Genomic DNA, 112577 nt, shown 5'->3' on the forward strand with positions numbered 1-112577 from the left:
CTTCCGGCTGGTAAACCGGCGGCTGCTGCGGCGCGTATTCAGGCTGATACACCGGTGGTTGCAGGTGAGCAGCCTCCGGTTGGTATGCCTGCCCTGCCCCCTGCTCCGCCCATGCCTGCGGCACAGCTGCAGCGGCGGAAGCGGCGCCGATCGGGTCGGCCACCGTATGGCCATTCAGCAGCGGATCGTAAGGGTCTAAATCGCCAGGACGTGCGGCGCTGGCGCCTGAGAACAGGACATCATCAGCGGCGACAGGCGCGCCGCTGGCGCTGTATTGTACGGCTTCCGCATCATCCATACGTTTACCGGAGAACAGCGCGGCATCGGTTTTACGCCCCATCGGGTTGGAGAACTTTTCCGCCAGACGCTTACGACTCGCTAGCGCGCTGCGTAAGATGCGGGCGCGACGCGATTCCCGCGGCTGCGCGTTATCGTCGTCTTCATCATCTTCATATTCATCATCTTCATATTCGCCTTCATCAACCCAGGTATCGTCCCGACGGGTACGATTACTGGCAAAGGTCAAAATAGAAAGGATGGCGCCGCCGAGTTTCTCGGCAATGCTGACCCATGACCAGCCGGTAAACAGCGTTAAACCTGCAGCCCAGATACAAAGCAAGGCGATAGTGCCGCCGCTGCTGTGCAGCAAGGGTTGTAAGGTGGTGCTAAGCAGGCTGCCAATGACGCCGCCGGAGGCAAAGTACCAGATATCGTCGGCATTGATTGCCGCCAGACCGCAGGAAGTGAGAATGAGCGCCAGCGCGCCGATCAGGCGCAGCGAAACGGCGAAGTAGTCGACATACTCGTCATTTTCCTGATGACGCCATGCAAACCAGCAGCCGCCGATGATAATCACGGGGATGGTGTACGCCATTACGCCAAAGATGAAAAATAGCGTGTCCGCCAGCCACGCTCCGGGCATGCCGCCCAGATTATGGATAGGCTCATGCCAGGCGGTCTGTGACCAACTGGGATCGGATGGATTAAAGCTCAGTAATGCCGCCATCAGCCAGATGGCAAAAAGAGAGCAAAGGATGAGTAACGCCTCAAGAACGCGGCGCCCGCTGCTTAGCTTCGTTAGTTTGACTTCTTTGTCTTCGGTGTATTCCTGGCTCAAGAAAGGCTCTCCAGGTATCAGGCAATTTCCTGCCTGCTGCTAAAACGGACAACAGCGCCGGGTCTCCCCGGCACTGTTGCTGTATGGATTAACAGGAGTGTAATCAAACTACGTCGATTTTGCACCTGTTCCGTGTTAGCGCGTCTTGATTACCAGACGATTACTCTGCTTGACTTCTTCCATAACCACGTAGGTACGGGTGTCGTTTACGCCCGGCAGGCGCAGCAGGGTTTCGCCCAGCAATTTACGATACGCTGACATGTCCGGTACGCGGGTTTTCAACAGATAGTCAAAATCACCGGATACCAGATGACACTCTTGAATTTCTTCAAGTTTTTGCACTGCGGCGTTAAATTGCTCAAACACATCCGGCGCACCACGATTCAGAGTAATCTCAACAAATACCAGAAGTGATGCATCCAGATAATGCGGGTTGAGCAGCGCCGTATAGCCCTGAATAAAACCCTGTCTTTCCAGTCGACGCACGCGCTCAAGGCATGGCGTCGGAGAAAGTCCCACCCGTTTGGAAAGCTCGACGTTGGAAATACGCCCGTCTTTTTGCAGTTCATTCAGAATGTTACGATCGATGCGGTCGAGATCTTTGCCAGGGCGTTTCTTGCTATCTACCATTATTATTGTCTCTCTGTATTCCTTCCCTACTCCTGTTCTGACTCTGCGCCTTCACTGCCAGAGCCCATCCCGTTATTACCCGTACGACGTTGAGTAACCCAGGGGTACGTGAGAAGTCCGTTGCCTGATGGCAGTCACCGACATCACGCATGGCGTCTGTCCACACCATGCGTAGATTTCGCTGACCCGGATAAAAATGGCATTTGCGTGCATGAACATTCGCCACACGCGAAACACTGCTTTTCTTCTTCCATGAATGTTTTCGCAAAAGCACAGGGGATTGTCAAAGCAAAACATCGATTTTTAGTACAAGATGCCAGATATTCATCATCAACCCCCTCTGAATCTCATGTTTTCATCTTATAATCAGGGCGCTAACAGTAGAATTAATTATATTTTCCGCTCGTTAAATCGCCAATCCATCGGCGGGTTCTATTGCACATATCGTTAACAAAATCGCTACGCTCTTTTTTTACGCCCGCAAATTCCCTACAATCCAGCCCAATGTATGCCAATAAAATATGGGGATCTCATGGGCACAGCCAAACACAGTAAACTGCTTATTCTAGGTTCTGGACCTGCAGGATATACCGCGGCGGTCTATGCTGCGCGCGCAAACCTGCAGCCGGTGCTGATCACCGGCATGGAAAAAGGCGGTCAGCTGACCACCACCACTGAAGTGGAAAACTGGCCAGGCGACCCAAACGATCTGACCGGTCCGCTGCTCATGGAACGCATGCACGAGCATGCCACCAAGTTCGAAACTGAAATTATTTTCGATCACATCAGCAGCGTCGATCTGCAGAACCGTCCGTTCCGCCTGGTCGGCGACAGCGGCGAGTACACCTGTGACGCGCTGATTATCGCAACCGGCGCTTCCGCCCGTTACCTGGGTCTGCCTTCTGAAGAGGCTTTCAAAGGCCGCGGCGTTTCTGCCTGCGCCACCTGCGACGGTTTCTTCTATCGTAACCAGAAAGTCGCGGTCATCGGCGGCGGCAACACGGCGGTTGAAGAAGCGCTGTATCTGTCCAACATCGCGGCCGAAGTGCATCTGATCCACCGTCGCGACTCCTTCCGTGCGGAAAAAATTCTGATCAAGCGCCTGATGGATAAAGTGGAAAGCGGCAATATCGTACTGCACACCGATCGCACCCTGGAAGAAGTTACCGGCGATCAGATGGGCGTCAGCGGCCTGCGTCTGCGCGATACCAAAAATAGCGACAACGTTGAAACCCTGGACGTCGCCGGTCTGTTTGTCGCCATTGGACACAGCCCGAACACCGCTATCTTTGAAGGTCAGTTAGCGCTGGAAAACGGTTATATCAAAGTGCAGTCCGGCATCCACGGTAACGCCACGCAAACCAGTATCCCCGGCGTGTTCGCGGCAGGCGACGTGATGGACCATATCTACCGTCAGGCGATTACCTCCGCCGGCACCGGCTGCATGGCGGCGCTGGACGCGGAACGCTACCTCGATGGTTTAGCTGACGCTTGCAAATAATCTTTACAAGTCAGTAACAAAGGTAAAGAAGGCGACGAAAAGTCGCCTTTATTTTTGCCGCGTTGTAACATTGCCGTGCCCAAAAATCTCATAACGACACCTGCTAAGCGCGCAATGAATAAAACCCGTCAACAAGAGTTAACCCGCTGGTTAAAAGAAAAAAGCATTATCTCCCGTCGCTGGTTGATGATTTCTCGCCTGCTGGGCGTCGTGAGCGGTCTGTTGATCGTCGCTCAGGCGTGGTTCCTGGCGCGTATCCTTCACCGAATGATTATGGAAAATATCCCGGCGACGGCGCTGCTGCTGCCATTTACCTTGCTGGCGCTGGTGCTGATCCTGCGCGCCTGGGTGGTATGGCTACGCGAACGCGTCGGCTTCCACGCCGGCCAGCATATCCGTTATGAAATTCGCCGCCAGGTGCTGGACCGCCTTCAGCAGGCGGGCCCGGCCTGGATTCAGGGAAAACCCGCCGGCAGTTGGGCGACGCTCATCCTCGAGCAAATCGACGATATGCATGATTACTACGCGCGCTATCTGCCGCAGATGACGCTGGCCGCCTGCGTGCCGCTGCTGATTGTTATCACTATCTTCCCCAGCAACTGGGCAGCCGCGCTAATTTTACTCGGCACCGCTCCGCTGATCCCGCTCTTTATGGCGCTGGTCGGGATGGGCGCCGCCGATGCCAACCGGCGCAATTTCCTTGCGCTCGGTCGCCTTAGCGGCCACTTCCTCGACCGCCTACGCGGCATGGAAACACTGCGCCTGTTCAACCGCGGCGAAGCGGAAATCAATAATATCCGCGACGCGTCGCAGGATTTCCGCCAGCGGACGATGGAAGTCCTGCGTCTGGCTTTTCTCTCCTCCGGCGTACTGGAGTTCTTTACCTCGCTCTCTATCGCGCTGGTGGCGGTCTATTTCGGTTTTTCCTACCTCGGCGAGCTCGACTTCGGCCACTACGGCGTCGGCGTCACGCTGATGTCAGGTTTTTTAACCCTGATACTGGCGCCGGAGTTTTTCCAGCCGCTGCGTGATTTAGGCACATTTTACCATGCTAAGGCTCAGGCCATTGGCGCAGCAGATAGCCTGAAGTCCTTTATGGAAACTCCGCTGGCGCAGGCCGAACGGGGCGAGAAAACGCTAAGCGATCATGAACTGATTCGCCTCGAAGCCCGCGATCTGATAGTCAAATCACCGGATGGCAAAACGCTGGCAGGCCCGCTTAGTTTTATCCTGAACGCCGGAGAACGTGTGGTACTGGTTGGCCAGAGCGGCTCTGGTAAAAGCTCGCTGCTGAATACGCTGACAGGCTTTCTTCCCTATGAAGGTTCGCTACAGGTTAACGGCGTGGAGTTGCGCGCTCTCGATGCTGAACGCTGGCGTCGGCTAATTAGCTGGGTCGGTCAGAACCCGCAGCTGCCCGCTGCCACTCTGCGTGAAAACGTGTTGCTGGCGTGGCCAGAAGCCACGGAAGCGCAACTGCAGCTAGCTCTGGATAAGGCCTGGGTCAGCGAGTTTATCTCCCAACTGCCACAAGGTATTAATACCCCGGTCGGCGATCAGGCTGCTGGCCTCTCTGTCGGCCAGGCTCAGCGCATTGCCGTAGCGCGCGCGCTGCTGGTGCCGTGCCGGCTTTTGCTGCTTGATGAACCAGCGGCCAGCCTTGACGCCCATAGCGAACAGCGCGTCATGCAGGCGCTGTCTCACGCCTCCACCCAGCAGACCACCCTGATGGTCACCCACCAACTGGCAGGACTCGCCGAGTGGGATGCTATCTGGGTAATGCAGGATGGTCAGATTGTCGAGCAAGGCGACTATGCGCAGCTTTCTGCCGCTGGAGGCGCGTTTGCCTCACTGTTAGCCCATCGCCAGGAGGAAATTTAAATGCGCGCACTGTTACCCTATCTGGCGCTATACAAACGCCACAAATGGCTGCTGACCCTCGGCGTGGTGCTGGCTATCGTTACGCTGCTGGCAAGTATCGGGCTGTTAACGCTTTCCGGTTGGTTCCTTTCCGCCTCGGCGGTCGTCGGCGTCGCCGGTATCTACAGTTTTAACTACATGCTGCCCGCCGCGGGCGTTCGCGGCGCAGCGATTATTCGTACTGCAGGCCGCTATTTTGAGCGTCTGGTAAGCCACGACGCGACTTTCCGGGTATTGCAGCACCTGCGCGTCGCCACGTTTAGCAAACTGCTGCCGCTCTCCCCCGCCGGGCTGGCGCGTTTTCGCCAGGGCGAGTTACTCAACCGCATCGTGGCTGATGTCGACACGCTGGATCACCTCTATCTACGCGTGATTTCGCCGCTGGTTGGCGCACTGGTGGTCATTCTGGTGGTAACCATCGGCTTAAGCGTACTCGATGTCACCCTGGCGCTCACGCTTGGCGGTATTATGCTGGCGACGCTACTCCTGCTGCCACCGCTGTTTTACCGTGCCGGTAAGCCGACCGGGGAGCATATCACCCAGCTTCGCGGGCAGTATCGCCAGCAACTCACCTCCTGGCTACAGGGGCAGGCCGAGTTGATGCTGTTTAATGCCAGCGATCGCTACCGCGAACAGATGGAAAAAACGGAACAGCGCTGGCAAGAAGCGCAGCGCCGTCAGGCTGAGCTTACCGCCCTGTCGCAGGCGCTGATGCTGTTGATTGGCGGCATCGCGGTGATCGCCATGCTGTGGATGGCATCTGACGGCGTTGGCGGTAATAGCCAGCCGGGCGCGCTCATCGCTCTCTTCGTTTTCTGCGCCTTGGCGGCATTTGAAGCGCTGGCGCCGGTCACCGGCGCCTTCCAGCATCTCGGCCAGGTCATCGCGTCCGCCCGCCGCATCACGCAGATTACCGAGCAGCAGCCCGAGGTGACGTTCAGCCAGCAGACACCGCAAAGCTTCTCCCAGGTAGCGCTTACCCTGAATGAGGTAACCTTCAGCTACCCGCAGCAATCGGCCCCGGCGCTGAAAGATATTTCGCTGCAGGTCGCGGCAGGCGAGCATATCGCCATTCTTGGCCGTACCGGCTGCGGTAAATCAACTCTGCTACAGCTATTGACCCGCGCCTGGGATCCGGCCAACGGTCAGATTCAACTAAATGGCCAGCCGCTTAGCGCACTGTCTGAAACGACCCTGCGCCAGGCGATGAGCGTCGTGCCGCAGCGGGTACATCTCTTCAGCGCGACGCTGCGCGATAATCTGCTGCTTGCCGCGCCGCAGGCCAGCGACGGCGAGCTTGCCAATATCCTGGAGCGCGTCGGCCTGGAGAAACTGCTGGAAGATAGCGGTCTGAATAGCTGGCTTGGTGAAGGCGGACGTCAGCTTTCCGGCGGCGAGCTACGTCGACTGGCCATCGCCCGCGCGCTATTGCACGATGCGCCGCTAATGCTGCTTGATGAGCCCACCGAAGGTCTGGATGCGACAACGGAAAGCCAGATCCTTGATTTACTAAGCGAAGTGATGCACGAAAAAACCGTACTGATGGTCACCCACCGCCTGCGTGGACTGGCGCGGTTTAATCAGATAATAGTCATGGACAACGGACAAATTATTGAGCAAGGTAGTCACGCAGAGCTGCTGGCGAAACAGGGCCGCTATTACCAGTTTAAGCAACGTCTGTAAGCTATTATTGTCAACAATTGCTGGTGCGTATTGAGGTCAAAAATGCGTCTGGTTCAGCTCTCTCGTGACTCTATCGCCTTCCCTTCCCCGGAAGGCGCCCTGCGTGAACCAAATGGCCTGCTGGCGCTGGGCGGCGATCTGAGCCCCGCTCGCCTGCTCATGGCCTATCAGCGCGGTATTTTTCCATGGTTTTCTCCCGGCGACCCTATTTTATGGTGGTCGCCCGACCCACGTGCCGTGCTGTGGCCGGAGCAATTCCACTTTAGCCGCAGCATGAAGCGCTTTCATCAACGCTCTCCCTATCGGGTGACGCTCAACCACGCCTTCGGCCAGGTTATCGAGGGCTGCGCCAGCCATCGTGATGAAGGAACCTGGATCACCCCCAGCATCGTGCAGGCCTATCACCAGTTACATGAACTTGGTCACGCTCATTCAATCGAGGTATGGGATGAAGACACGCTGGTCGGCGGCATGTATGGCGTGGCGCAGGGAGCGCTGTTTTGCGGCGAATCGATGTTTAGCCGGGCGGAAAATGCCTCCAAAACCGCGCTGATGATCTTCTGTCAGGCTTTTGCCCAGGATGGCGGCAGATTAATTGACTGCCAGGTTCTCAACGCGCATACCGCCTCTTTAGGGGCGATTGAAATCCCGCGCCGCGATTATCTCGATTACCTTTCCGTATTACGCACCTACCGCTTACCGGAGCGATTTTGGGTACCAAGGGTGCTATTTACCGGTAATGGATAAATGTTTTCAGCACATTTCTTAGCGTGGTGGTATAATTGCGCGGTAGAGTAGCTTCTGCCTGTTGCCCCGCCGCCGTTTGGGAATAATAAGAGTCAGATAACGCCCATCGTTCTGTCACTGCCCTTTACGTTTGCGCCTGTCATGTGGTTTCACCGCGTGTATTCCGGGCAATGCGCCAAAACTACTTCGGCGATTTATACCCGTCATGTTTTAAGCTACAGGCGCTGGCTGCGCGCAATTATTTATCGCCAGCCTGCGACGCGAACTGTTTTGGGTATACGTAAAACTTTACATACTTGCTGAACTTCGGCATTATCTTGCCGGTTCAAAACTACGGTAGTGATACCCCAGAGGACTAGATGGCCAAAGAAGACAATATTGAAATGCAGGGCACCGTACTTGAAACGTTGCCTAACACTATGTTCCGCGTAGAACTGGAAAACGGTCACGTGGTAACTGCGCATATTTCCGGTAAAATGCGTAAAAACTACATCCGCATTCTGACGGGCGACAAAGTGACTGTTGAGCTGACCCCGTACGACCTGAGCAAAGGCCGCATTGTCTTCCGTAGTCGCTAATTGTTTCCGCCGCTAAGGCGTCAGATGCTGAAGGCCGGGCTCATGCCCGGTCTTTTCATTTCCGCTTCCCGCGCTGATTTACTCTGTCATCTCTTTATCTATCGGCAGGGTATTATTTAGCGCTTCTTTCGGCACATGAGCGCTCAATTTGTCGATACCAATAAGCTCTGAAGCGAAGCCGGAATAAACCATTAAACCATAATCGGTAGTAATGGTTTTCTCAGTCATATAATTTTGCGACTGACTCGTGGTGGTAATTTTCTTTCCCTTCTCCGTTTTCACCAACATCCCAGCGCCTTTGATTAGCAAGGCACATTGCGGGATTTGCTCCTCTAACCGTTTTTCCTCGGGGATATCAATGGTGTATGTGCTCACATACTTACCTGATCCGGTGGGGAAAAACGCCTTATAGGTTGGCCCCCCGGCAGCCTTAACCAGATAGAAGGGATTTTCAGCGCCGCTAAACCGATAACTTCCTGTCATATCCGGACATTGCGCCTGAGCGGCAATGGAGAACAGCGCCAGCGAGGCGCAGAGCAAAAATTTGCCGGGTTTCATGGTTCATCCTTGTGATTTTATCCGTCCCGTCCCACGCTAATAAAAAAAGACCGGGCTGTCACCAGCCCGGTCTTTATCATTGAACAATTCAGAATTTATTTAATGCGCCGCTTCCGGTTTGTGCTTTTGCGCGCTGTGGAAGCCGTAGGTCAGCACGTTGTTGGCTTTATCCAACTCAACGGTGACCTGGCCGCCGTCCACCAGCGAACCAAACAGCAGCTCATTCGCCAACGGTTTCTTCAGGTTGTCCTGAATCACCCGCGCCATTGGACGCGCGCCCATTGCCCGGTCATATCCCTTCTCTGCCAGCCAGTCACGCGCTTCCTGGCTCACTTCCAGCGACACGCCTTTCTGATCCAGCTGTACCTGCAGCTCGACGATAAACTTATCGACCACCTGATGGATCACGGTCGTAGAGAGGTGATCGAACCAGATGATGTTGTCGAGACGGTTACGGAACTCCGGCGTAAAGATCTTTTTGATCTCTTCCATCGCATCGGTGCTGTTATCCTGCTGGATAAGACCAATCGATTTACGCTCGGTTTCACGCACCCCGGCGTTGGTGGTCATCACCAGCACCACGTTGCGGAAGTCCGCTTTACGGCCGTTGTTATCGGTCAGCGTACCGTTATCCATTACCTGCAGCAGGATATTGAAGACATCCGGATGCGCTTTTTCGATCTCATCAAGCAGCAGCACCGCGTGCGGATGTTTGATAACCGCATCGGTCAACAGCCCGCCCTGATCGAAACCAACGTATCCCGGAGGCGCGCCAATCAAGCGGCTAACGGTATGACGTTCCATATACTCGGACATATCAAAGCGCAGCAGCTCAATGCCCAGCGCTTTCGCCAGCTGCACGGTGACTTCGGTTTTCCCGACCCCGGTCGGCCCGGCAAACAGGAAAGACCCAACCGGCTTATGCTCATGTCCAAGCCCGGCACGCGCCATCTTGATAGCTTCAGTCAGCGCTTCAATCGCTTTATCCTGACCGAAGACCAACATTTTCAGACGGTCGCCAAGGTTTTTCAGCGTATCGCGATCGCTGCGGGAGACGCTCTTCTCCGGAATACGCGCAATGCGCGCAACCACAGATTCGATATCCGCCACATTGACCGTTTTCTTGCGCTTACTGACCGGCATCAGCCGCGCCCGCGCCCCCGCTTCGTCGATCACGTCAATCGCCTTATCCGGCAGATGACGATCGTTGATGTATTTCACCGCCAGCTCGACCGCCGCACGTACCGCTTTGGCGGTATAACGCACATCGTGGTGCGCTTCGTATTTCGGTTTCAGGCCGTTGATGATCTGCACCGTCTCTTCGACAGAAGGCTCGGTCACGTCGATTTTCTGGAAACGACGCGCCAGCGCGCGATCTTTTTCAAAAATGTTGCTGAACTCCTGGTAGGTCGTGGAGCCAATCACCCTGATCTTGCCGCCGGAAAGCAGCGGTTTAATCAGGTTAGCCGCATCAACCTGACCGCCGGAGGCCGCGCCTGCGCCGATGATAGTATGGATCTCATCGATAAACAGAATGCTATTGGTATCCTGCTCAAGCTGTTTCAGCAGCGCTTTAAAGCGTTTTTCAAAATCGCCGCGATATTTGGTGCCCGCCAGCAGCGAACCGATATCCAGCGAGTAAATGGTGCAATCCGCCATCACTTCCGGTACGTCGCCCTGGACGATACGCCAGGCGAGCCCTTCCGCAATCGCGGTCTTGCCGACGCCGGACTCACCCACCAGCAGCGGGTTGTTTTTACGGCGGCGACACAATACCTGAATAGCACGCTCCAGCTCTTTATCACGGCCGATCAGCGGATCGATGCCGCCCACGCGCGCAAGCTGGTTGAGATTGGTGGTGAAGTTTTCCATACGATCCTCCCCGCCTGCTTGCTCTTCGTTACCCGGCTGGCTCGCGTTATTTTCCGAAGGCTGGCTGGGCTCGTCTTTGCGCGTGCCGTGAGAGATGAAATTCACCACATCAAGGCGGCTGACTTCATGTTTACGCAGCAGATAGGCGGCCTGCGACTCCTGCTCGCTGAAAATCGCGACCAGGACGTTGGCGCCGGTGACTTCGCTGCGACCGGAGGATTGGACGTGAAAAACCGCACGCTGCAGCACGCGCTGAAAACTTAGCGTCGGCTGGGTGTCTCGCTCTTCTTCCGTAGCCGGAAGGACGGGAGTGGTCTGTTCGATGAAGGCTTCAAGTTCCTGACGCAAAGCGACCAGGTCCACGGAACAGGCTTCCAGCGCTTCGCGTGCCGAGGGGTTGCTGAGCAAAGCCAGCAACAAGTGCTCGACGGTCATAAATTCATGACGGTGCTCGCGCGCTCTGGCGAAAGCCATGTTTAAACTGAGTTCCAGTTCTTGATTGAGCATAGGCACCTCCCCCAATTTTCATGCCTGTAATCAGGCTTTCTCTAGCGTACACAGCAATGGATGCTCGTTCTCCTTGGCGTACTGGTTCACCATAGCGACTTTGGTTTCCGCAACTTCGGCGGTAAAAACGCCGCAAATCGCCTTACCTTCATAGTGAACCGTGAGCATCAGTTGCGTTGCACGTTCTACATCATAAGAAAAGAATTTTTGTAACACGTCAATAACAAACTCCATTGGAGTGTAGTCATCATTGACTAATATCACTTTATACATAGATGGTGGTTTAAGCGCATCACGAACTTCATCTTCTACCAGTTGATCGAAGTCCAGCCAATCTCTCTTACTCATCGTCAATGTTCGTCATCGGTTGCTGTTGCCAACAGGCCGCGGCCTGTCGATGATCTGAGGTTATGCACGTTACAAATCTACAATAGATCATAGATAACTATCATCTATTGCTTCCATCCGCGACGCCTGTCACATTCCCCAGCAATAGCGTTAACTGCTTCAAATTTTGACGCATTTTTCACCGCTCACCCTCGTCAATTGCTTGACGCATTTCCGTATTTCTCTAAATTGTACTGGCGAGAGTTGGCGAGCAATTGTACAACTCGTAACTCCCCTACCGGTTCATTCCATCTTACTTATAAAGATTTACGAAGGATGTCGAAGTATGGAAATGGGTACTGTTAAGTGGTTCAACAATGCCAAAGGGTTCGGTTTTATTTGCCCTGAGGGCGGCGGCGAAGACATTTTCGCCCATTACTCCACCATCCAGATGGATGGTTACAGAACGCTAAAAGCCGGGCAATCCGTTCGGTTTGATGTTCACCAGGGGCCGAAAGGCAATCACGCCAGCGTGATTGTTCCTGTGGAAGCAGAAACGGCTGCATAACTCTTTTGCTTCATTGTGTACATCCTGCTAATAAAATGCCAGTCCTTCTGACTGGCATTTTTATCTCCTTACTCACGCGCCAACGCATCAACCGGGTCTAATCGCGCGGCATTACGCGCCGGTAACCAGCCAAACAGCACTCCGGTTAACGTCGAACACAAAAATGCGGTCAACAGCGCCAGCGGCGAAAAACCGATTTCCCAACCGGGTAAGAACAGTTGCAAAATGAACGCGATCATCAACGACAAACTCACGCCGATGGCGCCGCCCACCAGACAAACCAGCACCGCTTCAATAAGAAACTGCTGCAGAACATCCCTGGCCCGGGCGCCAACCGCCATTCTGATGCCGATTTCACGGGTGCGCTCCGTGACTGACACCAGCATGATATTCATCACCCCAATCCCGCCGACGACCAGCGCGATCACCGCCACCAGGGTCAGGAACAGCTGTAAAGTATGTGTGGTCCTTTCCGCCGTTTTCAAGACACTGTCCATATTCCAGGTGAAAACATCTTTTTTGCCATGGCGGAGCTCCAGCAACCGCACCAGTTGCTGCTCAGCGGTGGCGCTATCGTAGCCCTCCTGCACGCGGACGGTTATCGAGTTAAGCCACGATTGCCCCATCACCCGCCCGGCCATCGTGGAATAGGGCAGCCAGACGCGGAGGATTTTGCTGCTGCCGAACATCGATTGTTTCTCATCGGCCACGCCGACAATCGTCGCCGGCATATTACCGACCAAAATCACCTCGCCAACCACTTTCGCCTTGTGGGGGAATAGCTGGCGACGGGCATTGCTATCCAGCACCACCACCTGCGCCCGGCTATTCAGCTGCAGCTCATTGAACGTATTTCCCTCGCTGAACGTCATGCCATAAACGTTGAAATATTGCGCGCCAACGCCTTCGGCGCTGGCGGCCACATCGATGTTATTAGCGCGCAGGCGCAGGCTTTTCGATACCGCCGGCGTCGCGGAGCTCACCCATGGTTGTTTTTGAATCGCCAGCAGATCGTCATATTTTAACGCCTGCTGATAACGCGGATCGTCATCGCCAAAATCTTTACCGGGATAAACATCAATGGTATTGGTGCCGATGGCGCGAATATCGGCTAAAACCAACTGTTTCGCGGCATCGCCGACGACCACGATAGAGACGACCGAAGCGATACCAATAATGATGCCAAGCATAGTTAACAGCGTGCGCATTTTATTCGCCGCCATCGCCCGCCAGGCCATCACCAGCGCCTCACGAAAACCACTGCTGAACTGACGCCAGATGGTAGGCTCCGCGCGGTCTTCGGCGCGAAGCACGCCGCCTTTTTCCAGCGACGACGGCGGTGGGTTACGCACAATTTCACCGTCGCGCAGTTCGATAATTCTTTCCGCCTGCGCCGCGACCTGCGGGTCGTGCGTGACGATAATCACCGTATGCCCTTGCGCCTTAAGCTGATGCAGGATGGCCATGACCTCTTCACCTGAGTGGCTATCCAGCGCCCCGGTCGGTTCATCGGCAAGGATCACCTCGCCGCCGTTCATCAGGGCGCGGGCGATACTCACGCGCTGCTGCTGCCCGCCGGATAGCTGCGACGGGAAGTATTCCGCCCGCTCGCCCAAACCTAATCGGGTGAGTAAATCCCGCGCCCGTTCAAGGCGAATCCGGCGCTCTTTGCCGGCATAGATAGCAGGTACCTCGACGTTTTGCGCCGCCGTCAGGTGCGATAACAGATGGTAACGCTGGAAAATAAAGCCAAAGTGCTCACGGCGTAGCCTGGCCAGTTCATCGCCGCTCAGATGCGACACATCGACCCCGGCAACCTGATAGGTACCGCTGGTGGGTTTATCAAGGCAGCCAAGGATGTTCATCAGCGTTGATTTGCCGGAACCTGAAGCCCCAACGATCGCCACCATTTCCCCGGCGGCAATACTGAGGGTGATGCCCTTTAGGACTTCAACTTCACCGTCGCCCGAGGGGTAACTGCGGCGAATATCACGCAGTTCGAGCAGCGCCGTCATTTTGACGCTCCGGGCGTGCTTTCGCTGATAATGACCTCATCGCCCTCTTCCAGCCCTTTCGCCACCGCCACATCGGTATCGTTACGCGCACCGATAACGATTTCACGCTCTTTCACTTCCCCGTTGCGCAGCAAGCGCACGTTGTAGCGGTTATCGCCGATGGCGTCGCCCAGCGCGCTGAGCGGAATAGTAATCACGTTTTTCACTTCCGCCAGCTGGATATGCACCTGCGCCGTCATTTCAAGACGCAGGATCCCCTGCGGGTTGGGAACTTCAAACCGCGCATAATAAAATATGGCGTCATTGACCTTTTCCGGCGTCGGCAGAATATCCTTCAGAGTACCTTCGTAACGGGTCAGAGGGTCGCCGAGTACCGTAAACCAGGCCTTTTGCCCCGGCTTAAGATGGATCACGTCCGCTTCCGAAACCTGCGCTTTGACCAGCATGGTACTGAGGTCCGCCAGCGTCAGGATGTTTGGCGCCTGCTGAGCGGCAATCACCGTCTGTCCCTGCAGGGTAGTGATTTGCGTCACTTCGCCGGACATCGGCGCCAGGATACGCGTATAGTCGAGGTTGGTTTTCGCGGTGTCGAGGGTCGCCTGGTTGCGTTTAATCTGCGCCTCGATGGTGCCGATTTGCGCTTCTTTCACCGCCACATCGGTGGCGGCGGTATCCAGATCCTGGCGTGAGACCAGTTGGCGCTGCGCCAACTGCTGCTGGCGCGCTAAGGTTACCTGCGCGAGCTTACGTTCGGCCTGCGCCTGTTTTAACTGAGCGCGCAGCTCCATGAGCGTCGCTTCGACTTCTTTAATCTGGTTTTCAGCCTGCTCCGGGTCGATAACTCCCAGCAGCTGGTCCTTCTGTACTTTATCGCCAATATTGACGCGCAGCGTCTTCAACTGGCCGCTGACCTGCGCGCCGACGTCGACTTTACGCAGCGCATCTAACTTGCCCGTCGCCAGTACGCTCTGCTGCAGATCGCCTTTACGCGCCACCAGCGTTTGATACTGCGGCAACGGCGCGTTCAGAACGCGCCATCCCCAAACGGCCGCAATAACCACCACCAGCGCCAACAGCCACCAGACTTTCCTGCGTTTTCCATTCAATGTCATAAAAAATTCCTGATCTATTCCCCGCAGCTCGGATGATGATTCTAACGGAAGCGGCGGCGAACAGAAGCCAGAATTTTAGCAATGCTTAATGTTTATTGATGTTGGGCTGCCGCGATGTCTTGCGGCGAGACATGGCACGGTTTTCGCGGCTGGGCTAATCAGCGCGCCCGCGCGCCAGCCACAACACCCGGGAAAACATCTTTTTCAGCAACGTCGGGACGGCGTCGATTCCCCGCCGTCCAGCCTCCATCGCGACCTCTATCGCCAGGTCGGGTTTCGATGAACGGTGAATGGCTTTGGTGATCACTCGGCGCATGTTCATCGGCATATTATCCGGGATCTGCGCCACCCGATGGTAAACATCATCGAACCCCTGACGATACATAAAGTGTTCCATGTCCATCGCCGGAAGCATGGTTAAGTGTACGCGTTCCAGTTCGTTATCATTGTTGAGTAGTCCGCGCACCGTAGCGGCGTACTTCTTTCCTGCCTCATCGCCGTCAACCAGCACATGCCATTCAATCCCCATCCGGCGGGCAAATTTAATCAGCGGCTTGAGCCCGGATTGGGCGAATTCAATCACCTTCACCCCTTCAGCGTCGAAATGATGCCCGCACTGGCGCGCCAGTTCGTTGATAACCCAGGTTTCCGTTTCGCCTTCCACCAGCAACCAGCAGCGGGCAAACAGCGATGACGCGCGGTTGAAGCGAATGTGAAACGCAATGCGACGGCTATCTTCCGCATTCATCCCGCCGGGACCGAGCCGCCACGCCGAGACGCGGGACGATTCACGCACCAGCCGACACACCTGCTCAACCGGCGTCAACGACAAAAGTTCGCCGGAATTGGTTGTAGTGACTCGCTGCAGCGGCAGGAGATTCAGTAAATGCCAGGCGACCGAAAGCATGATCGGATGCAACCGAGTTTCTGGATCTTCAATCAGCAGCAGCGGCCGCGCATCGCGATCGAGGCGGACGGTCCCTTTCGCCTGCAATAAAGTGGAGAACAACCCAAGTAAGATCACCCGATGACTGCGTCCGCCGGGTTTATCAATCATTCGGTTAATAATATCGAGATAGCGCCAGCTGCGTTGTTCATCATGAGAACGTCGGCGCATCAGGCGATTGCGGCTTTGCGCGCTGCTCTGCTCGGCGAAGTAATGTTCTAGCAGTTGCACCATCGCCGACAGCCCTTCGCGGATTTGCCCATCGGTGAGATTTTGCGGATGATTGACCAGTTCGCGGGAGAGAAAATCCAGCTGCCGGGCGGTAATCTCAATTTGCGGCGAATGCGGCACGGTTCCGTTGTGAATTCGGCGCATAAAGCGGGCGTCGCGCAGGCGCAATACCGGCATTAAGCGCACCAGATGGCGCGCCAGATCGTCGATATCTTGCATCTCCAGCGCCTCTCCCTGGCAGTTAATAAAACTACGCAGGGTCATCACGCTGCCGTCGTCCGCCAGCTCCCCCTCAAGGCGATAGAAAATGCGCTGATAGCCGTCATCACAGGGCACCCAGCAATCGCTAAGCGGTCGAAAACGGCGCACGCGATGGCGCCCGGGTTCATTTTCGCGGAAAGTTAAAATGATATGCAGATGATGCTCCCGCCCCTGAATATCACCGGGGGGAAACCAGAAGTCATCGCGTACGAAATGGTACAGGTCAAATTCAGGCGATAAAAGCAGCGTCAGAGCGTCCAGCAGGCTGGATTTACCCCATGCGTTTTCGCCGATTAGCACATTGTTTTGCTCGAGCATCAACGATAAACGGTTGATACCGCGAAATCCGACGATCTCTACACGCTCAAGATGCATATCCCCTCCGCCTGGCCCACATTCTCCTTCAGTAATCAGTAGTATAGCGAGGCGCAGACAACATGGCACCCCCTGCTTCCCGCACCGACAATTGAACTCAGAAGCAAATGAGTTTGTAAGGTATCAGCTCTTGATTTCATATAATTAATAAATTAATTCATCTTCGGTAGTAGTTTATTTTTCAGCGTTGTGTTCTACACTTGCATAAATCATGCATGGTGAAAGGAAAATCATCTCATTGCTCTAAGTCAAATTACATCAATTTATTTAACTAGTCCGAGGGTGGCGTTCGTCCCTAGAATAGCGACGCTTTATTTTTATCGTCATCCTTTGCGTCGATAAATAAAGACCGGCACGTCAAAACGTGTTCGTTTACATTATTATTTGAGGTGGTTATGTTCAGAAAATTAGCAGCAGAGTGCTTTGGCACATTCTGGCTTGTATTCGGCGGCTGCGGCAGCGCAGTGCTGGCAGCGGCTTTCCCGGAATTGGGAATTGGTTTTGCCGGCGTCGCCCTGGCCTTCGGTTTAACCGTATTAACCATGGCTTTTGCCGTGGGTCATATTTCCGGCGGGCACTTTAACCCAGCGGTCACTTTAGGCCTGTGGGCTGGCGGTCGTTTCCCGGCTAAAGACGTCATTGGTTATATTATCGCCCAGGTTGTTGGCGGTATTATTGCCGCCGCGGTGCTGTACGTCGTCGCCAGCGGTAAAGCCGGTTTCGACGCTGCCGCGAGCGGCTTCGCTTCAAACGGTTTCGGCGAACACTCTCCGGGTGGCTACTCCATGCTGTCCGCTATCGTTATCGAAATCGTGCTGACCTGCGGATTCCTGCTGGTTATTCACGGTGCGACCGATAAAAACGCCCCGGCGGGCTTTGCGCCGATCGCCATCGGCCTGGCGCTGACCCTCATTCACCTGATTAGCATTCCGGTCACCAACACCTCCGTAAACCCGGCGCGTAGCACCGCGGTCGCTATCTTCCAGGGCGGCTGGGCGCTGCAACAGCTGTGGCTGTTCTGGGTGATGCCAATCATCGGCGGTATCCTCGGCGGCGTGCTGTACCGCACCCTGCTCGAAAAACGCGACTAACCCTCGCAAGAAGCCCGGCGACGCCGGGCTTTTTCTTTTTGTCGACAGCTTTACTCGGCCTGGCGAATTGGGTAGTGTCAGTGGCGCTATTCTTATTTTGCAAGGACCTTGCCGTTCATGTTTTCGGGACTATTAATCATTCTGCTGCCGTTGATTGTCGGCTACCTTATTCCTCTGCGTCACCCTTCCGCACTGAAACTGATTACCCGGCTGCTTAGCTGGATTGTTTACGTTATCCTCTTTTTCATGGGGATTAGCCTTGCCTTCCTCGATAATCTCAGCAGCAATCTGTTATCAATACTGCATTACTCCGCGGTCAGCATTGTGGTTATTATTCTGTGCAATATTGCAGCACTGCTATGGCTGGATAAAAAAATGCCGTGGCGGGTCAAGCATCGTCCTGAAAAATTACCCTCGCGCCTGGCGATGGCTCTCGAGTCACTACAGCTGCTTGGCGTAGTGCTAATTGGTTTCCTGCTGGGATTAAGCGGCCTCTCTTTTTTACAGCATGCGACTGAAGCCAGCGAATATACTTTAATTTTCTTATTATTCCTCATCGGTATTCAGCTACGTAATAATGGAATGACTTTACGCCAAATTGTGCTTAATCGCCGCGGAATGATTGTCGCGGTGGTGGTCGCGGCCAGCTCATTATTTGGCGGAGTGATTAATGCCCTTATTCTTGGTCTGCCCATTAAAACCGGTCTGGCGATGGCATCCGGCTTCGGCTGGTACTCCCTTTCCGGGATCCTGATGACCGAATCCTACGGCCCGGTCATTGGCAGCGCGACATTCTTTAACGATCTGGCCCGCGAACTGCTGGCGATAATGTTAATCCCCGGCATGGTAATGCGCAGCCGCTCTACCGCGCTTGGGCTGTGCGGCGCAACCTCGATGGACTTTACTCTGCCGGTGCTACAACGCTCCGGTGGCGTGGAAATCGTGCCTGCAGCCATCGTCCACGGTTTTATCCTCAGCCTGCTGGTGCCGGTGCTGATGGCGTTCTTCTCAGCCTGATCCCCCTATGGCGGTAGGCTCCCTACCGCCAAAATTGCGCTAAATCAATCTCCCTTTAAGTTGTGTCAGAAATACCTTTTCTCCATACGGCGACAGGCATAACCTTAAACATGTATCTAAAATATAACTTTAAAAGGTGTGATCATGTTTTGTGTGCAATGTGAACAAACTATCCGTACGCCGGCAGGAAATGGCTGTTCTTACGCGCAGGGTATGTGCGGTAAAACCGCTGAAACCTCCGATTTACAGGATCTGCTGATTGCTTCGCTGCAGGGCCTATCCGCATGGGCCGTTAAGGCACGTGAATACGGCATCATCGATCATGAGGTGGATAATTTCGCCCCGCGGGCGTTCTTCTCTACTCTAACCAACGTGAACTTCGACTCGCCGCGTATCGTCGGCTACGCCCGTCAGGCCATCGCGATGCGCGAGGCGCTGAAAGCGCAATGCCTGAATATTGATGCCAAGGCTTCGGTCGACAGCCCGGTAGCCGATCTGCAGCTGGTTAGCGATGATCTGGGCGAGCTGCAACGTCAGGCGGCGGACTATACGCCAAATAAAGACAAGGCCGCGATCGGTGAGAATATCCTCGGCCTGCGCCTGCTGTGCCTGTACGGCCTGAAAGGCGCCGCGGCCTATATGGAACACGCGCACGTGCTCGGTCAGTACGACAACGACATTTACGCCCAGTACCATAAAATCATGGCGTGGCTGGGTACCTGGCCTGCCGATATGAACGCTCTGCTGGAATGTTCGATGGAAATCGGCCAGATGAACTTCAAAGTGATGAGCATCCTCGACGCCGGTGAAACCACGAAATATGGCCACCCGACGCCGACCCAGGTCAACGTTAAAGCGACCGAAGGTAAGTGCATCCTGATCTCCGGGCACGATCTGAAAGATCTGTATAACCTGTTAGAGCAGACTGAAGGCACCGGCGTTAACGTCTATACCCACGGTGAAATGTTACCGGCTCACGGTTACCCGGAGCTGCGTAAGTTTAAACATCTGATCGGTAACTACGGCAGCGGTTGGCAAAACCAGCAGGTTGAATTCGCCCGCTTCCCGGGGCCCATCGTGATGACCTCGAACTGCATCATCGACCCAACCGTCGGCGCCTACGACGACCGCATCTGGACTCGCAGCATCGTCGGCTGGCCGGGCGTCAATCATCTGGAAGGCGAAGATTTCTCCCCGGTTATCACCCAGGCGCAGCAAATGGCCGGCTTCCCGTATAGCGAAATCCCGCATCTGATCACCGTTGGTTTCGGCCGCCAGACGCTGCTCGGCGCGGCGGATACGCTGATTGATCTGGTCAGCCGTGAAAAACTGCGCCACATCTTCCTCGTCGGCGGCTGCGACGGCGCGCGCGGCGAACGTAACTACTTCACTGATTTCGCTACCAGCGTACCGGACGACTGCCTGATTTTGACTCTCGCATGCGGTAAATACCGCTTCAATAAACTGGATTTCGGCGATATCGAAGGCCTGCCGCGTCTGGTCGACGCCGGTCAGTGTAACGATGCCTACTCGGCGATTATTCTCGCAGTAACGCTGGCGGAAAAACTGGGCTGTGGCGTAAACGATCTGCCGCTGTCGTTGGTGCTCTCCTGGTTCGAACAAAAAGCCATCGTCATCCTGCTGACGCTGCTGTCGCTCGGGGTGAAAAACATCGTCACCGGCCCGACCGCGCCTGGCTTCTTCACGCCGGACCTGCTGGCTGTCCTCAACGAGAAGTTCGGTCTGCGTTCCGTCACTACCGTAGAACAAGATATGCAGCAGTTGCTGAGCGCATAAGGAGTCACCGCATGACAATGCCAACTCAACAGTGCCCGTGGCGAATGCAGGTTCATCATATTCAGCAGGAAACGCCGGACGTATGGACGATTTCGTTGCTGTGCCACGACTACTATCCCTATCGCGCCGGGCAGTACGCGCTGGTTAGCGTGCGCCATTCGGCGGATACGCTGCGCGCCTACACGCTCTCCTCAACGCCGGGGGTCAGTGAGTACATTACGCTGACCGTTCGTCGTATTGACGATGGCGCAGGCTCACAGTGGTTAACCCGCGATGTAAAACGCGGCGACTATATCTGGCTGTCGGATGCGATGGGCGAGTTTACCTGCGAAGATAAAACAAGCGATCGTTTTCTGATGCTGGCCGCAGGCTGCGGCGTGACGCCTATTATGTCGATGCGCCGCTGGTTGGCGAAGTACCGCCCGCAGGCGGATGTGCAGGTTATCTTTAACGTGCGTTCGCCGAAGGATGTCATTTTCGCCGAAGAGTGGCGTCAATACCCGGTAACGCTGGTGGCGGAAAACGACGCGACGCCGGGCTTTATCGCCGGGCGCCTCACCCGCGAGCTGTTGCAAAGCGTGCCGGATCTCTCCAGCCGTACCGTGATGACCTGCGGCCCGGCGCCTTATATGGAGATGGTGGAACAAGAAGTGACGGCGCTTGGCGTGACGCGTTTCTTTAAAGAGAAGTTCTTTACCCCGGTGGCGGAAGCCGCTACCGACGGATTGAAATTCACCAAGCTGCAGCCGGCGAAAACGTTCTACGCGCCGGTCGGCACCACGTTGCTGGACGCGCTGGAGAGCAATAAGGTACCGGTGACCGTCGCCTGCCGCGCTGGCGTCTGTGGCTGCTGCAAAACCAAAGTGGTTGCCGGCGAATACAGCGTAACCAGCACCATGACGCTGACCGATGCGGAAATCGCCGACGGCTACGTGCTGGCCTGCTCCTGCCACCCGCAGAGCGATCTGGTTCTCGCCTGAGGTCAAAATCCCCGGTGGCGCTACGGTACATACCGCTTACCGGGGCTACAGGACCGTAGGGCGGGTTGGGGGAATAAATGCCGCAATCCGGCACTTTTTTACCGCCAGACCGACTGACCGGCCAACGAATAACGACCTGCCCCTAATAGCGCAATCGCCAGCGCGCCGATAAAGAAATAGACCAGGCTTTCAATCGCCCATGCGCCGACGGCATCCAGCGCGAATGTCTTACCAGTCCCAACCATCAGCCAGGCCACCACCATGGTAAACGCCAGCACCAGCGCCGCCGGGCGCGTCAATACGCCAAGAATAAGCAAACAAGGCGCGACGACTTCCCCCACCAGCACGCCGTAGGCAATAAATCCCGGCAGCCCTTTCGCGACCAGCATACCGCTGATGCCATCCACACCGTCGATTAGCTTATGCAGACCGTGAAATAACATTAAGCCGCCAACGGCAAGTCGTAACAAGAGTTTACCGGCGTCTTCATGCGATAGCGTTTTATTTACTGTATTTAACAATCCCTTAACCATTTGATGTTCTTCCTGTTTTACACCCTGTGTGCTCCCAGAGTATGCGCAATATTCCATCAATAAAACCAGCGAAAAATAAGGGGCAATCGGCAACACAACCTGCAGTTTCATCTAAGCTTGATAGCGTTATCACAAAAAGGAGATGGAAAACCATGAAACAGACCGTGGCGTCATACATTGCAAAAACGCTTGAACAAGCGGGCGTGAAACGTATTTGGGGAGTGACCGGGGATTCCCTCAACGGCTTGAGCGACAGTTTAAACCGCATGGGTACCATCGAATGGATGCCGACCCGCCATGAAGAGGTTGCCGCCTTTGCCGCCGGCGCGGAAGCACAGCTCACCGGCGAACTGGCGGTGTGCGCCGGTTCCTGCGGGCCTGGCAACCTTCATCTGATTAACGGTCTGTTTGATTGCCATCGTAACCACGTACCGGTGCTGGCCATTGCGGCCCATATTCCGTCGAGCGAAATCGGTAGCGGCTATTTCCAGGAAACGCATCCGCAGGAGCTGTTCCGCGAATGTAGCCACTACTGCGAGCTGGTCTCCACTCCTGAGCAAATTCCGCAGGTGCTGGCTATCGCCATGCGTAAGGCGGTGATTAACCGCGGCGTGTCGGTGGTGGTCCTGCCCGGCGACGTGGCGCTAAAACCGGCTCCGGAAAGCGCCAGCAGCCACTGGTATCATGCCCCGCTTCCCACGGTCACTCCGGCGGACGAAGAGCTGCACAAGCTGGCGCAGCTTATCCGCTACTCGAGTAATATTGCCCTGATGTGCGGCAGCGGCTGTGCCGGCGCGCACCAGGAGCTGGTGGATTTTGCGGCGAAAATTAAGGCCCCTATCGTCCATGCCCTGCGCGGGAAAGAGCACGTCGAATACGACAATCCTTACGATGTTGGCATGACCGGGCTTATCGGCTTCTCTTCCGGTTTCCATACCATGATGAACGCCGACACGCTGATCCTGCTCGGCACCCAGTTCCCCTATCGCGCGTTCTATCCCACCGACGCCAAAATTATCCAGATCGACATCAACCCCGGTAGCATCGGCGCGCACAGTAAGGTGGATATGGCGCTGGTGGGCGATATCAAATCGACCCTGAAAGCGCTGCTGCCGCTGCTGGAAGAGAAAACCGATCGCCGCTTCCTCGATAAAGCGCTGGAGGATTATCGCGAAGCGCGTAAAGGGCTTGACGATCTCGCCAAACCCAGCGAAAAAGCGCTCCATCCCCAGTATCTGGCGCAGCAGATTAGCCGCTTTGCCGACGACGACGCGATCTTTACCTGCGACGTCGGTACCCCCACCGTCTGGGCGGCGCGCTATCTGAAAATGAACGGCAAACGCCGCCTGCTGGGTTCGTTTAACCACGGCTCGATGGCCAACGCCATGCCGCAGGCTATTGGCGCCAAAGCGACCGCACCGAATCGCCAGGTCATCGCGATGTGCGGCGATGGCGGTTTCAGCATGCTAATGGGGGATTTTTTATCGCTGGCGCAGATGAAGCTGCCGGTGAAAATCGTCATTTTTAATAACAGCATTCTCGGCTTCGTGGCGATGGAGATGAAAGCCGGCGGCTATCTGACCGACGGTACCGAACTGCACGACACCAACTTCGCCCGCATTGCCGAAGCCTGCGGGATCAAAGGGATACGCGTCGAGAAAGCCTCGGAGGTTGATGAGGCGCTGCAAACGGCCTTTAGCACCGACGGCCCGGTGTTAGTCGATGTGGTGGTAGCCAAGGAAGAGCTGGCGATCCCGCCGCAAATTAAGCTGGAGCAGGCCAAAGGATTTAGCCTGTATATGCTGCGGGCGATTATCAGCGGACGCGGCGATGAAGTGATCGAACTGGCGAAAACTAACTGGCTCAGGTAAAACAATGCTATCACCCTGAATCAGAACAAGGATATGCCGTGATAGATCTTCGCAGTGATACCGTAACTCGCCCCGGGCGCGCCATGCTGGAGGCCATGATGGCCGCCCCGGTCGGGGACGATGTGTATGGCGACGACCCGACCGTCAATGAACTCCAGCGCTATGCCGCTGAGCTCGCAGGTAAAGAGGCGGCGCTGTTTCTGCCTACCGGCACCCAGGCCAACCTCGTTGGCCTGCTTAGCCACTGTCAGCGCGGCGAAGAGTACATCGTCGGCCAGGGCGCGCATAACTATCTGTATGAAGCCGGCGGCGCAGCGGTGCTGGGCAGTATTCAGCCGCAGCCGATCGATGCCGCGGCGGACGGTTCGCTGCCGCTGGATAAAGTCGCGGCCAAAATTAAGCCCGACGATATCCATTTCGCCCCCACCCGCCTGTTAAGTCTGGAGAATACGCACAACGGTAAGGTGTTGCCGCGGGGCTATCTGCAAGAGGCCTGGGCGTTCACCCGCCAGCGTAATCTGGCGCTACACGTCGATGGCGCGCGTATCTTCAACGCCGTTGTAGCGTACGGCTGCGAGCTGCGCGATATCGCGCAATACTGTGATTCGTTCACCATCTGCCTGTCAAAAGGGCTCGGCGCGCCGGTCGGTTCTCTGCTGCTGGGCAGCGAAGCGTACATCCGACGCGCCATTCGCTGGCGTAAAATGGTCGGCGGCGGGATGCGTCAGGCTGGCATTCTGGCCGCCGCCGGTCTGTACGCTCTGCGAAATAACGTTACCCGTCTGCAGGAAGATCACGACAACGCCGCGTGGATGGCGGAACAGCTACGCGCCGTCGGCGCTGACGTGATGCGCCACGACACCAACATGCTGTTCGTGCGCGTCGGTGAGGAGCAGGCGCGCGCCCTCGGCGAATTCATGCAGGCTCGCGGCGTGTTGATCAACGCCTCGCCAGTCGTGCGTCTGGTCATGCATCTCGATGTTAACCGCCAGCAGTTGACGGAAGTGGTCGGTCACTGGCAAGCCTTTTTACAACGCTAAGGAGTCAGGCGTGTCGCAATCTATTCTGGTGCTCGGCGCCAGCGGCTATATTGGCCAGCATCTGGTGCGCGAATTAAGCGCACGAGGTTATCCGGTGTTGGCGGCGGCACGCCATATCGACAGGCTGCAGAAGCTCGATCTTCCCGGCGTCACCTGCCACGCTATCGACCTCAATCAGCCGCAGGATCTCCCTGCTCTGCTTCGCGGGGTTGATACCCTTTACTACCTGGTGCATGGCATGGGCGAAGGCGGCGATTTCATCGCCCATGAACGCCGCGTCGCCGTTAACGTGCGAGATGCCTTGCGTCAGACGCCGGTGCGCCAGGTCATCTTTCTCAGCTCGCTGCAGGCGCCAGCCCAGGAGCAGTCCGACCATCTGCGCGCCCGCCAGGTGACGGCCGATGTCCTACGCGAGTCAGGGATCCCCGTTACCGAGTTACGGGCGGGTATCATCGTCGGCGCCGGATCCGCCGCTTTTGAAGTGATGCGCGACATGGTTTACAACCTGCCGGTGCTTACGCCGCCGCGCTGGGTACGATCGCGCACCACGCCCATCGCGCTGGAAAACCTGCTCTACTATCTGGTGGAGTTACTTAACCATCCGGCTCGCGAGCACCGCGTCTTCGAGGCTGCCGGTCCGGATGTCCTGAGCTATCAGCAGCAGTTCACCCATTTTATGGCGGTCAGCGGCAAGCATCGCCTGTTGATCCCTATCCCCTTTCCGACCCGCTGGATTTCGGTGTGGTTCCTGAACGTTATCACCTCGGTCCCCCCCACCATCGCTAAAGCGCTGATTCAGGGGCTAAAACACGATCTGATCGCCGACGATCGTTCGCTACGCGCGCTGATCCCGCAAACGTTGATTCCCTTCGATCAGGCGGTGCGTCGTACCCTGAAAGAGGAAGAACAGCTGGTGAACTCCAGCGACTGGGGCTACGACGCTCAGGCTTTCGCCCGCTGGCGGCCGGAGTATGGCTACTACCCAAAGCAGGCAGGCTGCACCGTCAGCACCCAGGCGAGCCGTAAGGCACTGTGGCAGGTGGTGAACCAAATCGGCGGCAAAGAGGGCTACTTCTTCGGCAATATCCTGTGGAAAATCCGCGGCGCTATGGACCTACTGGTCGGCCACCGCCTGGCCAAGGGGCGACCGCAGCATGATTATCTGCAAACCGGCGATACGGTAGATAGCTGGAAGGTGATTATTGTGGAAGAAGAACAACAGTTAACCCTATTGTTTGGCATGAAAGCTCCCGGTCTGGGTCGTTTAAGCTTTACTATTAGCGATAAAGGCGACCATCGCGAACTCGACGTTCGCGCCTGGTGGCATCCACACGGCATGCCCGGCCTGTTCTACTGGCTACTGATGATCCCGGCGCATCTGTTTATTTTTCGCGGCATGGCGCGACGCATCGCCCGCCAGGCCGAGCAAATCACAGGCAAAAACGAAGATTAAGCGTTATTCTTTCATGATTCTCATTGCATACTCGGGAGAATCACGGAAAAATGCGCACGAAATTCTTTTCTGGGACAGTAGATTGATATGAAGGTACTGGTTACCGGTGCGACCAGCGGATTAGGCCGTAATGCGGTGGAATATCTGCGCAACAAGGGCATCAGCGTGCGAGCGACCGGGCGCAACGAAGCGATGGGTAAGCTTCTGAGCAAAATGGGCGCGGAATTTATTCCCGCTGATCTAACCGAACTGGTCTCTTCGCAGGCTAAAGTGATGCTCGCCGGTATTGATACGCTTTGGCACTGTTCCAGCTTTACCTCGCCGTGGGGTACCCAGCAAGCCTTCGATTTAGCCAACGTTCGTGCGACTCGTCGTCTTGGCGAATGGTCCGTTGCCTGGGGCGTACGCAATTTCGTCCATATTTCATCGCCTTCGCTCTATTTCGATTATCACCACCATCGCGATATTCAGGAAGATTTCCGCCCGCACCGCTTCGCCAATGAGTTCGCCCGCAGCAAGGCGGCCAGCGAAGAGGTTATCAACCTGCTGGCGCAGGCGAACCCGCATACCCGCTTTACGATATTGCGCCCGCAAAGCTTGTTCGGGCCGCATGATAAAGTCTTTATTCCGCGCATGGTGCAGATGATGCGTCACTACGGCAGCGTGCTCTTGCCGCGCGGCGGTAACGCGCTGGTGGACATGACTTACTACGAAAACGCGGTGCATGCGATGTGGCTTGCCAGTCAGCCGCAGTGCGACCACTTACCTTCCGCGCGGGCGTGGAATATCAGCAACGGCGAGCCGCGGACGCTGCGCAGCATTGTGCAGAAGCTCATCGACGAGCTGGGCATCAAGTGCCGAATCCGCTCGGTGCCCTATCCGATGTTGGATATTATTGCCCGCAGCATGGAGCATTTCGGTAATAAATCGGCAAAAGAACCGGCTTTCACCCATTACGGCGTTTCGAAGCTCAATTTCGACTTTACCCTCGATATCTCCCGCGCTCAGCAGGAACTTGGCTATCAGCCGATCGTTACCCTGGATGAGGGGGTTATCCGTACCGCCGCGTGGTTAAAGGACCACGGCAAACTGCACGATTAAAACCGACGCTTACGGCAGCAAACCATCCTGTTTGCTGCCAAAGGTTTACCCTTGCCCATATTTTTCCAGCAACGCCTCGGCGATGGCCTGCGTTTGCGCATCGGCCACGCCGTCCCAGCGTGCCGGCCTGAAGTGCATCTGGAAGGCCATAATCACCCGTTTTTGCTGCGCCGGGGTCATCTCCGGGGTGACCTGATAGCCGTAGCGCGACAGCAGGTCTAACAATTCTCCGCTATCAACCGGCTGCCAGCTTGGACGCCCTTGCAGATAAAAGGCGACACGTGAATCATCAGGCCAGGCGCCAATCCCCTGCTGCGCCAGCGCCCGCCACGGGAACAGCGGGCCAGGGTCATCCTTGCGCTGCGGCGCGATATCGGCATGAGCGACGACGTTTTGCGGCTGAATGTGATAGCGGGCAATGATATCTTTCGCCAGCGGGATAAGCGCTTCAATTTGCGCTGGATTAAATGGGGTAAAACGTTTTATATCGCCATTTTTTTGCCAGCCGCGATTTTCCAGCTCAATACCGATCGAGGTATCATTGATGCGCGTGCTGCCGCGCCAGAAGCTGATGCCGGCATGCCAGGCTAAATCTTCCTCCGGCACCAGTTGCCAGATACGCGGTTTACCGTGGTGCAGCGGCGGCTGCTCGGGAATTAAATAGTGTGAACTGACCTCTTTGTCGGTCAGGGTCGCCAGCGAGACATCAAAGTTATCGGCGGTATAGTGAATGACCAGGACTTTAATACGCGGATAGGCCGCCTGTGCCGGATGGCGGGTATCCAACTGATAACCCTGTTTGTCGACAATACCCTGCTCCTGCGCACAGCCTGCCAGTAGCAAAGCGGCAAGCGCAAGCTGGAGAATACGCTTTCCTAATAAGACCATCGATTACGCCCTTCCTGCTTAGCTTTATACAGCGCAGCATCCGCCTGCGCGATCAACTCTGAAGGTGGAGTGCTTCCATCTGAGGCAACAATTCCCATACTGACCGTCACCAGCGGCCCGGCATCGGATTTGGCATGCGGCAGCGCCGCTTCGCGAATCTTCTGTTGGATCCGCTGCGCCACCGCCGTAGCGTTATCTAATGATTGCAGCGGCAGAACAATCACAAACTCCTCGCCGCCATAGCGCGCCACCATATCATCCTGCGCGCGCACCGACATTTTCAATACCGAGGCGATACAGGAAAGGCAATAATCTCCCGCCTGGTGCCCGTAGTGATCGTTATAACGTTTAAAGAAATCGACATCGAGAATAATAAGCGCCAGCGGCTCTTTACCTTCCCACGCCTGAGCTAAAAAATTGTCCAACGCCCGGCGGTTCGCGGTCGCCGTCAACGCATCCTGATTCGCCATGTTTTCCAGCCGGTTAATCAGCTGAATATTCTCCTGATGGGTGTTCCAGGCCTCGTCATACCAGCGCTGCAAGATCTGACGGCCGTATACCATAATAGCGGTACATATTCCCCAAAGGATTAAAAAACGTAAATCGACGCCGTGATGTATTTGCACCCCTGCAAGCAACGAGGTAACCCATAAAGGAACAAGATAAGCCGCAATGCCCACCGGGAAATAATAGAGCGCGGCAAGACCGGTGGTCATTAAAATAACCAGCAGCGGCCACGCGAACGGCAATGACCAGAAAATGATGAAGCAGTAACTACTCATCGACCAACATAAACTGAGGATCAACAAGATAGCGGAAATCACTTTTGTAGCATAGGTACCACTTAATATCCGCCCGGAGATAACCATCAGGCAAAGCGCCAGCGAGAAAACAATAATGGCCCCAAGCGCCATCTCCAGATAAGGAATAATATAATGGTTAGACAACCTTTGGTGATCGAACTCGGTGAACAGAACGTTGCGGAAGATGACCATCAAGGCAAAGGAGATATTGACGAACGCCAGCCACGGCATGCTGCGCGACAGCGCGTGCTTTTGTACATTTTCGCGATTGGCCCACAGCATCGTTCGATTTTCGCGCGGATCCAGCCGTTGTTCTGTCGGCATAGCTACTCCTTTTTCAGCTTCCGGACAATGCGTTAAGCTGCCTGCGGTGACTTTTCTATATGATAAACCATCAGCCCGGGAATGTCTGTTGCCGGCCGCTTCAGCCACTCGCTGCTTAACGTCATTTTCAGCTAACGACAGATAAAAAAGGTCTTACGACCCGATACAGTCTATTGCGCAATAAAAAGCAAGCGTTATCAATGAGAACCACGTCATCTTTTCTTTAAAAAATCGTTAATTAAAGGTCATAAAAATGCAGCATTTCGCTTGAAAAAAAGACGGGCTTGATTCACTCTGAGGGCGCTCATTGGTTAGTTAAAACAAGGGCATGATGATAGCAAGATAAACAATGGAGATTAATAATATGAAATATGCAGCTTTAGTGGCAGGTGCAGCATTGTTTTTAACCGCGAACGCATTTTCTGCAGAAATTCTGAGCAAAGAAGATTTCGCTAAAGTACAGGGTCAATACCACAAAATTGGTACCATCTCCTCTACCGGACAAACTGCGCCGAGCGATGCGCGCGAAGAACTGATCAAAAAAGCCGATGAAAAAGGCGCTGACGTTGTGGTTCTCTCTTCCGGCAATACCGATAAGAAACTGCACGTATCCGCGAATATCTATAAGAAGAAATAATTAGTTATTTCTGATATAGAAACATTATCATCGCATGGTGATAATGTTTCTTACTTATTACTCGGCGAACGTTTATTTTTATACTCTTTTTCCATTTACCCCTCGTTAATAGTCATATCAAATATGCGCCATCATCAGGATGGTCATTCGCATAGCGTTTAAAAATAGCTAAACCACTCCGTTATCGGACTCGCAATACATCCCCCGGACTATCAATATAAATCCGATGCTATAACAGATATGCCCAATATACTTTTGTGGCATAAGAATATGCTCGCGTTTTACATTACCGCAGGTGGCAAATGAAAAAAATCGCATTCCTTATTTCTGGGTTGCTCTGCTCAGGCTTCAGCCATGCCAGCGCACTCTATTTTTATGAAATCGGCACCGAAGACGTCGGCCTGGCAGGCGCAGGCCAGGCCGCCCGCGCGCAGGACGCCTCCACCATCGTCACCAACCCTGCCGGCATGACCCGGCTTCCTGACCATATGTTTACCGGCGGCGCGCAGGTCATGGGCGGCGATATCCCGTATCAGATGAATAACGAACACGGCGGTAATAGCCCTGGTAACGTGATGAATCTGTTTCCTAACGCCAGCGGCTTTTACGCACAGAAAATTAACGATGATTTATATGCCGGGATTGGCTTGTACGGCAACTACGGTTTAGGCATCGATTTTGGCAACTGGGCCGGCGATCGTCTTATCAAGAAAAGCACCATGGTGGCGATGACGCTGAGCCCGTCGCTGGCGTGGAAACTTAACGATCGTCTCTCTGTCGGCGCATCCGCCAACCTGAACTATGGTTATTTATCGCTGACGCGTAACGTCGACGGTAATGACGAGAAAGATAAAGACCATGACTGGGCGATGAGCTATCGTCTGGGTCTGCTGATGCAGTTAACCGACCAGACCCGCGCCGGCATCACCTGGAACAGTAAAACCGATTATGACTTTAACGTTAAGGGCAAAGCGCGTTTCCCCAATTTACCGAACGCTGCGTATGATTTGCCACTCTCCGCCCAGGTCCGCGCGCCGCAGCAGATCATGCTCAGCATGGTCCACGATATCAATAAACAGTGGTCGGTGATGGGCGATCTCGGCTGGCAGGACTGGAGCCAGTTCGGCAGCCCGCAAATCACCGTTGCCGGTCACGAAAGTAGTAAAAATAACCGCCTGAAAGACTCCTGGCATAGCGCCGTCGGCGTGCAGTACCGGCCGACCGAGCAATGGCGTCTGAACGCCGGCGTCGGTTTCGACAGTACGGTTTATGATTCGCAAAGCGACACGGCGCTCTCCCTGCCAACCGGCGATGAGTGGCGCTTCGCTACCGGCGCGCAATACCAGATAACCCCCGCCAGCAATATCGGCGTCGCGGTATCTTATCTACATATGCAATCTTCCCACGTAAAATCTCCGGAAATTATCGCCGGCAGCTACGATCACCCTTACCTGTGGTTCGCCAGCGTCAACTATAGTTATCAGTTCTGATGCGCCGGCTGCCCGCGCAAGAGGCGCGGGCACCGATGGTCGTTGTCACATCAAGGTCTTAGCTCTTTGCGTCAAGTACAATTGGCGCGCTTACGCTATGCTTTAGCAGAATCTAACAACGTAGTGAGTTCATAAGGAAATCATCATGCGCTACAACATTCTTGCACTTGTTTTGCCTTGCGCACTGGCGCTGAGCGCCTGTACCACCGTGACCCCGGCTTATAAAGACAACGGCACCCGCAGCGGTTCCTGCATCGAGGGCGGCCCGGACGAGGTAGCGCAGCAGTTCTATGATTATCAAATCCAGCATCGCAATAACGATCTCACCGCGCTGCGCCCGTATCTGAGCGACGATTTGGCTAAACTGCTGAACGACGCTCGTCAGGACCCATCGCGTAACGCGCTGCTGCAATCAAATCCATTCTCCAGCAGTTCTACCCCGGCGGATAGCGCCGACGTCGCCAGCGCCTCAACCATCCCGAACCGCGATGCGCGCAATATTCCGCTGCGCGTTGAATTAAAACAGGGAACCCAGAGCTGGAAAGATGAAGTGCTGATGATTCAGGAAGGCCAGTGCTGGGCGGTTGATGATGTCCGCTATCTTGGCATAAACAGCCACGCTCCGGCCGGCTCGCTGCGTCAGAGTCTTGAGAAACGCTAATTTCGGCGTTAAAGCCACCCCGCTGAAACGATAACCCCGGTAAAATGTCGGTATTCCGTGCGGTAATGCCGACATTTGTTCCCCCCTACCACACGAACCCATATTTTGTGCTAACTTTAGTGATAAATGTGGTTTACATTTAACTTTTAACGCATAAATATTGCATAACTATTCTGTCAAAGGTACTATTTGCGGCCTCAATAGCTATTTGTATCAGACTGCCCAGATGAGTATTAAACTAAACGGCATTAATTGCTTCTACGGCGCGCACCAGGCGCTGTTCGACATCACGCTGGATTGCCCGCAGGGGGAAACGCTGGTGCTCCTCGGCCCAAGCGGCGCCGGTAAAAGCTCGCTGCTTCGCGTACTCAACCTGCTGGAGATGCCGCGTTCCGGTACCTTAAACATCGCCGGTAATCAATTCGACTTCACCAAAGCGCCGTCTGACAAAGCTATTCGCGAGCTGCGCCAGAATGTCGGGATGGTCTTCCAGCAGTACAACCTGTGGCCACACCTGACCGTGGTGCAAAACCTGATCGAAGCCCCGTGCCGCGTGCTGGGCTTAACCAAAGATCAGGCGCTGGCGCGCGCCGAAAAACTACTTGAGCGTTTACGCCTTAAACCTTACAGCGACCGCTATCCGCTGCATCTGTCAGGTGGTCAACAGCAGCGCGTAGCGATAGCCCGCGCGCTGATGATGGAGCCGCAGGTGCTGCTGTTTGATGAACCCACCGCCGCGTTGGATCCGGAAATTACCGCCCAGATCGTCAGCATCATTCGCGAACTGGCGGAAACCGGAATCACCCAGGTTATCGTTACCCACGAAGTGGAAGTGGCGCGTAAAACCGCCAGCCGCGTGGTGTATATGGAAAACGGGCATATCGTTGAGCAAGGGGATGCTAACTGCTTCGCGCATCCGCAAACCGACGCCTTTAAAAACTATCTTTCACATTGATGTTTTCGGGGAAATAACGATGAAAAAAGTACTGATTGCCGCTCTGCTCGCGGGCATGAGCCTTTCCGCTACCGCAGCCCAGACTATCCGTTTCGCCACCGAGGCCTCCTACCCTCCGTTTGAGCTGGTAGACGCCAACAACAAAATCGTCGGCTTTGACGTCGATCTGGCTAACGCGCTGTGTAAAGAGATGGACGCGACCTGCACCTTTACTAACCAGGCTTTCGATAGCCTGATCCCAGGGCTGAAATTCCGCCGTTTCGACGCCGTCATGGCCGGTATGGATATCACCCCTGAGCGTGAAAAACAGGTGCTGTTCAGCACCCCGTATTATGAAAACTCGGCGCTGTTTGTCGGCCAGCAGGGCAAGTTCACCGGCATTGACCAGCTGAAAGGCAAAAAAGTTGGCGTGCAGAACGGTACTACCCATCAGAAATTTATTACTGATAAACATCCGGAAATCACCACCGTTCCTTATGACAGCTACCAGAATGCCAAACTGGATCTGCAAAACGGCCGCATTGACGCCGTCTTCGGCGACACGGCGGTAGTGACCGAATGGCTGAAGAGCAATCCGAAGCTGGCCCCGGTGGGTGATAAAGTGACGGATAAAGACTACTTCGGTACCGGCCTCGGCATTGCGGTTCGTCAGGGCAATACCGAGCTGCAGCAGAAATTTAACGCTGCGCTGGAAAAAGTGAAGAAAGATGGGACGTACCAGACCATCTATAGCAAATGGTTCCAGAAGTAACGCTGAATGAACGAATTTTTTCCATTAGCAAGCGCCGCCGGGATGACCGTCGGCCTTGCCGTTTGCGCGCTGGTCATCGGCCTGGTGCTGGCGATGCTTTTCGCCGTGCTGGAGTCGGTGAAATGGCGCCCTGTGGCATGGCTGGCGACCGGCATCGTGACGATTTTACGCGGCCTACCGGAAATCCTGGTGGTGCTGTTTATCTACTTTGGTTCCTCGCAGCTGCTGCTGACGCTGTCTGACGGTTTTACTCTCAATCTTGGGTTTGTGCAGATTCCGGTACAGATGCAAATTGAAAACTTCGACGTCAGCCCGTTCCTCTGTGGCGCCATTGCGCTTTCCCTGCTCTATGCCGCCTATGCCTCGCAGACCCTGCGCGGCGCCTTGAAAGCGGTGCCGCAGGGGCAGTGGGAGTCCGGACAAGCGCTGGGTTTGTCAAAGGCGGCGATATTCTTTCGCCTGGTGATGCCGCAGATGTGGCGCCATGCCCTGCCGGGCCTGGGCAACCAGTGGCTCGTATTGCTGAAAGATACCGCGCTGGTCAGCCTTATCAGCGTCAACGACCTGATGCTGCAAACCAAAAGTATTGCTACCCGTACTCAGGAGCCGTTTAACTGGTACATCATTGCAGCAGCGATTTATCTCGTCATCACCCTGTTGAGTCAATACATCCTCAAGCGTATTGACCAGCGTGCGACGCGCTTCGAACGGAGACCAGGTTGATGCTCGATTACTTACCCGAACTGCTGAAAGGGCTGCATACTAGCCTGACGCTGACGGCGGCATCGATCGTCGTGGCGCTGATCCTGGCGCTGATCTTTACCATCGTCCTGACGTTAAAAACGCCGGTGGTGGTATGGATCGTCCGCGGCTATATCACGCTGTTTACCGGTACGCCGCTGCTGGTACAGATCTTCCTGATCTACTATGGACCAGGACAGTTCCCGTCATTACAGAATTACCCGGTGCTGTGGCATCTCATCTCTGAGCCCTGGCTGTGCGCGCTGATCGCCTTGTCGTTAAACAGCGCGGCTTATACCACCCAGCTGTTCTATGGCGCCATCCGCGCCATTCCGGACGGCCAGTGGCAGTCCTGCAGCGCGCTGGGGATGAGCAAGAAGGATACGCTGGCGATTCTGCTACCGTATGCTTTTAAACGCGCCCTCTCCTCGTACTCTAACGAAGTGGTGTTGGTCTTTAAGAGCACCTCGCTGGCTTACACCATCACGCTGATGGAAGTGATGGGCCATGGCCAGCTGCTTTACGGGCGCACCTATGACGTGATGGTCTTCGGCGCAGCCGGCATCATTTATCTGGTAGTGAACGGCCTGCTGACGCTCTTGATGCGTCTGGTGGAAAGAAAAGCGCTGGCCTTCGAGCGCCGTAACTAACATCACGAAATGCATAAACAGTAAATAATGAAACGGGTAAGTGCTATTGCTTACCCGTTTTTTTTATAACCAATAAAATAAACATACAACTTTATTGCATATAAATTCATTTAGTGGCATTGTGAACTTCAGCCGTTAACCGGCACAACATCATAAGATTGACCGACGGGAGTCCCACTATGAAAAAGTTAGTTCTGGCCGCACTGCTTAGCTCTTTCGCCTTTGGCGCCGCTGCCGCGGAGAAAATCAGCTTTGGCGTTTCCGCGACCTATCCGCCATTTGAATCCATGGATGCGAATAACCAGATTGTCGGTTTCGATCTCGATCTGGCCAAAGCGCTGTGTAAGCAAATGCAGGCCGACTGTACTTTTACCAACCACGCTTTCGACAGCCTGATCCCGGCGCTAAAATTTAAAAAGTATGATGCGGTGATTTCCGGCATGGACATCACGCCTGAGCGTAGCAAACAGGTCGCGTTTACCGACCCGTATTATGCCAACTCGGCGCTGGTGATCGCCAAAAAAGACGCGTACCACTCTTTTGATGACCTGAAGGGTAAGCGTATCGGCATGGAAAACGGCACCACGCACCAGAAATACCTGCAGGATAAGCACCCGGAAGTCAAAACCGTCGCTTACGATAGCTACCAGAATGCCATTATCGACCTGAAAAACGGCCGTATCGACGGCGTCTTCGGCGATACCGCGGTGGTCAACGAATGGCTGAAGACCAACCCGCAGTTAGGCGCGGCGACGCCGAAAGTAACCGACCCGCAGTACTTCGGTACCGGCCTCGGCATTGCGGTGCGCCCGGATAATAAAGCGCTGCTGGAAAAACTCAATGCCGCGCTTAAAGCGATTAAAGCTGACGGAACCTACCAGAAAATTAGCAACCAGTGGTTCCCGGAGTAAGACCTGCGCTTCCCGGCTTACGGTGCAACCGTCTGAGCCGGGCCTATCGGCAGCGCTCTCCCTCACAACGGCAGGGTAAACTGGAAACAGGCCCCTGCCGGTACTTCCAGCAGGCGAATATCGCCCCCGTGCAGTTGCAGCATCCGGCGAACAATCATCAACCCCAGCCCGCCCCGTGATGCGCTCTGCTGCCCCGGTTCCAGTACCGATGGCCGCTCAAACAGATTGGCCCGTAATTCACCGGCGACGCCCGGGCCGCTATCGGCCACCTCGACCACCACCTGCGTCCCCTGCAGGCGCGACGACAGACGAATTTCGCCCCCATGCGGAGTGTGGCGGATGGCGTTATCCAGCAGATTGGTTAATACCCGCTCCATCATCGAAAGGTCAGCCTCAACCAAAGGCAAGCCTGACGCCAATTCCAGGCGCAGACGGATTTCGCGGGTGGCAATCGCCAGATCGAATTTTTGCGCCACGTCCTGAATCAGCTCAGCAAGGATAAACTTTTCCGGCTGCGGCTTAATACCGCCATGTTCAAGGCGAGCCAGCTCAAATAGCTGTTGTGAGAGATGACGGACTTTATTTCCCTGGCGTAGCGCGATATTCAGATACTGCTTGCGCTCCTGCGCCGTCAGGCGATCATCCTTAAGCGATAACGTCTCCAGATATCCCAGCAGCGAAGTCAGCGGCGTGCGCAGGTCATGCGAAATATTGGCAATGAATTCCCGGCGCTGACGATCGCTATCAGCCAGCCGATCCCATTGCCCGGCGATCTGCTGCGCCAGTTCGATAAACCGGTTATGCAGCAGCGCCACTTCATTTCCGGGATGCGGGTCCGGCGCCTGCGCCGCCAGCGCCTTAATCGCGCGAATGCTGTCGCTATCACCCGCCGCCACCAGCGCCGTCAGCTGGCGTACAGGGCGTGTCACCCAGTACCACGCCAGGCCGCCGGCCAACAGGCCAAACAACGCCACCAGCAGCAGGGTCCATAGCAGCAGGCTCCACAGCGTCTTCTGCCAGGCGCTCTGTGCCAGTTCATTAAACGTTTCGCCCTGCAGAATAATATAAAGATAGCCACGTAGCTGGCCGTCAAGGCGTAGCGGCGCGGCGCTAAATACTTTTTGCTGGTCCACGCTGCGCGGATCGTCGCCATAAATCGGCCACGCGCCGCCGGAGAGAAACGTCTGCACCGGCGCCATGGCAATGCGCTGGCGTTTAATGTGCCCCGGCGGCGCGGCATCCGCCAGCAGCTCGCCATCCGGCGAAACGAGGTACAGCTCGACGCTTGGGTTAAACACCATCAGACGGTCGAAGAGTGGTTTCAACGCCGCGCGATCCACCTCGCCGTGGGCGTTGAGCAGCGGCTCGCGGGTGGCAATCTGCTGCGCCAGACCGGCGGAAAGCCGTTGCACCATGACGTTACCGTACTGCGCGCTGCTATAGAGCTGGAGCAGACAAACGGACAGCGCGCACAGCAGCAGCAAGGCGATAAACACCAACGACAGCCGCTGGCTGAGGCTGAGTCGGCGGATCATGACTGCGCCCCGGCGCTATAGGGCGCAAATTTATAGCCCTTCCCCCAGACGGTAAGAATAATGTCCGGCTCTGCCGGGTCGCGCTCTATTTTCGTGCGCAGACGATTAATATGCGTGTTGACCGTATGTTCATAGCCTTCATGCTGATAGCCCCAGACGCTATCCAGCAGCGCCAGGCGCGAAAAAACTTCGCCGGGATGGCGGGCAAAGTAATACAGCAGATCGAATTCGCGCGGCGTGAGATCCACCAGTTCACCGCGCAGCCTGACTTCCCGGGACAGCGGGTCGATATTCAGGCCGTGGCAGGCGATACGTCCGGCATCCATCAAGAGATTTTGTCCCATCGCTTCCTGACGGCGGAACACCGCCTTCACCCGGGCAATCAGCTCCAGCAGGGAAAAAGGTTTCGCCAGATAATCATCGGCACCCATCTCCAACCCCTGCACGCGTTGGGTTTCGCTGGAACGGGCGCTAATAATAATCACCGGCAGATAGCGCGTTTGCTGGCGGATGCGACGGCAAATCTCCAGCCCGTCGACGTTGGGCAACATCAGGTCAAGAATCACCGCATCCCAGACGCCGTTATCCAGCTGGCGCAGCGCCTGCGCGCCGTCCGCCTCGTGCACGATTTGATACCCTTCATCCTGCAGATTCAGGCGCAACAAAGCCGCGATATCATCATCATCTTCCACCAGCAGGATTTTTTTACTCATCAGATTCGCTCCACGAATTTCACGCTCGTTTCATAAAGCTTACCCGATTTCAGCCGCTTAAAGAGTTCACATTTTGTTTAAACTTCACGAACCAGCAGCGTCAGCACTTCATAATGCGCGGTATGTGGAAACATATCGAACAACTGTACTCGCTCAAGGCGATAGCCCTGCAGAAGATCAATATCTGCGGCCATTGTCCGGGCGTTACAGCTCGAATAAATGATATACGGCGGCGCCATGCGGCTTAGATAATCGCACAGTTCGGCGCCGATGCCGCGCCGCGGCGGGTTGACCAGCACCAGCTGTGGAATATCGTCTTCATGCGTCGCGAATTGCGTGGAATCCAGCGCCTGAAAATGAAGATTGGTTAATCCCAACTGGGCCGCGGATTGCTTCGCGCAGGCGATGGCTTCCGGGGCGATTTCGATCCCGGTAAGACGCATCTGCGGGGTGGCGCAGTGCAAGCCGAAACCGCCGACGCCGCAAAATAGATCCCACATGTGGTTGACCGGCAGCGCGCGTACCCAGTCGCGGGCGGTCGCATAGAGCTGGCTCGCCACCGCCGGGTTGGTCTGGAAAAAGCTTTGCGGGCGGATCCACAGCGGTACACCGTTAAAGTTCTCCGCCAGCGCCTGTTGATCGCTGAGGAAAATCTCCTCCTCCCCTTCCATGATAGCCATGTGCACGGGCTGAATATTGGCGGTAATCACCTTAAGCTGCGGCAACTGCTGCTGTAACCACGGCAGCGCGGCGCGCAGTTGTTCAAGCTTAGCCGCAGAGCGCAGAACGAAACGCAACATCATGCCGCCCTGTTGGCTTTCGGTCAGCAGCAAATACTTCAGTTCGCCGCGCTTGCGGGCAACGTTATAGGGGGTGAGTCCGGCGCGGGCGATAAACGGCTTCAGCGCGGCGAAAACCGGTTCAAAACTCGGCGGATACAGCGGGCAATCGGTGAGATCTTCCGGCGTGCCATCGCGATGCAGCATGCCGAGCAGCGGGCGCTCGACGCTACCGCTTACGACCATTTTCGCTTTGTTGCGAAACGCCGTCTCCGGACCTGAGACCGGAGCAAGCCATGTCGCCACCGGATGACTCGCCAGCAGTTCGCGCAGGTTCGCCATTTTATCGGCGAGCTGTTGCGTCAATGGCAATTCCAGCCACTGACAGGAACGGCAGCGGCCCGCGTCGTAAAGTGCGCAATGCATAAGAAGACCTTCAAGAAAACCGGGGCGGGGATTGTATCACCGTTATTGCAAGCGGAAAAACCGTCGGCACGACGCCGGGATAAACAATAGCGCCAGCACCAGCAGATCCGGCAGCTTTTGCAGAAACAGCGCATGGAGAATTTCCCGCTTCGACTCGCCGGCCACGCTGAACAGTTCCGGATAGCCGTAGCCAATCGAGGCCGCCCACAGATAAGAGATGACGATGATTTGCGTCAGCAGGTAGAGCCAGCGCGCCCAGTTGCGGCCTTTCACCAGCGAAAAGGCGCACCAGATCTCGATAAACACCAGCGCCAGGCTCGCCAGAAACACCAGCGTCAGGGCCCAGGTTTGCACACTACGATGAATAAAATCGGCAATCCCCTGCACGCCGAGCTGATTGAGGATCATTAACAGATCGAGACCGCGAATTAAGATAATAGCGAAGGCCGCCACCTGTACCAGCACAGGGACGTTAAGACGAGCATGAGACGATCGAGTTTTTGTAAACAATCCCAACGTAAAGTCATCCATGAAAACGGCGCCACGAGTGCGGCGCCGATAATAGGCTCTGTTAGCGATTTTAGTGGGTTCAGCCCCTTCTTGCACGCTGGATATCGCGCACGCGCTGCTTTTCTGCGCGAGCCATTAAATACCAGGCGATAAAACCGACAATTCCCACCACGCCGAGGATTAAGGTCGCCAGGGCGTTAATTTCCGGGTTAACGCCCATCCGCACGCTGGAGAAAACCAGCATCGGTAGCGTCGTCGCCCCCGGCCCGGAAACGAAACTGGCAATGACCAGGTCATCAAGAGACAAGGTAAATGCCAGCAGCCAGCCGGAAATGACCGCGGGCATAATCATCGGCAAGGTTATCACAAAGAAAACCTTCAGCGGCGCGGCGCCGAGATCCATCGCCGCCTCTTCGATTGACCTGTCCAGCTCGCGCAGACGTGAAGAGATAACCACCGCCACATAGGCGGTACAGAAGGTGACATGCGCCAGCCATATCGTCAACATGCCGCGATCCGATGGCCAGCCGATGGAATGCCCCAGCGCGACGAACAGCAGCAGCAGCGACAGCCCGGTAATCACATCAGGCATCACCAGCGGCGCGGTGATCATAAAAGCAAAACCGTTGGAACCGCGAAAACGGCCAAAACGCACCAGAACCACCGCGGCAATCGTGCCGAGGATCGCCGCCGCCGTCGCCGCGCAGGCGGCAATGGTCAGGCTTAACCCCACCGCGCTCATCATCGCGTCATCATGAAACAGCTCGCTATACCAGCGCGTCGACCACCCCGCCCATACCGTCACCAGCTTCGAACTGTTAAATGAATAGATAACCAGCATCAGCATCGGCGCATACAGGAAGGTAAAACCGAGCACGAGGATCAGAATCCGCCATGGCGAACGTACTACCGGTAAGTCATTCATCCATGATCCCCCATCTGTTTTTGCTGATGCTTGTGGAACCACATGATCGGCACGATCAGCAACAGCAACATCACAATCGCCACCGCCGATGCTACCGGCCAGTCGCGGTTATTAAAGAACTCCTGCCACAGCACGCGGCCAATCATAATGCTGTCGGGGCCGCCGAGCAGTTCCGGGATCACGAACTCGCCCACCGCCGGAATAAACACCAGCATCGAACCGGCGATAATGCCGCCTTTCGTTAACGGAACAATCACCTGGAAGAAAGTTTTTAACGGCCGGGCGCCGAGATCCAGCGACGCTTCCACCAGCGAATAGTCGATACGCGTCAGCGCGGTATAAATCGGCAGCACCATGAACGGCAGGTAGGCGTAAACGATACCGATGTACACCGCCAGGTTGGTATGCAAAATCTCCAGCGGCTGATCGATAACTCCAAGCCACAACAAGAAATTATTGAGCACCCCGTTGCTTTTCAGCAGCCCCATCCAGGCGTAAACGCGAATGAGGAACGAGGTCCACGAAGGTAATATCACCAACAGTAGCAGGATATTTCGCGTCGATGGTTTACTATGCGCCACAGCCCACGCCAGCGGATAGCCCAATAGCAGACAGCAAAAGGTGGAAATGGCCGCCACCTGCAGCGACTGCAGATAAGCCTCAAAGTACAGCGGATCGTCGGTCAGTTGCAGGAAGTTGCCGAGGTTGAGCGTCAACGTCAGTTGACCGTCGGCCCATGACAGTAACTCGGTATAGGGTGGGATCGCCCGCGCCATTTCGGCCAGACTGATTTTAAAAACGATCAGGAATGGCAGTAAAAACAGCAGGATTAACCACAGATACGGCAGCGCAATCACCAGCTTACGCCCGTGGGCCATCTGCTGGCGCGCCAGCCACAGGGCAAAACCGCCGGGCTTTTTGCCGCCGGCTGGAGGTTCTAATGTGCTCATCGCCCTCTCCTTACACCGTCAGAACAACGCAGCTATCGGCGTCCCAGCACAAGCGAACTTCATCACCCCAGGTCGGCATGCCTTTGCGATGGCGATGTTCGTTTTGCAGCTGGGCGCTTATCATCTGCCCGCTTTTGAGACGGACATGATAGATAGACAGATCGCCGAGGTAGGCAATATGGATAACCTCGCCTACCGCAAAGTTAAAGCCGTCCGCCGGCGGTTCGTCGCAGAGCATGATTTTCTCAGGACGCAGCGCCACCCAGACCGGCACGTTATCCACCACCGAGGCATCCGGATCGACCTTCAGCGGATGTACCAGCCCCGGCGCATTCAGTACCAGACCATCTTCCAGCCGCTCTTTGACCAACCCTTCGAAGACGTTTACCGAACCGATAAACTCGGCGCTATAGCGAGTCGTCGGATGTTCATAGATCTCCTCCGGCTCGCCTATCTGCACGAACTTGCCGCGGTTCATGATGGCGATACGACCCGCCATGGTCATCGCCTCTTCCTGGTCATGGGTGACCATCACGCAGGTGACGCCGACGCGCTCAAGAATATCCACCACCTCAAGCTGCATCCGGTCGCGCAGTTTTTTATCTAACGCGCCCATCGGTTCATCGAGCAGCAGCAGTTTAGGCCGCTTCGCCAGACTACGCGCCAGCGCCACGCGCTGACGCTGGCCGCCGGAAAGCTGGTGCGGCTTGCGTTTGGCGAACTCCTGCATATGCACCAACGCCAGCATCTCCTGGACACGGGCGTTAATCTCCGCCTTCGGCAGCTTGTCCTGCTTGAGACCAAAGGCGATATTTTGCTCAACAGTCATGTGCGGAAACAGCGCGTAAGACTGGAACATCATATTGATCGGCCGTTGATACGGCGGCACGCGCGCCAGGTCGACGCCATCCAGCACAATCTGCCCGGCGGTGGGCAACTCAAAACCTGCCAGCATGCGTAGCAACGTCGATTTCCCGCAGCCGGACGCGCCCAGTAAGGCAAATATTTCGCCTTTATAAATGGTGAGATTGACATCATCGACGGCGTGTTGCCCATCGAAGGATTTGGTTAAATTACGGATTTCCAGCAGCGGGGTCAGCGCTTTGGGGGCTTTCGCCTGTGGGCGGGGCATTGCGTCATTCACTCGGGTGCTCTCCGGCAAATACAATCACCGTATGGCCCGGTTGCCATACATTCTTCAGTTCTATGTCCGCCAGCGAACAGCAGGTCAGACCTTTACAGGCCCGGCGTACCGGGCCTGATGGCGTTATTTTCCGCTTTTCACTTTGGTCCATGCGCGGGTGCGCACGCGGTCAATCTTCGGATCCTGCACCTTGAGGGTGAACAGCTTGGCGAAGACATCCTCCGGCGGGTAAATCGCCGGGTTGTTACGGATATCGGCGCTGACCAGCGGCGTCGCCTCTTTGTTGCCGTTAGCGTAGTAGACGTGATCGCTGATGTGGGCGATGACCTCCGGGCGCAGCAGATAGTTCAGGAACTGATAGGCTTCGTCTTTATTTTTGGCATCCGCCGGCATGGCGAAGACATCAAAGAAGGCCAGCGCCCCCTCTTTCGGAATGAAGTAGGAGATATTGACGCCGTTCTTCGCCTCTTTGGCCCGATTCGCCGCCTGCCAGACATCGCCCGCCCAGCCAATCGCGACGCAGATATCGCCGTTTGCCAGGTCATTAATATATTGCGAAGAGTGGAAGTAACGGATATTGGGCCGCAGCTTCAGCAGCAGATCGGTTGCCGGTCCGGTGTAATCATCGGCTTTGGTGCTGTTTGGATCTTTACCGAGATAGTTCAGCACCGTCGAGAAAATCTCTTCCGGGGCATCAAGGAAGGAGACGCCGCAGCTTTTCAGCTTCTCAAGGTTTTCCGGTTTCAGCACCAGATCCCAGCTGTTTAACGGCACGTCTTTACCCAGCGCCGCTTTCACTTTATCGACGTTATAGCCGATGCCGGTGGTCGCCCACATGTACGGCATCGCATATTTGTTATCGGGATCGTGACGCGCCACCAGTTGTAAAACTTTCGGGTCGAGGTTTTTCCAGTTCGGCAGTTTACTTTTATCAAGCGGCTGGAACACTCCGGCCGCCAGCTGGCGTTCAAGGAAGCTTGCCGACGGCACCACCAGATCGAACCCGGTGCTGCCGGCCATTAATTTACCTTCCAGCACCTCGTTGGAATCAAATACGTCATACACCACTTTAATTCCGGTCTCTTTTTCAAAATTGGCGACCGTGTCCGGCGCAATATAATCAGACCAGTTATAGACGTGCAGCGTTTTTTGTTCCGCTGCGAGCGAGCCGGCAGAAACGGCCATCAGCGCACCCGTAATCACACCTGTTAACCATTTTTTACCCAAGGCGGTCATATCTCTGTTTCCTTCTCAAGGCCCGTTAATTCACGGACGCAATAGACGAACCTGAACGCATGCAAGAATCATGCATATTTTTCATTGCCTGAGATAAGGAGAGGAAACCTCTCCCTGATTGGCTGCCCGCAAATGGACGCCTCGCCAGAATAACTGTAGCCAGAATAAGAGGATATAGCCCAGGCAAAAAAACGCCCTGGATCATATTTCCAGCCAATAAAGGTCTACGAGATAAAAGCGAAGCGGTAAAACAGCAGTGAATAATTCTTTAAATGAGGGTTTGTGACAGAATAAATAAGCAACCGCCATCGCAGCGGCTGCTTTTATTAATTAGTGCAGAAAATGGTATTGCACTTCTTCGGCTGCGGCCTCTTCTTCCTGCTCTTCTGCTTTATACAGCAGTTGATTGGCGCCGGCTTCCAGAATGACCATCGAGACCTGCTCTTCGCTCTGGCGGAAGAACCAGGCAAACTGTTCAAGCGTGACGCCCGCGCCAACGGGCAGCGCCTGGCAAACCACCAGCTTCGGCAGGTTATCATCCTGAATATCAAGGAACGCTTTTACGGTCAGCGAACTGGCGTTAATCGCCGACAGGTCCGCCGATAGCGGCAGTAGCGCCGAAGGCTTCACTTCCGCCAGCGCCGAAAACAGCACCACGTTGTCCAGCAGGTCGATTTTGGCATCGAAAATACCGTCGAAATTCTGCATATGCGGCAGGTGCAACGCCTGGCAGGAGTCGCACTCAAAAAAACTGATGCCTAACTCGTCGAGCCAATGACGTAACGTATCAAGACCCGGAACGACCAGTGAATCCATAGTGCCTGTGACCTCTTGCTGGATAAAAAACGACGCATAGCTTACGCAAAAAATGCGTCGCATTCCATGAAAGGATAACGAAGTGACGCTACCCTCCCATTTTTAGACAATATCCAGGCGTTGCCTGACGCTCGATCCACGCGATCATTCGCCCGGCAATATCGACGTGAGTGGTGGTTTCAATCCCTTCCAGCCCCGGCGAGGCGTTAACTTCCATCACCAGCGGACCGCGATGGGCGCGCAGGATATCCACGCCTGCCACGTCCAGACCCAGCGTTTGCGCCGCTTTAATCGCCATCTCCCGCTCCTGCTCGCTAAGCGTGGCCGTAGTGGCGACGCCGCCGCGGTGCAGGTTAGAGCGAAAATCGCCCTCCTTCGCACGCCGCTCAATCGCCGCCACTACTTCATCGCCAACCACCAGGCAGCGGATATCGCACCCTTTTGCCTCAGCGATATATTCTTGCACCAGAATGTGCGCATTGAGGCCACGGAAGGCGTCAATCACGCTTTCCGCCGCCTGCCGCGTTTCCGCCAGCACCACGCCGATCCCCTGCGTCCCCTCCACTAACTTCACCACCAGCGGCGCGCCGCCGACCATGGCGATCAGATCGCTGGTGTCGTCCGGGGAATGGGCAATGCCGGTGACCGGTAGGTCGATCCCCTGACGCGCCAGCAACTGCAGCGAGCGCAGCTTATCGCGGGCGCGGGTAATCGCCACCGACTCGTTTAGCGGATAGCTGCCCAGCAGTTCGAACTGCCGCAGCGCGGCGGTGCCGTAATAGGTGATAGCCGTGCCGATGCGCGGAATGACTGCATCAAAATGGGGCAACTGTCGCCCTTTGTAGTGAATCGAGGAGGCCACCGGGCTGACGCTCATATAGCAGGAGAGCGGATCGAGGATCTCGACCTGATGCCCGCGTTTTTGCGCGGCTTCACGCAAGCGGCGGCAAGAATAAAGCGTTCCATCCCGGGATAATATAGCGATTTTCACCCAACACCTCTTAGAAAATAACTGGCAGCCAGCACTCTGCGTTTGCAGGGTGAAGTGTATAGGGAATCAGCGCGTTGCCCAGCCCTGTTTATGCAAATAATCGAGAATAAACGGCCGGCTCTCTTTGATGATGGTGCGGCGGATATGGTCGCTCCAGGTATCGCGGCGGGTATTGCTGCCGCGCGACAGATAATAGTCCGCCAGCTGTTCGTCGTACTGCGCCAGCACCTGTTGATCAAGCGGCTGGTAGTGATTCTCATGCACCAGCATCGCAGGCGGAATACGCGGCTTAACCTGCGGGTCGTCGGCAGGCCAGCCAAGGCACAGGCCAAACAGCGGCAACACGTGTTTCGGCAGTTGCAGCAGTTCGGTTACCGCGTCAATGTTATTGCGCAGGCCGCCAATATAGACGCCACCTAATCCCAGGGATTCCGCGGCGATTAAGGCATTCTGCGCCATTAGCGCGGTGTCGACGACGCCCAGCAGCAGCTGTTCAGCCAGCCCCAACTGCGCTTGTGGGCAAATTTGCAGGTGGCGGTTGAAATCGGCGCAGAATACCCAAAACTCCGCCGCCTGCGCCACGTGCTGCTGGCCGCCGGTCAACGGAACCAGCTGCTCACGCATTTGCGGGTCGGTAATGCGAATAATCGAGGTACATTGTAAAAAGCTGGAGCTGGATGCCCCTTGCGCCCCGGCGATGATAGCCTCACGCTGTTGGTCGCTAATCGGCGCATCGGTAAAATGGCGGATGGAACGGTGGTTGCGCAGCAGATCAATGGTCGGCGTCATGGCGTTTTTCTCTTTCGGACGGGGTAGAAGATGAGGTCTTATTATCGGTCAACTGCGGCGCGACAATTTTCGCTATTCGCCACATTAAGGCTATCGCCGCCGGGATCATCAGCAGGATCCCGGCAAAGATCATGATGAGCGCCGCCGTCGGGCTGGCAAACGGCGCCGGTAGCTGAACATACTGGTTCAATGACAGCCAGGCCAGCGTCAGCAGCGCCATGCCGACGAGCTCAACAATCAGAATACTTTTGGGTAATGCGGCAGGCGATCGCATAACGCTCCTCAATATACTCATGCCGCGCACATCGCTGGCGGGTCTGTATAGGGTCTTGCAGCAGATGATATTTATCAAGCATAACCCGCAACCATCGCTATAAAAGGTAAAACCTTCTTCCCCTTGCTAACGGAACGCGGCATCATAGCCACATTCGCCATCCGGCTGAGATTTAAGGAGAGAAGCATGTTTACCGTTATTTTTGGTCGCCCAGGTTGCCCATATTGCGTTCGCGCCAAAGAGCTGGCTGAAAAACTGAGCACCGAGCGCGATGACTTCAGCTATCGCTACATTGATATCCACGCGGAAGGCATCAGCAAAGCCGATCTGGAAAAAACCGTCGGTAAGCCGGTAGAAACCGTACCGCAGATTTTCGTCGATCAGAAACACATCGGCGGCTGCACAGATTTCGAAGCCTGGGCGAAAGAAAATCTCGGCCTGTTTGCTTGAGAGACTTCACTCTTCCATTGAGTGCCTGCGTCTGGCGTCTAGCCAGACGCTAATAAATAAAAAGCATAGCGCCCCGAGCGCGCACCAGAACACCGCGCTAAAAAGCCACGCCAGTTCCTGCCAAAACGATCGATGAGTAATAAAGAACATCCGCATCACCACCAGACAAACCGGTGCCGCCAGCATGGCGCCAATCAGCGGACGTATGACGCGCCGGCCTGGGGATAAACAGCTCGCCACCGCGCCAGGCAGCACAAAGAACAGCAGCCCAAGCTCGGGGTTGCCCGTTTGCCGAAAAGCCCCTTTCATATGCAGCAACAGCGATAAACAGACCACAATAAACAGAAAGAACCCACAAATTATACCGGCCCACGCGCGCTCAGATTTCACGACATCCTCCTGATTTCGCCTCTAACTATCTTTCACTTCATCCAGTCAGAAATAGCATTCTGGCAGTCCATGCTTATAACGCTCCCGTCAGAGTAAAACGATTGTGACTAGCCGCAGCAACCAGGAAAGATTAAACTAGCGGCACTGTTTTATCGGTATTAACGGGATGCCAGAATAACGTTCGGCATAGTGCGAACGCTTGAGCAACCTTAGACCAAAAAACCATTTCCTTCAACAACTTACTAGTAAACGAGAAGTTGGCTTTCGTGAATATAAACGTCGCAGATTTGTTAAACGGGAATTACATCCTGTTATTGTTTGTTGTACTCGCACTGGGTCTTTGCCTGGGGAAACTTCGCCTCGGGTCAGTACAACTTGGTAATTCCATTGGCGTTTTAGTCGTTTCTTTATTATTAGGTCAGCAGCACTTCGCCATTAACACTGATGCGCTAAATCTTGGCTTTATGCTGTTTATTTTCTGCGTCGGCGTCGAAGCTGGCCCCAACTTTTTTTCGATTTTTTTCCGCGACGGCAAAAACTATCTGATGCTGGCGCTGGTGATGGTGGCCAGCGCGATGTTAATCGCTATGGGGTTGGGCAAATTGTTTGGCTGGGACATCGGCCTGACCGCCGGGATGCTGGCGGGCGCTATGACTTCCACCCCGGTGCTGGTGGGCGCTGGCGATACCCTGCGCCACTTCGGCATGCCCAGCGATCGGCTGGCGCAGTCGCTTGACCACCTGAGCCTCGGTTACGCCCTGACCTACCTGGTTGGCCTGGTGAGCCTGATCGTCGGCGCGCGCTATATGCCGAAGCTGCAGCATCAGGATCTGCAGACCAGCGCCCAGCAGATCGCCCGCGAGCGCGGTCTGGATACCGACTCCAAGCGTAAAGTCTATCTGCCGGTTATCCGCGCCTACCGCGTCGGCCCGGAATTGGTCGCGTGGGCGGACGGCAAAAATCTTCGTGAGCTGGGGATTTACCGCCAGACCGGCTGCTATATCGAACGTATTCGCCGTAACGGTATCCTGGCGAACCCGGATGGCGACGCGGTACTGCAGATGGGCGACGATATCGCGCTGGTTGGCTACCCGGACGCCCATGCCCGCCTCGACCCAAGCTTCCGTAACGGTAAAGAGGTGTTTGACCGCGACCTGCTCGATATGCGTATCGTCACCGAAGAGATTGTGGTGAAGAATCATAACGCCGTCGGCCGCCGCCTGGCGCAGCTGAAGCTGACCGATCACGGCTGCTTCTTAAACCGGGTGATCCGCAGCCAGATTGAAATGCCAATCGACGATAACGTGGTGCTTAATAAAGGCGACGTGCTGCAGGTGAGCGGCGACGCCCGCCGCGTAAAAACCGTCGCTGACCGCATCGGCTTTATTTCGATTCACAGCCAGGTGACCGATCTGCTGGCTTTCTGCGCCTTCTTTATCGTCGGCCTGATGATCGGCATGATCACCTTCCAGTTCAGCTCGTTCAGCTTCGGCATCGGTAACGCCGCCGGCCTGCTGTTCGCCGGCATTATGCTTGGCTTCCTGCGCGCCAACCATCCGACCTTCGGCTATATCCCGCAGGGGGCGTTGAACATGGTCAAGGAGTTCGGCCTGATGGTGTTTATGGCCGGGGTCGGCCTGAGCGCCGGCGCGGGTATCAATAATGGTCTGGGCGCTATTGGCGGACAGATGCTGGCCGCCGGTCTTATTGTCAGCCTGGTGCCGGTGGTGATCTGCTTCCTGTTCGGCGCCTATGTGCTACGCATGAACCGCGCGATGCTGTTCGGCGCGATGATGGGCGCGCGTACCTGCGCCCCGGCGATGGAAATTATCAGCGATACCGCGCGCAGCAATATTCCCGCGCTCGGCTACGCTGGCACCTACGCTATCGCCAACGTGCTGCTCACCCTTGCCGGTACGCTGATCGTCATCATCTGGCCGGGCCTTGGCTAGCCCTGGCCGAAAATTTTTAACTTTTTCGCAAAAAAATCGGTGATGAACAGAACTTTTTCCCAGGATGTCAGTCATAACTAGTGCCACTGCTTTTCTTTGATGTCCCCATTTTGTGGAGCCCATCAACCCCGCCGTTTAGGTTCAAGGTTGATGGGTTTTTTGTTGCCTGAAATTCGAAACCTTTCTAATCAGCCACTTACGAGCCACCTTTAAGCCAGATGGCGACAAAATGGCGGCAGCGCTACGACAACCAAGGCAGTTCCAACCCAGAAGGCCCGTAGATATAACCTCCACTAATCCAAAACTTACCCCCATGCTTAGGGCCATAGATGTAGTTTCCGCTTATCCAATACTTCCCTGAATTTCTTGGCCCATAGATGTAACCACCTGAAATCCAGAAGCGACCAGACTCCTTCGGCCCGTAAATGTAGTTATTGCTTATCCAATATTTACCAGAACTCATAGCTTCTCCATACTTGCACACATCGGCATTACAGATGCTTGAGAAAGTAGCATGCTTAGGTTATCCGAAATGGTTTACAGCTAACGAATTGGCACTTCCCCTTCCACTTTGCATATGATCATTAGCCATAAAAAAACCCGCTAATAGCGGGTCGGGTTCAGTAAGCAAATTGTTCTTGCATACCTTTGGGATGAGGTGGTGCTGCGCTGATTTTTTGCGGACGGCATACTGACCGCACAAAAGTCTCATGCGTCACGAAGGTATGCCCGCATTCGATGTTAGTGCACTGGTTGTAGCGTTCTTTGGTTTCGTTGGAAACCTGGAAGCTGCTTCGGGTATGTGCCGCCTGTCCGCACATAGGACAATTCATCATAATAATCAGCCCTCATTATTAACCAGTTCGCAATTATGATACATTATTGTTCGCAATTTGGAACTAATCATTCTATTGCGAACTCATCTATTTTCACCTCAAACTCAATATTGGTTGTGAAACCACTATCAACGCTGACAGTATGCGTGAGCGTGGTGATCGTCCACTCGGCTTCATCAATGGGCTGCTTAAAGCCGCTCACCTTCACGGGCATTTCCGTGTAGAGATCGGCCCGGCCTTCCGCCAGTTGCAGAGAGAATGACGCCACACCACGTTGCAGGCGTTCCCACTGCATTTTGGCGGCCCGCTCAGCGTTGGCCCGGTTGGCATAGGTCCGGTTAAGTACCAGCACGTTTTCATCCGTGCCGACCAGATAATCTCCCTGCTTTGCCTCCGGCTCTTTTGCTGTTGTGGTTTTCTTCCGGCGCTTAACGCTTGTGGTTTCCTTCTTTGCTGGCTCCCGCGTATGCAGCCAGCTGGCAATCACGCCCGTATAGGCTCCACGATCTGCTAGGCTGAAACGGTGACTGTCTCCGGCCTTGCGGGTGATAGTGATTACCGGCAGTGGCTTTCCGCTGGCAGTTCTGCCCTGCCCCTGGCGGATAAACAGCAAATGCCCGTCTTTTACAGAGGCAATAGCACCAAACTGCCGCGCCAGCTTCATCAGGAAACTGGCATCGCTTTCATTGGTCTGGTCCATATGATCCAGCGCCTTATCTGTCAGGTCTTTACCCAGCGCCATTTTGAGTTTATGCCGGGCGGCAATTTCCTTTACAACCTCCCCCACCGTTGTCTGGTGCCATGACTTTTCACGCCGGGTATTGAGGGTTTCCCGGAAATCTGCACTCCGCGCCCGGATGGTAAGACGATCAGGGGCACCGCTATGCTCAATCTCATCCACAGTGAATGCACCTTTTGGGAAAAGCAGCTGCCCCTTCCATCCCAGCGCCAGATGAATAACGGCACCACGTCGCGGCAGAACAATCTGCCCGTCAGCGTCGTCCAGCTCCAGATCAAGCTGGTCTGCTTCAAAACCCCGGTTATCGGTCAGCGTCAGACTCAGCAGACGGGCATCCAGTACGGTAGTTACGTCCTTACCTTCAATGGTGATACTGAAAGCCGGGCTTTTGCTGTTCGGATCAAAAAGTTCAGAACTAACATTCACTGCAGCATCCCTCCAACCGTGTTTTTAATATTACCTATTGCAGACTTTGCAGAGTTCTGCAGATTACTGAGCTGATCGCTGAGATTACCGAACATATCAGACAGCGACTCATCAACCCTTTTCAGGGTCAGCGTAAACTCAATACGGCGAGGCATTCCGCTTGCAAAAAACTCCGTTTTTGTCTGACTCAGCCCCTCGATCACAAACATGCCGTAAATGGTCCCGCTCCCCTCAATCAGGGGCCACGCTTTGCCCAGCTCAGCCATTTGCTCTAGTGCCAACAATGACAGCCTGCCGCCGGTGACTTCCGGCAGCAGTACACCAGATAACGTCAGCGAATCGTTATCCGGTCCAAGAAACTGCGTTGATGGTCGGCGGTTCATCCGGCTGTTTACGGCGTGTCGCCAGCTTCGCTGATACTGAAGCTCCTGATAGGGCACGGTACGCAACATAAAGACATATAACCCAAGCACCATCATCATGAATCATATCCCCCTTGATCGCTGAAATTACTGCGCGCTTTCGCCCTGGCTTTGCGCTCGCGCTCATCAAGTTGCCGCGCGACTTCACGGGCAATATCCTGCGCACTCTGCCCAGGCTGGGCAGTGATATGAATGGGCGCGTTAATCTCATAACGGATCACTGACGGTACACTGGCAGATTTCACAGGTTGACTTTGTTTGTATGCCATTGCTGGTAGGCTGTACGGATGCAGAGGTACTGACTCTGCAGGCGCTGCAGCTACGCCCATGACACCGGCAACGACGGAAGCCAGCGCGGCAGTGCGCCGTCTGCTGGTCACATTTGCGGGACCGTTCACTATTTCAGGGCCGTTCTCCCCAACGATGCCAAACTGACCACGCGGGATCGTGCCTCCGCTGTCATACATACCTGCAAACCCCATAGACGGAAATCCGCCTGGCGGCTGCACTACCTTACCGTCACTGTTCACCGTGGCAGGCTGTTGCCGTGTAACCTGTTCAGGGAGTTTTGCTTTTGCCGCCTCCTTACTGACGATACCGAGTTTTTCAAGCAACCACGACACGCCTGATTTAAGCGACTCAAGCGGGTGCATCACCATATTCAGACCATCCGCCAGCGCCTCACCAAACCTGCGCCCCATTGCCGCTGCGCTGTTCAGTTCTTCGGAAGTGGATTTAACCGGCGTGAGCAAATCAGTAAACCATCCCCACAAAGCCTGCACCCTGTCACCAATCCACTGAAAAACAGGCCGCAATGGCTCAAAGGCAGCACTGATCGGTGCAGCCGCGGCTTTAAACCCCTCCACCACACCACCTAAAAATGCCCTGATGGGCTGCCAGTATTTCCACACAACAAGCGCCACACCAGCCAGCGCAGCTACAACCAGCCCTATTGGGCTGAGCAGCGCACCCAGCAGGCCGGAAATCCCGTACAGCGCAACGCGAAGTAATGCCATCGGACCGGAAACCAAAAAGCGCAGCACGCCGCCAGCGGCAGATAACCCACCCCGCAGCGCCGCCAGCGGATTCATCACCATACCAATAACATTACGTATGCCTGACATTCCCGCACGCAGCATGGTAAGCGGTGCACCTGCTACCGCTTTCAGTGCGTTGCCAGCCAGCCCGGCGGAACGTCGCAGGGAATGAAGGGGAGCGCTCAGCAGCCCGGCACTGCCGCCGGATGAGGCCATCCCCCGACGTAACAGGGAAAGCGGCGCGCCTGCCAGCCATGACAACGCACTGCCGGTGCGGGTCACTGCGGCAGTGACAGAAGGTAAAGTTTTTACACCCAGCACAGACAGGCCCAACCGGATCACCGCCAGCGGCCCCAGCACAGCAGCCACCGCCACTGCAAGCGTACCGAGCACAACGGTGATCGCGGCAGTCGCTGCTGCAACTTTCATCAGCATGCCTGCCAGCTGCGGGTTGGTCTCCACCCAGCGACGTAATACGCCGGTGACGCGTTTTACAGAATCCATAATGTCCATCAGTGGCTGGCGTAGCGTTTCGCCCAGACTACTGAAAGCGTTCTGCGCACCTGTTTTAACCAGCAACCACTGCGCAGATAAAGAATCTTTATTAATATCAGATTCTTTCTGCATGGAGCCGTTCGCTTCATTGCCTGAGGTGAGTTTTAGCTGACGCTGTAACTCCGGCAGGTTGTTAGCCAGCTTTGCTGCGTCGTCACCAAATTCTTTGCCAAAAACCATGGTCATGGCAGACAGGCGCTTATCTTTGGGTAGCTTGTTGACCTTCTCCAGAACGCGCTGGATAGTGCCCATTGCGTCGGTGGTCATCTGTTTCTCAATCTCTGCGGGATTGAGTTTAAGCAAGTCCATACCTTCAAAAAAGCGCTTGCTTTGCATGGTTGCAATGGAAAGTTCACGTACCATGGCATTCGAGGCACTCGCAGCAATTTCCGGCGCAGCGCCCAGAGAAAGGAAGGTTGAACCCAGCGCGGCGGCCTTTCGGAAGTCGAGGCGGTCAGCCACGCCCCCCATGCGCTGCAGCACGTTGATAATATCCCCACCCTTTGACATGGCGTTATCGTCCAGGTAATTCAGCGCATCACCCAGCTGTTCAATATTGCGGGTGGGGACTTTATACAACTGCGCAATTTTACCCAGCCCTTCCGCCAGTTCGTCAGCGGGTAGCTCAAACGCCGTTGCCGCTTTTGCCGCCGTGGAAGCAAAGGCCAGCAGGTCACGCTTCTGGTCTTCGTAAGGATCGTCCTGATTGGTCACACCCATGCGTGCGCCACCTTCAACCAGCGCGGCATAATCTATAGCGCCATTCTCCATTGGCAGCTGTTCACTGGCGGCCTTGATGGCAGCCTGCATGTCATAAAACTGTTTCGTGCGGTTGCCATTATCGTCCCGCAGCCCGTTTACCTGCTTTGCCACGCCTTTCATGGCATCTTCCATGCTGGCATAGCTCTTAACTGCCGCCACTACTGGCGCACCCATTGCCACTCCTGCAGCCGTGGTGGTAGCCCCTGCCCCGGCGATACGATCCCGCACCTCAAGACGGCGCGAATACTGATCGCGGACGGCGTTCATCCGCGCCTGCTGTTCGCCCAGGCGTTTCAGGGATTTCTGCTGCCGGTCCAGCGCCTGCCGGGTTTCGTCGGCATTCTGCCGCAGTTCCCGTTGCGCACTACTGAGCTTTTTCGTGTCCAGTCCGGCTTCATTGAGCGCAAGACGCTGGCGCTGTACCGACTGACGCAAGCCGTTATATTTACTCTGCAACTCTGTAACACGGTTTTTTGCCTGCTCAAGTAGCCGCGCCTGCGCCGCCGTCGGGCGGTTGGTGGCAGAGAATTGCGTGGCAAGTTTAGCCGCTTCTTCGCGTGCGGCTTTAAGGCTGTTGCCGGTGACTGCTAACTGAGCACTGGCCTTGCGGAAACCGTCAATACGGCCCGCCTGGGCATCTAACTCTTTTAAACGGGCGCGGCTTTGCTGAATGGCTGCAGCCAGCTCTTTTGAGCTGGTCTGCGCGGTTCGGAATGGAAGGGTGAGCTTGTCAACCGCATTAAGAATCACCTGCAGGCGCAGGTTATTGTCACTCATCGCTGGCCCCACTTCTCTGAATTGCTTTATGCCGCCACTCCAGCACATCAGTCAGCGGCATAACGTCAGTGACGGACGGCGACCAGTGAAAGATGGTGGCAATATCTGCCACCAGTTCATCAACCGTCAGGCTGTCGGTAAACCGGCAAGCACCGACTTCTTCAACAAAAAAGTCACCACCTCAACCGACAACGCGGTGAGATCGGCAGGGTCCAGCTCAGCCATTTCCTGCGCGGTCAGCGCCGGGGTGGAGATGCGCGGAATAACGGTCATCATCGCGCCCACGTCCATATCCATTATGGCCTGCAGACGGGTGCCACGCAGTGCGCCGGATTGCGGCTTACGCAGCACAATTTCAGTAATTTCCGTTTTACCGCGCTTGATCGGGGTATCCAGTGGTACGGTCTTTTCAGTCAGCTTGTCGCTCATGTTCTTTTCCTGTTAATGAAATACTGGCGCGGCTTCCCGCGCCGTTATGGTTAATCAGAGGCCGAGGGCATTACGGTGTGCTTCCATCAGGTCCACGCCGTCAACGATTTCAATCATATTGACCACATCAACCTCATAGAGCACCTCACCGTTAATGGTCAGCTTCGCGTAGCTGTTGGTGCTGCTGACTTTGGTGGCGCTACTCTCTCCGGTTTTCCACTCGCCGGAATCCACTTCTTTATGACGCCCGCGCACAACCAGCTCAACGGCCTGCACTTCGCCGGTATCGTCACGCTGAATGGAGCCGGTGAAACGCAACTGGATGCCGTCAACGGTGGCCTTGCCCATTTGCTTGAATAACAGCAGTTCGGTGCCGCCGATTGAAAATTCCGTATCCAGTGCGCCGTCATCCAGCCCCATGTCCACGTCCACCGCGCCCGGCATACCGCCGCCGCGATACTTCTCAAACTTGCGGGTGAATTTCGGCAGGGTCAGAGACTCAACGATCCCCTGCCAGTTGTTCCCGTCGTTGAACAGGTTCAGGTGTTTTAACTTACGTGGTAAAGCCATGGTGTCCCCTTACGCGCTGACCTGGCTGGAGAAATCCAGCAGGTATCGTTCGGTGATGCGCTGGCGCAGCATCAGGTTTTCAAGCGGCGGCACTGGCGTGTAGTCGTAGTCAATGGTGAGATTCCCGGCTTTCAGGGAGTCTTTATCGTTCACCGCCTCATCCAGCCAGCAGTCTGCGCCGATGATGTAGCCCTGCGTTTTCAGGCTGCGCAGTTTGGCGCGGATACCTTCGATAATGTCGCGGGCCAGCGACGGGTTAAGCACGCCATCCACTGCCCACATGTGCGCTTCTGCGATGGTGTCAGCCAGCACCTGCGCCGTGCGGGTGTAGTTCTCAAAAGCAAACAGCGGATCATCGCTGAGGCAGCGGGAACCCCAGAAACGGAAGCCATCTTTGCGGATAAGCGTGGTGACGTCGTTCTGGTTCAGCAGCCCCGCATCGGTTGCCGGGTCCTGCAGATCCCAGAACACATCAGCGGAAATACCGGTGACACCATTCACGCCCACGTTGGACAGGGTTTTGTGCCAGCCGGTCTGCTCGTCAATTTTGGCGCGCAGACCGAGCGCACGGGCGGAGGCATAAGCCGTCGCATCGGCATTCAGCACGGTGTCAAAGTTGATAAAGTCAGGCCAGATCAGCATCCCCTCGCGCTGGCTGAAATTGTCACGGTAGGCAATCACTTCTTCCACCGTTTTGCAGCCGTAAGCTGACAGGTAAGCAAACCCGCGCAGACTCTGCGCCACGCCCAGCAGCTCAGTGGCAACCGCCTGCGTGTCGTGTCCCGGCACGCCGAGAATGCGCGGCTTGACGCCGAGCTGCGACTGCGCCGAAAGCAGCGCTTTCATGCCCGTTTTTTTACCGTCAGCGGTCACGCCGCCGATAATGTTGGAAGTGGTTTCCGCTTCGGTTTCGCCCTGCGCCACGCGCACAACGACGGTCACGGGTTTAGCCTGGTCGGCAATGGCATCCAGCGAGCGGGCCAGCGTGCCGGACTCGCCCGCTTTGCCGCTGGCGGTCAACACATCGGTCAGCAGAACCGGCTTATTAAGGGGAAACATGGACGCATCAGCATCATCGCCGGTGCAGACCATGCCCACGATGGCAGTGCTCACCGTGGTAATGGATCGGGTGCCCTCGTTGACTTCAACAACGCGCACCCCGTGGTGGTAATCCTGAGCCATAAGGCAGTCTCTCCGGTTTACAGGGGGTACGCCTATGTTCTGGTTGATATGCACGCGGCGCACGCTGCGGGCTATGTTTGGGTCATGGCACAATGAAAGGGGAATAAAAATCCCCGCGAATGCGGGGACGGGATTAATCTTCCGGACGCTCAGGCCAGCTAATATCCGGCGCTTTAGAGGTGTCCACTGCCTGCACGGCTTTGATGTAGTTCATCCAGCTAATCAGTCTGGCCTTATCATCATCACTGATGATGCCGAGCTGCAGCTCTGTTTGCCATCCGGTGATTTGCTGCTGCGCCTCAAAAAGCAGAGCCTGCTTTTGCTGTTCTGCAACAGCAATCTCATCAGCATGTTGCGCCGCCGTGTCGGTCACCCACTGGCTACCATCCCATTTATCATACGCCGTGACAGGTGCCAGTAACGTCAACGTATCCGGCAACTCACCAAGAAAAGCGATGATTTCCGGTTGCCTGGTCTCAGTGTTGTAAGCCGTTAAACCGCGATAATCCGCCATGGTTTCCCACTGTTTTTCATCCGCGCTGCGTACCAGTGCAAAGCCGTCGCCCGGTAAATCTGGTTTATCGGCATAACCGAAAGCAGGCAGACCCACGCCCGCGGCTAAATATTCCATTGTTACCGACTGAAACTCGCGTTGATGAGGCTCTACGCTGTACACCGTGAGCCAGCCGGCAATAATAGCAATGCCGTTTTTATTCAGTTTTGCGACAGGTAATTCAGTATTGTATTTGCTCATTATGCTGCTCTCACGATGTAGTTAAATGCGATGTTGCGTGGTCGGTTTTCTGATGCTGTGGGGACTACACGAGAAGCGTCAAAGCCATATGACAGCACATCGTGGAAAGTATTATCGCCTCCCCAGTGCACCCATGAGGTTTTCGCTGGAGTGGATTTGTAATAGATCGCGCCACCTTCTCCACCTAAACCATTAATTGAACCAGTAATATTTCTGATAGCGTCGCCCTGCGCAGCCAAAATGGCTCGCCCTGCGTCCACTCCGCGCCCGGCGTCCCAGCCACGAATAAACTCACCGCGCAGGTCAGGTAATTTGCCTGATGGATAAGCCGCAGCCAGATAGGGATACATCGCCTTGTCAAAGGCCGCACCATTACAGATAAGCCAGCCAAGCGGAGCGCTCGTCAGGGGCCACGGCTGGGGAATACCAACAGGGGAAACATCGGTACCGTTGATGACAAAGCTCCCGTCCTGCCGGAACTCGACCCAGGCAGTGGTATCCCCTCCCTTGATTTCAAAACCGAGAAAAGCCCTTTTCCCCACCATTTCGGTGAATCTGATTTTTCCGTACTGCTCACCTACGCCCAACATAAACAGACCATCAGTCTGATTAAATTTCTGACTTCCATCGGTGTAGGAATACGCGCCGCTTTTATTGATGGCGTCTGTTCCGGTTATTTTGAGACTTTTTGGAGTGAACTTGTCAGTAAACCAGCCGTCAGCATTACCCTGCATTTGCATGGTGCTGTCAGTGCTGGCGATAGGGCGTAAAAATACACCCGCTTTCGTTCCCGCCCCCGACTCGCTGCTGATAACCAGCGCATTATTCGCGTTATCCCTCATCACAGTTGACGCACCGAGAGTGATAAGGGATTCCGTTCCCGTTTTACCGACCTGAAGAACACCACCGACACCGAGACGCCCGGTAATATCACCACCGGCTAAAGAGAGGTATTTCGACAGTTCGGCCTGATTGCCGACCCGCATTAATACCCATCCACTGTTCGTATTGTTATATCGGGTACCGATAAAAGTAATATTTGCCGAGTTGTGAGCGATAAAAATAACGGTGCAACCGTAGCTGTTATCCCTGACACCTAAACAATGCGCGTAAACATATTCGCCTGGACCTTTCGGCAGGCCATCAGGGACGTTGGTGCAGCTCTCCATTTTGAGAAGCAGAGACTGACCTGCACGGAAAACGCGGGTTTTAAAATCAATCGCAACGGTATTAATTTTATCCGCACCCAGACCAAAGCCGCCGACCCCAATCACGTTACCTGCCTCTGTTCCGACATCTTTTGTCGCTGCGCTTCCCAGCTCCAGCGAGCCACGCGCTTTTGATTTGTCGGTCAGTTCTGACAGGTTATTTTTTGCCTGCAAATACTGAGCATGCGGGTTAGCCTCCGCCAAGTGGGCTTTCATCGCCTCATCCGTATAGAGCCTGACCTCAATCGCGGTATCGTCCACATACTGACGGGTAGCCAGCACGACTGCCGGATCAATTTTGAGAGTGATATTGTCGGTGCTGCTGGTAATCAACACCATGCGTACGGTCTGCGTGCGTCCACTCCCCTCCGCCAGCTGCGGCTTGTAACTCTCCGGGCAGTTGCCCACGGCGATCAGTGCGCCGGTTTCATCGAACAGACCAATTTCGCGTATCCACCATCCTCCCTCAGTTTCTGGGATCACCTGCTCAGCAATAATCTGGCTACTGTTCTGCGGATCGATATACAGCATATTGAGGGAAGCCCGGCTCTTTTCAGCAACCAGCTTTGTCTGTTGTGCGCTGGGCGTGGGCAGCACGCCGCCACCATCGCCTACCGCCATATGGGTAATTTTCAACGGAACACCGAGCGCGGCGGCGCTTGCCAGTTTCGCCGCGCCGATATCCGTCAGCAGGGTATAGAATTTTGCGCTCATGGATTCACTCTCATTGTGTCAATAACATGGACTGCCCCGCCCTCGTAAGCGGTGCCGCCGGAAATAATGGTTTCGTTGATATACGGGTAAACCGTAATTTCTTCTCCCGTGTAAGTGGCTGCCCCCACAAAAAAGGGACCACTGCTCTGCAGGTTAATGGACATACCGATCAGGTGGCGGCTGCAGGGTTTGGCGTCACTAATCAGGCGCTCCAGCTCCAGATAAGTTTCTTCTGTGATCCCCTGCTCCTGCACGCCAATGTCCAGACGAAACGTGCCCGGTTGCTCGCCGGTCTGCCACCACTCAATGATGCGGATCAGGAAGCCGAACGGCTCCACCACGCGCCGCACGGCGCTGGTTGTTCCCTTATGCTGATGAATATAGAAAGCGTCCTGTACCACCCGGCGCTTGACTCTCTCCGTCCAGCTTTCGTCCCAGCGGTCAACGGAAAACGCCCACGCCAGATACGGCAGAAAGCTGACCGGACACATTGCCGGGCTCCATAAATCGCGCAGCGGCACCTGCAGATCGGAAATCCCGCTGCAGGTCTGCGCCAGCCGACGCTCAAGCGGCGATGAACCGGGCGGCAGCAGACTATTCATCCGTGCCCCCGTTGGTTACGCTCCATTCCGTACAGGATGCCGCCTGCGTCTTATCCAGCACCACATCATCCAGCGGGGAGGTCAGCTCCACACGCTGAACACCCTCAACGTGCAGCGCGGCATAAATGGCACTGCGACGGATATCACGGCCCAGCCGAGTCTGACTCGCGATATACTTCTGCAGGCTGGCTTTTGCCGCCGCCATCACCGGCTCAGCCTCCGGTCCCGGATAAAGAAAGATCGTCGCATCCACGCTGTACGGGATTATTTCGGCGCTACGCACCGTCAGTCTGTCTGCCACCGGGCGTACGTTCTCGCTGTTAAGCGCCTGCCCCACCACTGACAGCAGATCAGTCCCTGCAGTACCGTCACCCTCCCGGCTCAGTACAGTAAGTACCACCTCCGCCGGTGCCGGGCTGGTTGCGCTGGCATCTGCCACACGCCCGTCCGCGCTTCTGGCGTGAAACTCATAGGCCGCCGTCGGCCCCGCAACGGACAACCCCTCAAACGCATCCGGAACACGCAGGCGCAGCGCTTCATCGCTTTCCATGACGGCAGCAACCGGCGGCACTGCGTCGTTATCGGCAGGCGTTACCGTCAGGCGTTTCACGTTGTAGTTGGCTGCCAGCTGATCGAGATCGCCGCCGATGGCATACGCCACCATGACCGCCTGCGCGGCCTCATTAATACGCTGGCGCAACAGGATTTCGCGGTAGGTACTTTCCTGCAGCAACTTGGCGACGGGTTCAGATTCCAGCGCCAGCGTGCGCCGTATCGCGTCCTGCTCATCCAGCGGATAAAGGGCCACAAAAGCGGCCTTGCGCTCAGCCAGCAGCGTCTCAAAATCCGGCACATCCACTATCTGCGGCGCGGGCAGTTGGGAAAGGTCAATTACTGCCATTTTCTGCTCCTGTTGATACCGAAAGGGAAACCGGCGCGCCGTTATTGCGCTGCCCGGTAAGCTCAACCACCATGGAGCCGTCAAAATTGCTGCTGATGGTGATGGAATCCAGCGTAAGCCGTGGCTCCCAACGGCTCAGCGCCACATAGACCGCAGACATAACCTGCAGGCGTAGCGCCGGATTCTGCGGCTGGTCAATCAGGGCGGACAGCAGGGAACCATATTCCCGGCGGGCAATACGGCTGCCCTGCGGCGTCAGCAGAATATCCCGCACTGACTGGCGCAGATGGTCCGTATCAGTAATAGCTTTGCCGTTGCCCTGGCTCATGCCGATATACAGCGTCATACCGGGCCTCCTGATGTATCGCCGCCGGACTTCACGCCGGTGTGACCGTGTTTATCCACCACGATCCCGTTAGAACTCATCGCGCCGCCGCCATGGGTGACGCTGCCATTGATCACCATCTCGCTGTTAATGCGCGTGGTGTCTGCCTCCACCACAAACTCACCAGTTTTGAGGGTGATATTGTCCGCCGCCTCGATCACCATGGATTTGATGCCCCGGACATGCCACCGCCCGGTGGCGGGTTCATACTCAAACCAGCCTCCGTCCGGGTACTCCGTCACGCAGCCATCCACGGAATCCGACGGCGGCGCAAACTGATTGGAGTAGATGGCAGGCAACGCAAAAGCGGTTTCCAGATTGCCGCCCATACTCAGCACCACCACCTGCTCATCCGGCGACGGGCACCACCATGTACGGGCACCACCGGCACGCAGCGTCAGCCAGTTAATCCAGTTGGTTTCAAGCTCGCCCACTTTCACCCGGCACAGCCAGTTTTCCCGGTCCACTTCAGTCACGATGCCAGTGCGGATAAGGTTGGTGATAAGGCGCATGATTTCTGTGAGTTGTGCGTTCATGTCGTTATACTGCCAACACATAGACAGCTTCGATAGATTGTGGACTTGTGCTATAAATGGCACAAAGCTTAATTAAACTAACGAGTAGAGATAATGAATTTAGAACCTGATCAATACGATAAAATATTATTTTCCTTACAAAGGAGAACAAAAAAATCAAAAATTGCAACCTATTCCATCATCTCCCTTTCATTATTTATGGTGATTTTATTCCTTTCCAGCATTTTGTATTATCACACTCAAGAAAAGAAATCAGGAAGTCTGCAAGACTTAATTGCAATTATTGAAAAAACCAATTCAGCGGTCAAATCGTTAAGTGATCTCAATCAAGAAATAAAGGATAACAAGTTAGGTATAAAACGCAGCGGTTTTATCACAACAGCTAGCGAAACATCTGCTGAAAGCACTATTAAGGAAGCAATTTCTGTTGCTGCGCCGTACCTCATATTCTTCACAGCAATTATGTTTATAGGCTACACGCTTAGACTCTTAATTATTTTTATAAAATACAACATGCAAATGACTAATGATTATGAAAATCAAACAATTTCATTTTTACTTTCCAGAGGTTCTACTTCTGAATTCAAAGACCTAATTCAAACCCTTAGAAAACACAATATAAATTTTGAAAAAACGCCCAACCTCCCTCAAGAAAAACTAATTTATGAGTTAATAGATTTGGCCCGATCCAACAAAAATAAAAACTAATCAGCCAGCCAGAGCAGCAAAATATCGCGTGTCAGTGTCTCCACTTCAACATTCACGCCCAGCAGGCGGCGCTGCGAGTAGCGAACCTCCGGCCCTTTGCGGCTGACGCGATCACGCAGGCCGTAATGGTGAACCCGCGCAATGCGCTGCACCTTGCCATCAAACTGCACGCTGGCGGAGTCCGCACTGGCTGTGGTTTTCAGGTATTTTGTGGTGCGAAGCTTTGCAAACATCTGGCGTTTGATGCGCCCCTTCTTGCTGCGGGCTGTCACCCGGCGCGGCTCATAGCCGCTGCCGTCAGGATTACGCTGCAGCCTGATGTGCTGCTGCTGCGTCCGGCGCAGCTGTTGCGCCAGCTGCCGCATCATACGGCTGCGTGCGGCGGGTTCCAGATTTGCCAGCAGCGCCGTCAGCCAGTCATCCACCCTCTGCAGTTCATCCACGTTTCACCGTCCACATTTCCTCTGGTTCGTCCGGCTCCGGCACCGCTTCAACGCTCGACACGCTGCCGTCAGTGCTGACCAGCACACGTTCCGTCAGTTGCAGGTTCATGCTGATATCGCACACATCGTTGCGCAGAATATCCACTTCAAAAGTGAACAGTTTTTCGCGCAGCGCCGGGTTATTGATAGCGTCCGGCTGGTTGTCATTTAGCCACAGCAGGACTGGAGCCATCAGCAGATTCTGGTCACCGCTGAAATCCTCGATCACCACGTTCAGGGTGTAGCGGTATTCCCATGACATGGAGCTGGCCCCGGTTGACACCAGTGAACCGTTATCAACGAAAAGGTGCAGCTTGTCCGGGTTGCTGCGGACATAAGCAACCGCTTTATTCAGGGCTCTGCGTAAGGACTGCGGTTTGTTCACTGTCTCGCTCCTGACACGCAATGATCGTGTCCACTTTGTCAGCACAGACCGCCCAGGCGGCCTCGGTTTCATCCAGCGCCGCATTCAGATCGCCGTTACTGCGCGGTGCTGACCTTTCCAGGCGGCACTGCGTCACTCTGGGACAACCACTCACGGTAAGCTGCACCTCCGGCGAGGGCCGGGCGGTCCCGCAACCGGATAATGTCAGCAGGCAAAGGAGTGTCAGCCCAGCGGCGCAAATCCTCGTTTTCACGTTTTAGCTCCTCGATCCGGCGCTGACGGTTGCGCAACAGTGCGGTGGTTTGCTCCGCTGCCGCATAAAGCCTCGTCTGCTCCCGGCTGTTGGTTTCGGTCAGAATGGACAGGCCGATCAGCTGGCTGTTTTTCTTCGTCAGCTCCTGCTTTTTGCTTTTCAGCGCCGCGCCCAGCGTCTCGATGGCGTGGCTGGCATTGTTAAGCCGCCACGACTGCCAGCCCAGCGCCGCAAGCGCCAGCGCCAGCACTACCGCCAGCGCACGCATCAGGCCACCATCGGCTCATGAAGCTGCGCGCGGGCAATCTGATACAAAACCAGCGTCAGCAGGTAAAACACCAGGGTGATCACCCATCCCGAAAACGCCAGGCACATAACAATAAGCAACCTGAAAGCCCAGGTACGCACGGGTTTTACGGGGTGCGCACGGAATTTGATTAATGCCGCCCTGATCTCATCGCGCGCCCGCTCTCCGGCTAACCACCCGACAGCGCACAGCGCAGCAAATAGCCAGGCGAGGAAGCATGACACCCAGACAGACGCACCAACCAGAACCGGCGCACCGCTGCGCGGATACAGCAGACTGATAACCAACAGCGCAGCCCATGCCAGCTGGAAAAAAACGCTCATGACTTTCTTTTTCATTCCGTTATGCTCCTTTTAAGCACCAGGCCATTTCCCGCGCGCGGCGATTGTCCAGCCCCTGATTAAACACACCTTTGACATATACCCAGCGCGGCAGCTGATGGCAGGCATCTGCCCAGCGCCGCTGGTTCAGCAACTTAACCAGCGTGGAGCTGCAGGCGTTGCCGGTGCCCACGTTGAAAGCAAACGACACCACCGCGTCATAGACTTTTTGCGGCATCGGCTGCGCCACACATTTATCCAGCGCCCGCTCCACGCGTAGTACGTTAGTGATAAGTCCCTGCGCCGCCTGCCGTTCCGTGATGGTTTTGCCCGGCACCACACCGGACGTATTGCCGATCCCGTCGGTCCACACGCCCGCGCTGCACTGATAAGGCTGCAGGCGGCACCCCTCGTAATCGGCAATCAGTTTCAGCCCCTCAACGGAGGTATGAAGCGACTGGAAACCGGGCAGCGTGGCAGCAATAGCCAGCACCGCCCCGACAAGGCAGCGCTTAACGATTGAAGGATTCATATTCCCCCCGCGAAATCTTGCCGCCACGTAACAATTTGAAAGACTGGTGTTTGTAGTACCAGTTGATAGCCAGCATCAGCACACCAATCAGTACGCCGCCAACCGTTGACGCATCCTTGAGCGACAGATCGCCCAGCCATGCCAGCAGCACGGCGATGCAGTAAGTGATAAAGGCGCTGATTCGTTCAAGCGTCATAATTCAGTCCCATAGCTGGACGGTCTGCGCCGTGGTTGACGCCGTAATGTCCGGCAGCTCCACCTGCAGCCCGTGCGGTAAAAATGGGCCGTACTCAGCCAGCCCCGGATTTGCCTGCAGAACCTGCTCAGTGACACCCTGCGTGCGCCCGTAATGACGCCAGCAAAGCGCGTCCACCGTGTCATACTGATGCGCACGCACTTTCATCAGATAAGCTCCACCGTACAGTGCGGTGCATCCTGCACCCGGCTGATTGCCCAGCGGGCATCACGCCACAGATCGCCGCTGGCCTCCGCCAGCTCCTCCCCTCGCTTCACGCCTGACGCCGTGGCGTCATAGTCCTGATAACGCTCATTGAGCACAGCGCGCGCCCAGCAAAAAACAGCGTTGTGGTAGTGCTGGATACGCTCGCTTTTGCCGTCCAGCATTTCTGCAGGAACGTCTGCAAGTGTCTGCCAGCCCAGCATCTGCTGACGGTGGCGGAAGTCGTACAGCTCAGCGTTAACCTCAGAAATAGCCGTCAGCACAACCTGCTTTAAACGCGGCTGCGTCACCGTGCCGTCAGTACGCATCACACTTCGAAATTCCGACAGGTCCACATCAGGCCAGAACGGCGTATTTTTGATGACCTCCGCCTGTTCCGGTTCCTGTTCGGGCGCAACAAACTTCATGCGGCTTTCTCCTGAATAAGTGGGCGGTGGACGGGATTTTGATGTGGCAGTGCCTTTCGCCACCCCGTGCCGCCCGTGCGCGGGGCACGTTCTTTAGCGGCTGTCATTGCGCAGTCTGCGCTCCAGCTGCTGCTTTTCTTTTTTCACGCCACAGCGGGGATCGAGCTGCAGCGCATGGGTAAGGTGATTCAGGGCAGATGCCGGGTTGCTTTCGCTCAGTACAGCGCCGATGGCTTTATGCAGACGTGCCCGCGACTGGTCCGGCATATCCAGATCGGCTGTCAGGTCCAGCGTCTGCAAAAGCAGATCGGCATCAAAACCGGCAGCGGCTAGCAGAGCGCTTTGCGCCGCGTCTGCCATTTCTTCTGCCAGCACGGTCTGCACGTTACGGTTGCCCAGCGGCATCACCCAGCCATGGCGCAGCGCATGACGCCCGATTTCCAGCGCACCGGTATAATCACCGGCATCGATACGCCACAGCATCACGTACATCAGCACGTCATCCTGCTGCGCACCTCCGGCAGCCAGCACCCCCTCCGCCCAGGCGGAATATTTCGGCAGCAGCTCCACCTTGATTTCCGCCTTTTTCACCGTGGACTGGACGCCCTTGAGGCGGCGGCGGTCTTCTGCAAGTTGCAGCAGCATCAGGTCATAGCCCGACGCATGGCGAACACTGCCGCCCTCACGGGCGGCCTGTTCGGCCTGAATGCGCAGGCGGTGCTGCCGTGCGGGACTCAGGCTCATGCGTTATTCCCCACCTTCCGGTGCGGCAGGCGCGCTGAAATCACCGATTTCGATGTTTTCAACCAACGCCGCGCAGCGGTAGTCCTCGACCACATACGCCTCGTTGACGGATTCAAAGTTTTCAATCCGGTCACGTTTCGGGTTGTCGATAACAGAACGTCGGCGGGTGTCTTCCTGCCAGTAAATGGACAGGTTATCCAGACGGGTGATCAGCAGGGCTTTTGCCGGGAAGAAAGGCGCGCGTACAGCCTGCAGGCCGCCCATACGTTTCTGACTGATGATCAGATCGGCGGCGTTTTTCTCGCTGTTGTCCTGCTCTTTGTTGACCAGCGGGAAATATTTGTCAGAAAGCAGTTCACGTCCGCAGACGACAACCAGATCGTCATCATCCTGATAAACCACATCGATCAACTCATTGACGGCATCCATCACCACGGCGTCCAGGTTGGCATAGTCGCCCCCTTTCCCCACCTTGACCGCGCCTGCAGTCGTTGCGCCGTCTTTTGTTGTGCTGCCCATGACGTGATCCGGCGCGTCTTCGCGGATTTTTTGCAGCCAGCCTTTATTGACGTCCTGCAGCAGCGGGTTTTCAGCACGATTGGAAGTTTTGGCGCGCTTCACGCCGTTAAAGCCGATCATGATGCGGTCCAGTGCCTGACGCTTGACAATGGCGTTGCGGATACGCACCTGGAAGTCCTGGAATTTCGCCCACAGGTCCAGTTTTGCGTAGGTCAGCACCGTATCAAAGTTGGTCTGCTCGCATTTGTATTCCACGTCTTCCATCAGCGTCGGATCGGTAGGCTCGCGCTCTTTGGTGGTGGTATCGGTGGTCCCGGCAATGGTGCTGCCAACGCCCAGCCCCAGCAACTGCCCGGACTGCTCAGTGACCGGCGTGATGTTAATCAGCGTCAGGAAAGCAGCGGACTGCTGGATCTGGTCTTCCAGCGTCTGCTGCACAGACGGCTCCACGGTGAACTTGCTGGACAGTTCTTCAACTTCCACACCGTTCAGACGCGCCAGTTGCTGCAGGTAAGCGTTAAAGGCAAAGCGGGTATTTTTTTTCATCGGGTTTTATGCTCCATCAGCAATTGGTCAGGGTGCCTGCCGGTGCGTCACCGCCCGGCGCGCGCTGGCGGTAGTCTTTACGGCTGTCTTCACGGCTCAGCTTCTGCTCAAGCTCGGCAAAGGCGGCCTGCTGCTCCTGCAGTGAGGACTCCAGCTCAGAAAGGCGCTTGTCCTGTTCGGTCAGGGATTTATCCGTGCGCTCGCTCAGGTTCTGCTGCTCGGTGGCAACCAGTTCCACGGCTTTATGCACGTCGGAGAAACTCGCCTCATCGGTCTGCTCTTTTTTGGTTAACAGCGCGGTGATGCGGGCAAAGAGGGACGGCTTTTCGTCCTGGGCTTCTTCCAGTTCGATCAGCGTTTCTTCGGCGGCGGTAAACAGGTTTTCAGGACTCTGCTTGCGGTTAGCCAGCGGGTTCTGTTTAGCACTGGCACTGAATGCCAGCATTTCGGTACCAAGGCTCGCCGGATCATCAGTGGCAGCCAGGCCAACAAGGTAGGCTTTTCCGGTGTCAGCAAATTTCGGACTGACTTCCATAGAGGTGAATTGTTTTTGCCATTGCTTAATCAGGCTGATCAGATCAGGCGACGGATTAATATCGGCATACAGCGCCATTTTCCCTTTTAGAGGCCCTTCTGTGATTTCCTCGGCTGTTAAGCCGGTGACATGCCCATAACGCTTAAACGTGCCATCTGGTGAGTAGCCTTTAATGTGCTCAAGGTTAATTTGCGCGGTATAGACCGTCGGGTTGTAGCTGGCAGCCATTTGTACCAGCCATTCACGCTGGATCTCGCGTCCATCAGTGGTGGCACCTTCCACCCCGATACGGAAACGCTTTGCTTTCACTGTCATGAGCCGTGCTCCGTTAGAAAAAACTTACTGGAGCCTTATGTTTGCGGTGATGGGGGGAGTGAAACAACGCGCGCCACTTGTACGGTCAGCCACACAAACCGCAGCCGGGGAAAGCCGTCAGGCTAGGCCGTATGTTGGGGGCCATGAACACGACACTGACCCCCGCAGACCTCGATCCCCGTCGGCAGGCTATGCTGCTGTACTTTCAGGGATACCGCGTAGCCCGCATTGCTGAAATGCTGGGCGAAAAAGTTGCAACCGTTCACAGTTGGAAGAAGCGCGATAAATGGGGCGAGTATGGGCCGCTGGATCAGATGCAGCTCACCACCGCCGCCCGTTACTGCCAGCTCATCATGAAGGAGCAGAAAGAAGGGAAAGACTTCAAGGAAATTGACCTGCTTGCGCGCCAGTCAGAACGCCACGCCCGGATCGGTAAGTTTAACGATGGCGGGAACGAAGCAGACTTAAACCCGAAAGTTGCCAACCGTAACAAAGGGCCACGCCGCCAGCCCGAAAAGAATGTTTTCACTGATGAACAGACCGAAAAGCTGGAAGAAATCTTCCGCAACGGCATGTTTGAATATCAGCGACACTGGTGGCAGGCAGGCGTAAAACACCGCATTCGCAACCTGCTTAAATCACGCCAGATCGGGGCAACATACTTTTTTGCCCGTGAGGCGCTGATTGACGCCATCACCACGGGGCGCAACCAGATTTTTCTCTCAGCCAGTAAGGCACAGGCGCACGTTTTTAAGCAGTACATCATCGACTTTGCAAAAGAGGTGGATGTTGAGCTGAAAGGCGACCCGATAACCCTCAGCAACGGCGCGTGCCTGTACTTCCTCGGCACCAACGCCCGCACGGCTCAGAGCTACCACGGCAACCTGTACCTTGATGAATATTTCTGGATACCGAAATTCCAGGAGCTGCGCAAGGTTGCCTCCGGTATGGCCATTCACAAGAAATGGCGACAAACCTACTTCTCCACGCCGTCCAGCCTGACCCACAGCGCCTATCCGTTCTGGTCCGGCGCGCTGTTTAACCGGGGCCGTGCCAAAGCGGACAAGGTGGATATTGACCTGACCCACAGCAACCTTGCGCGCGGCCTGCTCTGCCCTGACGGACAGTACCGCCAGATCGTCACCGTAGAAGATGCGGTGCGCGGAGGCTGTAACCTGTTCGACCTCGACCAGCTGCGCATGGAGTACAGTCCGGACGAATACCAGAACCTTCTGATGTGCGAATTTATTGACGATCTGGCGTCAGTATTCCCGCTCAGCGAGCTGCAGGCGTGCATGGTGGACAGCTGGGAAGTCTGGACCGATTTTCAGGCGCTGGCACTGCGTCCGTTTGGCTGGCGGGAAGTCTGGATCGGTTACGACCCTGCGAAAGGTACGCAGAACGGTGACAGCGCAGGCTGCGTGGTTATGGCACCACCCACGGTGCCGGGCGGAAAGTTCCGCATTCTGGAGCGTCACCAGTGGCGCGGGATGGACTTCCGCGCCCAGGCTGATGCCATCAAAAAGCTGACGCAGCAGTACAACGTGACTTATATCGGCATCGACTCGACCGGCGTCGGGCACGGTGTTTATGAGAACGTAAAAGCGTTCTTTCCCGCTGTCCGGGAGTTTGTCTACAACCCCAATGTCAAAAACGCCCTGGTGCTCAAGGCGTACGACATTATCAGCCACCGCCGTCTCGAGTTTGACGCCGGGCACACCGACATTGCGCAGTCCTTTATGGCTATCCGCCGCGCCACCACCGCCAGTGGAAACCGCCCTACCTACGAAGCCAGCCGCAGCGAAGAAGCGAGCCACGCAGATTTGGCCTGGGCAACGATGCACGCACTGTTTAACGAACCACTGCAGGGCGAATCCGCCAATACCAGCAACATTGTGGAGATTTTTTGATGAGTGAACCCGAAGCCTTAACCAGCACAAAGCCAACAGAAGATACAGCGCCTAAAAACGCAGGCGTAACTGCCGAGGCTTTCAGCTTTGGCGATCCGATCCCGGTGCTGGACCGCCGTGAACTGCTGGACTACGTGGAATGCGTGCAGATGGACAAGTGGTATGAGCCGCCCGTGAGTTTTGACGGCCTGGCCCGCACCTTTCGCGCCGCCGTGCACCACAGCTCACCGATTGCCGTTAAGCGCAACATCCTGACCAGCACCTTTATTCCCCATCCGCTGCTGAGCCAGCAGGCATTCAGCCGCTTCGTGCAGGACTACCTGGTATTTGGGAACGCCTATCTGGAGAAACGGACGAACCGTCTGGGCGGTATTTTGTCGCTGGAGCCATCGCTAGCGAAATACACCCGTCGCGGGATCGACCTCGACACCTACTGGTTTGTGCAATACGGCATGACCACGCAGCCTTACGAGTTCACCAAAGGCAGCATCTTCCACCTGATGGAACCGGACTTAAACCAAGAGATTTACGGTCTGCCGGGATACCTGTCCGCCATACCTTCCGCCCTGCTGAACGAGTCAGCCACGTTGTTCCGCCGCAAGTACTACATCAACGGCAGTCACGCGGGTTTCATCATGTACATGACCGACGCCGCGCAGAATCAGGAGGACGTGAACAACATCCGCCAGGCCATGAAAAGCGCCAAAGGGCCGGGCAACTTCCGCAACCTGTTTATGTACTCACCCAACGGAAAAAAGGACGGGATTCAGATCATCCCGTTGTCAGAGGTGGCGGCAAAGGATGAGTTTTTGAACATCAAGAACGTGAGCCGCGATGACATGATGGCAGCACATCGTGTACCGCCGCAGATGATGGGAATTATGCCAAGTAACGTTGGCGGATTTGGGGATGTGGAGAAGGCAGCTAATGTATTTGTGCGGAATGAGTTATTACCACTACAAAAAAGAATGGAAGAAATAAATCAATGGTTAGAAGATGACATATTGCATTTTACGAAATACACCTTAGATTAGCATGCTAAAATTAAAACCACAAATTATAATATGGGAGGTAACACCTCCCATATTAATAACATTCATTCATTCATTCAACTGTCGTCTTAAAAGACTGCGTATAAACCTTGCCCCACTAATAGTTATCCCTTCATTAGCTATACAATACCCTACGCGAATCATATCTTTCGAAAATAACGATCTTCCACCATCCCAAACTCTCTCATTAAAGAAGCTTTGTATTTGGCTAGATGATGGAACAGATTCAAGATCATTAACTTCATAAGCCTCAATGATTTCTGGAATAATCTTGATACGAATAAAATTCTTAATCCTATCATTAATTTCCTCGTTAGAAATAGAGCGTACTGTTCCACTGGAACCTTGTTCGTCTCGATTAGAAATTCGCTCTGCAAACAACCTTTTCTTTAGCTTCGTTAATTCAAACTGTAACTTTTGTGACTCATCCTCTTTTGCCTTGAGTTCTTTTTTAATGCTTTCTTTTTCTTCATGCTCTAGGTTTGCTTTTTCCAAAAGCTTATTTATTAACTTCGTTCTCTCAGCATTGACTTTATCTAATTCATTTTGTTCATCTTCAATTTTTTCTTTCGTCTGACTCACTACAGAATTTTTGGGCGGAGTAATTATGTTACGCATGGAGCTATAACCTTCATCAAGGCTTTTTAATCTCTCACCAAACCCACTTTCAATTCGGATCAATAAATCCGCAATATCTTTTGTAAACTTAAAAGTATTATTATAAAAATCATTACTCGTCTCAGTAGCCTTAAAATAGAATACTGCCGACAAACCAACAGAAAACAATGCCAATACTGTTGATAATAAAGCAATGAAATCAAAATTCATTGTAAAAGTGGATTTATAAAATTTAAGAGAAAGAAACAGAACTATAATTATAGTGGCTATAGCCTTAACCCAGTCCCAAAGATTTGCCTTTTGCATAGTCATTTGTTTTTTTGTGAACGATTCTATAGATATTACCCTTACTGTTAAGTCTTAGTAAACCACTCAAATCATAATTTTTTAGCTTTTCTCAGATTTTCAATATATCTGTAAAGCGCATCTCTCTTCTCTGAATGTACGGTTTACAAACATGTTTTTTGGCCTAAGCGCGCGCTCGTATCCCCGCCACGCCTGCCCGCTTTATGCAGCGGTTTTCATGCACCTGCATGACATAAGCAAAAGCCTGCCGGCTCTGGCGGACCTTAGCGAAAACGATCCTCACACGATCATGCGATCTCATGCAGCATAGGCATGCGCAGACGAGTGAAGTGAATCGGGCTTTACGCCGCGGGCATAATCAGTATGTCGGGAGCCCTCTAAAAGTGCATAATTCGGCTAACAGAGATGCTTACAAAAGCATATGTTTGATTAAAAATGAGGTAAGTGGGAAGATCTCAAACTGAATTGCCACGAGTTTTACAGACTCCGGTAGTCTCTAACGTTTCGGCTGAGGTCAAAATGAGAAGCTTTTACGTATTAATTTTAACTCTGGTTGCCAGTTTTGTTAGCGCTCCAGTTCAGGCTGCAACAGATAATAACTATGAGAAAGGAACTAAAGCACAACAGAAATCAATATCTTACCTTTCGTGTGCATTCTATGGCAGTAGCACACAATTAGATCCTAACTACACGGGGCAAGTACCTACAGCCGATATTAAGATATTACAGAAAGCTGCTTACCACGCTTACAACGATGCGCTCTCATACTTAGGCTATGAAGAACCAGATCGCGAACAGCGCATAATTGATTATGCTGAATTTGTGGCGTCGCAAGAGGCAATGTTGTGGGGTAAGCCGGGAATGAATGGAAAGCAGGTTACAGTAGTTGCCCGTTCTCTCTACAATGAGAGTAACTGTGATTTGTTGCTGGACTCAATTAAATAGGAAAAGGAGGGCCTTGCGTCCATCTGTTGAACTCACATCGCAGAGCAGACTATCACTCATTAAATGAACGCCACACCTAACGCCTCGCTGTACTCGTTGTTCAACCTTGCTGACGTAAGAAGCTAGTTCTTGCGCCAGCAACGTTCCTGCTGCTAACCGGGAAGATCCATTGAGCGGTTGTATTCATGAGCACGAATCTTCGCCATCAGTTCATCCGTTAACTCAGAAACCCACTGGATAGCCAGTTGCTTTTCTTCGTCGTCACACTCACTAGCCGCTACAAGCTTGATAAAAAAATCAATGCGCTGGAGCTTCAACGACTCCAGAAAATAGTCCTGCATCTTCCCTCCTATCATTACTTCAGATACACCACATAACTGCATGTATAACCACTGTTTATATATACAGTATAATAGGGATTTATAATTGTAAAACGCTTTTTTATTCTCAATCAGATAGCTCTGACACTGATCAATAAGAGCAGGAATTGTTAATCCTGTTATCTCAATACCACTGACGCCATTTATCATCTTCCTGCAGGCGATGGTTGCGGTAAAAAATACGTAGCCCGGCACCAGACGGAATACTGCCACCGCGCAAAAGCAGGTCAATCTCTGATTCGCTACCATCGAAGCCTCTGGAACTCAATTCGGCCTCAAGCTGCAGCCCTTGCTGCTGCGAAATTTGTTGCTTATATCCTTTTTTCCGCTTCGGTTTTACCTGCCGCATACGGGCCGCAAGCTCACGCCGTTCCTTCTGGCTAATACCGTGCAAATATTCCTTCAATTCGGTTTCATCCATGATGGTTATATCGGGAATATCACCCACTGTTTGGTTCAAATTTTCAACAGGGGGACAGTTATTGCCACGAGTCCAAGGGGCGCAAGCGCCCTGGTCGGCTGTCGCCTCCTGAACGTCAACAGCCTTACGAACCTTTTTCCACTTCACCGCGTGCGTGCAAATCTTGCCCTCTACAATCGGGGACCAGATGCCATAGATACGGATACCGTGATCGCCGTAGGCGCTCGGTTCTTCGTTAAGCTCGTAGGCCGTGCGGACAAGGTGATGTTTGCGGGGAACCAGCACACCGCCCTGCTTCATGATGTAGGTGGCAAAGCAGCCCGCATCAGCCGCCGCCAGTACCGCATCCAGACGCGGATTATCCAGTACCGGCGCGCCCGCTTTGCGTTCACCCTGCACTCTTGCCGCCTGACCAGCCAGCAAGCGCAGCTCGCGGTATGCCTGACGCCCCGGAATACCAAAGAAACGGAACTGCTGGACACGATGCAGTGACGCCCAGGCGCTGACATGCTCGGCGCTGTCACGCAGTGATCTGCCGGTTTCTTTGCTGATTTCTTTAGCCAGTCCGCGCCCGTCGATGTTCTTGCTGATGTATTTGGCGATATAGCTGGTCGGCGTCCCCTTACGCGGGTTGATAAGCTCGGACTTGAAGCGCGGCCCAGTATTGGTGCCCAGCTCCTCGCGGTCTTCACGGAGGGCAAACTTACGCAGCAGTGCGGTGATGGAACGGCGGTCTTTTTTGCGCATGAAGCACAACAGATGCCAGTGCACGGTGCCGTCGTGGTGCGGCTCTGCCACCCGGACACCATACCAGCGCAGCCCGGCCTTGTGCATTGCCTTGCGGAAAGCGGCGAAGGTATCAACCAGATAATCACTGCTCTGCCGGACAGTGGCGCTGGTCCATTTCGGATTAGGCCTGCCGTTGTTGAGGGTGGCGTGGAAGCGTGACGGGCAGGTGATAGTATAAAACACCGCGCAGTCTCCGCGCATTTCCGCTATCAGCTCCAGTCCCTTAACACAGGCCATCATTTCATTACGGCGGTGTGCCGGGTTGCTGTTGCTGGCGTTCACTACGTCTTCCATGTCCAGCGTGTCGCCGTCTTCGTTGACCAGCGCATGCGAGCGGAAGAACTCCAGCGATTTGCGGCGCTGCTCGCGTTTATGGATCACGGCTTCATAGCTGACATACGGGGACGCTTTTTTGTTGACAAGGCAGACGGCGCGCAGTTGCTCCTCCCGCCACTCGCAGCGCATCTGCCACAGTTTGCGATACCACCAGTCCGCGCACAGCATACGCGCCAGCGACGGTGGGATCAGTTCATAAGGTACCGGCTTGCGGCGGCGCTTCTTGCGGCGAAGCTGCTCAAAGGCAGGCGGGATGACCTCAAGGCGCATGACTTCTGCGGCAACCCTTTCCCATGCCTGGCGGATTTCTTCTGGTTTAACATTGTCGCTGACAAACAGATCACCGCAAGCTGTATCAAGACACATGCTCATATGTGCCGCTACCAGCGTTGAAAGGCGCTTGACCTGTTCCTGATTCATTTCAGGCAGTACCAGCAGCCCTTCCAGCCCGTCGTGGCTCGCCATGAACCGGAAAGACGCAGACACCTGACTGTCACGCACGCGCTCCAGCCGCTCAAGACAGGGCCTGATGGTTTCATGCAGGTAGCGGGAATAGGCTTTTGCTCTGCCCAGACTATGGAAATATTTAATCCGCTCCAGCAGAGGCTTGCTGATATGGGACGGCATGGCGTTAACGTCAGCCAGAATGGCCAGATCGGGATTAAAACGCTGCTGCTCGCGCGCCATTTTGGCACGACTAATCAGCCGGTCCTGCTCCATTTCGCGCTGGACAGGATCACGGGATTCATTGAAGAAATAGCGTTCCCAGACCTCATCGCTCAGCGCCTCACGGCGCAACTGCTCCTGCTCGTTATCCGCAGCGTAAAGGGCGATCAGGTTTGAAAGCGCAGACTCCGGCGCAACCTCCACCGGGTCCAGATAGGGATTAACCGCTTTTTTAGGGTTATTCCATGAAAAGGCCACGGCGGCCTCATTCGAGCCGCCGGTGGTTGGTGCATTATGTAACGTGAATTTAATCACTGCCACGCCCACACCTCAGTTTCCACCGAGATATCTGGACCGGACGCCAAATCGATACCAAACCAGTCTGCTAATTTTATGGCGATGATTTCAGATGCAGATTTACTCTCACCGGCAGCCACACCCATGCTGCGCTTTGCAGTGATGCGATGGCGGGTAAAATTACGATAAAGCGAACGGGTCAGGAATGTGTCGCTGTTGGACACGATCACCGGATGACCTTCTGATGACCGGCGTTCAAGAATAGACGCCAGATGATACTGATCGTCCTCCGTAAAACCGGCAGTGTGATAACCGCTAAACGTGCCATCGTATGGCGGATCACAATAAACAACATCACCAGCCTGCAGCAGCGCCAGTGTTTCGTCATAGCTGGCACAAATAAACGTTGCGCGTTGAGCCTTTTCTGCAAAAGCGCGTATTTCATTTTCAGGGAAATACGGATTTTTATAATTGCCGTAAGGAACATTAAAATGACCGCTCAAGTTATAGCGGCACAGCCCACGATAACCATGGCGATTAAGATAAAGGAAAAATACAGCTTTCCAGAAATCGGAGGTTTTAGCAGAATGATTAAAATCCTGCCGGATGTTGTAATAAGACTCAGCGCTATTTGTGCCTGAAAAGAATCCTTTTGCATTTGAAATAAATTTCTCGCAGTCAAATGCAATATGCTTATAAAGATTTATCAGGTCTGGATTAATATCCGCGACAAGATAATGAGGATAGTCTGTCGCCATCATCACAGCGCAGGAACCCGCGAAAGGTTCAACCAGTCGCGGACCAGCGGGAAGGTGCTTAATCAGTTCCGGCATGATGGCGGTTTTATTTCCCGCCCATTTCAGGATGGTGCTCATACAGCACCTCCATTGTAGTGTTTGCCTTTCAGCTCTGCGATTTCCTGACAAGTGACGCAGCACTGCACGCCCGGAATGGCGCGGCGGCGTGCTGGCGGGATCGGTGCATCGCAATCAATGCAGAGAACACGGGAAACGCCCGGCGTTTTATTGCGGGCGGTGTGGATGTGGCGCTGGCGTTCTTCTTCAACGCGCTGCTGTACAAGGTCCATTGAATCAGCCATCAGTGGTTCTCCTGCGCTTCGTTCTGAATCTTCACAGCTTCCTGACGTAGCAGCTCAGCCGCTTCCGTGTGGTTAAGCTGACGTGACACGATACGAGCAGCTAAAGAATCCAGACGCGCAGCCATCACATCTGCGCGTCCCCGGCGTTCTTCTTTACGTGCCTCAGTCAGCAACAGGTTGAGTCCAGCATCATCCGGTCCGGTTTTAGTGGTACGGGTTTCAATGTTTCGCATCGTTCGTTCTCCTGAATTTGGGCAAAAGAATGCCCGGCGGGTTTACGCCATTAATTTCTGTCGTGGATTAATTCGGCATGGTTAGCCGTTTGGGAAATAAGCTCACCACTGCACGAAAATGATTCATTGCTTTCACCAGTTCCCGCTTTTCGTCAGTAGTCAGATCACTAATATTGACACCGTGACGTTCTGCCGGAATTTTTGCCATAAAGAATATTGCGGCTAGTGCGCGTTTATTCTGTTCATGGTTAATATCCCGTTGGTCCCGCATATCGCTAATAAAGCGTTCCAGTTCTGAATAAATATTTAAGCCAAACACTTTCGCCCTTAATTCCGCGATGTGGTTTAACCCATTAAGGCGGAGGCCAACGCTTAGCGGAACAGTCGCAGCATCCCCTTCAATAGCCATGGTTTCCCCTGCTTTTTAGTGGACAGTTCAGCCAGTAGCGCATCCTGAGAACGGCACGGGTGCCAGCGCTTGCCATCCTTCCCCATAATCCAGCCATGACCGCAGTGCATTGCAGGACTTTGCTTAACGAGCAGAGATGCAAAGGATGGTTCTTTAGTCAGCATAGCCACCTCAGATCAGACCGAACGAAGCGCCCAGGCCCGTCACAGTATCTACCGCGCTTGCCATCGCTGGATTAGCCTGCAAACGCGCATGCAATGAAACTGCAGTAAGTGCCATAAGGCGCGTAACAGAGTTGATGCTATTGATCACATCGCGGCGGCCTGCGGTGGTTTTCACATCACCGGATACTGCTCCTGCAGCTACACGCCCAATCTCCGCAGTTGCACTCATGACGTAATGTGGCAGGTTTTCTTTTGCCACTTCATTCAATGGCACGCACGGCAGGCAATGGATTTGAGCCAGAAAACCGTCAACCAGCGTTGAGTCTTCTGTGATATCTGTCAGCAGCCAGATCTCAGGCGGCGTAAGTTGATGCGGTTGCTCCGGGTTTAGCTTGTTGCGCAGCGTCTGGACATTTATGCCAGCGCGTTCTGCCAACTTCGCCATGTTATGACGTAAGGCAAAGGCACGGCAGGCATCATCGAAATGCGGGTGTTTGGAAACTCGATAGTCAAACATAGCAAGAAACTCCGATCTATCTCAAAATGGAACTAACTAATAGCGACATTGCAATCAGAAAGCGCATCAACCGTCAGCGCGACGATATTAATCATCACTTTCTCGCGCTTCTTGTCCTTACGCAGACGGTGGCGAGGCAAACGACCATCAGCGAGCATGTCGTTAATGGTGTCTACAGGCAGTCCTGTTAGCTCGCTGTAGCGTTCAATTGTGACGTGCGGTGTATTCAGAGTGATTGAAATGTTTGGGGTCATGATGCAACATCTCCTATTGGCTTGTGGTGAGCCGGTAGTAATCGTGACAAGTACCCAAATGGGGACAAAATTGATACTAGGATCGCATAAGAGATATGTCAACACCAAAGTACCCAAATGAGATCAAAATAAATCCCAATCAGGGTGGCAAGGCTGCGATTGAGCGATTGGTCGAGGCATATGGTTTTACAACAAGGCAAGCCCTTGCTGACCACTTAGAAGTGTCAAAAAGCACATTGGCTAACAGATACATGCGAGATACCTTCCCCGCGGATTGGATAATTCAATGTGCCCTGGAAACAGGTACCTCGCTCAATTGGTTAGCCACCGGGCAAGGCCTCAAGCTAAGTTCTCAAACAGCAACCACCGAAGAGCTCGCAAAGTTTCGTCTGTCCGCAGGAAAAATAGTTGAAGATGGATCGTATGTTTTTGACACATCATTTCTTCCAACAAATATATCTGCTCCGATGGTTATCCTCGACGGACCGACTACATATATATGTGAACAAAAGTTTGCAGAAGTGCTCGATGGACACTGGTTGATCAACATTGATGGAACTTATTCCATTAGACTTCTCACCCGGTTGCCCAAGGGCATGATTAAAATTTCCACTGCAAATAATAGTTTTGAATGTGCTTTTTCAGATATAGAAGTGATCGCATATGTAAGAAGCACAACGGTTTCAAATTGATATGATAAAAGGATTTTGAAATGGATTTATTTATTATAGTAGTTCTCTTATTCGCATTGCTCTCTCCCATTTTATCTGTGGTACTTTTCAAGAAAAGTAAAAAACATCGAGAGGAAATGGATGTTTTAGCCTCCAGCAATAAATCACTTGAAGGTGAATTAGGTGAAACACAGGAAAAATTAGCTCAGGCCATCCGTGAACATGCTGAGCTTGAAGGGAAAGCAGCACCCTTATGGCAGTACCAAGAATTGCATGATGCTGTACTGGATGCGGAGAAGAAGATAAAAACAGCTGAAGCTACAGCCAAAAAAAAGATTGAAGAAGCGCAAATAAAAGCTGCAAGAGCAGTAAACGAAGCCCACTACCAGGCTGAATTAACTTTAAGCAACGCCAATAGCGAAGCTGTTGCTATCACCCAAGATGCTCGTGATGCCCGCTTGAAAGCGAAAGAGCGACTTGATAACGCAAATAGTAAAGCAGATGAACTGATCTCCAATGCAAATGATAATGCGATGAAAATAATCGCAGATGCTGAGATACGAGCAAAAGAAATTGCTGGCTCTGCATATGAAGCGAAAGAGTTCGCAGAGACCTATCAAGCAGTCGCCAAATCAATGAAAAATAAAATTGAAGGATACGGAGATGAATGGATAGTTCCTAACCGTAGCGTTTTGGACGAACTGGCAGAGAACTATGAATTTACGGATGCAGGGAAAGAGCTGCAAAAAGCCAGGGAGTTGACTAAGTCTCTTATCAAAACGAACAAAGCGGCAAGCTGTGAGTATGTCGAACCGAACAGACGAAACACCGCAATTAAATTTGTGCTAGATGCTTTCAATGGAAAGGTCGATAGCACCCTTTCAAAAATAAAACATAACAATTACGGTAAATTATCCCAAGAAATAAAAGATGCTTTTGAACTTGTTAATTTTAACGGTTCAGCTTTTAGGTCCGCTAAGATCACCGATATCTACTTACAAGCCCGACTCAACGAACTTAAATGGGGGGTAGCTGTAAATGAAATTATGCTCGAAGAAAGAGAAGAACAAAGACGAATTAAAGAACAGCTGCGCGAAGAAGAAAAAGCGCGTCGTGAATACGAAAAAGCGATAAAAGAAGCTGAAAAAGAAGAAAAGGCTATTCAACAGGCTATTGATAAAGCGACTAAAGAACTGATGCTCGCAGGCGAAGAACAGCGTATAGCCCTCGAACAGAAACTGGCTGAGCTGCAAATTAAGTACGAAGAAGCTGAAGCCAAAAACCAACGAGCCATTTCGATGGCGCAGCAAACACGTTCAGGTCATGTATATGTGATCAGTAACATCGGTTCCTTTGGAGAAAACGTTTATAAGATTGGCATGACACGTAGACTTGAACCGCTTGATCGAGTTCGTGAGTTGGGTGATGCCAGCGTACCTTTCTCATTCGATGTGCATGCAATGATCTACAGTGATGATGCCCCGTCACTTGAAAATCATCTCCACAAAGTGTTTAACGATAAGCAAGTGAACAAAGTTAACGCACGCAAAGAATTTTTCAATGTTGGTATAAAAGACATCAAATCTACGATTCAAGAAATGAGTATTGATGCGCACTGGACGATGTTTGCTGAGGCTAAAGAATATCGTGAGTCACTAGCCTTAAGTGAAAAAGCCTCTACAGATAAAATCCCCCATGATGAACTGATCGTTGCTTAACTAAGGAGAGTTTTTTAATGAAATTTAAAGCTAATTCCATTAGAACATTAGATCGTTTTTTGAAGTGTTGTGGTGGTCAAGACAATATAACCTTAGGTGTCAAGTTAGAGGATATCGAACCTGCCAAGCTAGCTGAGATTGGATTAGGCATTTCACCAGAAGAAGGCCTATCGATAATACCGAGTGTTATTGGTAAGTTTACAAGTTTCAATGCTAATGGAAAGGAAATCCTTCGCCCAGATTTACCAAAAGAGCAATACAGCGTTTCATACACAAGTACTACGTACGATTGGCATAGAAATCCTCATTATGGGATGCGCACACGAACGGCTATGCGGATAGCAAGAGAGCATATCCCAGCTCCTGCGATAATGTTCTCTGTTGCTAAAACAAAAAATGGGACATACATAACATCTCCTTTACTAAATTTATCTGATGAAAATTCAGAGTTAAACATTCACATAATAAATTTAATGCTCGAATGTTTTGATGAGATAGAAATTTTAGATACAGCAAAAGAGCCATTAATAACAACAAAATTCAAAAAAGTCTTATGGTCTGTATTACCTAAAGGGAAATATCCATGGGAAGAAATTTCAAAAATAATAGCTACTAACACACAAAAGACTTCAGCATCAGATAGTGATAAAGAGGTCATTGAATCTAGGCTCAAGCTAATCAATGTCTACAAACCTGATTTCATTGCTACGGGTCATGCGGGATTCAACGGATATTTTATCTTTGGTTTTGAAAGTAAAGGTATATACGTTCTTGAAAGCATTTTCCTTGATAATGCGACTTACATTTTCAAAAAAGATTGGGAAACATTATCCCAATTAACCAAAGCCGAGATTATCAATGGTGAACTTGAATATGAGCGTATCGTTCATAATAAAGTTTGGAAACGAGCAATAGGTGCCCGCTTATCAAAGGCCTTAAGAACTTAAGTTGATGATGTATGAATTTATGAAATTCATACATTGACCACTGTTCAAACATACAGTTAAATTTAGCCCTCAGACATGAGGGCTTTTTTTATGGCAGTACGAAAACTCGACACAGGAAAATGGATTTGTGAATGCTACCCCGCTGGGCGCAGTGGACGGCGTGTACGTAAGCAGTTCACCACTAAAGGCGAAGCACTGGCTTTTGAACGCCACACTATGGATGAGACGGAGGCGAAACCCTGGCTAGGTGAATCGGTAGACCGTCGGACGTTGAAAGACATCGTTGAACTCTGGTTCAAACTGCACGGCAAATCCCTTACCGCTGGCGAGCATGTTTACGACAAGCTACTCTTGATGGTCGATGCACTCGAAAACCCCCTCGCTACTGATCTCAACTCGAAATTATTCGCTCATTACCGCGACAAACGCCTGACGGGTGAAATCTACTTTAGCGAGAAGTGGAAGAAAGGTGCCAGCCCAGTCACTATCAATCTAGAGCAAAGTTATCTGAGTGGTGTTTTTAGCGAGTTGGCCCGACTCGGTGAATGGACAGCACCAAACCCTTTGGAAAACATGCGCAAGTTCACTATATCGGAAAAGGAAATGGCCTGGCTGACGCATGAACAAATCACAGAACTTCTGAATGACTGCCAACGCCAAAGCGCCCTTCTCGCTCTGGTCGTTAAAATCTGTCTGAGTACCGGAGCACGCTGGCGCGAAGCTGTAAATCTCACCCGTTCCCAGGTCACAAAGTATCGAATCACATTCGTCAGGACAAAAGGCAAAAAGAACCGCAGTATCCCGATCAGCAAAGAGCTGTACGAAGAAATCATTGCCCTCGACGGCTTCAAGTTCTTTACGGACTGCTACTTCCAGTTTTTATCAGTCATGGAGAAAACCTCCATCGTGCTTCCACGCGGACAGCTTACCCACGTTCTGCGCCACACGTTTGCTGCACACTTTATGATGTCGGGCGGGAACATACTTGCCCTGCAGAAAATCCTAGGTCATCACGACATTAAAATGACCATGCGCTATGCTCATCTGGCACCAGACCATCTTGAAACCGCCCTGCGCTTCAACCCGCTGGCTACCCTGCCAAATGGCGACAAAGTGGCGGCAGCGGTTGGCATTGCCCCGTAATCGCCACTCCTTATCACTAACCTAACTTATTGATTATCTTGTAACTCGTTGTTTTAATTAACCCGTTTACATAAATGGGTTTTTTGTTGCCTGAAATTCAGCTTCCTTAGAATCAACCTCCTAGCTGACAACTCGTTTCTGCATGCGATGACCTTCCCGTGAAAACCGCCCCACTCTTAACAAAAGTATCTGGTCTTGCTTTCGCCTCACAGAGAAGCACTTCCTTAACATTTGATAGTTACTGCTATTGAATTGACGTACTTATCTTGCTATGTAAAAACGTAGTGTTGATACTTTACTTCTACTGATAAGGAATTCAGATGTTAACTCAAAGTCTTATTAATATATTTAGTAAAGAAATGATAGGGACGGTTATCGCCGCTCTGCCCATCATAAAAGCCATCTTAAATTACTTAAACAAACCTTTAGATGACATCGATGATATATATAAAAAAGCCAAATTAAGCACATGGAGAATTCGCTTTTTCATGATCAAAATATCAACAAAAGAGATACCCAGACTGACTCGCGCAAATGTGATATTGTTTTCTATCGTATTATTATTTCTTTTCGGCAGTTTAGCAACCAGTTCATATTATGGCGTGAAGCTATTACAAATACGTCCGGGCTGGACATCTTTAATTCTTAAAGAAACGGATGAGTGGTTTTTAATCTCGGAAACAGAAGCATCAGAACACGCATTCCATCCCTCCTGGCATCTCACAGAAAAAAGCTGTATCTCTGGCGAGGCCTCGCACCTGGTAAATAATAAAATAATAACACCACAACTGGGGAGATTTATTTGTGATTCCTTCACCAATGCGGATGACAAAGAGAACATAATGAAATCTATTAAAGATACCACTCATAACAAACCTGTCATCACCTTTCTCATCTCGATCATTACCGTTGGCTGTCTATGGTTCATAACCAGCTTAACATTGACGTTAATATATATTCTCAGACTTAAAAAATTTATTATCCGGGAGCATGAAAAAGCCTATGACTATCTAACATAGCATTCCAGCCTTTAGCTAAGGGGGTGAGAACTCTGTTACATTTGTCATTTGCACGACGTATATTACCAGTTCCGGTAATATTGTTACTGGAACTGCAGAGCCTATCATCCTGCAATAATTGTTGATATTATTGTCCGCAACGATTAAGAGGTGTTTCGGTTGAAGGTAAAAATATGATTGATGTACAGCAGGAACAAAAACTTCAGGAGCACGGTTTTACCAGCAAAGAGATTAATATGCTGCGAAAAGGACTTGAGAGTCCACAACGTAAAGATCAAAGCCTGCAGGCCTTGTTGAAAGAACTGAGACGTCGTTTTTACATGTCCTGTATTATTATCATTGCCCTGCTTATCTTTTGTAGCTACGCGATGCTGACTAATGATACTGGTAATGGGCTGGCTTACTTTGCTGTGACTGCAGTTTGCTGCACCTTTGCACTAATAGCTACCCCTTATCCGCTTTCATGGAAAGCGATAACATTCTTAAGAAAGAAACTCTACCCAAATTAATTTAACACGCAATTTTTTCATCAGTACGATACGTTCTCCCTATGTTGTATAACTGATATATCCTCAACATGCCACTTAAATATCCCCTCTTAAATAATCGGCGATAAAGCTTATCAAGCACACCAGCGTAAAACAGATGGTGAAACCACCCAGCTTGAATAACCAGCCATCCAGAGCAATAAAACAAACCACAGCGGCGATAGAGAAGCTGCCTGTTCCGACAGCTTCAAATATATTGATTGCATGAATACAGATCTTTTTACATACATAGCTTGAAGAGAATCTTTTTGGTTTCATTGGCTCTCTCTTATCCCTGCATCAGGTAACCCAAGGCTAATCAAAAGCGCGTCTATTAGCCAGTGATAATTAAAATATTTACTTATTAAATCAACAAGTTAAACAAACACCTAATAAGAAAATCAATCACTAAACGTAAGTACCCCCTCCTTGCACAGTCTATTTTTTCACCCATACTTTGCTGATCCAGTCCCACATAAGGCACTCTCCATGTTGCTTAAAGATAAGACCGTGGTAATTTTCGGCGGCAGCGGCGCGATTGGCCGCGCGGCGGCGCTTGCCATGGCGAAAGAAGGCGCGCGGATCTTTCTGGCCGCCCGGCGGGCGGATAAGCTGGAAAAGGCGGCGGCTGAGATTCGCGCCGCTGGAGGTATCGTCGAGACTCTGCAACTGGATGTGCTGGATGGCGAGCAAACTGGCGCGCAGGTGGCCAACCTGGCCGGGAGAACCGGCGGGATTGATATTGTGGTTAATGCCACGGGCTTTCTCCACGATCAGGGGAAAACGCTGGAACAATTATCCCTTACCGAGTATCACCAGGGTTTTGTCCCCTTTCTCGATGCCCAATTTACTATTGCTAAGGCAGTAGCGCCGTGGATGGGTGGCGAACGCGCGGGCGTCATTATTACCACTATTCCTCCTTCCGCGACGATGGCCGTTCCTGGACACCTTGGCCATATCGTCGGCTGCGCCGCAATGGAAGCCTTTATCAAAGCATTGGCCAGCGAACTGGGGGCGAAAAATATCCGCGTGCTCGGCGTGCGGTCGCACGCAATAGCGGATGCGGCGCAGGCGGGTTCTTATACTGCCGAGGTGTTTGCGCCTAAAGCGCAGGCGCTGGGCTTGAGCGTTGAACAGTGGCTGGGTGGTGCGGCGCACGGCACGATGCTGCAGCGGTTGCCAACGCTTGCGCAGATAGCTGGGGTCATCACCTTTCTCGCCTCACCGTCGGCGGCGGCGATGACCGCCACGGTGGTTAACGTCACCGCGGGGGCGACGCTTAGCTAGCGCCATTCTCCCCTGCCAGCCGCGCGACCATCAGGCGAATCGCCGCTTTCGAAAGCGGCGCGCTATCGGTCACGAAGTGCAGCGTCATCCCCTCGATAAACGCATCCAGCCCACGCGCCGTCGCCGGTTCAAACCACTGCTCCAGCGTTTGCTGGCTGCGCAGCATCCAGCTCTGCATGACCGCTTTCAGCGCTGGTCGGCTGCTGCAAAACGCGTACAGCTGGTACATTAACTCCATATTACGCGCAGTGGTCACCTGAGCGCTGAATATAAGCTCGGCGATAGCGTCACAGGCCTGCTGGCGGCTGCCGACGCCGTCGAAAAATTGCTGATACTGCGCCGACATTTCGACGGTGAAGTTACGAAACGCTTCCTCAATCAGCGCCTCAATACCGCTAAAATAATAGGTCAGCGAGCCCAACGGTACCCCGGCGCAGCTGGCGATTTTACGGTGTGTTACCGCATGAATACCGTGTGTGGCGATGGTATCCAGCGTCGCCTGCAGGATGCGCTCGCGCCGCTGCGGATCGTTCGGTCTGCGGGTCATCGATGTGTTTTTCCCCTCTGTGCGCTATGCAAATCAAGCGATAGCGGAATGTGTACAAATGTACACAACCTTGTTACTGTTGTCTGCAACTCTTCTTTCTCGGGCGTTTATGGATGACGGCGCAAACTTCTCGCAAAGCCCTCCAGCTTCGGCTGTGGGCGCTATTTATGTTCTTCTTTATTCCCGGCTTATTGATGGCCTCCTGGGCCACCCGTACGCCCGCGATTCGCGATTTACTGACCCTTTCCACTGCTGAAATGGGAATGGTGCTATTTGGCCTGTCGATTGGTTCGATGAGCGGCATTCTCTGTTCAGCATGGCTGGTGAAGCGCTTCGGTACCCGTAAAGTCATCCGCACCACCATGCTGTGCGCCGTGGCGGGCATGCTGGTGCTAAGCTTCGCGCTGTGGCTCGCCTCCGCGCCGCTGTTCGCCTTCGGGCTGGCTATCTTCGGCGCCAGCTTCGGCTCGGCGGAAGTGGCGATTAACGTCGAAGGCGCCGCCGTTGAACGGGAAATGAATAAAACCGTGCTGCCGATGATGCACGGTTTTTACAGCTTCGGCACCCTGGTGGGCGCCGGCATCGGTATGGCGGTGACCGGTTTTGGCCTGCCCGCCGCGCCGCATATTCTGATCGCCGCGCTGGTAGCGATTGCCCCCATCGTTATCGCTATTCGCGCCATCCCCGACGGTACCGGCAAAAACGCCGCCGAATCCGCCCATAGCGAGGCCAAAGGCCTACCGGTCTGGCGCGACGTGCAGCTGTTGCTGATCGGGGTGATCGTGCTGGCAATGGCCTTTGCCGAAGGTTCCGCTAACGACTGGCTGCCCCTGCTGATGGTCGACGGCCATGGCTTTAGCCCTACTTCCGGTTCGCTGATTTACGCCGGTTTCACCCTCGGCATGACCCTCGGCCGCTTCACCGGCGGCTGGTTTATCGACCGCTACAGCCGCGTCACCGTCGTACGCGCCAGCGCGGTAATGGGCGCGCTGGGTATCGGGCTGATTATTTTTGTCGACAGCACCTGGGTTGCCGGGGTATCAGTACTGCTGTGGGGACTCGGCGCTTCGCTTGGTTTCCCGTTGACGATTTCCGCCGCCAGCGATACCGGCCCGGATGCGCCTAAACGTGTAAGCGTCGTGGCGATTACCGGCTACCTGGCTTTCCTCGTCGGGCCACCGCTGCTGGGCTTCCTTGGCGAACACTTTGGCCTGCGTAGCGCCATGATGGTGGTACTTGGCCTGGTGATGGTGGCGGCGCTGGTAGCCCGCGCGGTAGCCAAACCGCAGCCTGAACCTGTGATGGAGAATAGCTAATGAGCATCAAACTAATTGCGGTAGACATGGACGGCACCTTTTTAAGCGATGCCAAGACCTATAATCGCCCACGTTTTCTGGCGCAGTATCAGCGCATGCGTGAACAGGGTATTCGCTTTGTGGTCGCCAGCGGCAACCAGTATTACCAGCTGATATCGTTTTTCCCGGAGCTGGTCGATGAAATCGCCTTCGTCGCCGAAAACGGCGGTTGGGTGGTGAGCGGTAAAGAGGATATCTTTAACTGTCAGCTGCCGACGACGCATTTCAACGCCGTCGTCGACCACCTGCAAACGCTGCCCCATATCGAAATTATCGCCTGCGGCAAACACAGCGCCTATACGCTCAATAGCTATAACGACGAGTTAAAAGCGGTGGCGGCGAAGTACTATCACCGTCTCGAACTGGTGGATGATTTTAACCATCTCGATGACGCGATCCTCAAATTCGGCCTGAACGTGCCGGATCATCTGATTGCGCAAATTCAACCGAAGCTGCACGCGGCGCTGGGCGATATGGTTACCGCTGTAGCCACCGGCTACGGCAGTATCGATTTAATCATCCCTGGCGTGCATAAAGCCAACGGCCTGCGCATTTTGCAAGAGCGCTGGGGCATTGAGAACCATGAAGTGGTGGCCTTCGGCGATAGCGGTAATGATATTGAAATGCTGCAGCATGCCGGTTTTGGTTTCGCCATGGCGAATGCCAAAGCGGAGGTCAAAGCCGTCGCCAGTCATCATGCGCCGCATAATAACGAAGAAGGCGTATTGCAGATTATCGATAAGGTATTGAATCGCGAAGCGCCGTTCGCCTGATGAAACCCCGGATGCCTTTGGGCATCCGGGTTGCTAAGTATCACGCCTGCTGCGAACTGCCGACGCTTTTATCTTTCAGGAAGTAAATAATCAGCCCCAGCCATAGCACCCCGCCCAACAGGTTAAACAGGCTGAACAGGCCGTTGCCGCCAAGCTCATAAGCATGCTTGCTAAGCTCAATGCCTACGGTAAAGATCAGCATCTGCAGCATACCCATCGCCGCCGAAACCGTCCCTTTACTCATCTCGCTGGCGAACAGCGTTAAGCGCACCAGCCCGGCGTTAGCCAGGCCAATTCCGAAAGCGTAGAAGCTCAAACCAGCGGTCATCCACAGATAAGCATGGGACGAAACGACCGTGGCCGCCGCCGACAGGAGCAGGCCAAACATAATCGGCCAGCCGCCCATAATAATCAACGAGCGTACCGAGCGGCGCGAGGTCAGACGCGCCAGTACCAGGTTGCCGGCGATCAGCGCGCCGAAAATCGGCACCTGCAGCATGCCGTACTCATAGCTGGTGGCCTGCTCGCCGCTGATAATAATGACCGGTGATTGCGCAATCCACGCCAGCAGCGGCAGGCTAACAAAACCGGTCGCCAGCGCCCCGGCGACAAAGCGCAGGTTTTTCAGCACCAGACGATAGTCGCGCCCCAGCTCTTTTACCGACAGCTTTTCCCCCATCCGCGTCGCCGTTTCCGGCATCGCCCGCTGCAGCCCGACAAAGGAGATGGCCGCCAGCACGGCGAACAGCACAAACATCATCTCCCACGGCAGCATATGCACCCAGGCAGCGCCGACCAGCGGCCCGAGCAGCGGGGCAATTAGCGCGACGTTAGCCATCAGGGCGGTAATTTTGATGCATACCGCCTCCTCAAATGACTCCTGTATAGCCGCATAGCCCACCGCGCCGATAAAGCACAGGCTGATGCCCTGCAGGAAACGCAGCAGGGTAAATTGTTCAATGGTTTGCGCCAGCAGCGTCGCCAGACAGGTGACGATAAACCACACCACCCCGGTCAGCATCACCGGACGGCGGCCAATACGATCCGACAGCGGCCCCAGCAGCCACTGCAAAAACATCCCCCCCGCCAGATAGGCGGTCATAGAGGTAGGAACCCACTCATTGCCGACCTGAAACTCCTGCACCACCGCGAGCATACCCGGTTGGATCATATCGTTGCCGATATAGGTGGAGAATTCATATAACACAAGGCACAGCGGGAACAGCAACGCCTGACGACCGAGGCGTTTACCTGATAGCGAATAATTCTGCATGCAATCTCTTAATTAAAAAAAAATCGCGCAAAGTTTAATGAAAGTCGACCCGTGGAGATAGTGAATTGTGAGTGACAATGAAAAATATCGCCAGCCCACATTCCGGCATGAAACGAATATTTATATTTCGTTTATGTTTCAATGAGATTACAGCCGATATACTTTCTCGGTCGACATGCTGGCAAGGGCATCTGACAGGTATATTTCGTAACAAACTGATAATTAAGACAATGCTGCTTTACCTTATCGTTTCCTTTCAATAAGGTGAGCGGCTTATTGCCATCGTAACCAGAGACTGGAAGCATGCTGGAAAATATCAACTACGCGCTGTTTGCCCTGATTAACGCCACCCCGGCCTCCTCGTGGTGGGCGATTGAGGTCGCCACCTTTATTGCCAAAGACTTAATTATCATTGTGCCGCTGCTGGTGGTGGCGCTGTGGCTATGGGGGCCAAACCAGCGTCAGTTGGTATTCAAGGTCATGCTGGCCCTGGCCCTGAGCCTGTCTATTTCGTGGGTTATCGGTCATCTGTTTCCGCATGACCGGCCGTTTGTTGACGGCGTCGGCTATAACTTCCTGCATCATGCGGCGGATGACTCGTTCCCAAGCGATCACGGCACCGTCATCTTTACCTTCGCGCTGGCGTTTTTATTCTGGCACCGGGTGTGGTCCGGGGCGCTGCTGCTGGTCATCGCCTCGGCGATTGCATGGTCGCGCGTCTATCTCGGAGTACACTGGCCATTGGATATGCTGGGCGGGCTGCTGGCCGGCATGTGCGGCTGCCTTGGGGCGCAACTGCTGTGGCAGAGCGGCGGTCATGGCCTCTACCAATGGCTGCAACGTTTGTATCGTCTCTGCTTCTCGCTGCCGATTCGTAAAGGCTGGGTACGCGGCTAACGTCTGACAGGTGACGAACCCCTCGCTGCCGGGTAAAATCAAGCTGACGCCCTGCCCTTGCAGGGCGATTTTAGCTCAGAGGGTATATGGAAACTCGTCGTGACGAACGCATTAACCAGCTCATTCAGGCACTCAAGCGCAGCGATAAACTTCACCTGAAAGAAGCAGCCTCGCTGCTTGGCGTGTCGGAAATGACCATTCGTCGCGATTTGAACGGCCACAGCGGCCCGGTGGTGCTGTTGGGCGGGTATATTGTGCTGGAGCCGCGTAGCGCCACGCACTACCTGCTGAGCGATCAGAAAACCCGTCTGGTGGATGAAAAACGCCGCGCCGCGCGCCACGCCGCCGGGCTGCTTGAAGCGCATCAGATGGCCTTTTTTGACTGCGGCACCACGACGCCATGGATAATCGACGCTATCGATAACGAGCTGCCGTTTACCGGCGTGTGCTACTCGTTAAATACCTTTCTCGCCTTGCAGGAAAAACCGCTGTGCCGCGCTATTCTTTGCGGCGGCGAATTCCACGCCAGCAACGCCATCTTTCTGCCGCTTAGCCTGCAGGATACCCTGAGCCACCTCAGCCCGGATATCGCCTACTACTCCGCCGCCGGGATCGACTGCGAACAAGGCGCGACCTGCTATAACCTGGAAGAGCTGCCGGTGAAACACTGGGCCATGAATAATGCTCGCTACCATGTGCTGGTGGTCGATCACAGTAAGTTTGGCAAAGTGCGGCCGGCGCGGATGGGGGAGTTATCGCGTTTTGACGTCATCGCCAGCGACGTTCGCCCGGATGACGATCTGCTGGCGCTGGCGAAAGAAAAGCAAATTTCACTGCTGTACTAACCGCGCCCCATAGGGCGCGGCCTGTCGCTTAAGAGAACCAACTGCCGAACCAGCCGTGCAGTTTCATCAGCACGAAGTCGACCATGCGGCTGAAGAAGCCGCCCTCTTTCACTTCTTCCATGACGATCAGCGGGCGCTGTTCAATGGTTTTGTCATTGAGTTTAAAGTCGATGGTGCCCACCACCTGCCCTTTCGCCAGCGGCGCGGTGAGCTGCGGCTCAGTCAGGCTGTAGCTCGCTTTCAGGTTTTTCAACTGCCCGCGTGGAATAGTCACCGATCCGGATTCGCCGGCGCCCAGTTTGACTTCATTACTGTCACCGAACCACACGCGCTGAGAAATAAAGGTGGCATCCGGTTTGATTGGGGTAACGGTTTCATAGAAACGGAAGCCCCAGGTCAGCAGTTTTTCGGACTCATTAAAGCGGATACGGTCGGTTTTAGTGCCCAGTACTACCGCGATAAGGCGCATATCGCCCTGGGTGGCGGAAGAGACCAGGTTGTAGCCCGCGCCGGCGGTGGTGCCGGTTTTCACACCATCGGCATTGAGGTTGGTGCTCCACAGCAGACGGTTGCGGTTTGGCTGGCGGATTTTATTGAAGGTGAACTCTTTTTCTTTGTGTACCGCGTACTCTTCCGGCACATCATGGATCATCGCTTTGGTCAGCAGCGCCATATCGCGAGCGGTGCTGAACTGCCCCGGCGCGTCCAGGCCATGGACGGTTTTAAAGGTGGTGTTAGTCAGGCCGATTTTCTGCGCATAGCCGTTCATCAGGTTGACAAACGAATCCTGGCTACCGGCGACATAATCCGCAATGGCGATGCTGGCATCGTTACCGGACTGAATTATCACGCCCTTATTGAGGTCTTCAACCGATACCTGCATGCCTGGCTTCAGGAACATCACCGAGGAGCCGCGCAGCGCCGGGTTACCGGTGGCCCACGCATCGCGGCCGACGGTGACCGTATCGGTCAGTTTGATTTTGCCTGCTTTCAGCGCCTGGCCTACCACGTAGCTGGTCATGATTTTGGTCAGGCTGGCCGGGTCGAGTTTCTCGTCGGCATTGCCTTCACTCAATACTTTGCCGCTGGCATAGTCCATCAGGATCCAGGCTCGCGCATCAATCGATGGCGCATCCGGAAGTTGATCCGCCGCCTGCACAGCAGGGGCCACGAGAAGTAAAAGCGCGCAGCCTGCCGCGAGGCCGCGAAGGGAAAAAGCATCATGCGTCATAAGAGCCACCCAAGTATCCTTTCCAAACAAAATATGCCGCAACACTCTTGCCGCACAGCACAAGGCGGTGAGTAAAGCGTACAAATGACCTTAAAGAAACAGCGAGTTGGTAAAGTTTTTAAAGTTTACGCAATAACGACGCTGCCTGCTGAAAACAAGGCAATTTTTTTGATCGTGATTGCCTTAATATTAACTTTATTCCAACATGATTGCTCACCATGTTGCAACGGCGATTAAATAACATGCAGGAGCGGATATGATTACGTTATGGGGCAGAAATAATTCGACCAACGTGAAGAAAGTACGCTGGGTGCTGGCGGAACTGGATCTTCCTTATCAGCAGATTCTGGCGGGGCTGGAGTATGGTCTCAATCACGACCCGGAGTATCTGGCGATGAACCCGAACGGCCTGGTGCCGCTACTTAAAGACGATACCAATGGGCTGGTGCTGTGGGAATCCAACGCCATTATTCGCTATCTTGCCGCTCAGTACGGGCAAAACCGGCTGTGGGTAGAGTCGCCTGCGCAGCGCGCGCAGGGTGAAAAATGGATGGACTGGGCCAACGCCACGCTATCGCCGGCGCACCGTCCGGTATTAATGGGGCTGGTCAGAACGCCGCCGGACCAGCGCGATCCGGCGGCCATTGAGGCAGGTATTCACGCCTGTGAAGGGCTGTTCGCCATGCTCGACGATGAACTGGCGAAGCATGCCTGGCTTTCCGGCGATGAGTTCGGCCTTGGCGATGTGGCGGTGGCGCCGTTCGTTTATAACCTGCTGTCCATCCTCGACAGCTGGCAGCCGCGGCCCCATCTGCAGCGCTGGTACCAGCAAATCCAGCAGCGTCAGGCCTTCCGCGACGTGGTCATGATCCCGGTCACCTGAGGTGATTACTCCGGGCTGACCTTGAGCAGTTCACCGTCAGGCTCGTCGGTTAACAGGTACAGGTAACCGTCGGGCCCGACGCGCACATCACGAATGCGTTTGCCGCGATCTTTTAACAGCCGCGTCTCCTCGCTGAGGGTATTGCCGTCCACCGAGAGCACAATCAAGGACTCATCCTTCAGCGCGCCGATAAACAACTTGTGCCGCCACTGCGGGAAAGTTGACGCGTTGTAAAACGCCATCCCACTCAGCGCCGGGGAGACCGGCCAGACGTGCAGCGGCGGTTCGGTACCCGGCGCGCTCTTTCCTTTAGCTTCCGGGATAGGTTGACCGCTATAGTTAATGCCGTGCGTCGCCAGCGGCCAGCCGTAGTTTTTTCCGGCCAGAGGAATATTGATCTCATCGCCGCCGCGCGGGCCATGTTCGTTCAGCCACAGCGTATCGCTCCACGGATTCATCGCCATCCCCTGCGGGTTGCGAATACCATAAGCCCAAATTTCCGGTCTGATGCCAGTACGGCCGACGAAAGGATTATCTTTGGGGATTTCCCCCTGGTCAGTCAGGCGTACCACTTTCCCCTGCAGTTTATCGAGATCCTGCGCCGTCGGGCGCTGATTATTTTCGCCTAAACCGATAAACAGATGCCCTTTGCCATCGAAGACCATCCGCCCGCCGAAATGATTGCCAGAAGAGAGCTTCGGCTGCTGGCGGAAAACGGTTTTAAAATCGTCCAGGTTTTGCAGGTCGGCGCTGAGGCGGCCGTACCCCACCGCGGTACCCGCTTTGCCGTCATCGCCCGCTTCGGCATAGCTCAGCCATACCCGGCGCGACTGAGCAAAGTCCGGAGCCAGAACCACATCCAGCAGGCCGCCCTGGCCGTTGGCCCACACCTTCGGCACGCCGCGAATGGGCGCCGATAACCCTTTATCGAGCTGCCAGCGTTTAAGTTCGCCGCCGCGCAGGGTAATCAGCACGCCTTCATTGTCCGGCAGGAACGCCAGTGACCAGGGGTGGTCGAGGTTATCCTGCAGCACCTCAACGCGCGGCGCGGCCATCGCCGCCATGGGCAGCAGCACAGTCATGAGAGTTATTTTTAGATATCGGCGCATGGCGCACTCCTTTCGTCAGCATTGCTGATAAGGGTAGACAGCGTGGCCAGTCAGGCGGGGATTTTTACATAAACTTTAACAGGGGGAGTCGCCTCCCCCTGGATTCAGGCGTGGGTCATTGGCGCTGAGTTATTCAGAATGTGAATATTCATCGTCAATCCCGACAGACAGCGTTCTAGCTTCTCTACGTTAACGGCAATATAAGCCGGGCAATCATGATGCCCGCTCATCAGGCAAACCGCCGCCGAAGCGACGGACTCGCCGGCAAGACGGAAGGCTTCCATCTCTTCCGGCGCGATGGCGTGCTGCAAACGCGGCGCGTGTACGCGCAGTTCATGGCATAGCTCAAACAAGTTATCACGCAGATGGTCATTTTCGCTGACTGACATATAGCCTTTCGCTTTACGAAGCTGGAGATAAGCCGCCAGATCGATATTGGCATTAATCAGCTTATTCAAAAGGTTAGTGTAACGTCTGTCAACGCTCATCACGGTCCTCCTCTGTCGTCCATTACCATAATCATAGTATGGTCATTTTTTGCGCGGAATCATGAGCAAGGTCAATAATCCCACAGCAATTAACATTATTTACAATGTTACAACTTCAGAGGTTACGCCGCGTTGTTCAACTTACCAGCGGCTGGTTCATTAACTTTTCCAGCACCTTCAGCGGTGAATAATGCGGATTATGCATCGCGCTCACCGGCAGTTGGAAAGTCTGTTCCAGCATAAACTGGCCGCCCATCGCCGCGTGCGGCGTTTGATCGGAAAAGCAGATCCAGGTACTCCCCGCGGCAAACTCTACCGCCTGCTGTACGCCGTGCTGTTGATATTCCGGCGTACTTTTCATTTTGTCGTGCAACGCCAGCATCAGATGATCGTAATGGCTGCGTTTGCTTTTGGTGATCCCCACCGCCGATTGCAGCCAGCTGGCGAACGGCGACCACGGTTTCAGCGTCGGCAGAAAACGCGCAGCGAGCGTTTCAAAATGTTCGCCGGTGCGCCACAAACGCGGTTCACCGTGCGGATTGATGTTGCAAAATACGCGCAGAATGCGATCGCCATAAACCGGGCGCGACGGGAAAGCGTCGACGTGCAGGCGGGTATCATCTTTACGCCACGAGGTCGTGTCGCGCCAGGCGGTTATCGGATGCAGCCGCAGACTGGTTTGCGGGCGATAAAGCGCTTCGCGGTATCCGGGCAGCAGTGCATCAATCAGGCGCAACGTGGATTGATAGTAACGTTCGGTCAGCTGCAGTACCGCCGGGGCTTTCGCCGCGTCCGCTACTCCTTTAATTTCACGCTTTTGTGGCTGATAGCTAATGTTCTTACGCTTCGGCGATACTAAATCGGTATTGAGTAATTCGCGCTCTTCGGCAGTCAGCGAAAAATCCAGATTCGGTAAATAGAGGACGTTGCCCTCTTCCAGCGAGTGCTGAATTGACGATGGCTGCGGCGGAATATCCAGATGGGTAAAGGGTAATGTAGTAAGGGCCAGCGGACTACTCGTGGTCATTGTTATGCTCCTTGCCGCATGGGTTTATCAGTTTTGGCTCCGGCCATAGGCAAGGTTAACAGAATGTTATTAAACATAAGGTCAATGTAAAGGAGATAATGGTTTTAAATACCATAGCTGAGTTTTTTTGCCGTAAAGCTTTTTCATCATTCATCGTCCCCTGGCTATACTCTTTTTCGCAAAGATCTGTAGAATTCCTGCCCTGACCATTCCAATAAATGAACATTTTTTAAGCTATGAGCAATGTCACGCACCAGCCGAAAATCGGCTTCGTCTCCCTGGGCTGCCCGAAAAACCTGGTAGACTCAGAACGTATCCTCACCGAACTGCGTACCGAAGGGTATGACGTGGTTCCCAGCTACGACAACGCCGATATGGTTATCGTCAACACCTGCGGCTTTATCGACAGCGCCGTGCAGGAATCGCTTGAAGCGATCGGCGAAGCCTTAAAAGAAAACGGCAAAGTGATCGTTACCGGCTGCCTCGGCGCGAAAGAAGATCAAATCCGCGAGGTGCATCCGAAGGTGCTGGAAATTACCGGTCCGCATAGCTACGAGCAGGTGCTGGAGCACGTTCACCACTATACGCCGAAGCCGAAGCATAACCCGTTCCTCAGCCTGGTGCCGGAACAAGGCGTCAAGCTGACGCCGCGTCACTACGCGTACTTGAAAATCTCGGAAGGCTGCAACCATCGCTGCACCTTCTGCATTATCCCGTCAATGCGCGGCGATCTGGTGAGCCGCCCAATTGGCGAAGTGCTGGCGGAAGCCAAACGCCTGGCCGATGCCGGGGTGAAAGAACTGCTGGTGATTTCGCAGGACACCTCCGCCTATGGCGTTGACGTCAAGCACCGCACCGGTTTCCACAACGGCATGCCGGTGAAAACCAGTATGGTCAGCCTGTGTGAAGAGCTGGCGAAACTCGGTATTTGGGTACGTCTGCACTACGTCTACCCGTATCCTCACGTTGACGATGTGATCCCGCTGATGGCGGAAGGCAAGATCCTGCCGTATCTCGACATTCCGCTGCAGCACGCCAGCCCGCGCATCCTGAAACTGATGAAGCGCCCAGGTTCCGCAGACCGTCAGTTGGCGCGTATTAAACAGTGGCGCGAGATCTGCCCGGATCTGACTCTGCGTTCCACCTTTATTGTCGGTTTCCCGGGCGAAACGGAAGAAGACTTCCAGATGCTGCTCGACTTCCTGAAAGAAGCGCGTCTGGACCGCGTTGGCTGCTTCAAGTACAGCCCGGTTGAAGGCGCCACCGCCAACGAACTGGCGGATCAGGTACCGGAAGAGGTGAAAGAAGAGCGCTGGAACCGCTTTATGCAGCTGCAACAGCAGATTTCCGCCGAGCGTCTGCAGGAAAAAGTGGGCCGCGAAATTATGGTGCTGGTCGATGAAGTCGATGAAGAAGGCGCGATCGGCCGCAGTATGGCCGATGCCCCGGAAATCGACGGCGCGGTCTATCTAAACGGTGAAACCAACGTTAAACCGGGCGACGTGCTGCGGGTGAAAGTCGAGCACGCCGACGAATACGACCTGTGGGGTACCCGGGTCTAATCCCGCTTCCCGGATAGCGGCTTGCGCCTTATCCGGGCTACCAAACCGCTCAGACCTGTAGCCCTGCCAAGCGTAGCGCAGGCTGGGCTAACCTACCAACTTTGCTACCGCCGTACTTGTCTCCTATCCCTTTATCTTCGGATCCAGCGCATCGCGCAGGCCGTCGCCCAACAGATTAAACGCCAGCACCGTCAGGAAAATGGCGATCGCCGGGAATAACGCCACATGCGGCGCCATCACCATATCCGCGCGCGCTTCGTTCAACATCGCCCCCCATTCCGGCGTCGGCGGCTGCGCGCCAAGGCCGAGGAACGACAGGCTGGCGGCGGAGATAATCGACACGCCGATGCGCATGGTAAAATAGACCACTATCGACGACACCGTACCGGGCAAAATATGGTTGAACAGAATAGTCGAATCGCTGGCGCCAATACTGCGCGCCGACTCAATAAACGTCTGCTGCTTCAGAACCAGCGTATTGCCACGCACCAGGCGGGCGAACGCCGGAATTGAAAAAATCGCCACCGCGATAATCACGTTGGCCATCCCGCTGCCCATCACCGCCACCACCGCAATCGCCAGCAGAATGCCGGGAAAAGCAAATAGCACATCACAGATGCGCATGGTGATACGGTCCCACCAGCCTTCGTAGTACCCGGCCAGCAGGCCGAGCACGGTGCCAATCAGCGCGCCAATCAGTACCGCCAGTACCCCAGCGGCCAGCGAAATCTGCGCACCTACCAGCACCCTACTGAAGATATCGCGCCCCAGCGAATCAACGCCGAACCAGTGCACCATTGACGGCCCTTCGTTCAGGCGATCGTAATCGAAATAGTTTTCCGCGTCATACGGCGCTATCCACGGCGCGATAATCGCGACAACAATCAGCAACAGCACAAATATGCCCGCCGCCATCGCCACCGGCTGGCGACGAAAACGCCGCCAGAACTCATGCCACGGCGTGCGGATCTGTCCGGGCTTAACGCCCGGCATGGCGTTGATAACCGCTTCCCTTCTCCAGTTGAGCAATCTCACCTTACTTGTACCTGATAGCCGGGTTAATGGCGGCATACAGCACGTCCACCACTAAGTTGATAAGAATGAACTCCAGCGAAAACAGCAGCACTTCCGCCTGAATCACCGGGTAATCGCGCATCTCCACGGAGTCCACCAGCAGTCGCCCAAGCCCCGGCCAGTTGAAGACCTTCTCCACCACAATGGAGCCGCCGAGCAAAAAACCGAACTGTAGCCCCATCATGGTCACTACCGGGATCATCGCGTTGCGCAGGCCGTGCTTCAACACCACCAGCGTTTCGCTCACCCCTTTGGCCCGCGCGGTACGCATGTAATCCTCATGGAGCACGTCAACGAACGACGCGCGGGTGAAGCGCGCCATCACCGATGCCACCGCGGCGCCAAGGGTCAACGACGGCAGAATATAGTGCCGCCAGCTGTCGGCGCCGACCGTCGGCAGCCAGCCGAGCTCCACGGAAAAGACCTGCATCAGCAGCATACCGAGAGCGAACGCCGGGAAGGAGATACCGGTTACCGCCAGCGCCATCCCCAGCCGATCCGGCCAGCGATTGCGCCACACCGCCGCGGCAATCCCCGCCGCCATGCCGAACAGCACCGCCCAGCTCATACTGGCAAGCGTTAACCATAGCGTCGGCATGAAGCGGCTGGCGATTTCGCTGGTCACCGGGCGGCGCGAAGCCATCGAGATACCGAAATCACCCTGCAATACATTGGTGATGTAGTGCCAGAACTGGACATGCAGCGGCTGGTCGAGCCCCAGCTGCTGGCGTACCATCGCCACCACCTGCGCATCGGCTTCCGGCCCGGCAATCAGCCGCGCCGGATCGCCCGGCAGCATATGTACAAACAGGAACACCAGCACGGCGACGATAAACAGCGTCGGAATGAGCCCCAGCAGGCGCTTCAGAACGTAATTCAGCATCGCCCCCTCCCATTTCGGCAGAGGGAACGCGTGAGCATAAGCATTATCACTGCGTTAAGTCCGCCTGCTCGAAGCTAAAACCGGTATCCGGCTGAATATAAAACCCGGTCAGGTTTTTGCTATGCGCCGATACCAGCTTTTCCACCACCAGCGGCACCCACGGCGACTCTTTCCAGATAATGTCCTGCGCATCTTTATAGAATTTGGTCTTCTGTTGCGCATCGGTCGTTTTCAGCGCCTCGCTCAGGTCTTTATCGACCTGCGGGTTGCTGTAAAAGGCGGTGTTAAACAGGGTCGGCGGCCAGTTTTGTGAGGCGAATAGCGGCGACAGCGCCCAGTCGGCTTCGCCAGTCGACGCTGACCAGCCGGTGTAGAACATCCGTACCCCGCTCTCTTTCTGCCCCTTGCCTTCAACCTGCGCCGCACGCTGTCCGGCATCCATCGCCGTCACCTGCGCTTTAATACCCACCTGCGCCAGCTGCTGCTGGGTAAACTGCAGCACCTTCTGCGCGGTGCTGTGATTATGCGATGACCACAGCGTGGTGCTGAAGCCGTTAGGGAAACCGGCTTCTTTCAGCAACTGACGGGCCTTCGCCGGGTCGTAAGGCCATGCGCTGTAGGTCTGGGCGTAGGCAATAGAAGGCGGCACGACGCCGGTCGCCGGGGTGGCGTATCCGGCAAACGCGACCTTAACCAGCGCCTGACGGTTAATCGCGTAGTTGATGGCTTCCCGCACCTTCGGATTATCGAACGGCTTCTGCGTTACGTTCATGCTGATATAGCGCTGCATAATCGACGGGCTGGCCACCAGCTCCAGCTTGCTGTTTTTCGCCAGCAGCGGCGCCTGCTCGTAAGGGATCGGGAAAGCGAACTGCGCCTCGCCGGTTTGCAGCATCGCCGCACGGGTGTTGTTATCGACCACCGGGCGCCAGGTAATGGAATCCAGCTTCGGCAGCCCCGGCTGCCAGTAACCATCAAACTTGCTGACTTTGACGAAATCGGTCTGATTCCAGGTGTCGAGCTTATACGGCCCGGTACCTACCGGGTGGAAGCCGATCTCCTTGCCATATTTTTTCAGCGCCGCCGGCGAAATCATCGCCGTCGCCGGATGGGCAAGAATATTGATAAACGCCGAGAACGGTTGTTTGAGCGTGATTTTGACCGTCGTCGGATCCACCGCCTCGGTGCTGGCGATATCCTTATACAGGTTATAGCGTTTGAGATGGTTATCCGGATTGCTGGCGCGGTCGAGATTCGCTTTCACCGCTTCGGCGTTAAAATCGGTGCCATCCTGGAATTTCACCCCGCTGTGTAGCTTGATGGTATACACCAGCCCATCCGCCGAGACGGTATAGCTCTCCGCCAGTACGTTTTGCAGCTTCATCTCTTTATCAAGGCCGAACAGGCCTTGATAAAACGACTTCGCCACCGCCTGCGATAAGGTATCGTTCGCGTCATAGGGATCGAGGGTCGTGAAGTTGGAACCGACCGCGACCACCACATCTTTCGCGGCGAAGGCCGGCGTCGCCGCCAGCGCCGAGGCGATGCCAAGCGCCAGTAGCCATTTGCGTGTAACAGGTTGAGTCATGTTGTTATGCTCCTGCAAGAGTGCGTTAGGTTGTTATCGGCTCAGTACATCGGCGGGCTCGCGGGCGACATAATGTCCCGGCGCTACCAGCTGTAACGGCGCGCTGTCGATTTCTTCTCCCGGTTTATAGATATTCCCCGGCAGCTCGTCAGAGAGTAATACGCGCTGCGGTTGACGATGCGCCGGGTCGGCGACCGGCACCGCCGCCATCAGTTTACGGGTGTAAGGATGCTGCGGGTTTTCAAACACGGCGCGACGCGGGCCAATCTCCACGATCCGCCCGCGATACATTACCGCTACGCGGTGGCTGATGCGCTCCACCACCGCCATGTCATGGGAAATAAACAGAAATGCGATGCCCATTTCACGCTGTAAATCGAGCAGCAGATTAATAATCTGCGCGCCAATCGACACGTCCAGCGCCGACACCGACTCATCGGCGATCACCACTTTCGGATTGAGCGCCAGTGCGCGGGCGATACAGATACGCTGCCGCTGGCCGCCGGAAAACTCATGCGGATAACGCCACGCGTGTTCCGCCTCCAGCCCCACGCGCTGCAACAGCCAGGCGACGCGTTCGCGAGCCGCATCCCCTTCCAGCAAACCATGCACGCGCAGCGGCTCCATAATGGAATAACCGACCGTCTGCCGCGGATCGAGCGAGGCGTAAGGATCCTGAAAAATAAACTGAATGTCGCGGCGCAGCGTCTGCAGCTTGCCGCCGGACAGCGCATCAATACGCTGGCCGTTAAAGGTGATACTGCCGCCCTGCGCTTCCACCAGCCGCAGCAGCGCCCGCCCGGTGGTCGATTTACCGCAGCCTGATTCACCGACCAGCGACAGCGTTTCGCCCGGCCACAGATCGAAACTCACTTTTTCCACCGCGTGCACTTCGCGGGTGACGCGGTTGAGAATACCGCCGCGGATCGGGAAACGCGCGACCAAATCGCGCACCTGTAAAATCGGTTTGCCGGCGACCACGGTATTCTGTTCCGGCTGCTGGGTCACACCGTCGTTGAGCAGCGGGAAGCGCCGCGGTAAATCGCTGCCGCGCATTGAGCCGAGCTTCGGTACCGCCGCCAGTAGCGCCTGGGTATAAGGGTGCTGCGGGGCGCGAAAAATATCGTCGACGCGCCCGCTTTCAACCGCTTCGCCGCGATACATCACCAGCACACGATCGGCGATCTCCGCCACCACGCCCATATCGTGAGTGATAAACATCACCCCCATCGCCATCTCTTTTTGCAATGCGGCGATAAGCTGCAGGATCTGCGCCTGAATAGTGACGTCCAGCGCGGTGGTAGGTTCATCGGCAATCAGTACCGCCGGTCGACACGATAACGCCATGGCGATCATCACCCGCTGGCGCATGCCGCCGGAAAGCTGATGCGGGTAACGTGAAAGCATCGCTTCCGCTTCCGGAATACGCACCCGTTCGAGCATCTTTTTAGCTTCCCGCAGCGCCTGGTCATGCCGCAGTCCCTGATGTAGCCGAATAGACTCGGCAATTTGTTCGCCGATGGTGAATACCGGGTTCAGCGAGGTCATCGGCTCCTGAAAAATCATCGCCACGTCCGCGCCGCGAACCTGACGCATTTGACCTGCCGTTTGCGCGTTGATATCAATCACCTGACGGTTACGTCGGCGCAGCAGCAACGCCTCGCTGCTGACTTCGCTGACCGCCTCGTCGAGCAGGCGCATCAGCGCCAGGGCGGTCACCGACTTTCCGGAACCGGACTCGCCGACAATCGCCAGCGTCTCGCCGCGGCGGAGGCTAAATGACAGGTTACGCACCGCAGAAACGCGCTGCCGCTGCTGGCTAAAGGCGACGTTAAGATCGCGTACCACCAGCACATCGTCTTCATCAATTTCATGGCTTTGCGGCAAACTCGCTTCTCCTTTTATTCGCGATAAATTCCAATCGTCGGCGTATCGCCCGCATAACACCACGCCCGGTACATCCCTTCACTGTTGAATGGCAGCACCACATTCCCCTCGCGGTCAACGGCGATAAGGCCTCCGCTGCCGCCCAGCGCCGGCAGTTTTTCCTGCACCACTCGCTCGCAGGCCTCAAACAGGCTGAGATTGCCGTACTCCATCAACGCCGAAATGTCGTAAGCAGCGAGCGTGCGCATGAACACTTCGCCAGTGCCGGTGCAGGAGACCGCGACGCTGGCATTATTGGCATAGCAGCCGGCGCCCGGCAGCGGGCTATCGCCGACGCGACCGGGCAGTTTATTAGTCATTCCGCCGGTGGAGGTCGCTGCCGCCAGATTACCGGCCAGATCCAGCGCCACCGCGCCAACGGTGCCCATTTTGTGGCGTTCGTCGAGCGGCGCGGCATGGTGGTCGAGAATAATCTCGCCGCCCTCTTTCGCCTGCTGCAACTGCAGAAGCCGCTCGGTGGTAGAAAATAACTCGTTTTCAACAAGCGTCATCCCGCGCGAGGCGGCAAACTTTTCCGCCCCTTCGCCGATGAGCAGCACGTGCGGGCTCTCTTCCAGCACCAGACGCGCCGCCAGCACCGGGTTACGCAGATGCTTTACGCCAGCCACCGCGCCGGCCTGCAGGCTATAGCCATCCATCACGCAGGCATCCAGTTCGTGCGTTTGATCGTGGGTAAATACCGAGCCTATCCCGGCGTTAAACAGCGGGCACTCTTCCAGCAGACGTACCGCTTCTGTCACCGCATCCAGCGCGCTGGCGCCTGCTGCCAACATTTTTTGCCCACTGTCGACGATGGCCGACAGCGCGGCTACATACTCGCGTTCGCGCTCCGGCGACATCTGCGCTCGGCTAATCGCGCCGGCGCCGCCGTGGATTGCTATTACCGCCTTACCCATTCGATCTTTCCTTTGCCATAAACTGTATAGATATCATTATACTGACTAACCTTTTATACATTTTTTGAATATAGAAAGAGCATCCGGTGATGTAAAGCCTCGTACCGCAGTGGCATACAGTCGCCGGCGCTTTTCTGCCATAATAGGCGTTTTCGACGTTTTGCCAGCAGGAGTAACCCATGGATTTTACCGCCGGACTGATGCCGCTCGACACAGCCCTGACTCAGATGCTCGACCGTATTTCGCCGCTGCAGGCCACGGAAACCCTGCCGCTGCTGCAGGCCTTTTCGCGCGTGACCGCCCATGATGTCGTTTCGCCGCTGGACGTACCCGGTTTTGATAACTCAGCGATGGACGGCTATGCCGTGCGCCTGGCCGACCTCACCGACGGCGCGTCGCTGCCGGTTGCCGGTAAGGCCTTTGCCGGCCAACCGTTCCACGACGCCTGGCCGGCGGGCACCTGTATCCGCATCATGACCGGCGCGCCGGTGCCTGAAGGCTGTGACGCGGTGGTCATGCAGGAAGAAACGGAACAAAGCGATGCGGGCGTGCGCTTCATCGCGCCGGTGAAAGCCGGGCAAAATATACGCCGGCGCGGCGAAGATATCGCCAACGGCGCGGTAGTATTCCCGGCAGGGACTCGTCTTACCGTTGCGGAACTGCCGGTGCTGGCATCGCTGGGTATTGCCGACGTCGAGGTCGTGCGTAAAGTGCGCGTCGCGGTCTTCTCGACCGGGGATGAACTCCAGTTGCCGGGCCAACCGCTCGGCGACGGCCAGATTTATGACACTAACCGCCTGGCGGTACATCTGATGCTCGAACAGCTGGGCTGCGAGGTCATCAACCTCGGTATTATTCCTGACGATCCGGCGAAGCTGCGCGACGCTTTTATCGCCGCCGACCAGCAGGCCGATGTAGTGATTAGTTCCGGCGGCGTCTCCGTGGGCGAAGCCGATTACACCAAAACTATCCTCGAAGAACTGGGCGAGATCGGCTTCTGGAAGCTGGCGATTAAGCCGGGTAAACCGTTCGCCTTCGGCAAGCTCAGCAACAGCTGGTTCTGCGGCCTGCCGGGCAATCCGGTTTCCGCCACCTTAACCTTCTATCAACTGGTACAGCCGCTGCTGGCCAAGCTCTCCGGCAACCGCGGTCAAACCCAGCCGATGCGTCTGCGCGTGCGCGCCGCCAGCCGGCTGAAAAAATCGCCGGGCCGCCTCGACTTCCAGCGCGGCGTGCTGCAGCGCAATCCGGAAGGCGAACTGGTGGTGAGCACCACCGGCCATCAGGGCTCGCACATTTTCAGCTCATTCAGCCTCGGTAACTGCTTTATCGTACTGGAGCGCGAACGCGGCAACGTCGAAGCGGGCGAATGGGTCGAAGTCGAGCCCTTTAATCACCTGTTTGGGGGGCTGTAATGGCCGTTGAGCTGAGCGACGAGGAGATGCTGCGTTATAACCGGCAGATCGTACTGCGAGGGTTTGATTTCGACGGTCAGGAGCGGTTAAAAGCCGCTCGCGTGCTGGTCGTCGGCCTCGGCGGGCTCGGCTGCGCCGCCGCTCAATACCTGGCGGCAGCCGGGGTGGGTCAGCTCACCCTGCTGGATTTCGATACCGTTTCGTTATCCAATCTACAACGTCAGACGCTGCACAGCGACGCGACCATCGGCCAGCCGAAGGTGGATTCTGCCCGCGATGCGCTGGCGCGCATTAACCCGCACGTCCGGCTGGTCACCATCGATGCAATGCTGGATGACGCGGCGCTGGCAACGCAGATTGCCGACCACCATCTGGTGCTGGACTGTACCGACAACGTTGCTGTTCGCAATCAGCTTAACGCCGGCTGCTTCCAGCACAAAACCCCGCTGGTCTCCGGCGCGGCGATTCGTATGGAAGGGCAAATCAGCGTCTTTACCTATCAGGACGGCGAGCCATGCTATCGCTGCCTGAGCCGCCTGTTCGGCGAAAACGCCCTCACCTGCGTCGAAGCCGGGGTGATGGCGCCACTGGTCGGCACTATCGGTTCGCTGCAGGCCATGGAGGCGATTAAACTGCTGACCGATTACGGCACTCCCGCCAAGGGCAAAATCGTGATGTATGACGCGATGAGCTGCCAGTTTCGCGAAATGAAGCTGATGCGTCACCCGCAGTGCGAGGTGTGCGGTTCGCATTAAATTCCAACCGCCGGCGAGGCAGGTCGCCGGTTATTTTGTGAACCACGCCGTTCTTTTTCTTCCCGTCTCTTTTACCCACTCTGATTGTTGATTTGCGTCAATATAACTTTCATTCGAAAGTTATTTAATCTTCATATGCAAATAAGAGGGTAAATCATGATCTTCAACATCCAGCGCTACTCCACCCATGACGGCCCGGGGATCCGTACCGTCGTATTCCTTAAAGGCTGTTCGCTGGGCTGCCGTTGGTGTCAGAACCCGGAAAGCCGCGCCCGCAACGAAGACCTGCTGTACGACGCGCGGCTGTGTCTTGACGGCTGCGAGCTGTGCCAGCAGGCGGCGCCGGAGGTGATTATCCGTACCCTCGACGGCCTGATTATCCATCGGCAAAACGTCAACGAGCGCCATATTGCCGCGCTACGCGACTGCTGCCCCACTACCGCGTTGACGGTCTGCGGCGAGGAAAAAAGCGTGGCGGAAATTATGGCGACGGTGCTACGCGATAAGCCGTTTTACGATCGCAGCGGCGGCGGCATTACCCTTTCCGGCGGCGAGCCCTTTATGAACCCGACGCTGGCGCAGGCGCTGTTCGAAGCCAGCCATCAGGCGGGCATTCACACCGCCGTGGAAACCTGCCTGCACGTACCGTGGAAGTACATTGAACCCTCTTTACCGTTTGTCGATCTGTTTCTGGCCGACCTGAAGCACGTCGATGACGCCGTCTTCCAGCAGTGGACCGACGGCAGCGCCCGCCGGGTAATGAATAACCTGCAGCGCCTGGCGCAGGCAGGGAAAAAAATCATCATTCGCGTCCCATTAATTCAGGGATTTAACGCCAACGAAGCCGACATTACCGCGATTACCGATTTTGCCGCCGACCGCCTGAAGGTCAGCGAAATCCATTTCCTGCCGTACCACACGCTGGGAATGAATAAATACCAATTACTCAGTCAGCCCTATACCGCACCGGAAAAACCGCTGGCCGCTCCCGAGCTACTGGCCTTTGCGCAGCAGTACGCGCAAAGCAAAGGTTTAACGGCGACCCTACGAGGATAACTTATGACCACCTTAAAACTGGATACTCTGAGCGCCCGCATTCAGGCGCATAAAATGGCGCTGGTACATATCGTTAAGCCGCCGGTCTGTACCGAGCGCGCCCAACACTATACCGTCGCCTATCAGCAACATCTCGATAAACCGATTCCGGTACGTCGCGCGCTGGCGCTGGCGCATCACCTGGCGGAACGCACTATCTGGATCAAGCACGATGAGCTGATCGTCGGCAACCAGGCAAGCGAAGTTCGCGCCGCGCCGATTTTCCCGGAATATACCGTCAGCTGGATTGAGAAAGAGATAGACGATCTCGCCGACCGTCCGGGCGCCGGTTTCTCGGTCAGCGAAGAGAATAAGCGCGTATTACATGAAGTGTGCCCATGGTGGCGCGGGCAGACCGTTCAGGACCGCTGCTACGGCATGTTTACCGACGAACAAAAAGCGCTGCTCGCCACCGGTATTATCAAAGCCGAAGGTAACATGACCTCCGGCGACGCCCACCTGGCGGTCAACTATCCGCTGCTGCTGGAAAAAGGGCTCGACGGCATGCGCGCGAAAGTCGCTGAGCGCCGCTCGCGTATTAATCTGACGGTGCTGGAAGATCTGCACGGCGAACAGTTTTTGAAGGCGATCGATATCGTGCTCGCGGCAGTGAGCGAACACTGCAAACGCTTCGCTACGCTGGCGCGCGACATGGCGGCGCAGGAGCCGCGCGAATTGCGCCGCGACGAGCTGCTGGCGATCGCCGAAAACTGTGAAGTTATCGCCCACGAGCCGCCGAAAACCTTCTGGCAGGCGCTGCAGCTCTGCTACTTCATTCAGTTGATCCTGCAGATTGAATCCAACGGCCACTCGGTCTCCTTTGGCCGCATGGACCAGTACCTTTATCCGTACTACCGCCGCGACGTTGAACTGCAGCAATCGTTGGATCGCGAACAGGCCATTGAGCTGCTGCATTGCTGCTGGCTGAAGCTGCTGGAGGTCAACAAAATTCGCTCTGGCTCGCATTCCAAAGCTTCTGCCGGTAGCCCGCTATACCAGAACGTCACCATCGGCGGGCAAAATCTGGTCGACGGCCAACCGCAGGACGCCGTCAACCCGCTGTCGTACGCGATCCTCGAATCCTGCGGCCGCCTGCGCTCTACCCAGCCGAACCTCAGCGTGCGTTACCATGCCGGGATGAGCAACGACTTCCTCGACGCCTGCGTTCAGGTGATCCGCTGCGGTTTCGGCATGCCGGCGTTTAATAACGATGAAATCGTCATTCCGGAATTTATCAAGCTCGGCGTTGAGCCGCAGGACGCCTACGATTACGCCGCTATCGGCTGCATCGAAACCGCGGTCGGCGGCAAATGGGGCTATCGCTGCACCGGCATGAGCTTTATTAACTTCGCGCGGGTGATGCTGGCGACGCTGGAAGGCGGCCGCGATGCCACCAGCGGCCAGGTATTCCTTGCCCAACAACATGCGCTGTCGAAAGGCAACTTCGCTAACTTCGACCAGGTGCTGGAAGACTGGGACACCCAGATCCGCTACTACACCCGTAAATCCATCGAGATTGAGTACGTTGTCGATACCATGCTGGAAGAGAACGTCCACGATATTCTTTGCTCAGCGTTAGTTGATGACTGCATCGAACGGGCGAAAAGCATCAAGCAGGGCGGCGCGAAATATGACTGGGTTTCCGGCCTGCAGGTCGGGATCGCCAACCTCGGCAACAGCCTGGCGGCGGTGAAAAAACTGGTCTTCGATCAGGGCGTTATCGGCCAGCAGGAGCTGGCGAAGGCGCTGGCGGAAGATTTTGCCGGCCTGACCCATGAGCAGTTACGTCAGCGCTTGATCAACGGCGCGCCGAAGTACGGTAACGACGACGATAGCGTCGATATTCTGCTAGCGCGGGCCTATCAGACCTATATCGACGAGCTGAAGCAGTACCATAACCCGCGTTACGGCCGCGGCCCGATTGGCGGTAACTATTACGCCGGTACGTCGTCTATCTCCGCGAACGTCCCGTTCGGCGCGCAAACCATGGCGACGCCGGATGGCCGCAAAGCGCACGCGCCGCTGGCGGAAGGGGCCAGCCCGGCCTCCGGTACCGATCACCTGGGGCCCACGGCGGTTATCAGTTCGGTAGGCAAACTGCCGACCGGCGCGATCCTCGGCGGCGTGCTGCTCAACCAGAAGCTAAATCCTTCCACGCTGGAGAACGAGTCCGATAAGCAGAAGCTGATGGTGCTGCTGCGTACTTTCTTTGAAGTGCACAAAGGCTGGCATATTCAGTACAACATCGTGTCACGCGAAACGCTGCTGGAAGCCAAGAAACACCCTGACCAGTACCGAGATTTAGTGGTCCGCGTCGCCGGATACTCGGCGTTCTTCACCGCCCTGTCGCCGGATACTCAGGACGATATTATCGCCCGTACCGAGCATACGCTGTAAGGAAAATACCCGGCCGGCGCTGCGCTGAGCCGGGTGACATCTTCTGTACCCGTTGAAAATGGGATAAACTTTCATTCGAAATAAATTTGTGCTCCCCATCACATTGTAATTAGAATGTTACTGGTCGAAGTTAAGCCAGGAGCACCTCTTATGACCGTTAAAGTTATCGTCACCGATATGGACGGAACTTTTCTCAATGACGCCAAGCAGTATGACCGCCCGCGTTTCCTCGCGCAGTTTGCGCAGCTTAAACAGCAAGGTATTGAATTTGTTGTCGCCAGCGGCAACCAGTACTATCAGCTGATCTCATTTTTCCCGGAAATCCGCGAGCAGATTTCATTCGTCGCAGAAAACGGCGCTCTGGTTTACGAGCATGGCAAACAGGTGTTCCACGGCGAACTGACCCGTCACGAGTCGCAGGTAGTCATTGGCGAACTGCTGAAAGATCCGCAGCTCAACTTCGTCGCCTGCGGCCTGCAAAGCGCATACGTTAGTGATAAAGCCCCGGACGCCTTTGTTGAGCTGATGTCGAAGCACTACCATCGTCTGCAGCGGGTAAGCGATTACCATCGCATCGACGATACGCTATTCAAATTCTCCCTCAACTTGCCGGATAGCGATATTCCACAGCTTATTGATAAACTGCACGTCTCGCTGGACGGGATCATGAAGCCGGTCACCAGCGGCTTTGGCTTTGTCGATTTGATTATCCCCGGCCTGCATAAAGCCAACGGCATCAGCCGCCTGCTCAAACGCTGGAACCTTTCGCCGCAGCAGTGCGTAGCAATTGGCGACAGCGGCAATGACGCCGAAATGTTAAAACTGGTGAAATATGCTTTTGCTATGGCCAACGCTGCCGACAGCATCAAAGCCATCGCCGGTTTCACCACCGATGACAATAACCACGACGGCGCGTTGAAGGTGATTCAGGCCGTTCTCGATAAGACCTCCCCTTTCAA

118 protein-coding genes (1 of these 118 running past the window's edge) are annotated in these 112577 nt (G+C 54.7%); 46 read left to right on the forward strand and 72 right to left on the reverse strand.

All coding sequences use genetic code 11. The features are described from left to right. A partial coding sequence (locus ABLV17_RS16790) for a DNA translocase FtsK 4TM domain-containing protein (RefSeq protein WP_348854507.1) occupies positions 1 to 1117 on the reverse strand: 1117 nt, incomplete at its 3' end. A 135-nt stretch (positions 1118 to 1252) separates the two neighbouring features. After that, positions 1253 to 1747 carry a leucine-responsive transcriptional regulator Lrp gene (gene lrp / locus ABLV17_RS16795; RefSeq protein ID WP_000228469.1) on the reverse strand — a complete coding sequence of 165 codons (495 nt, stop codon included), beginning with the start codon at positions 1745 to 1747 and terminating at the stop codon, positions 1253 to 1255. A gap of 532 nt (positions 1748 to 2279) precedes the next feature. Between lrp and trxB the strand changes: the two genes are divergently transcribed. The 5 genes from trxB (at position 2280) to infA (ending at position 8176) form a co-directional block, all read left to right on the forward strand. Continuing rightward, on the forward strand, positions 2280 to 3248 hold the full coding sequence (gene trxB / locus ABLV17_RS16800; RefSeq protein ID WP_045374041.1) for a thioredoxin-disulfide reductase: 969 nt from the start codon (positions 2280 to 2282) through the stop codon (positions 3246 to 3248). 114 nt (positions 3249 to 3362) lie between these two features. After that, positions 3363 to 5129, forward strand: a complete 1767-nt coding sequence (cydD, locus tag ABLV17_RS16805; protein ID WP_308958109.1) for a cysteine/glutathione ABC transporter permease/ATP-binding protein CydD — start codon at positions 3363 to 3365, stop codon at positions 5127 to 5129. Beyond that, positions 5130 to 6851: a cysteine/glutathione ABC transporter ATP-binding protein/permease CydC gene (gene cydC / locus ABLV17_RS16810; RefSeq protein ID WP_087859964.1), complete on the forward strand. Its 1722-nt coding sequence runs from the start codon at positions 5130 to 5132 to the stop codon at positions 6849 to 6851. Between the two features lie 42 nt (positions 6852 to 6893). Next, on the forward strand, positions 6894 to 7598 hold the full coding sequence (gene aat, locus ABLV17_RS16815) for a leucyl/phenylalanyl-tRNA--protein transferase (RefSeq protein WP_271032258.1): 705 nt from the start codon (positions 6894 to 6896) through the stop codon (positions 7596 to 7598). 359 nt (positions 7599 to 7957) lie between these two features. Next, positions 7958 to 8176, forward strand: coding sequence for a translation initiation factor IF-1 (gene infA / locus ABLV17_RS16820; RefSeq protein ID WP_001040187.1), 219 nt, complete (start codon positions 7958 to 7960; stop codon positions 8174 to 8176). A gap of 78 nt (positions 8177 to 8254) precedes the next feature. Here the strand turns inward: infA and ABLV17_RS16825 are convergent, their stop codons facing one another. The 3 genes from ABLV17_RS16825 to clpS form a co-directional block, all read right to left on the reverse strand. Then, a complete protein-coding gene (locus ABLV17_RS16825) occupies positions 8255 to 8734 on the reverse strand; it encodes a hypothetical protein (RefSeq protein WP_087859966.1) in 480 nt (159 codons plus the stop codon). Between the two features lie 99 nt (positions 8735 to 8833). After that, entirely contained in the window at positions 8834 to 11113 is a 2280-nt protein-coding gene (clpA, locus tag ABLV17_RS16830) for an ATP-dependent Clp protease ATP-binding subunit ClpA (RefSeq protein ID WP_015367493.1), read from the reverse strand. Between the two features lie 30 nt (positions 11114 to 11143). Next, entirely contained in the window at positions 11144 to 11461 is a 318-nt protein-coding gene (gene clpS / locus ABLV17_RS16835; RefSeq protein ID WP_015367494.1) for an ATP-dependent Clp protease adapter ClpS, read from the reverse strand. A gap of 325 nt (positions 11462 to 11786) precedes the next feature. Here clpS and cspD point away from each other — a divergent pair, with 325 nt between their 5' ends. Continuing rightward, a complete protein-coding gene (cspD, locus tag ABLV17_RS16840; RefSeq protein ID WP_015367495.1) occupies positions 11787 to 12008 on the forward strand; it encodes a cold shock-like protein CspD in 222 nt (73 codons plus the stop codon). A gap of 68 nt (positions 12009 to 12076) precedes the next feature. Here the strand turns inward: cspD and macB are convergent, their stop codons facing one another. From macB to ABLV17_RS16855, 3 genes are all read right to left on the reverse strand, one after another. Then, positions 12077 to 14023, reverse strand: a complete 1947-nt coding sequence (gene macB, locus ABLV17_RS16845) for a macrolide ABC transporter ATP-binding protein/permease MacB (RefSeq protein WP_213317966.1) — start codon at positions 14021 to 14023, stop codon at positions 12077 to 12079. Continuing rightward, a complete protein-coding gene (gene macA, locus ABLV17_RS16850; protein ID WP_308958107.1) occupies positions 14020 to 15135 on the reverse strand; it encodes a macrolide transporter subunit MacA in 1116 nt (371 codons plus the stop codon). The genes macB and macA overlap by 4 nt, the downstream gene beginning before the upstream one ends. 154 nt (positions 15136 to 15289) lie before the next feature. Continuing rightward, positions 15290 to 16948 carry an ATP-dependent endonuclease gene (locus ABLV17_RS16855; RefSeq protein WP_087859969.1) on the reverse strand — a complete coding sequence of 553 codons (1659 nt, stop codon included), beginning with the start codon at positions 16946 to 16948 and terminating at the stop codon, positions 15290 to 15292. Between the two features lie 395 nt (positions 16949 to 17343). On the opposite strand from ABLV17_RS16855, the gene aqpZ reads away from it, so the two are divergent. The 4 genes from aqpZ (at position 17344) to hcr (ending at position 21833) form a co-directional block, all read left to right on the forward strand. Further along, positions 17344 to 18039: an aquaporin Z gene (gene aqpZ, locus ABLV17_RS16860; RefSeq protein ID WP_015367500.1), complete on the forward strand. Its 696-nt coding sequence runs from the start codon at positions 17344 to 17346 to the stop codon at positions 18037 to 18039. 117 nt (positions 18040 to 18156) lie between these two features. Continuing rightward, complete coding sequence (locus ABLV17_RS16865) at positions 18157 to 19056, forward strand: lysine exporter LysO family protein (protein ID WP_047065549.1); 900 nt, start codon at positions 18157 to 18159, stop codon at positions 19054 to 19056. A 144-nt stretch (positions 19057 to 19200) separates the two neighbouring features. Beyond that, positions 19201 to 20853 (forward strand): hydroxylamine reductase, encoded by a 1653-nt coding sequence (gene hcp / locus ABLV17_RS16870; protein ID WP_087859971.1) that lies wholly within the window; start codon positions 19201 to 19203, stop codon positions 20851 to 20853. Between the two features lie 11 nt (positions 20854 to 20864). Next, positions 20865 to 21833, forward strand: a complete 969-nt coding sequence (hcr, locus tag ABLV17_RS16875; RefSeq protein ID WP_308958106.1) for an NADH oxidoreductase — start codon at positions 20865 to 20867, stop codon at positions 21831 to 21833. Between the two features lie 98 nt (positions 21834 to 21931). On the opposite strand, the gene ABLV17_RS16880 is transcribed toward hcr, so the two are convergent. After that, positions 21932 to 22366: a DoxX family protein gene (locus tag ABLV17_RS16880; protein ID WP_113374868.1), complete on the reverse strand. Its 435-nt coding sequence runs from the start codon at positions 22364 to 22366 to the stop codon at positions 21932 to 21934. Positions 22367 to 22518: 152 nt separating this feature from the next. Here ABLV17_RS16880 and poxB point away from each other — a divergent pair, with 152 nt between their 5' ends. The 4 genes from poxB (at position 22519) to ABLV17_RS16900 (ending at position 27831) form a co-directional block, all read left to right on the forward strand. After that, positions 22519 to 24237 carry a ubiquinone-dependent pyruvate dehydrogenase gene (poxB, locus tag ABLV17_RS16885; protein ID WP_213794656.1) on the forward strand — a complete coding sequence of 573 codons (1719 nt, stop codon included), beginning with the start codon at positions 22519 to 22521 and terminating at the stop codon, positions 24235 to 24237. Between the two features lie 38 nt (positions 24238 to 24275). Then, complete coding sequence (gene ltaE / locus ABLV17_RS16890; protein ID WP_308958105.1) at positions 24276 to 25277, forward strand: low-specificity L-threonine aldolase; 1002 nt, start codon at positions 24276 to 24278, stop codon at positions 25275 to 25277. Positions 25278 to 25287: 10 nt separating this feature from the next. Next, on the forward strand, positions 25288 to 26730 hold the full coding sequence (locus tag ABLV17_RS16895) for an SDR family oxidoreductase (RefSeq protein WP_087859977.1): 1443 nt from the start codon (positions 25288 to 25290) through the stop codon (positions 26728 to 26730). A gap of 87 nt (positions 26731 to 26817) precedes the next feature. Continuing rightward, positions 26818 to 27831, forward strand: coding sequence for an NAD(P)-dependent oxidoreductase (locus tag ABLV17_RS16900; protein ID WP_308958104.1), 1014 nt, complete (start codon positions 26818 to 26820; stop codon positions 27829 to 27831). A 45-nt stretch (positions 27832 to 27876) separates the two neighbouring features. Here the strand turns inward: ABLV17_RS16900 and ABLV17_RS16905 are convergent, their stop codons facing one another. Continuing rightward, complete coding sequence (locus ABLV17_RS16905) at positions 27877 to 28719, reverse strand: N-acetylmuramoyl-L-alanine amidase (protein ID WP_087859979.1); 843 nt, start codon at positions 28717 to 28719, stop codon at positions 27877 to 27879. Next, entirely contained in the window at positions 28707 to 29846 is a 1140-nt protein-coding gene (locus ABLV17_RS16910; protein ID WP_348854508.1) for a membrane-associated sensor domain-containing protein, read from the reverse strand. The genes ABLV17_RS16905 and ABLV17_RS16910 overlap by 13 nt, the downstream gene beginning before the upstream one ends. 364 nt (positions 29847 to 30210) lie before the next feature. Between ABLV17_RS16910 and yahO the strand changes: the two genes are divergently transcribed. The 8 genes from yahO to artJ all read left to right on the forward strand — a co-directional run bounded on the left by yahO (position 30211) and on the right by artJ (position 36642). Further along, positions 30211 to 30483, forward strand: coding sequence for a DUF1471 family periplasmic protein YahO (gene yahO, locus ABLV17_RS16915; RefSeq protein WP_045396302.1), 273 nt, complete (start codon positions 30211 to 30213; stop codon positions 30481 to 30483). A 302-nt stretch (positions 30484 to 30785) separates the two neighbouring features. Continuing rightward, complete coding sequence (locus ABLV17_RS16920) at positions 30786 to 31973, forward strand: outer membrane protein transport protein (RefSeq protein WP_308958102.1); 1188 nt, start codon at positions 30786 to 30788, stop codon at positions 31971 to 31973. A 145-nt stretch (positions 31974 to 32118) separates the two neighbouring features. Further along, complete coding sequence (locus ABLV17_RS16925; RefSeq protein ID WP_015367514.1) at positions 32119 to 32634, forward strand: lipoprotein; 516 nt, start codon at positions 32119 to 32121, stop codon at positions 32632 to 32634. A 226-nt stretch (positions 32635 to 32860) separates the two neighbouring features. Next, positions 32861 to 33589 carry an arginine ABC transporter ATP-binding protein ArtP gene (gene artP / locus ABLV17_RS16930; protein ID WP_015367515.1) on the forward strand — a complete coding sequence of 243 codons (729 nt, stop codon included), beginning with the start codon at positions 32861 to 32863 and terminating at the stop codon, positions 33587 to 33589. Positions 33590 to 33608: 19 nt separating this feature from the next. Next, a complete protein-coding gene (artI, locus tag ABLV17_RS16935; RefSeq protein WP_015367516.1) occupies positions 33609 to 34340 on the forward strand; it encodes an arginine ABC transporter substrate-binding protein ArtI in 732 nt (243 codons plus the stop codon). 6 nt (positions 34341 to 34346) lie between these two features. Beyond that, positions 34347 to 35063 carry an arginine ABC transporter permease ArtQ gene (gene artQ, locus ABLV17_RS16940; RefSeq protein WP_015367517.1) on the forward strand — a complete coding sequence of 239 codons (717 nt, stop codon included), beginning with the start codon at positions 34347 to 34349 and terminating at the stop codon, positions 35061 to 35063. Further along, the gene (artM, locus tag ABLV17_RS16945; protein ID WP_015704859.1) at positions 35063 to 35731 is read left to right on the forward strand and encodes an arginine ABC transporter permease ArtM; all 669 of its coding nucleotides are present in this window, start codon (positions 35063 to 35065) and stop codon (positions 35729 to 35731) included. Before artQ ends, artM begins: the two co-directional genes overlap by 1 nt. Before the next feature lie 179 nt (positions 35732 to 35910). Continuing rightward, positions 35911 to 36642 carry an arginine ABC transporter substrate-binding protein ArtJ gene (gene artJ, locus ABLV17_RS16950; protein ID WP_015367519.1) on the forward strand — a complete coding sequence of 244 codons (732 nt, stop codon included), beginning with the start codon at positions 35911 to 35913 and terminating at the stop codon, positions 36640 to 36642. A gap of 62 nt (positions 36643 to 36704) precedes the next feature. Here the strand turns inward: artJ and ABLV17_RS16955 are convergent, their stop codons facing one another. The 12 genes from ABLV17_RS16955 to ABLV17_RS17010 form a co-directional block, all read right to left on the reverse strand. Then, positions 36705 to 38177, reverse strand: a complete 1473-nt coding sequence (locus ABLV17_RS16955) for an ATP-binding protein (protein ID WP_213317750.1) — start codon at positions 38175 to 38177, stop codon at positions 36705 to 36707. Then, positions 38174 to 38890 (reverse strand): response regulator transcription factor, encoded by a 717-nt coding sequence (locus tag ABLV17_RS16960; protein ID WP_015704857.1) that lies wholly within the window; start codon positions 38888 to 38890, stop codon positions 38174 to 38176. Before ABLV17_RS16960 ends, ABLV17_RS16955 begins: the two co-directional genes overlap by 4 nt. Before the next feature lie 77 nt (positions 38891 to 38967). Continuing rightward, positions 38968 to 40095: a 23S rRNA (uracil(747)-C(5))-methyltransferase RlmC gene (rlmC, locus tag ABLV17_RS16965; RefSeq protein ID WP_308958100.1), complete on the reverse strand. Its 1128-nt coding sequence runs from the start codon at positions 40093 to 40095 to the stop codon at positions 38968 to 38970. A 42-nt stretch (positions 40096 to 40137) separates the two neighbouring features. Further along, the gene (locus tag ABLV17_RS16970; RefSeq protein ID WP_045396319.1) at positions 40138 to 40626 is read right to left on the reverse strand and encodes a YbjO family protein; all 489 of its coding nucleotides are present in this window, start codon (positions 40624 to 40626) and stop codon (positions 40138 to 40140) included. Positions 40627 to 40684: 58 nt separating this feature from the next. Beyond that, entirely contained in the window at positions 40685 to 41530 is an 846-nt protein-coding gene (gene potI / locus ABLV17_RS16975; protein WP_015367524.1) for a putrescine ABC transporter permease PotI, read from the reverse strand. Next, complete coding sequence (gene potH / locus ABLV17_RS16980; RefSeq protein ID WP_015367525.1) at positions 41527 to 42480, reverse strand: putrescine ABC transporter permease PotH; 954 nt, start codon at positions 42478 to 42480, stop codon at positions 41527 to 41529. The genes potI and potH overlap by 4 nt, the downstream gene beginning before the upstream one ends. Positions 42481 to 42490: 10 nt before the next feature. Further along, positions 42491 to 43624 (reverse strand): putrescine ABC transporter ATP-binding subunit PotG, encoded by a 1134-nt coding sequence (potG, locus tag ABLV17_RS16985; RefSeq protein ID WP_015367526.1) that lies wholly within the window; start codon positions 43622 to 43624, stop codon positions 42491 to 42493. A 123-nt stretch (positions 43625 to 43747) separates the two neighbouring features. After that, the gene (gene potF / locus ABLV17_RS16990; RefSeq protein ID WP_032711260.1) at positions 43748 to 44860 is read right to left on the reverse strand and encodes a spermidine/putrescine ABC transporter substrate-binding protein PotF; all 1113 of its coding nucleotides are present in this window, start codon (positions 44858 to 44860) and stop codon (positions 43748 to 43750) included. A gap of 330 nt (positions 44861 to 45190) precedes the next feature. Then, positions 45191 to 45676 carry a YbjN domain-containing protein gene (locus tag ABLV17_RS16995; protein WP_015367528.1) on the reverse strand — a complete coding sequence of 162 codons (486 nt, stop codon included), beginning with the start codon at positions 45674 to 45676 and terminating at the stop codon, positions 45191 to 45193. Between the two features lie 88 nt (positions 45677 to 45764). Continuing rightward, positions 45765 to 46667, reverse strand: coding sequence for a 30S ribosomal protein S6--L-glutamate ligase (gene rimK, locus ABLV17_RS17000; RefSeq protein WP_308957787.1), 903 nt, complete (start codon positions 46665 to 46667; stop codon positions 45765 to 45767). 66 nt (positions 46668 to 46733) lie between these two features. Further along, the gene (gene nfsA / locus ABLV17_RS17005; protein WP_087859984.1) at positions 46734 to 47456 is read right to left on the reverse strand and encodes a nitroreductase NfsA; all 723 of its coding nucleotides are present in this window, start codon (positions 47454 to 47456) and stop codon (positions 46734 to 46736) included. Next, on the reverse strand, positions 47440 to 47730 hold the full coding sequence (locus ABLV17_RS17010; protein WP_047065002.1) for a YbjC family protein: 291 nt from the start codon (positions 47728 to 47730) through the stop codon (positions 47440 to 47442). Before ABLV17_RS17010 ends, nfsA begins: the two co-directional genes overlap by 17 nt. A gap of 186 nt (positions 47731 to 47916) precedes the next feature. Between ABLV17_RS17010 and ABLV17_RS17015 the strand changes: the two genes are divergently transcribed. Beyond that, positions 47917 to 48180: a GrxA family glutaredoxin gene (locus tag ABLV17_RS17015; protein WP_015367533.1), complete on the forward strand. Its 264-nt coding sequence runs from the start codon at positions 47917 to 47919 to the stop codon at positions 48178 to 48180. A 6-nt stretch (positions 48181 to 48186) separates the two neighbouring features. Here the strand turns inward: ABLV17_RS17015 and ABLV17_RS17020 are convergent, their stop codons facing one another. Then, a complete protein-coding gene (locus ABLV17_RS17020) occupies positions 48187 to 48570 on the reverse strand; it encodes an inner membrane protein YbjM (RefSeq protein WP_047065001.1) in 384 nt (127 codons plus the stop codon). A 266-nt stretch (positions 48571 to 48836) separates the two neighbouring features. Here ABLV17_RS17020 and ABLV17_RS17025 point away from each other — a divergent pair, with 266 nt between their 5' ends. Further along, positions 48837 to 50522: an aspartate:alanine antiporter gene (locus ABLV17_RS17025; protein WP_101704156.1), complete on the forward strand. Its 1686-nt coding sequence runs from the start codon at positions 48837 to 48839 to the stop codon at positions 50520 to 50522. A 620-nt stretch (positions 50523 to 51142) separates the two neighbouring features. Here the strand turns inward: ABLV17_RS17025 and ABLV17_RS17030 are convergent. The 14 genes from ABLV17_RS17030 to ABLV17_RS17095 all read right to left on the reverse strand — a co-directional run bounded on the left by ABLV17_RS17030 (position 51143) and on the right by ABLV17_RS17095 (position 63357). Beyond that, positions 51143 to 51358: an ogr/Delta-like zinc finger family protein gene (locus tag ABLV17_RS17030; RefSeq protein ID WP_058842448.1), complete on the reverse strand. Its 216-nt coding sequence runs from the start codon at positions 51356 to 51358 to the stop codon at positions 51143 to 51145. Between the two features lie 67 nt (positions 51359 to 51425). Continuing rightward, a complete protein-coding gene (locus ABLV17_RS17035; RefSeq protein ID WP_126338190.1) occupies positions 51426 to 52523 on the reverse strand; it encodes a phage late control D family protein in 1098 nt (365 codons plus the stop codon). Next, positions 52520 to 53005: a phage tail protein gene (locus ABLV17_RS17040; RefSeq protein WP_308957788.1), complete on the reverse strand. Its 486-nt coding sequence runs from the start codon at positions 53003 to 53005 to the stop codon at positions 52520 to 52522. The genes ABLV17_RS17035 and ABLV17_RS17040 overlap by 4 nt, the downstream gene beginning before the upstream one ends. Continuing rightward, the gene (locus ABLV17_RS17045) at positions 53002 to 56076 is read right to left on the reverse strand and encodes a phage tail tape measure protein (protein WP_348854509.1); all 3075 of its coding nucleotides are present in this window, start codon (positions 56074 to 56076) and stop codon (positions 53002 to 53004) included. The genes ABLV17_RS17040 and ABLV17_RS17045 overlap by 4 nt, the downstream gene beginning before the upstream one ends. Continuing rightward, a complete protein-coding gene (locus ABLV17_RS17050; RefSeq protein ID WP_012440340.1) occupies positions 56069 to 56188 on the reverse strand; it encodes a GpE family phage tail protein in 120 nt (39 codons plus the stop codon). The genes ABLV17_RS17045 and ABLV17_RS17050 overlap by 8 nt, the downstream gene beginning before the upstream one ends. Positions 56189 to 56202: 14 nt before the next feature. Beyond that, positions 56203 to 56505, reverse strand: coding sequence for a phage tail assembly protein (locus ABLV17_RS17055; RefSeq protein ID WP_064356227.1), 303 nt, complete (start codon positions 56503 to 56505; stop codon positions 56203 to 56205). A gap of 54 nt (positions 56506 to 56559) precedes the next feature. Next, the gene (locus tag ABLV17_RS17060) at positions 56560 to 57075 is read right to left on the reverse strand and encodes a phage major tail tube protein (RefSeq protein WP_047049581.1); all 516 of its coding nucleotides are present in this window, start codon (positions 57073 to 57075) and stop codon (positions 56560 to 56562) included. 9 nt (positions 57076 to 57084) lie between these two features. Next, positions 57085 to 58257: a phage tail sheath protein gene (locus ABLV17_RS17065; RefSeq protein ID WP_308957789.1), complete on the reverse strand. Its 1173-nt coding sequence runs from the start codon at positions 58255 to 58257 to the stop codon at positions 57085 to 57087. Between the two features lie 133 nt (positions 58258 to 58390). Next, complete coding sequence (locus tag ABLV17_RS17070; RefSeq protein WP_348854510.1) at positions 58391 to 59011, reverse strand: tail fiber assembly protein; 621 nt, start codon at positions 59009 to 59011, stop codon at positions 58391 to 58393. Beyond that, positions 59011 to 60933, reverse strand: a complete 1923-nt coding sequence (locus tag ABLV17_RS17075; protein ID WP_308957791.1) for a phage tail protein — start codon at positions 60931 to 60933, stop codon at positions 59011 to 59013. Before ABLV17_RS17075 ends, ABLV17_RS17070 begins: the two co-directional genes overlap by 1 nt. After that, the gene (locus tag ABLV17_RS17080; protein WP_348854511.1) at positions 60930 to 61535 is read right to left on the reverse strand and encodes a phage tail protein I; all 606 of its coding nucleotides are present in this window, start codon (positions 61533 to 61535) and stop codon (positions 60930 to 60932) included. Before ABLV17_RS17080 ends, ABLV17_RS17075 begins: the two co-directional genes overlap by 4 nt. Next, positions 61528 to 62436, reverse strand: coding sequence for a baseplate assembly protein (locus ABLV17_RS17085; RefSeq protein WP_308957793.1), 909 nt, complete (start codon positions 62434 to 62436; stop codon positions 61528 to 61530). Before ABLV17_RS17085 ends, ABLV17_RS17080 begins: the two co-directional genes overlap by 8 nt. After that, on the reverse strand, positions 62423 to 62782 hold the full coding sequence (locus tag ABLV17_RS17090) for a GPW/gp25 family protein (protein ID WP_087877061.1): 360 nt from the start codon (positions 62780 to 62782) through the stop codon (positions 62423 to 62425). The genes ABLV17_RS17085 and ABLV17_RS17090 overlap by 14 nt, the downstream gene beginning before the upstream one ends. After that, positions 62779 to 63357 carry a phage baseplate assembly protein V gene (locus ABLV17_RS17095; protein ID WP_224108692.1) on the reverse strand — a complete coding sequence of 193 codons (579 nt, stop codon included), beginning with the start codon at positions 63355 to 63357 and terminating at the stop codon, positions 62779 to 62781. Before ABLV17_RS17095 ends, ABLV17_RS17090 begins: the two co-directional genes overlap by 4 nt. A gap of 93 nt (positions 63358 to 63450) precedes the next feature. On the opposite strand from ABLV17_RS17095, the gene ABLV17_RS17100 reads away from it, so the two are divergent. Beyond that, positions 63451 to 64065 carry a hypothetical protein gene (locus ABLV17_RS17100; RefSeq protein WP_213200557.1) on the forward strand — a complete coding sequence of 205 codons (615 nt, stop codon included), beginning with the start codon at positions 63451 to 63453 and terminating at the stop codon, positions 64063 to 64065. Here the strand turns inward: ABLV17_RS17100 and ABLV17_RS17105 are convergent. The 12 genes from ABLV17_RS17105 to ABLV17_RS17160 form a co-directional block, all read right to left on the reverse strand. Then, a complete protein-coding gene (locus ABLV17_RS17105) occupies positions 64062 to 64508 on the reverse strand; it encodes a phage virion morphogenesis protein (protein ID WP_308957794.1) in 447 nt (148 codons plus the stop codon). The genes ABLV17_RS17100 and ABLV17_RS17105 overlap by 4 nt on opposite strands. Then, on the reverse strand, positions 64501 to 64932 hold the full coding sequence (locus ABLV17_RS17110; protein WP_308957795.1) for a phage tail protein: 432 nt from the start codon (positions 64930 to 64932) through the stop codon (positions 64501 to 64503). Before ABLV17_RS17110 ends, ABLV17_RS17105 begins: the two co-directional genes overlap by 8 nt. Further along, complete coding sequence (lysC, locus tag ABLV17_RS17115) at positions 64895 to 65143, reverse strand: Rz1-like lysis system protein LysC (protein WP_308957824.1); 249 nt, start codon at positions 65141 to 65143, stop codon at positions 64895 to 64897. Before lysC ends, ABLV17_RS17110 begins: the two co-directional genes overlap by 38 nt. Then, complete coding sequence (gene lysB / locus ABLV17_RS17120; RefSeq protein WP_308957825.1) at positions 65028 to 65456, reverse strand: Rz-like lysis system protein LysB; 429 nt, start codon at positions 65454 to 65456, stop codon at positions 65028 to 65030. The genes lysC and lysB overlap by 116 nt, the downstream gene beginning before the upstream one ends. Beyond that, positions 65453 to 65830, reverse strand: coding sequence for a DNZ54_00345 family protein (locus tag ABLV17_RS17125; RefSeq protein ID WP_308957796.1), 378 nt, complete (start codon positions 65828 to 65830; stop codon positions 65453 to 65455). The genes lysB and ABLV17_RS17125 overlap by 4 nt, the downstream gene beginning before the upstream one ends. A gap of 4 nt (positions 65831 to 65834) precedes the next feature. Further along, entirely contained in the window at positions 65835 to 66344 is a 510-nt protein-coding gene (locus ABLV17_RS17130; protein WP_063447397.1) for a lysozyme, read from the reverse strand. Continuing rightward, complete coding sequence (locus ABLV17_RS17135; protein WP_000171565.1) at positions 66325 to 66540, reverse strand: HP1 family phage holin; 216 nt, start codon at positions 66538 to 66540, stop codon at positions 66325 to 66327. Before ABLV17_RS17135 ends, ABLV17_RS17130 begins: the two co-directional genes overlap by 20 nt. 3 nt (positions 66541 to 66543) lie before the next feature. After that, positions 66544 to 66747, reverse strand: coding sequence for a tail protein X (locus ABLV17_RS17140; protein ID WP_000868184.1), 204 nt, complete (start codon positions 66745 to 66747; stop codon positions 66544 to 66546). Then, positions 66747 to 67211 (reverse strand): head completion/stabilization protein, encoded by a 465-nt coding sequence (locus tag ABLV17_RS17145; RefSeq protein WP_308957797.1) that lies wholly within the window; start codon positions 67209 to 67211, stop codon positions 66747 to 66749. Before ABLV17_RS17145 ends, ABLV17_RS17140 begins: the two co-directional genes overlap by 1 nt. Before the next feature lie 93 nt (positions 67212 to 67304). Next, on the reverse strand, positions 67305 to 67955 hold the full coding sequence (gene gpM, locus ABLV17_RS17150; protein WP_047079474.1) for a phage terminase small subunit: 651 nt from the start codon (positions 67953 to 67955) through the stop codon (positions 67305 to 67307). Positions 67956 to 67958: 3 nt separating this feature from the next. After that, positions 67959 to 69020, reverse strand: coding sequence for a phage major capsid protein, P2 family (locus ABLV17_RS17155; protein WP_308957798.1), 1062 nt, complete (start codon positions 69018 to 69020; stop codon positions 67959 to 67961). A gap of 16 nt (positions 69021 to 69036) precedes the next feature. Continuing rightward, positions 69037 to 69870 (reverse strand): GPO family capsid scaffolding protein, encoded by an 834-nt coding sequence (locus ABLV17_RS17160; protein ID WP_047079473.1) that lies wholly within the window; start codon positions 69868 to 69870, stop codon positions 69037 to 69039. 143 nt (positions 69871 to 70013) lie between these two features. Here ABLV17_RS17160 and ABLV17_RS17165 point away from each other — a divergent pair, with 143 nt between their 5' ends. Then, positions 70014 to 71780 (forward strand): terminase ATPase subunit family protein, encoded by a 1767-nt coding sequence (locus tag ABLV17_RS17165; RefSeq protein ID WP_308957799.1) that lies wholly within the window; start codon positions 70014 to 70016, stop codon positions 71778 to 71780. Beyond that, positions 71780 to 72814 (forward strand): phage portal protein, encoded by a 1035-nt coding sequence (locus ABLV17_RS17170; RefSeq protein ID WP_308957800.1) that lies wholly within the window; start codon positions 71780 to 71782, stop codon positions 72812 to 72814. Before ABLV17_RS17165 ends, ABLV17_RS17170 begins: the two co-directional genes overlap by 1 nt. 66 nt (positions 72815 to 72880) lie before the next feature. Here ABLV17_RS17170 and ABLV17_RS17175 read toward each other — a convergent pair whose 3' ends face one another. Beyond that, the gene (locus ABLV17_RS17175; protein WP_308957801.1) at positions 72881 to 73762 is read right to left on the reverse strand and encodes a hypothetical protein; all 882 of its coding nucleotides are present in this window, start codon (positions 73760 to 73762) and stop codon (positions 72881 to 72883) included. A gap of 513 nt (positions 73763 to 74275) precedes the next feature. On the opposite strand from ABLV17_RS17175, the gene ABLV17_RS17180 reads away from it, so the two are divergent. Beyond that, on the forward strand, positions 74276 to 74701 hold the full coding sequence (locus ABLV17_RS17180; protein WP_308957802.1) for a hypothetical protein: 426 nt from the start codon (positions 74276 to 74278) through the stop codon (positions 74699 to 74701). A gap of 152 nt (positions 74702 to 74853) precedes the next feature. Here ABLV17_RS17180 and ABLV17_RS17185 read toward each other — a convergent pair whose 3' ends face one another. The 9 genes from ABLV17_RS17185 to ABLV17_RS17225 form a co-directional block, all read right to left on the reverse strand. Next, complete coding sequence (locus ABLV17_RS17185; RefSeq protein WP_087762248.1) at positions 74854 to 75042, reverse strand: hypothetical protein; 189 nt, start codon at positions 75040 to 75042, stop codon at positions 74854 to 74856. A gap of 163 nt (positions 75043 to 75205) precedes the next feature. Continuing rightward, the gene (locus ABLV17_RS17190) at positions 75206 to 77614 is read right to left on the reverse strand and encodes a replication endonuclease (protein ID WP_308957803.1); all 2409 of its coding nucleotides are present in this window, start codon (positions 77612 to 77614) and stop codon (positions 75206 to 75208) included. Further along, positions 77605 to 78465, reverse strand: a complete 861-nt coding sequence (locus tag ABLV17_RS17195; protein ID WP_308957804.1) for a DNA adenine methylase — start codon at positions 78463 to 78465, stop codon at positions 77605 to 77607. The genes ABLV17_RS17190 and ABLV17_RS17195 overlap by 10 nt, the downstream gene beginning before the upstream one ends. Further along, positions 78462 to 78689, reverse strand: a complete 228-nt coding sequence (locus ABLV17_RS17200) for a TraR/DksA family transcriptional regulator (RefSeq protein WP_000785510.1) — start codon at positions 78687 to 78689, stop codon at positions 78462 to 78464. Before ABLV17_RS17200 ends, ABLV17_RS17195 begins: the two co-directional genes overlap by 4 nt. Continuing rightward, positions 78689 to 78922, reverse strand: a complete 234-nt coding sequence (locus tag ABLV17_RS17205) for a DUF2732 family protein (RefSeq protein ID WP_308957805.1) — start codon at positions 78920 to 78922, stop codon at positions 78689 to 78691. Before ABLV17_RS17205 ends, ABLV17_RS17200 begins: the two co-directional genes overlap by 1 nt. Positions 78923 to 78989: 67 nt before the next feature. Then, complete coding sequence (locus ABLV17_RS17210) at positions 78990 to 79331, reverse strand: DUF5347 domain-containing protein (RefSeq protein ID WP_163389661.1); 342 nt, start codon at positions 79329 to 79331, stop codon at positions 78990 to 78992. After that, a complete protein-coding gene (locus ABLV17_RS17215; RefSeq protein ID WP_073971182.1) occupies positions 79295 to 79495 on the reverse strand; it encodes a phage filamentation protein Fil family protein in 201 nt (66 codons plus the stop codon). The genes ABLV17_RS17210 and ABLV17_RS17215 overlap by 37 nt, the downstream gene beginning before the upstream one ends. Positions 79496 to 79502: 7 nt before the next feature. Then, a complete protein-coding gene (locus ABLV17_RS17220; protein WP_163389660.1) occupies positions 79503 to 80012 on the reverse strand; it encodes a phage regulatory CII family protein in 510 nt (169 codons plus the stop codon). Positions 80013 to 80044: 32 nt separating this feature from the next. Next, positions 80045 to 80266 (reverse strand): regulator for prophage, encoded by a 222-nt coding sequence (locus ABLV17_RS17225; protein ID WP_004201303.1) that lies wholly within the window; start codon positions 80264 to 80266, stop codon positions 80045 to 80047. A 95-nt stretch (positions 80267 to 80361) separates the two neighbouring features. Here ABLV17_RS17225 and ABLV17_RS17230 point away from each other — a divergent pair, with 95 nt between their 5' ends. The 6 genes from ABLV17_RS17230 to ABLV17_RS17255 all read left to right on the forward strand — a co-directional run bounded on the left by ABLV17_RS17230 (position 80362) and on the right by ABLV17_RS17255 (position 86273). Next, positions 80362 to 80958 (forward strand): phage repressor protein CI, encoded by a 597-nt coding sequence (locus tag ABLV17_RS17230; protein WP_163389659.1) that lies wholly within the window; start codon positions 80362 to 80364, stop codon positions 80956 to 80958. A gap of 20 nt (positions 80959 to 80978) precedes the next feature. Next, positions 80979 to 82655, forward strand: coding sequence for a DUF4041 domain-containing protein (locus ABLV17_RS17235; RefSeq protein ID WP_308957806.1), 1677 nt, complete (start codon positions 80979 to 80981; stop codon positions 82653 to 82655). A 17-nt stretch (positions 82656 to 82672) separates the two neighbouring features. Then, a complete protein-coding gene (locus ABLV17_RS17240) occupies positions 82673 to 83602 on the forward strand; it encodes a hypothetical protein (protein WP_308957807.1) in 930 nt (309 codons plus the stop codon). Positions 83603 to 83692: 90 nt separating this feature from the next. Further along, entirely contained in the window at positions 83693 to 84745 is a 1053-nt protein-coding gene (locus tag ABLV17_RS17245) for a tyrosine-type recombinase/integrase (protein WP_308957808.1), read from the forward strand. Positions 84746 to 85065: 320 nt separating this feature from the next. After that, positions 85066 to 85764 carry a DUF6216 family protein gene (locus tag ABLV17_RS17250; protein WP_308957809.1) on the forward strand — a complete coding sequence of 233 codons (699 nt, stop codon included), beginning with the start codon at positions 85066 to 85068 and terminating at the stop codon, positions 85762 to 85764. Positions 85765 to 85937: 173 nt separating this feature from the next. Then, entirely contained in the window at positions 85938 to 86273 is a 336-nt protein-coding gene (locus tag ABLV17_RS17255) for a hypothetical protein (RefSeq protein WP_271032247.1), read from the forward strand. Positions 86274 to 86348: 75 nt separating this feature from the next. Here ABLV17_RS17255 and ABLV17_RS17260 read toward each other — a convergent pair whose 3' ends face one another. After that, positions 86349 to 86570, reverse strand: coding sequence for a hypothetical protein (locus ABLV17_RS17260; protein ID WP_308957810.1), 222 nt, complete (start codon positions 86568 to 86570; stop codon positions 86349 to 86351). A gap of 210 nt (positions 86571 to 86780) precedes the next feature. On the opposite strand from ABLV17_RS17260, the gene ABLV17_RS17265 reads away from it, so the two are divergent. Next, positions 86781 to 87578 carry an SDR family oxidoreductase gene (locus ABLV17_RS17265; RefSeq protein ID WP_308957811.1) on the forward strand — a complete coding sequence of 266 codons (798 nt, stop codon included), beginning with the start codon at positions 86781 to 86783 and terminating at the stop codon, positions 87576 to 87578. Here ABLV17_RS17265 and ABLV17_RS17270 read toward each other — a convergent pair. Continuing rightward, complete coding sequence (locus ABLV17_RS17270) at positions 87571 to 88125, reverse strand: TetR family transcriptional regulator (RefSeq protein WP_308957812.1); 555 nt, start codon at positions 88123 to 88125, stop codon at positions 87571 to 87573. The genes ABLV17_RS17265 and ABLV17_RS17270 overlap by 8 nt on opposite strands. A 113-nt stretch (positions 88126 to 88238) precedes the next feature. Here ABLV17_RS17270 and ABLV17_RS17275 point away from each other — a divergent pair, with 113 nt between their 5' ends. Together ABLV17_RS17275 and ABLV17_RS17280 are read left to right on the forward strand one after the other, a co-directional pair. Continuing rightward, positions 88239 to 89441 carry an MFS transporter gene (locus ABLV17_RS17275; RefSeq protein WP_087859992.1) on the forward strand — a complete coding sequence of 401 codons (1203 nt, stop codon included), beginning with the start codon at positions 88239 to 88241 and terminating at the stop codon, positions 89439 to 89441. Next, the gene (locus tag ABLV17_RS17280) at positions 89441 to 90253 is read left to right on the forward strand and encodes a Cof-type HAD-IIB family hydrolase (protein ID WP_271032242.1); all 813 of its coding nucleotides are present in this window, start codon (positions 89441 to 89443) and stop codon (positions 90251 to 90253) included. The genes ABLV17_RS17275 and ABLV17_RS17280 overlap by 1 nt, the downstream gene beginning before the upstream one ends. A 40-nt stretch (positions 90254 to 90293) precedes the next feature. On the opposite strand, the gene kdeA is transcribed toward ABLV17_RS17280, so the two are convergent. Continuing rightward, positions 90294 to 91526, reverse strand: coding sequence for a multidrug efflux MFS transporter KdeA (gene kdeA, locus ABLV17_RS17285; RefSeq protein ID WP_015367543.1), 1233 nt, complete (start codon positions 91524 to 91526; stop codon positions 90294 to 90296). A 303-nt stretch (positions 91527 to 91829) separates the two neighbouring features. Between kdeA and ybjG the strand changes: the two genes are divergently transcribed. Together ybjG and deoR are read left to right on the forward strand one after the other, a co-directional pair. Continuing rightward, positions 91830 to 92423: an undecaprenyl-diphosphate phosphatase gene (ybjG, locus tag ABLV17_RS17290; protein ID WP_045359985.1), complete on the forward strand. Its 594-nt coding sequence runs from the start codon at positions 91830 to 91832 to the stop codon at positions 92421 to 92423. A gap of 86 nt (positions 92424 to 92509) precedes the next feature. Continuing rightward, positions 92510 to 93268, forward strand: a complete 759-nt coding sequence (deoR, locus tag ABLV17_RS17295) for a DNA-binding transcriptional repressor DeoR (RefSeq protein ID WP_015367546.1) — start codon at positions 92510 to 92512, stop codon at positions 93266 to 93268. 28 nt (positions 93269 to 93296) lie between these two features. On the opposite strand, the gene dacC is transcribed toward deoR, so the two are convergent. After that, a complete protein-coding gene (gene dacC, locus ABLV17_RS17300; protein WP_271032343.1) occupies positions 93297 to 94499 on the reverse strand; it encodes a serine-type D-Ala-D-Ala carboxypeptidase in 1203 nt (400 codons plus the stop codon). Positions 94500 to 94755: 256 nt separating this feature from the next. Between dacC and ABLV17_RS17305 the strand changes: the two genes are divergently transcribed. Further along, entirely contained in the window at positions 94756 to 95382 is a 627-nt protein-coding gene (locus tag ABLV17_RS17305; RefSeq protein ID WP_087859996.1) for a glutathione S-transferase family protein, read from the forward strand. A gap of 5 nt (positions 95383 to 95387) precedes the next feature. On the opposite strand, the gene ABLV17_RS17310 is transcribed toward ABLV17_RS17305, so the two are convergent. The 3 genes from ABLV17_RS17310 to ABLV17_RS17320 form a co-directional block, all read right to left on the reverse strand. Beyond that, the gene (locus tag ABLV17_RS17310; protein WP_348854516.1) at positions 95388 to 96491 is read right to left on the reverse strand and encodes a PQQ-dependent sugar dehydrogenase; all 1104 of its coding nucleotides are present in this window, start codon (positions 96489 to 96491) and stop codon (positions 95388 to 95390) included. A gap of 104 nt (positions 96492 to 96595) precedes the next feature. Then, a complete protein-coding gene (bssR, locus tag ABLV17_RS17315; RefSeq protein ID WP_015367550.1) occupies positions 96596 to 96979 on the reverse strand; it encodes a biofilm formation regulator BssR in 384 nt (127 codons plus the stop codon). Positions 96980 to 97115: 136 nt separating this feature from the next. Further along, positions 97116 to 98006, reverse strand: a complete 891-nt coding sequence (locus tag ABLV17_RS17320; RefSeq protein ID WP_087859999.1) for a Kdo hydroxylase family protein — start codon at positions 98004 to 98006, stop codon at positions 97116 to 97118. A gap of 236 nt (positions 98007 to 98242) precedes the next feature. On the opposite strand from ABLV17_RS17320, the gene rimO reads away from it, so the two are divergent. Then, positions 98243 to 99568 (forward strand): 30S ribosomal protein S12 methylthiotransferase RimO, encoded by a 1326-nt coding sequence (rimO, locus tag ABLV17_RS17325; RefSeq protein WP_047049075.1) that lies wholly within the window; start codon positions 98243 to 98245, stop codon positions 99566 to 99568. Positions 99569 to 99691: 123 nt separating this feature from the next. Here the strand turns inward: rimO and gsiD are convergent, their stop codons facing one another. Genes gsiD through iaaA form a run of 5 tightly spaced genes read right to left on the reverse strand, consistent with a single transcriptional unit; the run spans position 99692 to position 105956 of the window. Further along, entirely contained in the window at positions 99692 to 100603 is a 912-nt protein-coding gene (gene gsiD / locus ABLV17_RS17330) for a glutathione ABC transporter permease GsiD (protein ID WP_087860000.1), read from the reverse strand. A 1-nt stretch (position 100604) separates the two neighbouring features. Next, on the reverse strand, positions 100605 to 101525 hold the full coding sequence (gsiC, locus tag ABLV17_RS17335; protein WP_020079290.1) for a glutathione ABC transporter permease GsiC: 921 nt from the start codon (positions 101523 to 101525) through the stop codon (positions 100605 to 100607). A 46-nt stretch (positions 101526 to 101571) separates the two neighbouring features. Beyond that, positions 101572 to 103113: a glutathione ABC transporter substrate-binding protein GsiB gene (gene gsiB, locus ABLV17_RS17340; protein ID WP_113374843.1), complete on the reverse strand. Its 1542-nt coding sequence runs from the start codon at positions 103111 to 103113 to the stop codon at positions 101572 to 101574. Positions 103114 to 103146: 33 nt separating this feature from the next. Beyond that, a complete protein-coding gene (gene gsiA / locus ABLV17_RS17345) occupies positions 103147 to 105000 on the reverse strand; it encodes a glutathione ABC transporter ATP-binding protein GsiA (protein WP_348854517.1) in 1854 nt (617 codons plus the stop codon). A gap of 14 nt (positions 105001 to 105014) precedes the next feature. Further along, complete coding sequence (gene iaaA / locus ABLV17_RS17350) at positions 105015 to 105956, reverse strand: beta-aspartyl-peptidase (protein ID WP_087860004.1); 942 nt, start codon at positions 105954 to 105956, stop codon at positions 105015 to 105017. 179 nt (positions 105957 to 106135) lie between these two features. On the opposite strand from iaaA, the gene moeA reads away from it, so the two are divergent. The 5 genes from moeA to ABLV17_RS17375 form a co-directional block, all read left to right on the forward strand. Continuing rightward, on the forward strand, positions 106136 to 107371 hold the full coding sequence (gene moeA, locus ABLV17_RS17355; RefSeq protein WP_213794643.1) for a molybdopterin molybdotransferase MoeA: 1236 nt from the start codon (positions 106136 to 106138) through the stop codon (positions 107369 to 107371). Beyond that, positions 107371 to 108126, forward strand: coding sequence for a molybdopterin-synthase adenylyltransferase MoeB (moeB, locus tag ABLV17_RS17360; protein WP_348854518.1), 756 nt, complete (start codon positions 107371 to 107373; stop codon positions 108124 to 108126). The genes moeA and moeB overlap by 1 nt, the downstream gene beginning before the upstream one ends. Before the next feature lie 156 nt (positions 108127 to 108282). Beyond that, positions 108283 to 109182, forward strand: coding sequence for a glycyl-radical enzyme activating protein (locus tag ABLV17_RS17365; protein WP_348854519.1), 900 nt, complete (start codon positions 108283 to 108285; stop codon positions 109180 to 109182). Positions 109183 to 109185: 3 nt separating this feature from the next. After that, positions 109186 to 111618 carry a formate C-acetyltransferase/glycerol dehydratase family glycyl radical enzyme gene (locus ABLV17_RS17370; RefSeq protein ID WP_348854520.1) on the forward strand — a complete coding sequence of 811 codons (2433 nt, stop codon included), beginning with the start codon at positions 109186 to 109188 and terminating at the stop codon, positions 111616 to 111618. A 150-nt stretch (positions 111619 to 111768) separates the two neighbouring features. Then, positions 111769 to 112577, forward strand: the 5' portion of a protein-coding gene (locus tag ABLV17_RS17375) for a Cof-type HAD-IIB family hydrolase (protein WP_015367562.1). 7 nt of this gene lie beyond the right edge of the window; only the first 809 of its 816 coding nucleotides appear in the window; it begins with the start codon at positions 111769 to 111771; its stop codon lies off the right edge, out of view.

This window comes from Klebsiella sp. CN_Kp091 (assembly GCF_040065095.1).
Taxonomy (GTDB): domain Bacteria; phylum Pseudomonadota; class Gammaproteobacteria; order Enterobacterales; family Enterobacteriaceae; genus Klebsiella; species Klebsiella aerogenes.

What these genes read in the sequence shown, in the direction of transcription:
- lrp (WP_000228469.1), bottom strand. Translation starts at nt 1,747, where the DNA reads ATGGTAGATAGCAAGAAACGCCCTGGCAAAGATCTCGACCGCATCGAT.
- trxB (WP_045374041.1), top strand. Translation starts at nt 2,280, where the DNA reads ATGGGCACAGCCAAACACAGTAAACTGCTTATTCTAGGTTCTGGACCT.
- cydD (WP_308958109.1), top strand. Translation starts at nt 3,363, where the DNA reads ATGAATAAAACCCGTCAACAAGAGTTAACCCGCTGGTTAAAAGAAAAA.
- cydC (WP_087859964.1), top strand. Translation starts at nt 5,130, where the DNA reads ATGCGCGCACTGTTACCCTATCTGGCGCTATACAAACGCCACAAATGG.
- aat (WP_271032258.1), top strand. Translation starts at nt 6,894, where the DNA reads ATGCGTCTGGTTCAGCTCTCTCGTGACTCTATCGCCTTCCCTTCCCCG.
- infA (WP_001040187.1), top strand. Translation starts at nt 7,958, where the DNA reads ATGGCCAAAGAAGACAATATTGAAATGCAGGGCACCGTACTTGAAACG.
- ABLV17_RS16825 (WP_087859966.1), bottom strand. Translation starts at nt 8,734, where the DNA reads ATGAAACCCGGCAAATTTTTGCTCTGCGCCTCGCTGGCGCTGTTCTCC.
- clpA (WP_015367493.1), bottom strand. Translation starts at nt 11,113, where the DNA reads ATGCTCAATCAAGAACTGGAACTCAGTTTAAACATGGCTTTCGCCAGA.
- clpS (WP_015367494.1), bottom strand. Translation starts at nt 11,461, where the DNA reads ATGAGTAAGAGAGATTGGCTGGACTTCGATCAACTGGTAGAAGATGAA.
- cspD (WP_015367495.1), top strand. Translation starts at nt 11,787, where the DNA reads ATGGAAATGGGTACTGTTAAGTGGTTCAACAATGCCAAAGGGTTCGGT.
- macB (WP_213317966.1), bottom strand. Translation starts at nt 14,023, where the DNA reads ATGACGGCGCTGCTCGAACTGCGTGATATTCGCCGCAGTTACCCCTCG.
- macA (WP_308958107.1), bottom strand. Translation starts at nt 15,135, where the DNA reads ATGACATTGAATGGAAAACGCAGGAAAGTCTGGTGGCTGTTGGCGCTG.
- ABLV17_RS16855 (WP_087859969.1), bottom strand. Translation starts at nt 16,948, where the DNA reads ATGCATCTTGAGCGTGTAGAGATCGTCGGATTTCGCGGTATCAACCGT.
- aqpZ (WP_015367500.1), top strand. Translation starts at nt 17,344, where the DNA reads ATGTTCAGAAAATTAGCAGCAGAGTGCTTTGGCACATTCTGGCTTGTA.
- ABLV17_RS16865 (WP_047065549.1), top strand. Translation starts at nt 18,157, where the DNA reads ATGTTTTCGGGACTATTAATCATTCTGCTGCCGTTGATTGTCGGCTAC.
- hcp (WP_087859971.1), top strand. Translation starts at nt 19,201, where the DNA reads ATGTTTTGTGTGCAATGTGAACAAACTATCCGTACGCCGGCAGGAAAT.
- hcr (WP_308958106.1), top strand. Translation starts at nt 20,865, where the DNA reads ATGACAATGCCAACTCAACAGTGCCCGTGGCGAATGCAGGTTCATCAT.
- ABLV17_RS16880 (WP_113374868.1), bottom strand. Translation starts at nt 22,366, where the DNA reads ATGGTTAAGGGATTGTTAAATACAGTAAATAAAACGCTATCGCATGAA.
- poxB (WP_213794656.1), top strand. Translation starts at nt 22,519, where the DNA reads ATGAAACAGACCGTGGCGTCATACATTGCAAAAACGCTTGAACAAGCG.
- ABLV17_RS16900 (WP_308958104.1), top strand. Translation starts at nt 26,818, where the DNA reads ATGAAGGTACTGGTTACCGGTGCGACCAGCGGATTAGGCCGTAATGCG.
- ABLV17_RS16905 (WP_087859979.1), bottom strand. Translation starts at nt 28,719, where the DNA reads ATGGTCTTATTAGGAAAGCGTATTCTCCAGCTTGCGCTTGCCGCTTTG.
- ABLV17_RS16910 (WP_348854508.1), bottom strand. Translation starts at nt 29,846, where the DNA reads ATGCCGACAGAACAACGGCTGGATCCGCGCGAAAATCGAACGATGCTG.
- yahO (WP_045396302.1), top strand. Translation starts at nt 30,211, where the DNA reads ATGAAATATGCAGCTTTAGTGGCAGGTGCAGCATTGTTTTTAACCGCG.
- ABLV17_RS16920 (WP_308958102.1), top strand. Translation starts at nt 30,786, where the DNA reads ATGAAAAAAATCGCATTCCTTATTTCTGGGTTGCTCTGCTCAGGCTTC.
- ABLV17_RS16925 (WP_015367514.1), top strand. Translation starts at nt 32,119, where the DNA reads ATGCGCTACAACATTCTTGCACTTGTTTTGCCTTGCGCACTGGCGCTG.
- artP (WP_015367515.1), top strand. Translation starts at nt 32,861, where the DNA reads ATGAGTATTAAACTAAACGGCATTAATTGCTTCTACGGCGCGCACCAG.
- artI (WP_015367516.1), top strand. Translation starts at nt 33,609, where the DNA reads ATGAAAAAAGTACTGATTGCCGCTCTGCTCGCGGGCATGAGCCTTTCC.
- artQ (WP_015367517.1), top strand. Translation starts at nt 34,347, where the DNA reads ATGAACGAATTTTTTCCATTAGCAAGCGCCGCCGGGATGACCGTCGGC.
- artM (WP_015704859.1), top strand. Translation starts at nt 35,063, where the DNA reads ATGCTCGATTACTTACCCGAACTGCTGAAAGGGCTGCATACTAGCCTG.
- artJ (WP_015367519.1), top strand. Translation starts at nt 35,911, where the DNA reads ATGAAAAAGTTAGTTCTGGCCGCACTGCTTAGCTCTTTCGCCTTTGGC.
- ABLV17_RS16955 (WP_213317750.1), bottom strand. Translation starts at nt 38,177, where the DNA reads ATGATCCGCCGACTCAGCCTCAGCCAGCGGCTGTCGTTGGTGTTTATC.
- ABLV17_RS16960 (WP_015704857.1), bottom strand. Translation starts at nt 38,890, where the DNA reads ATGAGTAAAAAAATCCTGCTGGTGGAAGATGATGATGATATCGCGGCT.
- rlmC (WP_308958100.1), bottom strand. Translation starts at nt 40,095, where the DNA reads ATGCATTGCGCACTTTACGACGCGGGCCGCTGCCGTTCCTGTCAGTGG.
- ABLV17_RS16970 (WP_045396319.1), bottom strand. Translation starts at nt 40,626, where the DNA reads ATGGATGACTTTACGTTGGGATTGTTTACAAAAACTCGATCGTCTCAT.
- potI (WP_015367524.1), bottom strand. Translation starts at nt 41,530, where the DNA reads ATGAATGACTTACCGGTAGTACGTTCGCCATGGCGGATTCTGATCCTC.
- potH (WP_015367525.1), bottom strand. Translation starts at nt 42,480, where the DNA reads ATGAGCACATTAGAACCTCCAGCCGGCGGCAAAAAGCCCGGCGGTTTT.
- potF (WP_032711260.1), bottom strand. Translation starts at nt 44,860, where the DNA reads ATGACCGCCTTGGGTAAAAAATGGTTAACAGGTGTGATTACGGGTGCG.
- ABLV17_RS16995 (WP_015367528.1), bottom strand. Translation starts at nt 45,676, where the DNA reads ATGGATTCACTGGTCGTTCCGGGTCTTGATACGTTACGTCATTGGCTC.
- nfsA (WP_087859984.1), bottom strand. Translation starts at nt 47,456, where the DNA reads ATGACGCCGACCATTGATCTGCTGCGCAACCACCGTTCCATCCGCCAT.
- ABLV17_RS17010 (WP_047065002.1), bottom strand. Translation starts at nt 47,730, where the DNA reads ATGCGATCGCCTGCCGCATTACCCAAAAGTATTCTGATTGTTGAGCTC.
- ABLV17_RS17015 (WP_015367533.1), top strand. Translation starts at nt 47,917, where the DNA reads ATGTTTACCGTTATTTTTGGTCGCCCAGGTTGCCCATATTGCGTTCGC.
- ABLV17_RS17030 (WP_058842448.1), bottom strand. Translation starts at nt 51,358, where the DNA reads ATGATGAATTGTCCTATGTGCGGACAGGCGGCACATACCCGAAGCAGC.
- ABLV17_RS17040 (WP_308957788.1), bottom strand. Translation starts at nt 53,005, where the DNA reads ATGATGATGGTGCTTGGGTTATATGTCTTTATGTTGCGTACCGTGCCC.
- ABLV17_RS17045 (WP_348854509.1), bottom strand. Translation starts at nt 56,076, where the DNA reads ATGAGTGACAATAACCTGCGCCTGCAGGTGATTCTTAATGCGGTTGAC.
- ABLV17_RS17055 (WP_064356227.1), bottom strand. Translation starts at nt 56,505, where the DNA reads ATGAGCGACAAGCTGACTGAAAAGACCGTACCACTGGATACCCCGATC.
- ABLV17_RS17060 (WP_047049581.1), bottom strand. Translation starts at nt 57,075, where the DNA reads ATGGCTTTACCACGTAAGTTAAAACACCTGAACCTGTTCAACGACGGG.
- ABLV17_RS17065 (WP_308957789.1), bottom strand. Translation starts at nt 58,257, where the DNA reads ATGGCTCAGGATTACCACCACGGGGTGCGCGTTGTTGAAGTCAACGAG.
- ABLV17_RS17070 (WP_348854510.1), bottom strand. Translation starts at nt 59,011, where the DNA reads ATGAGCAAATACAATACTGAATTACCTGTCGCAAAACTGAATAAAAAC.
- ABLV17_RS17075 (WP_308957791.1), bottom strand. Translation starts at nt 60,933, where the DNA reads ATGAGCGCAAAATTCTATACCCTGCTGACGGATATCGGCGCGGCGAAA.
- ABLV17_RS17080 (WP_348854511.1), bottom strand. Translation starts at nt 61,535, where the DNA reads ATGAATAGTCTGCTGCCGCCCGGTTCATCGCCGCTTGAGCGTCGGCTG.
- ABLV17_RS17085 (WP_308957793.1), bottom strand. Translation starts at nt 62,436, where the DNA reads ATGGCAGTAATTGACCTTTCCCAACTGCCCGCGCCGCAGATAGTGGAT.
- ABLV17_RS17090 (WP_087877061.1), bottom strand. Translation starts at nt 62,782, where the DNA reads ATGACGCTGTATATCGGCATGAGCCAGGGCAACGGCAAAGCTATTACT.
- ABLV17_RS17095 (WP_224108692.1), bottom strand. Translation starts at nt 63,357, where the DNA reads ATGAACGCACAACTCACAGAAATCATGCGCCTTATCACCAACCTTATC.
- ABLV17_RS17100 (WP_213200557.1), top strand. Translation starts at nt 63,451, where the DNA reads ATGAATTTAGAACCTGATCAATACGATAAAATATTATTTTCCTTACAA.
- ABLV17_RS17125 (WP_308957796.1), bottom strand. Translation starts at nt 65,830, where the DNA reads ATGAAAAAGAAAGTCATGAGCGTTTTTTTCCAGCTGGCATGGGCTGCG.
- ABLV17_RS17130 (WP_063447397.1), bottom strand. Translation starts at nt 66,344, where the DNA reads ATGAATCCTTCAATCGTTAAGCGCTGCCTTGTCGGGGCGGTGCTGGCT.
- ABLV17_RS17135 (WP_000171565.1), bottom strand. Translation starts at nt 66,540, where the DNA reads ATGACGCTTGAACGAATCAGCGCCTTTATCACTTACTGCATCGCCGTG.
- ABLV17_RS17140 (WP_000868184.1), bottom strand. Translation starts at nt 66,747, where the DNA reads ATGAAAGTGCGTGCGCATCAGTATGACACGGTGGACGCGCTTTGCTGG.
- ABLV17_RS17145 (WP_308957797.1), bottom strand. Translation starts at nt 67,211, where the DNA reads ATGAAGTTTGTTGCGCCCGAACAGGAACCGGAACAGGCGGAGGTCATC.
- gpM (WP_047079474.1), bottom strand. Translation starts at nt 67,955, where the DNA reads ATGAGCCTGAGTCCCGCACGGCAGCACCGCCTGCGCATTCAGGCCGAA.
- ABLV17_RS17155 (WP_308957798.1), bottom strand. Translation starts at nt 69,020, where the DNA reads ATGAAAAAAAATACCCGCTTTGCCTTTAACGCTTACCTGCAGCAACTG.
- ABLV17_RS17160 (WP_047079473.1), bottom strand. Translation starts at nt 69,870, where the DNA reads ATGACAGTGAAAGCAAAGCGTTTCCGTATCGGGGTGGAAGGTGCCACC.
- ABLV17_RS17165 (WP_308957799.1), top strand. Translation starts at nt 70,014, where the DNA reads ATGAACACGACACTGACCCCCGCAGACCTCGATCCCCGTCGGCAGGCT.
- ABLV17_RS17170 (WP_308957800.1), top strand. Translation starts at nt 71,780, where the DNA reads ATGAGTGAACCCGAAGCCTTAACCAGCACAAAGCCAACAGAAGATACA.
- ABLV17_RS17175 (WP_308957801.1), bottom strand. Translation starts at nt 73,762, where the DNA reads ATGACTATGCAAAAGGCAAATCTTTGGGACTGGGTTAAGGCTATAGCC.
- ABLV17_RS17180 (WP_308957802.1), top strand. Translation starts at nt 74,276, where the DNA reads ATGAGAAGCTTTTACGTATTAATTTTAACTCTGGTTGCCAGTTTTGTT.
- ABLV17_RS17185 (WP_087762248.1), bottom strand. Translation starts at nt 75,042, where the DNA reads ATGCAGGACTATTTTCTGGAGTCGTTGAAGCTCCAGCGCATTGATTTT.
- ABLV17_RS17195 (WP_308957804.1), bottom strand. Translation starts at nt 78,465, where the DNA reads ATGAGCACCATCCTGAAATGGGCGGGAAATAAAACCGCCATCATGCCG.
- ABLV17_RS17200 (WP_000785510.1), bottom strand. Translation starts at nt 78,689, where the DNA reads ATGGCTGATTCAATGGACCTTGTACAGCAGCGCGTTGAAGAAGAACGC.
- ABLV17_RS17205 (WP_308957805.1), bottom strand. Translation starts at nt 78,922, where the DNA reads ATGCGAAACATTGAAACCCGTACCACTAAAACCGGACCGGATGATGCT.
- ABLV17_RS17210 (WP_163389661.1), bottom strand. Translation starts at nt 79,331, where the DNA reads ATGGCTATTGAAGGGGATGCTGCGACTGTTCCGCTAAGCGTTGGCCTC.
- ABLV17_RS17215 (WP_073971182.1), bottom strand. Translation starts at nt 79,495, where the DNA reads ATGCTGACTAAAGAACCATCCTTTGCATCTCTGCTCGTTAAGCAAAGT.
- ABLV17_RS17220 (WP_163389660.1), bottom strand. Translation starts at nt 80,012, where the DNA reads ATGTTTGACTATCGAGTTTCCAAACACCCGCATTTCGATGATGCCTGC.
- ABLV17_RS17225 (WP_004201303.1), bottom strand. Translation starts at nt 80,266, where the DNA reads ATGACCCCAAACATTTCAATCACTCTGAATACACCGCACGTCACAATT.
- ABLV17_RS17230 (WP_163389659.1), top strand. Translation starts at nt 80,362, where the DNA reads ATGTCAACACCAAAGTACCCAAATGAGATCAAAATAAATCCCAATCAG.
- ABLV17_RS17235 (WP_308957806.1), top strand. Translation starts at nt 80,979, where the DNA reads ATGGATTTATTTATTATAGTAGTTCTCTTATTCGCATTGCTCTCTCCC.
- ABLV17_RS17240 (WP_308957807.1), top strand. Translation starts at nt 82,673, where the DNA reads ATGAAATTTAAAGCTAATTCCATTAGAACATTAGATCGTTTTTTGAAG.
- ABLV17_RS17245 (WP_308957808.1), top strand. Translation starts at nt 83,693, where the DNA reads ATGGCAGTACGAAAACTCGACACAGGAAAATGGATTTGTGAATGCTAC.
- ABLV17_RS17250 (WP_308957809.1), top strand. Translation starts at nt 85,066, where the DNA reads ATGTTAACTCAAAGTCTTATTAATATATTTAGTAAAGAAATGATAGGG.
- ABLV17_RS17255 (WP_271032247.1), top strand. Translation starts at nt 85,938, where the DNA reads ATGATTGATGTACAGCAGGAACAAAAACTTCAGGAGCACGGTTTTACC.
- ABLV17_RS17260 (WP_308957810.1), bottom strand. Translation starts at nt 86,570, where the DNA reads ATGAAACCAAAAAGATTCTCTTCAAGCTATGTATGTAAAAAGATCTGT.
- ABLV17_RS17265 (WP_308957811.1), top strand. Translation starts at nt 86,781, where the DNA reads ATGTTGCTTAAAGATAAGACCGTGGTAATTTTCGGCGGCAGCGGCGCG.
- ABLV17_RS17270 (WP_308957812.1), bottom strand. Translation starts at nt 88,125, where the DNA reads ATGACCCGCAGACCGAACGATCCGCAGCGGCGCGAGCGCATCCTGCAG.
- ABLV17_RS17275 (WP_087859992.1), top strand. Translation starts at nt 88,239, where the DNA reads ATGACGGCGCAAACTTCTCGCAAAGCCCTCCAGCTTCGGCTGTGGGCG.
- ABLV17_RS17280 (WP_271032242.1), top strand. Translation starts at nt 89,441, where the DNA reads ATGAGCATCAAACTAATTGCGGTAGACATGGACGGCACCTTTTTAAGC.
- kdeA (WP_015367543.1), bottom strand. Translation starts at nt 91,526, where the DNA reads ATGCAGAATTATTCGCTATCAGGTAAACGCCTCGGTCGTCAGGCGTTG.
- ybjG (WP_045359985.1), top strand. Translation starts at nt 91,830, where the DNA reads ATGCTGGAAAATATCAACTACGCGCTGTTTGCCCTGATTAACGCCACC.
- deoR (WP_015367546.1), top strand. Translation starts at nt 92,510, where the DNA reads ATGGAAACTCGTCGTGACGAACGCATTAACCAGCTCATTCAGGCACTC.
- dacC (WP_271032343.1), bottom strand. Translation starts at nt 94,499, where the DNA reads ATGACGCATGATGCTTTTTCCCTTCGCGGCCTCGCGGCAGGCTGCGCG.
- ABLV17_RS17305 (WP_087859996.1), top strand. Translation starts at nt 94,756, where the DNA reads ATGATTACGTTATGGGGCAGAAATAATTCGACCAACGTGAAGAAAGTA.
- ABLV17_RS17310 (WP_348854516.1), bottom strand. Translation starts at nt 96,491, where the DNA reads ATGCGCCGATATCTAAAAATAACTCTCATGACTGTGCTGCTGCCCATG.
- bssR (WP_015367550.1), bottom strand. Translation starts at nt 96,979, where the DNA reads ATGAGCGTTGACAGACGTTACACTAACCTTTTGAATAAGCTGATTAAT.
- ABLV17_RS17320 (WP_087859999.1), bottom strand. Translation starts at nt 98,006, where the DNA reads ATGACCACGAGTAGTCCGCTGGCCCTTACTACATTACCCTTTACCCAT.
- rimO (WP_047049075.1), top strand. Translation starts at nt 98,243, where the DNA reads ATGAGCAATGTCACGCACCAGCCGAAAATCGGCTTCGTCTCCCTGGGC.
- gsiC (WP_020079290.1), bottom strand. Translation starts at nt 101,525, where the DNA reads ATGCTGAATTACGTTCTGAAGCGCCTGCTGGGGCTCATTCCGACGCTG.
- gsiB (WP_113374843.1), bottom strand. Translation starts at nt 103,113, where the DNA reads ATGACTCAACCTGTTACACGCAAATGGCTACTGGCGCTTGGCATCGCC.
- iaaA (WP_087860004.1), bottom strand. Translation starts at nt 105,956, where the DNA reads ATGGGTAAGGCGGTAATAGCAATCCACGGCGGCGCCGGCGCGATTAGC.
- moeA (WP_213794643.1), top strand. Translation starts at nt 106,136, where the DNA reads ATGGATTTTACCGCCGGACTGATGCCGCTCGACACAGCCCTGACTCAG.
- moeB (WP_348854518.1), top strand. Translation starts at nt 107,371, where the DNA reads ATGGCCGTTGAGCTGAGCGACGAGGAGATGCTGCGTTATAACCGGCAG.
- ABLV17_RS17365 (WP_348854519.1), top strand. Translation starts at nt 108,283, where the DNA reads ATGATCTTCAACATCCAGCGCTACTCCACCCATGACGGCCCGGGGATC.
- ABLV17_RS17370 (WP_348854520.1), top strand. Translation starts at nt 109,186, where the DNA reads ATGACCACCTTAAAACTGGATACTCTGAGCGCCCGCATTCAGGCGCAT.